The sequence below is a fragment of the Alkalidesulfovibrio alkalitolerans DSM 16529 genome (genome assembly GCF_000422245.1).
Lineage (GTDB): Bacteria > Desulfobacterota > Desulfovibrionia > Desulfovibrionales > Desulfovibrionaceae > Alkalidesulfovibrio > Alkalidesulfovibrio alkalitolerans.
Genome location: NZ_ATHI01000026.1, coordinates 394,643 through 478,149, shown reverse-complemented (window position 1 = coordinate 478,149; position 83,507 = coordinate 394,643). Strand labels below are relative to the sequence as shown.

General features: G+C 63.7%; 69 protein-coding genes, 1 tRNA gene and 1 pseudogene (1 of these 71 cut by a window edge). 25 read left to right on the top strand and 46 right to left on the bottom strand.

The window, feature by feature from the left end; genetic code table 11:
- Positions 1-244: 244 nt before the first annotated feature.
- From DSAT_RS09650 to DSAT_RS09625, 6 genes are all read right to left on the bottom strand, one after another.
- Positions 245-1,297: a phenylalanine--tRNA ligase subunit alpha gene (locus tag DSAT_RS09650; protein WP_020887317.1), complete on the bottom strand. Its 1,053-nt coding sequence runs from the start codon at positions 1,295-1,297 to the stop codon at positions 245-247.
- 12 nt (positions 1,298-1,309) lie between these two features.
- Positions 1,310-1,672 carry a 50S ribosomal protein L20 gene (gene rplT / locus DSAT_RS09645; protein ID WP_020887316.1) on the bottom strand — a complete coding sequence of 121 codons (363 nt, stop codon included), beginning with the start codon at positions 1,670-1,672 and terminating at the stop codon, positions 1,310-1,312.
- 84 nt (positions 1,673-1,756) lie between these two features.
- Positions 1,757-1,954, bottom strand: coding sequence for a 50S ribosomal protein L35 (gene rpmI, locus DSAT_RS09640; RefSeq protein ID WP_020887315.1), 198 nt, complete (start codon positions 1,952-1,954; stop codon positions 1,757-1,759).
- Between the two features lie 12 nt (positions 1,955-1,966).
- Positions 1,967-2,527 (bottom strand): translation initiation factor IF-3, encoded by a 561-nt coding sequence (gene infC / locus DSAT_RS09635; RefSeq protein ID WP_020887314.1) that lies wholly within the window; start codon positions 2,525-2,527, stop codon positions 1,967-1,969.
- Entirely contained in the window at positions 2,511-4,457 is a 1,947-nt protein-coding gene (thrS, locus tag DSAT_RS09630) for a threonine--tRNA ligase (RefSeq protein ID WP_020887313.1), read from the bottom strand. The genes infC and thrS overlap by 17 nt, the downstream gene beginning before the upstream one ends.
- A gap of 62 nt (positions 4,458-4,519) precedes the next feature.
- Positions 4,520-4,594: transfer RNA gene (locus DSAT_RS09625), tRNA-Val, on the bottom strand.
- A gap of 259 nt (positions 4,595-4,853) precedes the next feature.
- Here DSAT_RS09625 and DSAT_RS09620 point away from each other — a divergent pair.
- The 3 genes from DSAT_RS09620 to DSAT_RS09610 all read left to right on the top strand — a co-directional run bounded on the left by DSAT_RS09620 (position 4,854) and on the right by DSAT_RS09610 (position 7,318).
- A complete protein-coding gene (locus DSAT_RS09620) occupies positions 4,854-5,696 on the top strand; it encodes an MBL fold metallo-hydrolase (protein WP_020887312.1) in 843 nt (280 codons plus the stop codon).
- A gap of 246 nt (positions 5,697-5,942) precedes the next feature.
- Complete coding sequence (locus tag DSAT_RS09615; RefSeq protein ID WP_020887311.1) at positions 5,943-6,746, top strand: hypothetical protein; 804 nt, start codon at positions 5,943-5,945, stop codon at positions 6,744-6,746.
- A 161-nt stretch (positions 6,747-6,907) separates the two neighbouring features.
- Positions 6,908-7,318 carry a response regulator gene (locus DSAT_RS09610; protein ID WP_020887310.1) on the top strand — a complete coding sequence of 137 codons (411 nt, stop codon included), beginning with the start codon at positions 6,908-6,910 and terminating at the stop codon, positions 7,316-7,318.
- 95 nt (positions 7,319-7,413) lie between these two features.
- Here the strand turns inward: DSAT_RS09610 and DSAT_RS09605 are convergent, their stop codons facing one another.
- On the bottom strand, positions 7,414-9,108 hold the full coding sequence (locus tag DSAT_RS09605) for a methyl-accepting chemotaxis protein (RefSeq protein WP_020887309.1): 1,695 nt from the start codon (positions 9,106-9,108) through the stop codon (positions 7,414-7,416).
- Positions 9,109-9,360: 252 nt separating this feature from the next.
- On the opposite strand from DSAT_RS09605, the gene DSAT_RS09600 reads away from it, so the two are divergent.
- Genes DSAT_RS09600 through DSAT_RS09590 form a run of 3 tightly spaced genes read left to right on the top strand, consistent with a single transcriptional unit; the run spans position 9,361 to position 15,813 of the window.
- Complete coding sequence (locus tag DSAT_RS09600; protein ID WP_020887308.1) at positions 9,361-10,488, top strand: NAD(P)/FAD-dependent oxidoreductase; 1,128 nt, start codon at positions 9,361-9,363, stop codon at positions 10,486-10,488.
- Between the two features lie 34 nt (positions 10,489-10,522).
- Entirely contained in the window at positions 10,523-14,344 is a 3,822-nt protein-coding gene (locus DSAT_RS09595; RefSeq protein ID WP_020887307.1) for an AsmA family protein, read from the top strand.
- Positions 14,345-14,358: 14 nt separating this feature from the next.
- Positions 14,359-15,813 carry a YihY/virulence factor BrkB family protein gene (locus tag DSAT_RS09590; protein ID WP_020887306.1) on the top strand — a complete coding sequence of 485 codons (1,455 nt, stop codon included), beginning with the start codon at positions 14,359-14,361 and terminating at the stop codon, positions 15,811-15,813.
- A 50-nt stretch (positions 15,814-15,863) separates the two neighbouring features.
- Here DSAT_RS09590 and DSAT_RS09585 read toward each other — a convergent pair whose 3' ends face one another.
- Complete coding sequence (locus tag DSAT_RS09585; RefSeq protein ID WP_020887305.1) at positions 15,864-16,793, bottom strand: fatty acid desaturase family protein; 930 nt, start codon at positions 16,791-16,793, stop codon at positions 15,864-15,866.
- Positions 16,794-16,877: 84 nt separating this feature from the next.
- Here DSAT_RS09585 and DSAT_RS09580 point away from each other — a divergent pair, with 84 nt between their 5' ends.
- The 3 genes from DSAT_RS09580 (at position 16,878) to DSAT_RS09570 (ending at position 19,702) form a co-directional block, all read left to right on the top strand.
- Complete coding sequence (locus DSAT_RS09580) at positions 16,878-18,404, top strand: ATP-binding cassette domain-containing protein (RefSeq protein WP_020887304.1); 1,527 nt, start codon at positions 16,878-16,880, stop codon at positions 18,402-18,404.
- A gap of 190 nt (positions 18,405-18,594) precedes the next feature.
- Positions 18,595-18,867 (top strand): CD3324 family protein, encoded by a 273-nt coding sequence (locus DSAT_RS09575; protein ID WP_020887303.1) that lies wholly within the window; start codon positions 18,595-18,597, stop codon positions 18,865-18,867.
- 124 nt (positions 18,868-18,991) lie between these two features.
- Entirely contained in the window at positions 18,992-19,702 is a 711-nt protein-coding gene (locus DSAT_RS09570) for an SAM-dependent methyltransferase (protein WP_020887302.1), read from the top strand.
- A 302-nt stretch (positions 19,703-20,004) separates the two neighbouring features.
- Here DSAT_RS09570 and gltX read toward each other — a convergent pair whose 3' ends face one another.
- Positions 20,005-21,399 carry a glutamate--tRNA ligase gene (gltX, locus tag DSAT_RS09565; RefSeq protein WP_020887301.1) on the bottom strand — a complete coding sequence of 465 codons (1,395 nt, stop codon included), beginning with the start codon at positions 21,397-21,399 and terminating at the stop codon, positions 20,005-20,007.
- A 61-nt stretch (positions 21,400-21,460) separates the two neighbouring features.
- Entirely contained in the window at positions 21,461-21,727 is a 267-nt protein-coding gene (locus DSAT_RS09560) for a NifU family protein (RefSeq protein WP_020887300.1), read from the bottom strand.
- Between the two features lie 258 nt (positions 21,728-21,985).
- On the opposite strand from DSAT_RS09560, the gene DSAT_RS09555 reads away from it, so the two are divergent.
- The 6 genes from DSAT_RS09555 (at position 21,986) to DSAT_RS09530 (ending at position 27,760) form a co-directional block, all read left to right on the top strand.
- Positions 21,986-22,453 carry a Spy/CpxP family protein refolding chaperone gene (locus DSAT_RS09555; RefSeq protein ID WP_084712802.1) on the top strand — a complete coding sequence of 156 codons (468 nt, stop codon included), beginning with the start codon at positions 21,986-21,988 and terminating at the stop codon, positions 22,451-22,453.
- A 196-nt stretch (positions 22,454-22,649) separates the two neighbouring features.
- Positions 22,650-24,368 carry a two-component system sensor histidine kinase NtrB gene (locus tag DSAT_RS09550; protein WP_152490281.1) on the top strand — a complete coding sequence of 573 codons (1,719 nt, stop codon included), beginning with the start codon at positions 22,650-22,652 and terminating at the stop codon, positions 24,366-24,368.
- Entirely contained in the window at positions 24,361-25,791 is a 1,431-nt protein-coding gene (locus tag DSAT_RS09545) for a sigma-54-dependent transcriptional regulator (protein ID WP_020887297.1), read from the top strand. Before DSAT_RS09550 ends, DSAT_RS09545 begins: the two co-directional genes overlap by 8 nt.
- Positions 25,792-25,828: 37 nt before the next feature.
- A complete protein-coding gene (locus DSAT_RS09540) occupies positions 25,829-26,062 on the top strand; it encodes a type II toxin-antitoxin system HicA family toxin (protein WP_020887296.1) in 234 nt (77 codons plus the stop codon).
- A 26-nt stretch (positions 26,063-26,088) separates the two neighbouring features.
- A complete protein-coding gene (locus tag DSAT_RS09535) occupies positions 26,089-26,496 on the top strand; it encodes a type II toxin-antitoxin system HicB family antitoxin (RefSeq protein WP_020887295.1) in 408 nt (135 codons plus the stop codon).
- A 94-nt stretch (positions 26,497-26,590) separates the two neighbouring features.
- On the top strand, positions 26,591-27,760 hold the full coding sequence (locus DSAT_RS09530) for an aminotransferase-like domain-containing protein (RefSeq protein ID WP_020887294.1): 1,170 nt from the start codon (positions 26,591-26,593) through the stop codon (positions 27,758-27,760).
- 303 nt (positions 27,761-28,063) lie between these two features.
- On the opposite strand, the gene metW is transcribed toward DSAT_RS09530, so the two are convergent.
- The 11 genes from metW to DSAT_RS09475 all read right to left on the bottom strand — a co-directional run bounded on the left by metW (position 28,064) and on the right by DSAT_RS09475 (position 37,892).
- Positions 28,064-28,672, bottom strand: coding sequence for a methionine biosynthesis protein MetW (gene metW / locus DSAT_RS09525; RefSeq protein ID WP_020887293.1), 609 nt, complete (start codon positions 28,670-28,672; stop codon positions 28,064-28,066).
- Entirely contained in the window at positions 28,662-29,849 is a 1,188-nt protein-coding gene (gene metX / locus DSAT_RS09520) for a homoserine O-acetyltransferase MetX (RefSeq protein WP_020887292.1), read from the bottom strand. The genes metW and metX overlap by 11 nt, the downstream gene beginning before the upstream one ends.
- 84 nt (positions 29,850-29,933) lie before the next feature.
- Complete coding sequence (locus DSAT_RS09515; protein WP_020887291.1) at positions 29,934-30,446, bottom strand: hypothetical protein; 513 nt, start codon at positions 30,444-30,446, stop codon at positions 29,934-29,936.
- A 32-nt stretch (positions 30,447-30,478) separates the two neighbouring features.
- The gene (locus DSAT_RS09510) at positions 30,479-30,835 is read right to left on the bottom strand and encodes a ferredoxin-thioredoxin reductase catalytic domain-containing protein (protein ID WP_020887290.1); all 357 of its coding nucleotides are present in this window, start codon (positions 30,833-30,835) and stop codon (positions 30,479-30,481) included.
- A 138-nt stretch (positions 30,836-30,973) separates the two neighbouring features.
- On the bottom strand, positions 30,974-31,228 hold the full coding sequence (locus DSAT_RS09505) for a glutaredoxin family protein (RefSeq protein ID WP_020887289.1): 255 nt from the start codon (positions 31,226-31,228) through the stop codon (positions 30,974-30,976).
- Positions 31,229-31,326: 98 nt separating this feature from the next.
- Positions 31,327-32,235, bottom strand: coding sequence for an amino acid ABC transporter permease (locus DSAT_RS09500; RefSeq protein WP_020887288.1), 909 nt, complete (start codon positions 32,233-32,235; stop codon positions 31,327-31,329).
- A 48-nt stretch (positions 32,236-32,283) separates the two neighbouring features.
- Entirely contained in the window at positions 32,284-33,102 is an 819-nt protein-coding gene (locus DSAT_RS09495) for a transporter substrate-binding domain-containing protein (protein ID WP_020887287.1), read from the bottom strand.
- A 69-nt stretch (positions 33,103-33,171) separates the two neighbouring features.
- A complete protein-coding gene (locus tag DSAT_RS09490) occupies positions 33,172-33,960 on the bottom strand; it encodes an amino acid ABC transporter ATP-binding protein (RefSeq protein WP_020887286.1) in 789 nt (262 codons plus the stop codon).
- Between the two features lie 2 nt (positions 33,961-33,962).
- Positions 33,963-34,817 carry an amino acid ABC transporter permease gene (locus DSAT_RS09485; protein ID WP_020887285.1) on the bottom strand — a complete coding sequence of 285 codons (855 nt, stop codon included), beginning with the start codon at positions 34,815-34,817 and terminating at the stop codon, positions 33,963-33,965.
- 317 nt (positions 34,818-35,134) lie between these two features.
- On the bottom strand, positions 35,135-37,072 hold the full coding sequence (locus tag DSAT_RS09480; RefSeq protein ID WP_020887283.1) for a sensor histidine kinase: 1,938 nt from the start codon (positions 37,070-37,072) through the stop codon (positions 35,135-35,137).
- A 55-nt stretch (positions 37,073-37,127) separates the two neighbouring features.
- Positions 37,128-37,892: a DUF547 domain-containing protein gene (locus DSAT_RS09475; protein WP_020887282.1), complete on the bottom strand. Its 765-nt coding sequence runs from the start codon at positions 37,890-37,892 to the stop codon at positions 37,128-37,130.
- Between the two features lie 268 nt (positions 37,893-38,160).
- Here DSAT_RS09475 and DSAT_RS09470 point away from each other — a divergent pair, with 268 nt between their 5' ends.
- Positions 38,161-39,627, top strand: coding sequence for a dihydrolipoyl dehydrogenase family protein (locus tag DSAT_RS09470; protein WP_020887281.1), 1,467 nt, complete (start codon positions 38,161-38,163; stop codon positions 39,625-39,627).
- Positions 39,628-39,630: 3 nt separating this feature from the next.
- On the opposite strand, the gene DSAT_RS09465 is transcribed toward DSAT_RS09470, so the two are convergent.
- Both DSAT_RS09465 and DSAT_RS09460 read right to left on the bottom strand, forming a co-directional pair.
- On the bottom strand, positions 39,631-40,392 hold the full coding sequence (locus DSAT_RS09465) for a gamma-glutamyl-gamma-aminobutyrate hydrolase family protein (protein ID WP_040371038.1): 762 nt from the start codon (positions 40,390-40,392) through the stop codon (positions 39,631-39,633).
- A gap of 14 nt (positions 40,393-40,406) precedes the next feature.
- A complete protein-coding gene (locus DSAT_RS09460; protein WP_020887279.1) occupies positions 40,407-41,411 on the bottom strand; it encodes an amidoligase family protein in 1,005 nt (334 codons plus the stop codon).
- Between the two features lie 130 nt (positions 41,412-41,541).
- Here DSAT_RS09460 and DSAT_RS09455 point away from each other — a divergent pair, with 130 nt between their 5' ends.
- Positions 41,542-42,495 carry an L-lactate dehydrogenase gene (locus DSAT_RS09455; RefSeq protein WP_020887278.1) on the top strand — a complete coding sequence of 318 codons (954 nt, stop codon included), beginning with the start codon at positions 41,542-41,544 and terminating at the stop codon, positions 42,493-42,495.
- A 95-nt stretch (positions 42,496-42,590) separates the two neighbouring features.
- Complete coding sequence (locus DSAT_RS09450; protein WP_020887277.1) at positions 42,591-43,013, top strand: DUF1622 domain-containing protein; 423 nt, start codon at positions 42,591-42,593, stop codon at positions 43,011-43,013.
- A gap of 10 nt (positions 43,014-43,023) precedes the next feature.
- Here DSAT_RS09450 and DSAT_RS09445 read toward each other — a convergent pair whose 3' ends face one another.
- The 3 genes from DSAT_RS09445 to DSAT_RS09440 are packed head-to-tail and all read right to left on the bottom strand — an operon-like array spanning position 43,024 to position 50,308.
- Positions 43,024-45,363 carry an SLC13 family permease gene (locus tag DSAT_RS09445; protein WP_020887276.1) on the bottom strand — a complete coding sequence of 780 codons (2,340 nt, stop codon included), beginning with the start codon at positions 45,361-45,363 and terminating at the stop codon, positions 43,024-43,026.
- Positions 45,356-45,721, bottom strand: coding sequence for a hypothetical protein (locus tag DSAT_RS15420; protein ID WP_152490277.1), 366 nt, complete (start codon positions 45,719-45,721; stop codon positions 45,356-45,358). The genes DSAT_RS09445 and DSAT_RS15420 overlap by 8 nt, the downstream gene beginning before the upstream one ends.
- A gap of 51 nt (positions 45,722-45,772) precedes the next feature.
- On the bottom strand, positions 45,773-50,308 hold the full coding sequence (locus DSAT_RS09440) for a chemotaxis protein CheB (protein ID WP_161656102.1): 4,536 nt from the start codon (positions 50,306-50,308) through the stop codon (positions 45,773-45,775).
- A 554-nt stretch (positions 50,309-50,862) separates the two neighbouring features.
- On the opposite strand from DSAT_RS09440, the gene DSAT_RS09435 reads away from it, so the two are divergent.
- Positions 50,863-51,711, top strand: coding sequence for a sulfide/dihydroorotate dehydrogenase-like FAD/NAD-binding protein (locus tag DSAT_RS09435; protein WP_020887274.1), 849 nt, complete (start codon positions 50,863-50,865; stop codon positions 51,709-51,711).
- 1 nt (position 51,712) lies between these two features.
- Positions 51,713-53,134, top strand: coding sequence for an NADPH-dependent glutamate synthase (gltA, locus tag DSAT_RS09430; protein ID WP_020887273.1), 1,422 nt, complete (start codon positions 51,713-51,715; stop codon positions 53,132-53,134).
- Positions 53,135-53,270: 136 nt separating this feature from the next.
- Here gltA and DSAT_RS09425 read toward each other — a convergent pair whose 3' ends face one another.
- The 9 genes from DSAT_RS09425 to DSAT_RS09385 form a co-directional block, all read right to left on the bottom strand.
- Positions 53,271-55,511, bottom strand: a complete 2,241-nt coding sequence (locus DSAT_RS09425) for a PAS domain S-box protein (protein WP_020887272.1) — start codon at positions 55,509-55,511, stop codon at positions 53,271-53,273.
- Positions 55,512-55,777: 266 nt separating this feature from the next.
- On the bottom strand, positions 55,778-56,257 hold the full coding sequence (locus DSAT_RS09420) for a ferritin-like domain-containing protein (protein ID WP_020887271.1): 480 nt from the start codon (positions 56,255-56,257) through the stop codon (positions 55,778-55,780).
- Between the two features lie 17 nt (positions 56,258-56,274).
- Entirely contained in the window at positions 56,275-57,108 is an 834-nt protein-coding gene (locus DSAT_RS09415; RefSeq protein ID WP_020887270.1) for an FAD/NAD(P)-binding protein, read from the bottom strand.
- Entirely contained in the window at positions 57,101-58,174 is a 1,074-nt protein-coding gene (locus tag DSAT_RS09410; RefSeq protein WP_020887269.1) for a 4Fe-4S dicluster domain-containing protein, read from the bottom strand. Before DSAT_RS09410 ends, DSAT_RS09415 begins: the two co-directional genes overlap by 8 nt.
- Positions 58,174-59,145, bottom strand: coding sequence for a 4Fe-4S dicluster domain-containing protein (locus DSAT_RS09405; protein WP_020887268.1), 972 nt, complete (start codon positions 59,143-59,145; stop codon positions 58,174-58,176). Before DSAT_RS09405 ends, DSAT_RS09410 begins: the two co-directional genes overlap by 1 nt.
- Positions 59,132-59,608 carry a hydrogenase iron-sulfur subunit gene (locus DSAT_RS09400; RefSeq protein ID WP_020887267.1) on the bottom strand — a complete coding sequence of 159 codons (477 nt, stop codon included), beginning with the start codon at positions 59,606-59,608 and terminating at the stop codon, positions 59,132-59,134. The genes DSAT_RS09405 and DSAT_RS09400 overlap by 14 nt, the downstream gene beginning before the upstream one ends.
- Positions 59,596-61,554 carry a CoB--CoM heterodisulfide reductase iron-sulfur subunit A family protein gene (locus DSAT_RS09395; RefSeq protein ID WP_020887266.1) on the bottom strand — a complete coding sequence of 653 codons (1,959 nt, stop codon included), beginning with the start codon at positions 61,552-61,554 and terminating at the stop codon, positions 59,596-59,598. Before DSAT_RS09395 ends, DSAT_RS09400 begins: the two co-directional genes overlap by 13 nt.
- The gene (locus DSAT_RS09390) at positions 61,551-62,465 is read right to left on the bottom strand and encodes a CoB--CoM heterodisulfide reductase iron-sulfur subunit B family protein (RefSeq protein WP_020887265.1); all 915 of its coding nucleotides are present in this window, start codon (positions 62,463-62,465) and stop codon (positions 61,551-61,553) included. The genes DSAT_RS09395 and DSAT_RS09390 overlap by 4 nt, the downstream gene beginning before the upstream one ends.
- Positions 62,462-63,022, bottom strand: a complete 561-nt coding sequence (locus DSAT_RS09385; RefSeq protein WP_040371037.1) for a 4Fe-4S dicluster domain-containing protein — start codon at positions 63,020-63,022, stop codon at positions 62,462-62,464. Before DSAT_RS09385 ends, DSAT_RS09390 begins: the two co-directional genes overlap by 4 nt.
- A 534-nt stretch (positions 63,023-63,556) precedes the next feature.
- On the opposite strand from DSAT_RS09385, the gene DSAT_RS09380 reads away from it, so the two are divergent.
- From DSAT_RS09380 to DSAT_RS09360, 5 genes are all read left to right on the top strand, one after another.
- Complete coding sequence (locus tag DSAT_RS09380) at positions 63,557-64,711, top strand: sulfotransferase family protein (RefSeq protein ID WP_020887263.1); 1,155 nt, start codon at positions 63,557-63,559, stop codon at positions 64,709-64,711.
- 71 nt (positions 64,712-64,782) lie between these two features.
- Positions 64,783-66,288: an SLC13 family permease gene (locus DSAT_RS09375; RefSeq protein WP_020887262.1), complete on the top strand. Its 1,506-nt coding sequence runs from the start codon at positions 64,783-64,785 to the stop codon at positions 66,286-66,288.
- A gap of 75 nt (positions 66,289-66,363) precedes the next feature.
- Positions 66,364-67,125 carry a sulfite exporter TauE/SafE family protein gene (locus tag DSAT_RS09370; protein WP_020887261.1) on the top strand — a complete coding sequence of 254 codons (762 nt, stop codon included), beginning with the start codon at positions 66,364-66,366 and terminating at the stop codon, positions 67,123-67,125.
- Between the two features lie 153 nt (positions 67,126-67,278).
- The gene (locus DSAT_RS09365) at positions 67,279-69,219 is read left to right on the top strand and encodes a sigma-54-dependent Fis family transcriptional regulator (protein WP_020887260.1); all 1,941 of its coding nucleotides are present in this window, start codon (positions 67,279-67,281) and stop codon (positions 69,217-69,219) included.
- A gap of 641 nt (positions 69,220-69,860) precedes the next feature.
- On the top strand, positions 69,861-71,012 hold the full coding sequence (locus DSAT_RS09360) for an ATP-binding protein (protein WP_235695936.1): 1,152 nt from the start codon (positions 69,861-69,863) through the stop codon (positions 71,010-71,012).
- A 272-nt stretch (positions 71,013-71,284) separates the two neighbouring features.
- Here the strand turns inward: DSAT_RS09360 and DSAT_RS09355 are convergent, their stop codons facing one another.
- The 11 genes and pseudogenes from DSAT_RS09355 to DSAT_RS09315 form a co-directional block, all read right to left on the bottom strand.
- Positions 71,285-71,734 carry a response regulator gene (locus tag DSAT_RS09355; RefSeq protein WP_020887257.1) on the bottom strand — a complete coding sequence of 150 codons (450 nt, stop codon included), beginning with the start codon at positions 71,732-71,734 and terminating at the stop codon, positions 71,285-71,287.
- Between the two features lie 99 nt (positions 71,735-71,833).
- The gene (locus DSAT_RS09350) at positions 71,834-72,295 is read right to left on the bottom strand and encodes a response regulator (RefSeq protein WP_020887256.1); all 462 of its coding nucleotides are present in this window, start codon (positions 72,293-72,295) and stop codon (positions 71,834-71,836) included.
- 90 nt (positions 72,296-72,385) lie between these two features.
- Positions 72,386-73,840, bottom strand: a complete 1,455-nt coding sequence (locus tag DSAT_RS09345; RefSeq protein ID WP_020887255.1) for an SLC13 family permease — start codon at positions 73,838-73,840, stop codon at positions 72,386-72,388.
- Between the two features lie 66 nt (positions 73,841-73,906).
- On the bottom strand, positions 73,907-74,461 hold the full coding sequence (locus tag DSAT_RS09340) for a CBS domain-containing protein (protein WP_020887254.1): 555 nt from the start codon (positions 74,459-74,461) through the stop codon (positions 73,907-73,909).
- 203 nt (positions 74,462-74,664) lie between these two features.
- Positions 74,665-74,748, bottom strand: a pseudogene (locus DSAT_RS15970) (hypothetical protein); the annotation flags it as partial.
- A gap of 409 nt (positions 74,749-75,157) precedes the next feature.
- Positions 75,158-77,725, bottom strand: coding sequence for a PEP/pyruvate-binding domain-containing protein (locus DSAT_RS09335; RefSeq protein WP_020887253.1), 2,568 nt, complete (start codon positions 77,723-77,725; stop codon positions 75,158-75,160).
- 72 nt (positions 77,726-77,797) lie between these two features.
- Positions 77,798-78,199, bottom strand: a complete 402-nt coding sequence (locus tag DSAT_RS15935) for a transposase (RefSeq protein ID WP_084712796.1) — start codon at positions 78,197-78,199, stop codon at positions 77,798-77,800.
- A 102-nt stretch (positions 78,200-78,301) separates the two neighbouring features.
- Positions 78,302-78,730, bottom strand: a complete 429-nt coding sequence (locus tag DSAT_RS09330) for a response regulator (protein ID WP_020887252.1) — start codon at positions 78,728-78,730, stop codon at positions 78,302-78,304.
- A gap of 87 nt (positions 78,731-78,817) precedes the next feature.
- Positions 78,818-80,494 carry a sensor histidine kinase gene (locus DSAT_RS09325; protein ID WP_161656101.1) on the bottom strand — a complete coding sequence of 559 codons (1,677 nt, stop codon included), beginning with the start codon at positions 80,492-80,494 and terminating at the stop codon, positions 78,818-78,820.
- Positions 80,495-80,600: 106 nt separating this feature from the next.
- On the bottom strand, positions 80,601-82,289 hold the full coding sequence (locus tag DSAT_RS09320; RefSeq protein ID WP_020887250.1) for a sensor histidine kinase: 1,689 nt from the start codon (positions 82,287-82,289) through the stop codon (positions 80,601-80,603).
- 500 nt (positions 82,290-82,789) lie between these two features.
- On the bottom strand, positions 82,790-83,507 hold the final stretch of the coding sequence (locus tag DSAT_RS09315; RefSeq protein WP_020887249.1) for an SLC13 family permease. The gene runs 746 nt beyond the window's last position; only the last 718 of its 1,464 coding nucleotides appear in the window; its start codon lies beyond the right edge, outside the window; its stop codon occupies positions 82,790-82,792.

The window sequence follows — 83,507 nt, the reverse complement described above, 5'->3', positions numbered from 1 at the left end:
GGGGGTTTCCCCCTCTCCCCGGACCCCTCTCCCCCTCCCCCCAAAACTTTTCGGTTCGAGGCGAAGGGAAATCATAACATGTCATGGCTTGCGCGTGGTTCGAACCGCGCGCGGGCACTCACTCAAAAAATGTCACACCGCCTCGCGGCGAGAGACATGGAAAGTATCTCTTTGGCGCAACCCCCGTACCCCTCGCCACGCGCGGCCCAGGAGGATGCGCCTCTGTGCCCCGCGGTCAGCGATCCTAGTAAAACTGGCCGAGGAAGCGCAGATCGTTCTCGAAGAACATGCGCAGGTCGCCGATGCCGTACTTGAGCATGGCGATGCGCTCCACGCCCATGCCGAAGGCCCAGCCCACGTACCGGTCCGGGTCGTAGCCCACGGCCGAAAAGACGTTGGGATCGACCATGCCGCAGCCCAGAATCTCCAGCCAGCCCGTAGTCTTGCACACGCGGCAGGGATTGCCCTTGCACGAGCCCTGGCCCTTGCAGATGGAGCAGGAGATGTCCACCTCGGCCGACGGCTCGGTGAAGGGGAAGAAGCTCGGCCGAAAACGGATGCGCGTGTCCGCGCCGAACAGTTCGCGGCACAGGTGAGCCAGGATGCCGCGCAGATCGCTCATGGAGGTGCGCGTGTCCACGAGCAGCCCCTCGATCTGGTGGAACATGGGCGTGTGCGTCAGGTCCGAGTCGCGGCGATACACCTTGCCCGGCGCGATGATGGCCACGGGCGGCTTTTGGGCCAGCATGGTGCGCACCTGCAAGGGCGAGGTGTGGGTGCGCAGCAAGATGGAGTCCGTGACGTAAAGCGTGTCCTGCATGTCACGGGCCGGATGGTCCGGCGGCATGTTCAGGGCCTCGAAGTTGTTCCAGTCGTTCTCGACCTCGGGACCGGCCACGACCTCGAACCCCAGGCGCTGCAAAATGGAGCAGACCTCCTCCATGACCAGGGTCACGGGGTGCAGCGATCCGGCCTGCGGCGCACGTCCGGGAACGGTGGGGTCGAAATCGGCGAAGGCGAGCGACGCGGCGGCGCGCTCGCGCTCGGCCAGCGCGGCGTCGAGGAGTTCGGTCAGGCGGGCCTTGGCCTCGTTGGCCGCCTTGCCCACGGCGGGCTTGGCCTCGGGCGGAAGCTGCGCCATCGCGGCCATGGCTTGGGCCAAGCGGCCTTTGCGGCCGAGAAACTCGACACGCGCGGCCTCCACGGCCTCACGCGAAGACGCCTGGCCGAGGGCGCTTTCGCACTCCCCGGCCAGACGTTCGAGATCGTTCAGAATGTCGCGCGTGTCCATGGACATGGCGCAGACAACCTAGGCGGCTGCGGTCAGCTTGGACGCGGCGAGCTTGGCCAGTTCGGCGAAACTCTCCTTCTCGCGCACGGCCAGATCGGCCAGCATCTTGCGGTTGACCTCGATCCCGGCCAGGGAGAGGCCATTGATGAAGCGGCTGTAGGACAGGCCGTGCTCGCGGGCCGCAGCGTTGATGCGCTGGATCCACAGCTTGCGCATTTCGCGCTTCTTGGCCTTGCGATCGCGGTAGGCATAGGCCAAGGCGCGCTCGACCGTCTCGCGGGCGGAGCGATACAGATTCTTGCGGCCGCCGGTGTAGCCCTTGGCCAGCTTCAGATACTTCTTGTGCCGCTTGTGCGCGGCGACACCACGTTTGACACGCATCGTTCTTCTCCTTCAATAGAGCCCTGTGAGGGCGATTTCACCCGCCGGCGGCCATGCGCTTGCCTTGGGCGAGGCGTGCGCTCCCTAGAGGTAGGGGCACATTTCCTTGACGGCGCGCTCGTTGGTCTTGTCAACGAGGGCCATCTTGCCAAGCTGGTTCTTCCGCTTGGCGGTCTTCTTCGTCAGGATGTGGCGCAGGTTCTTGCGCCTCCTGGAAATCTTGCCGCTGCCCGTCTTCTTGAAGCGCTTGGCCGCGGCGCGGTTGGTCTTGATCTTGGGCATTTCCTCGTCTCCTTATTCGCTCGCCTCGGAGGCGCTGTCCTGCGCGGCGGCGTCAACCTTTTCGTCCTTCTTGGGGATCGGCGCCAGCATGATGAACAGGGTGCGGCCCTCGGCCCGCGCGTCCTGCTCCACCTTGGCGATGTCCGCCGTGTCACGGACCACTCGGTCCAGCACAGCCTGGCCGCGATCCTTGTGCACGATCTCGCGGCCCCTGAAAAAGATCGTCGCCTTGCAACGGTCGCCTTCTCCCAGAAAACGCCGAATATGGCGCAATTTCGTCTGGTAGTCGTGGTCGTCCGTCTTGGGCCGGAACTTGATTTCCTTGATTTGGACCTGGGTCTGCTTCTTGCGGGCGGACTGCAGCTTCTTCTGCTGCTCGTACTTGTACTTCCCGAAGTCCATGATCTTGCACACCGGAGGATCGGCGTTGGGCGCCACCTCCACAAGATCAAGCCCTTTTTCCTGGGCAAGGGCCAAGGCCTCTTCAATGCTCTTGATGCCCAACTGGTCGCCGTCGTCGGCGATGAGTCGGACGGAGCGGACCCGGATCTGCCGGTTAACCCGAGCTTGCAACGAAGCTATAGCTCATCCCTCCGCGTTTGAACGGTTCGGCCGTATCGGCCAGTATCATGTCCACGGCCTCGGCAATGCTCTTGAGGCCGAGGTTCTCTCCACCGCGCGTGCGCACGTTGACGCCGCCCGCCTCGACTTCCTTGTCGCCGATGACGAGCATGTACGGTATCTTTTCGAGTTGGGCCTCGCGCACCTTGTAGCCGAGCTTCTCGTTGCGCAGGTCGGCCTCGACCCGGATTCCCTTTTCGCGAAGCGCGCAAAGCGCCGATTGGGCGTGCTCCGCCTGGGCGTCGGTCACGGTGAGTATCCTCGCCTGAACCGGCGCAAGCCAAGTGGGGAACGCCCCGGCAACGTGCTCCGTCAGCACCCCGACGAACCGTTCGAGCGACCCGAGGATCACCCGGTGCAGCATCACAGGGCGATGCCTCTCCCCATCCTCGCCCACATACGACAGATCGAAGCGTTCGGGAAGGGTGAAATCGCACTGGATCGTGGCGCACTGCCACCGGCGGTCTAAGGCATCTTTGATGACAATGTCAATCTTCGGGCCGTAGAATGCTCCGTCGCCCTCGTTGATCTCGTAGGCGAAGCCGCCAGCGTCGAGAGCGTTGATCAGGGCCGAGGTGGCGCGCTCCCAATCCTCGTCCGAGCCGATGGATTTCTCGGGCCGGGTGCTGATACGGGCCTCGAAATCGAAGCCGAAAAGATTCATCACATCCTGCACGAAGCGCACCACGCCCAGTATCTCGTCCTGCAACTGGTCGGGGCGGCACAGGATGTGGGCGTCGTCCTGGGTGAACTGGCGCACGCGCAACAGACCGTGCAACACGCCGGTCTTCTCGTGGCGGTGCACCACGCCGAGTTCGAAGTAGCGCTGCGGCATGTCGCGGTAGCTGCGCACCCGGCTCTTGAATATCAGCATGTGGGACAGGCAGTTCATGGGCTTGATGCCGTAGGCCTGCTCCTCGATCTGGGTGAAATACATGTTCTCGCGGTAGTTGTCGTAGTGGCCGGAACGCTCCCACAACTCCCGCTTGAGGATCTGCGGTCCCTGGACGATGGCGTAGCCGCGCTTCAGGTGCTCTTTGCGCTCGAAGTCTTCGAGGATGGCGCGCAAAAGGCCGCCTTTGGGATGCCAGATGACCATGCCCGCGCCCGCGTCCTCCGAGAAGGAGAAGAGGTCGAGCTGCGTGCCCAGCTTCCTGTGGTCGCGGCGCTTGGCTTCTTCCAGGCGCTCCAGGTGCTGCTTCAGCTCCTTGGGCGTGGCGAAGGCCGTGCCGTAGATGCGCTGCAGCATCTTTTTGTCGGAGTCGCCGCGCCAGTAGGCCCCGGCCACGGAGAGAAGCTTGAAGGCCTTGATGCGGCCGGTGCTCGGCACATGCGGGCCGCGGCACAGGTCCACGAAGCCGCCGTTGCTGTAGATGGAAAACTCCGAGCCGCCCAGGTCGTCCATGATCTCAAGCTTGTAGTCCTCGCCCATCTCCGAAAAGATGCGGCGAGCCTCGTCCTTGCTCACCACGCGGCAGGCGAAGGGCAGATCGCTGCCCGCGAGACGGACCATCTCTTTCTCGATGGCCTCCAGATCCTCGGGCGTGAAGGGACGCTCGTAGTCGAAATCGTAGTAGAAGCCCGTCTCGATGGCCGGACCGATGGTCACCTTGGCGGAGGGAAAGAGCCGCTTTACGGCCTCAGCCATGAGGTGCGCGGCGGAATGGCGAACGATGTCCAGCCCCTCGGGATCGGTGTCGAAGACCGGCTCCACGTGCGCGCAGCCCTCGGGCAGGGGCGCGGAAACGTCGAACAGGCGGCCGCATGCGCGCACCGCCACCACGTCCTTCATCTTCTTCTTGGACAGGGCCTTGCCCAGAACATCGGCCAGGGGTTCGCCGGGAACGGCATCGACCTGCTGGCCCGCGATCTCGAGATGCACCGTCGGCTCCTTGCCTCACGAGTGAAAAAGGGAGGCATAAAGCCTCCCTGAGCGAACTAAGATGGTAGGCACGAGGAGATTTGAACTCCTGACCCCTTGCGTGTCAAGCAAGTGCTCTCCCCCTGAGCTACGCGCCTCCATACCCGAACAAGGGAGCAGTCAGATAGCAGCAGGTACTGGGAGTGTCAAGCATGAAACGACATGAAGCGTGATTTCATCCACCGCTCCTCCCTGTCCGCCGTACCGGGAAGGAGCGCCGTTATCAGGAAAGAGTTGTTTCGGGACATGAGATGATGTAACGTGCGCCATCACGCATGGATACGGACGCGCGCGGCGCTGCCCGGTCGCGGGCGCAGAGCGCGTTGTGAAGCGGACGGCTGCGGACAGGGGGTTGATGTGCTGATCAGGTGCTTTGGAGCGCGCGGTTCGATTCCCGTGTCCGGCCCGCAGTACGTGACCTACGGAGGCGACACCACCTGCCTCGAGATCTGCGGACAACGCCGCGTTCCCGTGATAGTGGACGCGGGCTCGGGCATCCGCCGCCTGGGCAACCGCCTCCTGGCCGAAGGCGAGAGCCGCTTCTCCATGATCTTCACCCACTCCCACTGGGACCACATCCTGGGCTTCCCCTTCTTCAAGCCCATCTACGCCGAATCCACGCACATCGACCTCTACGGCTGCCCCATGTCCCAGGGCGACATGCGCCACCTGCTCACCCGCACCATGAGCGCACCCTACTTTCCCGTGCCCTTCTCCGCGCTCAAGGCGGAGATCGACTACCGGGGCGTGTGCCGTCAGCCCACCCTGGTCGAGGGCATCGAGGTCTCCTCCATCCCCCTGTCCCACCCCAACCTGGGCCTGGGCTACCGTTTCGAGGAGAGCGGCGTCTCGCTGGTCTTCCTCACGGACAACGAACTGTTCCATCCCCATCCCGGCGGCAGGACTTTCGACGACTACGCGGCCTTCGCGGCCGACGCGGACCTGCTCATCCACGACGCCGAGTACACGGACGCCGACTACGAGCGCACACGCGGCTGGGGGCACTCGGTGTACACCCAGGCCCTGGACCTGGCCCTGACCGCGAATGTGAAGCGTTTCGGCCTGTTCCATCACAACCAGGACCGAACCGACGAGGGCGTGGACGCCATGGTCGCCGACTGCCGCCGCATCGCGGCCGAGCGCGGCCGAGCGGACATGGAGATATTCGCCCTGAGTCAGGAGAGCGAGATCACGCTCTAGGGGTGGACCGCTGAAAACGCGCCGTCTGCTGCGTTGCCGCGAAAGCGCCGATCCCTCGCGTATTTGAAATACGCGTCGGGCCCGGCGCTTTCTTGCGCCTTGCATCCGGCACGTTTTCAGCGGTCCGGGGAACGAAGCTTTTCGCGGCAACGCGGCAAGTGGGATTTTTTGGGGCGGTCTGGCGGGTGGCCTCGCATCTGGGCGCGTTTCTTGCTATCTTGCCTCCATGCGACCTTGGAGGACGTCATGCGTCTGACATCCCTTTTCCCCTCCCTCGGCAGCCCGCCCGCTTCACGGATTCTTCTCGCCGCCGTGCTGGCCGCCTTGACCCTTCCGGCCGGATGGACGGCCACGGCGCACGCCGAATCCCCATCTGTTTCAGTCCCCTCGCCAGACTTTGACATCCGCCAGAAGGCCGCGCCGAAAGAGGGCGAGGAGCAAGGCGTGTACACAGCCAGCTACCGCACGCTTGTCGGCGAGGGCGAATCGCTGGAGGAAGCGCGCCAGGTTTGCCGCGAAAACGCCATCCGGGCGGCCGTGGATCGCGCGGGCGTCCTGGTCACGCCTGCGAACGGCGGGCCGCGTCTGATCGCGGCCACGCTGGTGCGCGTGGAGGAAGCGCGCGATACCCTGGTGAACCTGCCCGGCGGCCGCGCCGTGGATTGCGTGGTGCGCGTGCGCGTGGAGCACCGCGATGAGGAATCGCTGCCAGGAAAAGGAGCTGCCGATGCCGCGCGCTTGCCTGGCAAGGCCGACGATTCGGCCGAGGACACGGCCGCGCGGCTGGCCCGTGAGCGGGCCGAAAAATCCCGCCAGGCCATGGCCCTCGTCTCGCCGGGCATGGCCATGGCCGATGTCGCCGCGCTGCTCGGCGAGCCCCTGACCCGGCTGCCCGAGAACGAACACGGCTACTCCTGCGAGCGCCATGGCGACGTCTGGATCGTCTCGCGCCACGAGACCGTGGAGTGCTTGCGCTCGCGTCTTCGCGACGAACCGGGCCTGGGCTTGTGCCACTGCCAGGGACTCTCGTCGAACATCTTAAAGCGCTGATTTTCCTTTGCTCCGCTGACACCACGTGCTATACTGATTAGTTTTGCTGACCGGACAGATAGGTTTTGACAAACCCCGCAAGGGGGGGGTATCTTTTTCATGGTTGTGGAAAACGGCCTCCATCCGTGGAAAACCAATCAGGACGCTCCGGAGCCAGCCACATGCGCGTGCTTATCGTTGACGACGACTTCTATTGCCGCAGCTATCTCCAGGAAATCCTCCACCCCCACGCCTTTTGCGACGTGGCGGTGAACGGGGACGAAGCCATATACGCCTTTCGCCGCGCTCTGACCGAGGCGAAGCCCTACGACCTGATCTGCATGGATCTGGTCATGCCCGAGATCGACGGCCACCACGCCCTGCGCGAGATTCGCGAGATCGAGCGCGAGCACGGCATCTCCGAGGAAACGCAGGCCAAGGTCATCATCACCACCGTGCTCGACGACTCCGAGGACACGCACAACGCCTTCTTTCTGGGCGGGGCCACGTCCTTCCTCGTCAAGCCCATCGACGAAACCATGATCCTTACCGAGCTCAAGCGGCTGGGCCTGATTCCCGACAAGGCTGGCTGAACCCGAAGAACGCGCGGAGCGTTCTTCGGCGGCAATGCGACAAAAAAGCCCCGGTGCGTGAGCACCGGGGCTTTTTTGCATCCAATCCGGCCGGATCACTCCTGGCGCGTCATGGAGCCGATGATGCCGTCGAGTTCCTCGACCAGCCTGCCGAGCTCCGCCACCACCACGTCCGTCTCGCGCATGCCCTCGGCCGTCTCCGCCGCGACGCGCGTGACCTCGGTCACGGCGCGGTTGATCTCCTCGGCCGCGGCCGACTGCTGCTCCGAGGCCGTGGCAATGGACTCCACCTGGCCCGAGGTCTGGGCCACGATGTCCACGATCTCGGCCATACGCCGCCCGGACTCCTCGGCCACGCCGGTACTCTCGACAATGCCCTCGGCCGCCTCGCGCGCCTTGACCACGTTCTCCGTGGCCAGTCCTTGGATGGCCGTCACGGCCTGACCAACCTCCTTGGTGGCGGTCATGGTCTTCTCGGCCAGCTTTCGCACCTCGTCCGCGACCACGGCGAAGCCCCGACCCGCGTCGCCCGCGCGCGCGGCCTCGATGGCGGCGTTGAGCGCGAGCAGGTTCGTCTGGTCCGCGATGTCGCTGATCACGTTCATGACCTGCCCAATGCCTTGGGCCTGCTCGCCCAGTCGCTCCATGCTCGCGGAAAGCTCTTCCATGCGCGCTCTGGCCCGATCAATGGCGACGATGGCTGCACGCACGCCCTCGGCCCCTGCCTGGGCCCGCTCGTGAGCTGCCCCGGCATTGGTGGCCGCATCGCCCGCGTTGCGCGCCACCTCGCCCACCGTGGCGTTCATTTCCTCCATGGCGGCGGCGGTTTCGGCCATGCGGTCGCGCTGCAATTGCGCCCCTTGCGAAACTCCCGAGGCCTGTTCGCCAAGCCGCCTCGATCCGGCGGCCAATTGCCGGGAGACACCGCGCGCGGCGTCCGCCGCCTTGGTCAGCGCGGCAAAAAGGGCCTGCACCTTTTCCTCCTGGGCCTTGGCCACAGCCAGGGCCTCGCGCGCCTCGGCCGCGCCCTTTTCGGCCTCGCGGCCCTTCGCCTCGGCGTGCCCCATGCTCTCGCGCAACGAGAGCACCATGCTCTGCACGGCTTCCTTGACGGCTAAAAGCTCGGCGCTAAAGCGACCGCTGACCGAGGCGGAGAGGTCGCCGGACGCGACCTTCCCGGCATAACCCCGCAGGGCGTCGAGCGGCTCGGTCACGTGTCTGCGCATGTTGACGACCACCACGATCAGGAGCGCGAACCCCACGGCCACGGCCGCGGCCTGCATGGTCAGGAGGCGTGCCACCTTGGCCTCGGATTCCTTTTGCATCACGGTCACGGCGCGGCTCAAAGACTCAAGGACGGTCGCGCTGGCCGCTGAAACTTCCGATGGATTCGCCGCGCCATCCCGCACCAGCCGGATGAATCCGGTCCAGCGAGCGCCCGCGGCCTCAAGCTCCGCCCGCACGGCGGGCGATGCGGCCGGCAGCGCCACTGTCGCGCCATTGGGGTCCAGCCCCACAGGCGCGAAACCGCCGTCGAGCAAAGCTTTGTGCGTGGCCTCGAAGACGGCTGCGGCACGGCTCAAGCCCTGCGCGGCGTCCTGCCCTCCCAGACGACCGAGCAGGGCCTGTTGGCCCGCCATCTGCGTCAGCATGCGCTGTCTGCCCGCGAGGTTGATGCCCAGTCCGTCGGATTCGAGATCGTCCAGCATGCTCCAGATGGCCAGGAACATGACCGCGCTGACGGCAAAAACTGCTGCCACGGAAAGAATGAGTCTGGCCCGGATGGTCATGACGCTACCCCCTCGTCTCCTGTTGGACGCGACGCAATAGCCTCGCATCTTTCAATATCCATATACGCCTCCATCCGATTGCATTCCTTGACGCAAGTCAATAGGGATTCGGGTTCGGTCCGCCCGAAAACAGCCCCGCGCGCGGCATTGCGGTCCCGGTGTTGTCTTTGGCATTCGATGTGCTACACTTTCTTGGACGCACGATCCGTTTGCATTGGGTTATGATGACGATGGACGAACCAAGGATGACGCATGGCCCATCTCATACTCGCCGGGGCGGGACACGCCCACCTCATGGCCATCAGGGCCATCCCCGAAATAGTGTCCAGGGGACACACGGTGACCTGCGTGGGCCCGGCCGACCGCCACTATTACTCCGGCATGGGACCGGGCATGCTGGGCGGGGCCTATACGCCCGAGGAGATCAGCTTTCCCGTACGCGCCATGGTCGAATCGCGCGGCGGAACCTTCGTTCGCGCGGCGATCACGGCCATCGACCCCGACAAACGGATCCTCTCCCTCACGAACGGCCAATCCGTGACCTACGACGTTTTATCCCTGAACACCGGCAGCGGCGTGCCTGGACCTGACGGCTCGCTCGGCACGGAGAACGGCCTACCGCCAGACGTGTGGCGCGTGAAGCCCATCGAAAAGCTCATCGAGGCCCGCGACCGTTTGGCAACCCTGGCCCGCGAACGCGGCGAGGTGGCCGTGATCGTGGCCGGGGGCGGCCCCGCCGGAGTGGAGATGGCGGGCAACGCCCACGACGCCGTGCGCAAGGCCGGCGGACGGCCAAAGGTCACGCTGCTGGCTGGCAACCGCCTTTTGCGCCGCCACGGCGAGCGCCTGCGCGCCCTGTGCATGGCGGACTTTTCGCGCCGGGGCATCGCGGTCGTCGAAGGCCCTCGCCTGGAACGCTTCGAGGAAGGCCGGGCGATCCTCGCCGATGGTGCGGTCCTGCCCTTCGACGCCGCCTTCCTGGCGCTTGGCGTCGTGCCTTCGCCCCTTGCGCGTGCGGCGGGCCTGCCCACCGGACCGAGCGGCGGCCTGCTGGTGGGCGAATACCTGAACAGCCCGGCCAAGCCTGAAATTTTCGGCGGCGGCGACTGCATCGACTTCGCGCCGCGCCCCCTGGATAAAGTCGGGGTCTACGCCGTGCGCCAAAACCCCGTCCTGGCCGCCAACCTCGCCGCGGCCCTGGACGGCAGGCCTCTGACGCCCTTCGTTCCAGGCTCGCCGGATTATCTGCTGCTCTTCAACCTTGGCGGCGGCAAGGCCCTGTTCCGCAAGTGGGGCGTGGCCATGGCTGGCGAATGGGCCTTCGCCCTCAAGGACCACATCGACCGGCGCTTCATGCGCCGCTTCGCGGACGGCGCATGATCGAACGCGCCGCTTCCCGCCACAGCGAGGCCGGATGAAACGTCTGGCGATCATCCTCGGGCTCGCGGCCCTCGCCGTGGTCCTGTTCCTGGCCGCCGCGCCGCGCCTTCTGAACTCGGACATGTTCATGCGACGCCTGGACAGCGCCCTGGAGTCGGTGCTCGGGGCGGGCGTGCGCATCGACGGCGGACTTCGCCTCTCGCTTCTGCCCTATCCCGGCATCGAGATCAGCAACGTGGTTGTGGAGAGCGCCCCGGGTTTCGATGAGGAACCGGCGGCCAGACTCGCCCGGATGGTCGTGCGCGTGGACCTCCTGCCGCTTCTTTCGCGCGAGGTGCAGGTGCGCGAGGTGCGCGCCGAAGGTGTCTCCGTTTCGCTGGTGCGCAACGAAGCAGGGGAGTGGAATGTCTCGCGGCCCTCTGCCCCCTCCGAGGAGACGACGGACGACGGCGAAGCCGCGCGTTGGAGTTTCGTGGTCGAGCGGCTGAACCTGAGCGGGCTTCGCGCCCAGGTGGACGACCGCCTCACGGGCCGCTTCGCACGGTTGCACAATGGTTCGCTCGTGATTGGTGAAGGTCACGACAAGCATTTCACGGCCACGGCCTCGGCGGACATGGAGATGGGGCCAAGCGGCCGCATGAAGGCCCTTGACGGCCGCCTGGAGTGGAACGGCACGGGCAGACGCGGCCCGGCACGCGAGATCGTCATCGAGGAGTCCGCGCTCAGCGTTGCCTTCGAGGCGCTCTTGCCGCACGGTCAACGCGCCGACTTCACCCTCGCCGCCTCCTTCAGCCTGGACATGGCCACGGGCCGCCTGGACCTGAAAAGTCTCACCGCCGAAGGCGCGGGCGCATCGCTTTCCGCCTCGGCCGTGGTCACGGATATCCTCGCCTCACCCGCATCCACCGGGACGGTCGCCCTCGACCTCTTCGAGCCTGCCGCGCTCTACGCCCTGATCGGGGCCGAGCCTCCCCGCTCGAAAGACGCAGCACACCTTGGATTCGACTTCACAACCAGCGCGGACGGTCTCTCGCTCGCCAATCTCGCCCTTCGTTCCGGCGCGACCGAGGGCGGCGGCGAGATCACGGTCAGCCGCTTCGCGCCGCTCGGTGTCACGGCCCGCCTCTCCTTCACCCGCTTGAACGTCGACGACCTGCCCCTGCCCGGCCCCGCAGACGAATTCGCAGCGCCCTCCTCATCCGCCCCGGCCGAATCGGTTCTGCGCGGCCTCGTCCGCACCGCCGAAGGACTGGACTTGGACATCACTCTCGACGTGACCCATCTGGAAGCGGCGCCCGTGATCCTGCGCGACCTTGCCGTGGACATCTCGGCCCACGACGGCGTGCTGAGTGCCAAGCGTTTCGACGCCCTGCTGGCCAACGGCCGTTTCAGGGGCGACATTCGCGCCAAGCTCAATGAAGAGGAAATTTTCGCGGATCTAAGGCTCGGCGCGGCCAGCATCCCCCCGCAGTCGGCCACGAACGGCAATAGTAGCGTCAACGCCGCGACCCGGGCCAACGAGACTTCGGCCCTGCCCGGAGAGCAGCCCGTGGCCACTCTCGCCGTGGAGGCCAGGGGCAGCCTTGCCGCCTGGACGCTTACGGCCGCCATTCCCGAATTCAGTCCCCGCCGCCTCGCGGCCGTGGCGGGCGTGACCCTGCCCCAGGGGTTGCCTGCGTCGAGCTTGGCCTCGGCCTCGCTGCACTTGGACTGCGCGGGTGACGAGCACGGTTTCAGGGTGCGCGAGGGTAGGGTCGTCCTGGATGGGAGCACAGCCCGCCTTTCTGCCAGGATCGACGATCTGCGCAAGATTCCCGCCGAAATCAGCCTGGCCGTGGACCGCCTTGACCTGGACCGCTACGGGCCGTTTCTGCGTGCTGCACCTGACGCGCAAGCGGCGGACTTGGACGAACCGCTCGCGCTGGCGCGCTTTCACGACCTCGCCACGCAAGCCGAAATCAAGGCGGAATGGCTGCGCTACGAGGGGGTGGTGGTCCGCAATCTGGACCTGCGCCTGCGCGCGGCCAACGGCGCGAAACGTTCGGAGCTGAACGCCCTGGCCCTGGGCGGCCGCATCCAGGCGACCTCCCTGCTCGCCACGGGCGGCCAGCGGCCCAGGATCGAAGCCACGGCCACACTCACCGGTCTCGACGCGGCCCTCGTGCTTGGCGCCCTTGGCCGTCGCCCCCCGGCCAAGGGACGCCTGGACGGAAACCTGACCCTCTCCGGCGAGGGCGACACCAGGGCCGAACTGTTGCACACCTTACGCGCCGCGTCCGAAGTGCGCCTCTCCCAGGGAGCCCTTCTACCTCACGACGGCGAAGAGCGCCCCATCGCCCTGCTCGCGGCCACACTCGACATTTCCCCGGAAGCCGGGCTGCACGGCGAGGGTGCACCAGGCTTCGCCTACGGCCTGAAGGCCAAACTCACCGCCCGCGAACCCGGAGAGGGGCCGCGCGGCCAGACGGAACTTTCCGGTTCTCTGGTCATCCCGCAAAGCCTGGACGACTTCAGGTTGCTTGGCGGACGCTTCGGACTCGACGGTTCGTGGCCCGCGTTCAAGGGACCGGACAAGGCTTTCACGGCGGCCGGGCGGCTGGACTACGACTCCCGCAAGGACTCTCTCTCCCTCTCGGATATTTCCGGACGGGCCCTGGGCATCCCCATCTCGGGCTTCGCCAACATGACCGGCCAGGGCACGGCCGTTTCCTGGCGAGGCCGCCTGGACGTGGCTCCGTTCACGCCCAGAACCGTCATCGAGGGACTGCAGGGCAAACCGCGCCCCACCCGCGACCCTTCGGTACTGGCCGCCGCCCGGCTCGGCTTCGACTTCGCCCACGGCCAGAACACCCTGGTGTTCACGAACCTCGACCTGCGCCTGGACCAGACCACCCTTGCGGGCAGTGTGACCATCAAGAGCCTCGATCCCCTGAACATCGCCTTCGACCTCACGGGGAGCGAACTGCACGTGGACCGCTACCGCGCCCCGCGCGCGCCCGACGAGCAGGGCGACGACAGCGGCCCCGTGGAACTGCCCATCGAATTCCTCAGCGGCATTTCGGCCCAGGGCAGGCTCGCGCTCGACGCCTTCTCCATCTACGGAATACCGGGCCGCAACATCCGCCTACAACTCTCGGGCGAAGACGGCGACATCCTGGTCAAGCCCTTCTCCGCCGTGGTCTGCGAGGGGCCTCTCGAAGCCGTGGTCAGAAACCGCGTCTCGGGCGGCATGATGGCTTTGGACATCGACTTCACGGGCCGCAACTTCAACCTCGGAGAACTGCTGGTGAGCATGGCCGACGCTCCCTATGCGGGCGGCGTGACCACGCTCGCAGGGCACGTCTCATTCCTTGGCGCGACCAATGACGAACTTTTGGAGAACATGAACGGCAAGGTCCGCATGGACTCGCGCAACGGCTGGCTGCTTTTCACCAAGCCACGCGGCGACAAGGTCGAAACCTCGATCACCGAACTGATCCCCGATCCAGCCACGGCCAAGGCCCTGGCCCAGGCGCGCGGCACGGTGCGGCCCGAGGCAGCCACGGCCTTCGCCACGGCCGGGGCGGACATCGTGGTGGAGGACGGCGTGGTGGGCACGGTGGAGGTGCTCCTGGACCAGCCCTGGACTTACAAGGCCGTGGGCAAGGGCGGCACGGACCTGGTGCGGGAGGAAGTGGACTACCGCGTAACCGTCACGGCGCTGGGCGTGGCCACGATCCCCGTGGCCATTCGCGGGCCGTGGGAAGACGTGAAAGTGGAGGTCAACACCGGCGCGGCCATCCTCGATACGGCCACGGGCCTCATCAAGGACGCGGTGACGCTGCCCTTCCGCATTCTCGACGCCATCATCCCTTGAACCGGAGCAAAAAAATGGCGGACGACAACGGCAAAAGCCACGGCGCAAATGACAAGCCCAGCGGCAACGGACGCGGCGAATCCCTGGGGGAACGAGCCAAACGCCTTCTGACGCTGCTCACGCGCGACATCTGGGTCATGGATTTCTCCGATGAAACGCGCCAGCGCCGGGGCGCGGTGGCGGTCTTGCGCTGGCTCTACCTCGTGGTCCACGGCTTTTTGCGCGACAACTGCCTTTTGCGCGCCGCCGCCCTGTCCTACACCACCACACTCTCCATCGCGCCGTTCCTGGCCGTGGCCTTCACCATATCCAAGGCGCTCGGCCTGCAGCACACCGATACCGTGCGCAACCTGCTCATGCAGCTCACGGCCGAGCGCGAGGACATGGTGGACCTGATCCTGAACTACGTGCAGGCCACCGACGTCAAGACGCTCGGCTACATGGGCCTTTTGCTGCTCTTCGTCACCGCGCTTTCGCTGTTGTCCACCATCGAGAGCGCCATGAACCAGATCTGGGGCGTCTCCAAGGGTCGCAGCCCCTGGCGCAAATTCACGGATTTCTTCTCCGTGACCCTCATCTGCCCGCTCTTCTTCTTCATCGGCCTGTCCGTGACCGTGAGCCTGGAAAGCGACGCCTTCGTGCAGCGCATCCTGTCCGTCTCGGCCTTCAACTACCTCTATCTGAACATTCTCAAGGCCATGCCCTACGTCATGATCTGGCTGGCCCTGGCATTCCTCTACGCCTTCATGCCCAACACCCGGGTCAGGTTCTCCTGCGCCCTGGCCGGCGGCGTGATCGCGGGCACCATGTGGCAGATCGCCCAGTACACCTACGTCACCTACCAGGTGGGCATCGCCAAGTACAACGCCATCTACGGCGGCTTCGCGCAGTTCCCCATCTTCCTTTTGTGGCTGTACATCAGTTGGGTCATCGTGCTGCTCGGCGCGGAGATCAGCTTCTCGCTGCAAAACATGAAATCCTTCCAGAGCGAGGTGCGCGCGGGCCATGTGAGCTTCGAAGGCCGCATGAAGGCGGCCATCCTGATGCTCCTCTTACTCACCGACGCCTTCAAAAACGCCCGCAGGCCCCTGACCATCGAAAGCGCGGCCAACGACCTGGGCGTGCCCGTGCGCACCATCAACGAGGTCATGGAGACGCTGTGCGCGGGTGGATTCGCGGTGCGCCTGCACGACGAGGACGAGGGCCGGACCTTCGCCCTGGGCAGCGACCCGGCCGAGACGCGCGTGAGCACGGTCATCCGGGCGCTCTCGCGCGGTGAAGGAGTGTCGGGGCGCGGCCTGGACTTCATCGACCCGCGCTACGACTTCGTACATTCGCTGTTCGCCGATGTCTTCAAAGGCGCGGAAGAGACCCCGGCCAACGCGAGCCTGGAGGAGTTGTGGACCGAGCATTGCCGCGCGCCCGGCGGCCACGGCTGCGACTGGCTCAAGCCCTCGGAAAGGACCTGATTGGCGCATCCTGGCCGCACGGCGGACACCATTTTCCGAAAAAACGTTCTCTAACGCCCGTTCAGGGCGTTCAGGGCGATGGGCCCCTTGAACTGCGCCCTGGCCGCCTGCATGTAGCCGACGTCGAACTCCATGCCCTGCTCGCGCATGACGCGCGGCAACCGCGTCCAGGGGATGCGGGGGTCGTGGTGATGCACCCGGTGGCAGTAGAAGTTGAGGAGCAAAAAATTGACCGCGCGCGGCAGGCGCAGGTTGAGGGCGTATTTGACGTCCGCCGTGCCCGTGCCGTAGTGCGGCAGGTTGTTGGCGAACGAGACCATGAAGGCGCGAAGCGCCACCGCCAGCGCGAACGCCCACCACCACGGCCCGTACAGCCACAGCGCCAGGCCGTGCAGGGCCAGGGCCAGGACGAGATCCACGCGCGCGGCGCGCACTATCTCGGGCTTGGCGAAGGTCGTGGCGGCCAGATCGCGGATCCGGGCCGAGCCCTCGTCATAGGCCGAAAGCCCGGCGCGCACGGCCTTGGGAATAAGCCGCCGCGGCAGCAGGAAGACGAAAAAGCTCAGGGCCTCTTGCAGATAAAAGCCGCCTATGAGTTGGAAATAGTAGCCGATCCAGGCCAGCGGCGGCCAGGTACGGTTGGCGTCGTACAGATCCGGCCTGTCCACGAGTGCGCCGTTGAAGCGGTGGTGCTGCAGGTGGCCGAAACGCACGACCACGAAAGGCACGAAAAGGCAGACGCACAGGGCCCGCCCGAGAACTTCATTGAGCCGCTTGCCCGGCATGAGATTGGCGTGAAAGGCCTCGTGCGCCAGAAACCACATGCTGTTCGTGGCCAGGGCGCAGGGCAGGAGCACAAGCAGCCACCAGGCGCTCGACGGCACGAGAACGAGAGGAACGATCACGAACATGAGCGCGTTCAGTCCGAGCAGGATCGTGGCCACGGCCGCGTTGGCAAGGGTGGGTATGCGGTATTCCATACAATCATTCTTTCGCGCAAAGCCGCGTGAGCGTCAAGCTGCACGGCGTACGGCCGGTGCCGTCTTTCGCGCCGGGGAGGCCGCATGACCGACGGACTCCGGACACCCGCGCCGCTCGTCTCCCTGGCCGGGGTTTACGTCCTGCGCGCGGGACGGCCCGCGCTCTCGGGCATCGATTGGGAGCTTTGGCCCGGCCAGTCCTGGGGAATCTTCGGCAGCAACGGCGCAGGCAAATCCACCTTCCTTTCCCTCGTGCGCGGCGACATCTGGCCCAGCAAGGGCGCGCGGCTGTACCGCGACGCCTGGGACGGGCCGCACGCCTCCGGCGAGCCGCGCGTCTCGCCCATCGGCTTTCGCGAGCGCACGGCCATGGTCTCGGCCGAGCAGCAGCTCTGGTACGCGCGGGCCGAGGCCGATCCGGACGTCGCGCAGGTCGTGGTCTCGGGCTTTTTCAACGCGCCGCTGGCCTACGGCCCTGTCACGGCCGGACAGGACAAGGTCGCGCGGGCCGCGCTCGGTCTCGTGGGCCTTGGCGACAAGGCCGAAGCGCCTCTCTCGCGGCTCTCGCAGGGGCAGCAGCGGCGGGTGCTATTGGCCCGGGCTCTGGCCATGGAGCCGCGCCTGTTGCTGCTCGACGAATGCCTGGAGGGCCTGGACAAGCAGGCGCGTCAGGCCATGCTCGACATCCTGGCGCGGCTGCCCGGGGCGGGCACGGCCCTGCTCGCGGCCACGCACCGGGCCGAGGAGGCCCAAGCCCTGCCGCTCGATGGCGGGCTGATCCTTGAAGCTGGCCGCATCGTCTTTTCCGGCGGCCCGGACGAGGCCATCGCCCTGGCCTTCCCCGCGCCGCGCAAAGGCCGTTCGCGCCAGCCGCAGCCGGGGCGGCAGGCCGAAGAAAGGCTGGAAAAGACCATGGCCGCCGCGGAGCATGAACCAGCCCCGCGCGGCGGCGGGGACTTCCTGTTGGCTTTTGAGCGCGTCACGGTGCTACGCGGCGGCGCGGCCGCGCTTGCGGACTTCTCCTGGCGCGTGCGCACGGGCGAACACTGGGCCGTGGTGGGAGAGAACGGCGCTGGCAAATCCACGCTCCTGGCGCTCGCGGCGGGCGATCTACACCCGGCCGCGGGCCGCGTGGGGCGCTTTGGCAGCTTCGCGCCGCTGTCGTTGTGGGCCATCCGGCGGCGCGCGGCCCTGGTCTCCTTCGACCTGCACGTGGCGCACGACCGGCCCGTGACCGCGCTTGAGGCGGTGATCTCCGGGCTTCGCGGCCACATCGGGCTGCACGCGCCGCAAACTCCCGAGGAGACGGCCAGGGCCGTGGCCGTGCTCGGCGAGTTGGGCCTTGCCGAACTGGCCGAGCGGCCGATCACCGAGCTTTCCAGCGGGCAGGCGCGGCGGGTGCTGCTGGCCAGGGCGCTGGCGGGCAGGCCCAGGCTCATGCTGCTCGACGAGCCCTTCGCGGGCCTGGACGCGGCGAGCCGCGCGGCGATGCTCGCCACCCTCGACCGCCTGTCCGCGCACACCACCCTGGTCCTTGCCACGCACCACGACGACGACCTGCCAAAGGCCGTCGGCAACGTCCTGCGCCTGAGACCACTGGCGGCAAGATAGCTTCGCCGTTCGCACCGTTGACCACGATGGCGAACAGGCATACCATCCGGAAAACTTTAACACCAACAGGGAAGCTTATGCGTAATCAATTTGATTCGGTTCGTCATGCATAGCAAGGGCTATTGCATAACGACCTGAGGCATTAGGCAATAGCTCTTGCTCGATCCTGATACCAATTAGGAGGAGCATGATGAGCTATAAGAAGGCGAACGATGTTTTGCCGCACTCCTTATTGAGGGCGGTCCAACAGTATATAGACGGTGAATACATTTACATCCCACGGAAAGCGGACAACAAGCTGCCATGGGGTGCACGGACGGAGACCAGGAAGACTCGTCAGGCAAGGAACAGAGAAATTCTGGACAAACACCTGGCGGGATGCTCTGCTGCCGAACTGGCCGATCAATACTTCCTGTCGACAAAGTCTATATACAAGATCCTCAACGTTGGCAAAAACAGCTGACATCCGAAAGCGCCCTGATCCGATTCAGGGCGCTTTCTCTTTTCTGAAACAAAAGGTGGGGTGCATTCCGTCGTCATGCAGCATAGCGTGCCCTCAAGCAAACATCAGCCATGAGGAGAATACCATGAGCACACCTTTTACTGACAACTACGACATGACCTTTCTTCTGGACACCATGATGGGACCGAATGCCATGCGCATTATGGAAGAAATGGCAAACTCTCTCCCTATTTCCCGAGGCATGCGTATTCTTGACCTGGGTTGCGGAATGGGAATCTCTTCCATCCTGCTTGCGGAAAAATATGATGTGACAGTGTTCGCGGCTGATTTGTGGATTCACCCCAGCGAAAACGCGAAACGCTTCGCAAGCTTGGGACTCGATTCGAAGATATTTCCCCTTCTGGTTGATGCGACGAAGGAGATTCCGTTTGCACATGAGTACTTTGATATGATCATAAGCGTGGATTCATATCAGTACTTTGGCAATAACGAAACCATGTTGCCGAAGCTCCTGCCTTTTGTGAAGAAAGGCGGCCTCGTGGCGATTGCCGTGCCTGGGTTCACACACGATTTCCCCGAAGGACAGTTGCCGGAAGAAATCCGGCCCTTCTGGACGCCGGAGTGGTATTTCTATTCCTGCGGCTGGTGGCGGGCGCTATGGGAAAAAGAACCCGGCATTACGATCACCGAACTCCGCGAGATGGACTCATGCGAACAGGCTTGGGACGAATGGCTGCAATCCCCAAACCCCCATGCCCAGAGCGACATCCCCATGATGGAAGCTGGCGCGGGGAAGTATTTCAACATTGTTCAAATGATAGGCAGAAAAAACTGACCTTCGCCCCGCACTGAGGACTGCGTGCATCATCCGCCCACGCTGCTGCGCGCAGCAACGGACTAGTCGCGCTGCACACGAAGCACACGCCACCGTCGAAGAAAAAAGGAGCCTGACCGATCAGGTCAGGCTCCCGAGATTGTTGACAAACCCCTTTTTCCAGGCTGTTCAAAAAGGCCCAGATACAAGGCGCAAGAAAAGCTCAAGGTCGACGCGTATTTGCAATACACGAGGATTTGAGCTTTTCGCAGCAACGCAGCAGATGGGACTTTTTCAACAGCCTGGGCCCGGCGAAACCGGGCTTACAGTTTCAGGGCGCGGTCGAGGCGGGCCAGGGTCTTTTCGCGGCCCAGCGCCGCCAGCGTCTGGTGCAGGCCCGGGCTCTGCGTGGAGCCCGTGACCGCCACGCGCAGCGGCTGGGCGATGACCTTGAAACTCGCGCCCGAGGAGGCCACGTACTCGCCAAGGGCTCGCTCCACCGTCTCCTCCCCGAAGTCTGGCAGCGCGGCCAGCATCCCGCGCATCTGCGCCAGCCGCTCCCTGGCCTCCGGGGTCAGGAACTTGGCCACGGCGGCCTGATCGTAGATAAGCGCGTCGTCCGCCACGAAGAAGAAGGCCGAATTCCTGACGAACTCGACGAGCGTCTTGGCGCGCGGCTGGTAGTGCGGGATGACGCGCAAAAGCGCCTCCCGCTCGGGCACGGGCAGCGACAGGGCCTCAAAATGACGCGGCAAGAGGTCGGCCAGCCGCTCGGGGCTCGACTCTTTGATGTAGTGGCTGTTCAGCCACAAGAGCTTGTCCATGTCAAAGACCGCGGCCGAGGTGCCCAGATTCTCGATGCTGAAGCAGCGGATAAGTTCCTCGCGCGAGAATATCTCCTGATCGCCGTGCGACCAGCCCAGGCGGGCCAGATAATTGAGCATGGCCTCGGGCAGGATGCCCTGTGCGTCGTACTCCACCACCGAGGTCGCGCCGTGGCGCTTGGAAAGCTTCTTCTTGTCCGGACCGAGGATCATGGGCACGTGGCCGAAGCGCGGCGCGGATATCCCGAGCGCGCGGTAGATCTGGATCTGGCGCGGGGTGTTGGAGATGTGGTCCTCGCCGCGCAGCACATGTGTCACGCCCATGTCCGAGTCGTCCACGACCACGGCCAGGTTGTAGGTCGGCGAGCCGTCGGAGCGGCGCAGGATCAGGTCGTCCATCTCCTCGTTGGCCACACTGATCGGTCCCTTGACCATGTCGTCGTAGGACGTGACGCCATCGAGCGGGGCCTTGAGACGCACCACGCGGCCCGGTCCGGGGCCGAGCCCGCGCTCGCGGCAGCGGCCGTCGTACTTGGGCTTCCTGCCCTCGGCGCGGGCCTTCTCGCGCATGGCCTCGACCTCTTCGGGCGTACACTCGCACCAGTAGGCCGTGCCCGCTTCGAGCATGGCATCCACGGCCGCGTTGTGGATGTGGCCGCGCTCGGACTGGTAGACGAGCTCGCCGTCGTGCTCAAGGCCAAGCCAGGCCATGCCGTCCAGAATGGCCCGCGTGGCCTCGGGCGTGGAGCGCTCGCGGTCGGTGTCCTCGATGCGCAGAAGAAATTTGCCGCCCTGGCTGCGGGCCAGAAGCCAGGAGAAAATGGCCGTGCGCGCGCCGCCTACGTGCAGGTAGCCCGTGGGGCTCGGGGCGAAACGGGTGACGATCTCGCTCATGGGTATCCTCAAAAATTCGATGATGATGGGTGACGGTTCGGCGCGGGCGTCCGCTCGACCGCTACGCGGACGGGCAGCAACTCGTAGACGCGGTCGGCGCGTCGTCTTGCACGGCTTCAACGGCCACGACTTCGGGTACTTCCTTGAGCACGACCTTCTCGACGCCGTTGCGAAGCGTGAGCCGCGACATGGGGCAACCCTTGCACGCGCCGGTCAGGCGCACGCGCACCACTCCCTCGGCCGTGATCTCGACAAGCTCCACGTCGCCGCCGTCGCGCCGCAGATGCGGCCTGATCTTCTCCAGGGCGGCTTCAACCTTCTCGCGCATGGCGCACCTCCGTTCCGGTCGGCAGTGGGTAGCCCCTCGACCGGGCGTTGTCAACGCGACGGGGCTGTGCATGCACCTTGTGCAAATACATACACATACCTAGTGCAACATGTTGCACAACTACGCCCGGACGTCGTACCGCCATCTCCACTCAACACTTTGATTTAAATACTTTTTCACGTTTGGCACGGGTCTCGCTAAAGGGCAGGCATGAACGACGCCACACACATCACCACCAGCGTCATGAGGAGGATCGACATGAAACGCACTCTTACCATCCTGGCCGTAACCGCCATGCTGGCGGGCCTTCTGGCCACCAACGCCTTCGCGCGCGGCCCCGGCTACGGCGGATGCCCCGGCTTCGGCGGCGGTCCGGTAGTCATGACGCCCGAGCAGCAGCAGGCCTTCGAAACCATCATGGACGAGCATCAGAAGAAGATGTTCGAACTGCGCCAGGAAATGTGGGCCAGGCAGACCGAACTCGACGCCCTGCAGGGCAACGACCCCAAGCGCATCCAGACCCTGGTCGCCGAAATGAAGGACCTGCGCGCCAAGGCTTTTGCCGAACGTGAAGTTCTGACCAAGAAGCTCGAAGACGCCGGCATCGACGCCCCGGCCTTCGGCGGACGCGGCGGCAAGCGCGGCGGACGCGGCGGCGGATGCGACTGCGACGGCCCGACCTTCGGCAAGCGCGGCGGCCCCGGCGGCCCTGGCGGACGCGGCTAACCAACCAAATCTCACCTTGCCTTCCTGATCCCCTGATGCCTCACACACACGCCCCTGCCGGGTCCGGCGACGCCTCCGCCGGACCCGGCCCCCTCGGGGGGCGCAAGCGCTCTAGCCAAAAGCCCCCGAAGCGGGCTACAAACTTGCCCCCATGGATATCCAGGCCGAAAATAAAGGAAGCGGAGCCGCGGGCGTCATGGCCGTCGCGGCCATGCTCGTCGTTGCGGCCAGTCTCATCTTCATGGCCTGGGACGGCGTCCGCCGCCAGCAGGAGCTTCTCGACCGCCACCTGACCCTGACCGCCGGGGTCGTCTCGCGCGGGGTGCAGGTGCACCTGATGCGACGCCTGCGCCCGGCCATGCCGCACCCCGGCCCGGAACGCCATGACGAGCGCGGCCCAAGGCTCGGCCAGCGCGAACCCCCGCCCGACAAAAGCTTTTTGGGACTTGGCCCCCTGGCCGACGAATTCTTCCGCGAGACCGTGCAAGGCAGCGACGTGCGCTGGCTTGGCCTGGTCACGGCGGACGGTCGGCCGCTCGTCGCCTTCGGCGAGCAGGACATGGGCGGACCGCCCAAAATCCCCCGCGAAGCCCTTGCGGCCATGGCCGCTGGCCAGCCCTGGCACGGTTTCGTCCCCATGGGCGAGCGTCGCGTCTTTCTTTCGCTCGAACGCGCCGCGCGACCGCTTTCGCAACTGTGCTCCATCGATCCGGCGCTGGGCTGCACACCCGCCGAAGCGGAAACCGTCCATTTCGCCCTCGGCCTTGGGGCCGAGGAATACCTGCGCATCTCCGCCGAGGAGACGCGCGCGGCCATGTACCAGACCGGCTTCATCCTTCTGGCGTCGAGCCTGTTCCTATTCCTGGCCAGCGCCTACGCGCGGCGGCGCGAGACGGGCCAACGCCTGGCGCGGCTGGAACGCTTCAACTCCCGCCTCTTGGACACCATGCCCGACGGCCTCCTGACCCTGGACGGCGAGGGCCGCGTGGACGCCGCCAACCAAAGCGCGCTCGCCCTTTTGGGCCGTCCGGCCGAGGAACTCATCGGCCGCGACGTGCGCGACGTCCTGCCCGAGGCGGCCGCGTCCGACGAGGCGGCGCGCACGGCCATGGCAGGCGGCCACCGTCTGGAGATCATCGCACGCGCCTTGGGCGAACCGGGTGAGGGCCGGGGGCGCATCATGCTCTTGCGCGACCGCACCGCCGAATCGGCCCTGGAGGAGCGGCTGAAGTCCGCCGAGAAGCTGGCCGCCGTGGGCCGCATGGCGGCGGCCGTGGCGCACGAGGTCAGAAATCCGCTCTCCTCGCTGCGCGGCTTCGCCCAGTTCTTCGCCAAAAAACTCTCCGGACAAAAGCCCGACGAGGACTACGCCGCGACCATGGTGCGCGAGGCCGACCGCCTGAACAAGGTCATCACCGACCTGCTCTTTTTGGCCCGGCCCAGGGCGAAGAGCCTTTCGGCCGTGCCGGTGCGCGCGGCTGCCGAGAACGTGGCCAGGCTCCTGGCACTGGACGCCGAGGAGCACGGGGCGGAAATCAACGTCGAAGTCGAGGACGCGGCCGTGCTGGCCGATGCCGACGGCCTTTCCCAGGTGCTCCTGAATCTGGTGCTGAACGCCCTGGCCGCGCTGCCCGAACACGGCGGCACGGTGCGCATCCTGGCCACGCGGGAAGGCCCGCTTACGCGCCTGACCGTGGCCGACAACGGCCGGGGCATGGACGAGACCGAGCGTGAACGGGCGCTGGAACCGTTCTTCACCACCCGGCAGGGCGGCACGGGCCTTGGGCTGTCCATCGTCCAGGGAATCGTGGAATCCTGGGGCGGGCGGCTGGAGATCGAAAGCGCGCCGGACGAAGGCACGCGCGCGCACATCATCTTGAACGCAGCGGCCGAGGGGAGCGAGAACCATGGCTGAACGCACGGTGCTGGTCATCGATGACGAGCCGGGACATCGCCTGATGCTCGGCGCGGTGCTCACGGACAAGGGCTGGCGCGTGGAAGAAGCTGGCGGCGGCCGCGAGGGGCTGGCCCGACTTTTGAGCGTCAACCCGGACGTGGTGCTTTTGGACATGCGCATGCCGGACATGGACGGCTCGGCCGTGCTGGCCGAGATCATGGCCCAGCGGCCGGGGCTGCCGGTGATCATGCTCACGGCCTTCGGCTCGGTGGGCGCGGCAGTGGAGGCCATGAAGCACGGCGCGCACGACTACCTGACCAAACCCGTGGACAACGACGAGTTGGCTGCCGTGCTGGAGCGGGCCTACGATTTCGCCCGGCTGGTGCGCGAGAACGCCCTGTTGCGCGAGGGCCGAAGCGAAGGCCCGGTGCTGGTGGGGCAAAGCCCGTCCATGGACCGCCTGCGCGAGGTCATCGCCCAGGTGGGCCCGGCCGAGGCCACGGTGCTGATCCAGGGCGAGTCCGGCACGGGCAAGGAGCTCGTGGCCGAGATGCTGCACCAGGCCAGCCACCGCTCGCGCGGGCCGCTCGTGCGCGTGAACTGCGCGGCCCTGCCCGGCGACCTCCTGGAATCCGAACTCTTCGGCTACGTCAAGGGGGCCTTCACCGGCGCGGTGAGCAACAAACCCGGCCGCTTCCAGCTTGCCGACGGCGGCACGATCTTTCTGGACGAGGTGGGCGAGTTGCCGCAGGCCTTGCAGGCCAAGCTCCTGCGCGCCTTGCAGGAGCGCGTGATCGAGCCCTTGGGCGGGGTCAAGCCCGTGCCCGTGGACGTTCGCATTCTGGCCGCCACCAACCGAGACCTCAAGGCCGAGGCCCAGGCCGGACGCTTCCGCGAGGATCTTTACTACCGGCTGGCCGTGCTGGAACTGACCATCCCGCCGCTGCGCGAGCGGCCCGACGACATTCCGCTTCTGGCCGCACATCTTCTACGCAAGCTGGGCGAAAAGAACCGCAAGCAGGTGCGCGAGCCCTCGCCCGCGTTCCTGGATGCACTGCTCTCCTGGAACTGGCCGGGCAACGTGCGCGAATTGGAGAACGTGCTCGAACGCGCATTGATCCTGGCCCGGGCCGACACCCTGACCCCGGACCTTTTGCCGCCGCAGATCGTGCGCGCCTGGGGTGGGCTGGGCGAGGCTGCGCCGGATCAGGGCCGCACGCGAAAAGACGTGGGTGCGGATCGTCCGTCCGGGGGGGGTCTCGCTTCGCTGCGCGAACTGGGAGCGCGGGGCTCGGGCTCGCTGGACGACGTGGAGCGCGAGGCCATCGAGCGCGCGCTGGCGGTCCACGGCGGCCACCGCGAAAAGACCGCCGAGGCTCTGGGCATCAGCCGCCGCACGCTGCAATACAAGCTCAAGAAGTACGGTTTGCTGCGAAGATAGGCCTTCAGGCCGCCGCCCTGTGTCACAATGCATAGGCATGCGCGTCCTTGACCGCAATGCGCATAATGCGTATCTTTCCCGCATGACGAGCCGCGAGGTGATCAGGAAGCTGGAGCAGGCCGGGTTTCAGCAAGTCGCCAAGAAAGGCAGCCACCTCAAGATGCGCCATCCCGACGGACGAACAACCATCGTTCCCGATCCCCGAAAGGACATCAAGAAGGGGACCTTGCGCAACATCGAACGCCAGTCGGGCGTCACACTCCAGCAATGACCGGCCAACGGCAGCGAGGAAAAGCCATGAAGTATCCCATCATCGTGCATACCGACCCGGACACGCCCGGATTCAGCGCGACCATCCCCGATTTTCCCGGATCCTTCACTGCTGGCGACACCATGGAAGAACTTGAGACCGGCGCGCAGGAAGCGGTCGAGCTCTTCTTCGAGGACACCGAGAACGCGCCCCCCCCGCCCTCTCCCCTTGACGTCGTCCTCGCCAGCGAGGAGGCCAGGGACGGGGCCGTGGTCATGGTGGAGATCGACCTCTCCTTCCTGGAAAAAAAGGCCCGCCCCGTGAACGTCACCATGCCGGTCTACGTGCGCAACATCATCGACCGGGCGGCCAAGTCACGCGGCATGACCCGCTCCGCCTTCATCGTGGACAGCGCCCTCAAGGCCGCCGCGCGCGGCAAAAATCCCGACGCCTGAGGACTTCAGGCCCGGCCGGGGCAAACATCCCGCTTGCCTTTCGCGCGGGGCCGGTGCAGATTCCGCGTCATTCGCCTTCATCCGGAGACGCCCTATGCAATTTTCCCGGCGCATGGCCAATGTCCGACGGTCCTACATCCGCGAAATCCTCAAGGTCACGCAACGGCCCGAGGTCATCTCCTTCGCGGGCGGCCTGCCAAGCCCCGACCACTTCCCGGTGCGCGGCTTCGCCGAAGCGACCCAGGCCGTGCTCGACGAGGCCGGGCCGCAGGCGCTGCAATACTCCACCACCGAGGGCTTTCCTCCGCTTCGCGAGTTCATCTCGCGCCGCTATCGCGAAAAATGGGGCCTGGACATCCCGCCCGAGGAAATCCTCATCACCTCGGGATCGCAGCAGGGATTGGACCTGATCGCCAAGACCCTGCTCGACGAGGGCGACACCGTGCTCATCGAGCGGCCGGGCTATCTGGGAGCCATCCAGTGCTTCTCCATGTTCGGCGTGGAATTCTCGACCGTGGACCTGACCCCCTCGGGGCCGGACCTCGAACAACTCGCCCTGCGCCTGGAGGAAGGCGCGCGTCTCTTCTACGTCGTGCCGACCTTCCAGAACCCCTCCTCCACGGCCTGGGATCTAACCACGCGCCAGGAGGCCGCCCGCCTGCTGGCCGCCTCGAACGCGGTGCTGCTGGAGGACAACCCCTACGGCGAACTGCGCTTCCTGGGCCACGACATGCCGCCCGTGCGGGCCTTTTTCGACGACGAGCGGGCCGTGCTCATGGGCTCGTTCTCCAAGATCGTGGCTCCGGGGCTGCGGCTGGGCTGGATCGCTGCCAAGCCCGCGCTCATGCATCATTTGGTCACGGCCAAGCAGGCCTCGGATCTGCACACCTCCACCTTCACGCAGCGCGTGCTGGCGCGCTTCCTGGCGGACACCGACCTCGACGAGCACATCGCGCTGATCCGCAAGGAATACGGCGAGCGCCGCGACTGCATGGTCGAGGCCATCGAGAAGCACTTTCCCGTGGAGGTCACGGCCTCGCGGCCCGAGGGCGGCATGTTCCTGTGGTGCGAACTGCCCGAGGGCGTCTCCGCGTCGGCGCTCTTCGAGAAGACCATCGCCTGCAACGTGGCCTTCGTGCCGGGCAGGCCCTTCTACGTGGACGGCACGGACAACGCCTTCAGGCTGAACTTCTCCAACTCCACGCCCGAGCGCATCAACGAGGGCATCAAGCGCCTGGGCGCGTGCCTGCGCGAGGCGCTGTAGCCGCACGCCTTTTCGACCACACATCAAAAACGAGCCCGGCGGGAGAACCATCCTCCCGCCGGGCTCGATATTTTTGCAACGCCACTCCTCAGAGCGCTCCGAAAGCGCCGAAGCCGACGCGTATTGCCAATACGCGAGGGTTTGACCGGTTCGAAGCAACGCCGCAGACGACGCTTTTTCAGCATCGGCCAGAGCGCTCAAAAGGCGTCGGATGCAAGGCGCAAGAAAGCGCCGGGCCCGACGTGTATAAAGATATACACGAGGGATCGGCGCTTTCGCAGCAACGCCGCAGACGGCGCCTTTTCAGCGCTCTGCAAAGCGTTCGAGCATGTAAATGCCGTAGGATGCGCGAAGATTGGGCAGGAAAGTCACCACTCGCCCTTCTTCTTCGTGGTGGTGCGTGGTGATGGTCACCTCGCGGCGCACGGCAAAGCCCTTCTTGCGACAGAAACGGCGGAAATCCTTGATCGGGATGACCCGGATGTTGGGCGTGTCGTACCACTCGTAGGGCAGTTCGCGCGAGACGGGCGCGCGGCCCAGAAGCAGGAACATCAGGCGGTTGTACCAGACCGCGAAGTTGGGGAAGCTGACGATGCCCCGCCGCCCCACGCGCAGCATCTCGCCGATGAGCCGGGCTGGCTCGTAGACCTGCTGCAGGGTCTGGGAGAGGATCACGTAGTCGAAGGACTGGTCCGGGTAGTCCGCGATCTCGGCGAAGATGTCGCCGTGCAGCACGGTGAGACCCTTGGCGATGGCGGCCGAGGCCTTCTCCTCGTCGATCTCGACGCCCGTGCCGCGCACGCCCTTCTCGCGCGTCAGATGATCGAGCAGCACGCCCGCGCCGCAGCCAAGGTCCAAAACCCGCGCGCCGGGCTCCACCCACTGGGCGATGACCGAAAGATCAAAGCGCATCGCCGCCCTCCCGCACCCTGGCCAGAGTGTCCGTCAAAAAGCCCGTGATCAGGGAGTTGAGCCGGGCGCTGGGCAGCAGGAAGGCGTCGTGCCCAAGGTCGGCCGTGATCTCGCAGAAGCTGACCTGCAGGCCGTTCTTCTTCATGGCCTGGACCATGGCCCGCGACTGGTAGGTCGGATAAAGCCAGTCCGAGGTGAACGAGGCCACCAGATAGCGGCAGGCGGCACGCGAGAAGGCGCGGGTCAGCGAGCCGCCGCCCCAGGCCTGGGCCAGGCTGAAGTAGTCGGCCGCCTTGGTCAGGTAGAGGAAGGTGTTGGCGTCGAAGCGCTCGGTGAACTTGCGGCCCTGGTGGCGCAGGTAGCTCTCCACCTGGAATTCGGGCTCGAAGCGGTAGGTCAGGCTGCAGCGATCCTGAAGGTTGCGGCCGAACTTGCGGCGCATGGCCTCGTCGGAAAGATAGGTCACGTGGCCGACCATGCGCGCCACGGCCAGGCCGTAATCCGGGAAGGGCCCGCCGTGATAGGCCCCTTCGTTCCAGGCGGGATCGGCCATGATGGCCTGGCGCGCGACCTCGTTGAAGGCGATGGCAAGGGCCGAGTGCTCGCAGGTGGTGGCCAAGGGGATGGCCGAGGCCACGCGCTCGGGATAACGCACCGACCATTCGAGCACCTGCATGCCGCCCACGGAGCCGCCCACGACCGAGAGCAGGCGCTTCACGCCCAGGTTATCGAGAAGCAGCCGCTGCGCCTCGACCATGTCGCCGATGGTCACGATGGGGAAATCCATGCCCCAGAATTCGTCCGTGCCGGGCTTGATGGAGGCCGGGCCGGTGGAGCCCATGCAGCTTCCCAGCACGTTGGAGCAGACCACGAAATATCTGTCGGTGTCTATGGGCTTGCCCGGCCCGATCATGATATCCCACCAGCCGGGCTTTTGGTCCTCGCTAGTGTAGTAGCCTGCGGCGTGCGAATCGCCGGTCAGGGCGTGGCAAACGAGCACGCAATTGTCGCCCTCGGGCGAAAGCTCGCCCCAGGTCTCGTAGGCAAGGGTCACGGGGCCGATCTCGCGGCCGCATTCCAGGCGCAGGGTGTGCGGCGGTTCGGCCAGGGTGGCGAAGCGCTTCTCCACGCGCCCCACGGAACCGCCGACAAGGGAAGTGACGTCGTATTCGCTCATGATTTCGTCGTCATAGCCATGCCGCGCCCAGGCTGCAAGCCCGGACGGCGAAAACGGAGCTTGAACACGCGAGTACTTCCGGCATCAGGCCTCGGCCGGGGCGACGGCCGGCGCCTGGGCCTTCGCGCGTAGCACGCGCCAGGTGAAACGCGTCATGAGCGCCAGGGTCAGGGCGATGAAAAAGGCGTTCACGCCGAAGATCAGGGCTTCGAGCCCCTGCGTGTCGAGGATGGCGTCCGGGATCTTGACCAGTTGCACGCCCATCTCCATGAACAGGCCGATGACCAGAAAGCACATGCCGTAGCCGTGGCTCAGATGGTCCAGCCGCTCCTGCACGGGCGAAAGCATGGCCGGATAGAGCCGTGCGAACTTCATCAGCGATTCGCGCTCCTCCGCCAGCACGCCGTAGGCGATGAGGATCGTGCCCAGGCCGTCGGAAACTCGTTCGAGTTCGTCGATGTCGTCGGCGGCGCTTAGGACCAGGGGCACCATGTCCCACAGGATGTCGAAGGCGATGGCCATGATCGCCAGATTGAACAGGACGATGGCCGAGCGGCCCGAAAACGGACGCGCAAGGAAGGAAACGAGCCTGGACACGGACGGCCTCCTGCGGGATGGATGCGGCCCGGTCAACAACCGAGCGCGGCTTCGAAAGCTTCCTGGACCTTGTCCGCCGGACGTCGCTCGGGCACGGTGCGCCTCTCGATCCTGCCGTCGCGGTAGGCTTCGGAGACGTAGAGCGCGCAGTAGCAGGCCCCGTACTCGGCCACGTCGTCGGCCCGGTAGGCGCAGGGACAGATGATATCGCGGTCCTTGTCGTACTGCCCAGTGGCCAAGCGGCAGGGGCAGGCCATGTAGCCGTAGCGCTCCTTGTTCACCAAAAGCCCTTCCAGCAGTGGCATGGTGTAGGACTCGTCAGGATTAAAGAGGAAACCCTGCTTTTCCTGCAAGGGCTTGAGCCTGGCGTAGAGTTCCTTGGCGTCCATGAAGATACCCCCCTGCCCCGGCAGCACCCGTGCGTCTCTTGCGAGCGGGCGCATCCGGATCGGCTGATCAGCGCGTACGTTTGCGTACCTGGGCGTATTCGGGCGCGGTCAGCCGCTCCCTTTCCTTTCTTCTCTCGACTATAGCTTCAGTGCGGCCTTCAGATCGGCCTCATTGAAGCCCACGACCACCGTGTCGCCCACCAGTATGGTGGGAAAGGACAGGGCGGAGTTGTGCTTTTTCACTTCCTCGATGGTCTGCTTGCGCTCGTCGCCTTCGAGCTTGTCCACGTATGTCAGTTCGTAAGCCACCCCGCAGTCGTCGAGGAACTGCTTGGCCTTCTTGCAGTGGATACAGGTGGTAAGTCCCCAGAACTTTATGGAATCCGTAGGCATTCGCTGTTCCTCGTTTGTGATCTGTCAATGTATGGAAGAATGGGGCATCGTATCGGCTTGCCGCGCCATGTCAACACGCTTCTGCGCGCCGGGGCGGGTCATCCCCGCCGCGCGAACCACGCTTCGAGCCGCCGCGAGGCAAGGGAGAGCGAGAGGCAAAGGGCCAGGTAGCAGGCGAAAACGGTCAGCCAGACCTCGTAGACGCGCGAGGTCGAAGCCATGACCGCCATGGCCTGGAAGGTCAGCTCCGGGATGGAGATGACCGAGACGATGGACGAGGCCTTGATGGTGGCGATGAACTGCCCGGCCAGGGAGGGCACGGAGCGCCGAAATGCTTGCGGCAGCACCACGCGCACCAACCTCTGGCGCGGCGAGAGGCCGAGCGCGTAGGCCGCTTCCCACTGGCCGCGTTCCACGGAGAGAATGCCTGCGCGCACGATCTCGGCAATGTAGGCGCCCTCGTAGAGCGCCAGGGTGAGTACGGCCGAGCAGAAGGCCGTGAAGCGCGCGGGCGGCGCGGCCCAAAAGGCCAGCGTCTCCTGCCAGGGGGCGGAGAGCCCGCGCGCCATATCCTCCACGCCGAGCCAGGCCATGATCTGGTCGCCGATGAAGAAGTAGAAGAGGAAGATGAGCACGAGCGGCGGCGTGTTGCGCACGAAGGTCACGTAGCTGCCCGCGACGAGCCGCCAAAAGAGCCGCCCCCGGCGGCGGCCCGGACCGGCTACGGCCGATCCGGCCACGCCCATGAGCGTGCCGACGATCAGGGCCAACCCCATGGACCAGACCGAGAGCTTGAGCGTGGTCAAAAGCCCCTGAGTCAGGATATTGGCCACGAGCGCCCCGGTCTCGGGATCGCGCCGCGCGAACATGGTCAGCACCGAGGACCAGCGCCACTGGTAGTCCAGGTCCACGGCGAAGAGCCAAACCACATAGCCCGCTACTGCGGCCAATAGCGGCAGGAGTACGGCATCGAGCTTGGTGGAACGGACTTTGGTCAGTGGCTGCATATCTGTCGGCTCATTCCACAGACCGCTAACGGTCTGCCCGTTCCTTCACTAAGGCAACTGATCCGCCCAGTCGCGGGTTTCGAACCAATACCGGCGACGCTCCTTGAACCAGCCCTCGGCCTCCACAGCCCTGATCCAGGAGTCCAGCAGATTCAGGGAGTCGGGATCGCCCTTGCGCAGGGCCATGGCGTTGGGCTCGCTGGTGAAAGTGCCGGAAAAGGGCAGATAGAGCTTGCCGGGATTGGCGATGGCCTCGAAGGCGGGTTTGGGCGCCATGGAGACGAAAGCCTGGGCGCGGCCGGAGAGCACTTCCTGTACGGCCTGCGGCTCGTCGTTGAAGAGCAGCAGCTTGGCCTTGGGCAGGAATTTCTCGGCCGCCTTGGCCGCCGTGGTGCCCGCGCGGGCCGCCACGGTCACGGAGGGGTCGTCGAAATCCTCGATACGCGTCTTGCCGGGCAGGCGCTGCGTGTTGGCCACGATAGACATGCCCGAGACGTCGTATGGGATGGTGAAATTGACCTTCTTGGCGCGATCGGCCCGGATGCTCATGCCGCCGATGATGACGTCGAACTTGCCGGTCAAAAGCGCCGGGATGATGCCGTCCCACTTGGTGGGCACGAGTTCGAGCCTGACCCCGAGATCCCCGGCCAGCCGCCGGGCCACGTCGATCTCGAAGCCGATGAACTCGCCGTTCTTGTCTTTCATGGCCCAGGGCTCGAAGATGTCCATGCCCACGCGCAACACGCCGCGCCGAAAGACCTGCTCCATGGTCCCGGCCTCGGTCAGGTCGCGCCGCACGTCGGCCATGGCGGGCAGCGCCGCGAGAATGGCCAGCAGGCAGGCGATGATGATAGTCGTGCGTCTCATGTCGTTCTCCTTGTCGTACGTCTGATTCCGGGACGCACGGCGTATGCGTCGCGCGTCCGGACGATTTGCCTAGAGGATCTGGCTCAGGAAGCGTCTGGTGCGCTCCTCGCGCGGGGCGAGGAAGAATTCGGCCGCCATACCCTCCTCCACTACCGCGCCCTGGTCCATGAACACGATGCGGTCCCCGGCCTCGCGGGCGAAGCCCATCTCGTGGGTCACGACGATCATGGTCATGCCCTCTGCGGCCAAGCCGCGCATGACCTCCAGAACCTCGCCGATGACTTCCGGATCGAGGGCGCTCGTGGCCTCGTCGAAGAGCATGATCCTGGGCCGAAGCGCCAGGGCCCGAGCGATGGCCGTGCGCTGTTGCTGCCCACCGGAGAGCGCCGAGGGATAACTGTCCGCCTTGTCCAAGAGTCCCACGCGGTCGAGCAATTCGCGACTAGCAGCCGTGGCCTCGGCCCGGCTCTTGCCCTGGGCCAGCCGCTGCGCGAGGTTCACGTTCTCAAGCACGCTCAGGTGCGGAAAGAGGTTGAAATGCTGAAAGACCATGCCCACCCGCCTTCGCACCAGATCGCGGTTCGCGCGCGATGCCTCGACATCGATCCCATCCACGACGACCCGGCCCGCGTCAGGGCTCTCCAGGCCGTTTATCATGCGCAAGAGCGTGGACTTGCCCGAGCCCGAAGGGCCGATAACCACCACCACCTCGCCCTGACGCACGTCGAGGTCCACCCCGCACAAGGCGCACTGCCCACGCTCGAAAGACTTGCGCACGCCCCGCACGGAGACGACGACCGGGCCAAGCGGCTTGGCCGGGGGCCGGGCGGGTTCGGTTCGTTCGACCAGAAACGCCATGCTCAAGCCTCCACGCGCACGCGCCTCTCCAGGGCCCGCGAGAGCGCCGAGAGGGTGCAGGTCACGATCAGATAGAGCGCGGCCGCCGTGAACCATATTTCGAAGGTCATGAATGTGTCGGAGACGATTTTTTGCGCCTGAAACGTCAACTCGAAGATCGAGATGATGGACAAGAGCGCCGAATCCTTGACCAGGGCCACGGTCTGGCCGGTCAGCGGCGGCAGCGCACGGCGAAGCGCCTGGGGCAGGATGACCCTGGCGTAGGCCTGGCGGGTGGAGAGTCCCAGGCTGTAGGCGGCCTCCCATTGGCCGCGCGGCAGCGAGACGATGCCCGCGCGCATGATCTCCGAGGCGTAGGCCCCCTCGAACAGGGCCAGGGCGATCACGCCCGCCCAGAACCGGTCCATGTCCAAAAGCGGCGCGAAGACGAAATAGACGACGAATATCTGGATCAGGAGCGGAGTGTTACGCACGGTCTCCAGATAGCAGCGCGCCACCAGACGGCCGGTGAAGGAATTCGAAAGCGAGAGCAGGCAGGCCGAAAGGCCGATCACGAAGCTCAACGGCAGGGCCAGGGCGGCGATCCAAAGCGTCAGGGCGAGACCGGAAAGCAACGGTCCGGCCGTGAGACCGGCCTCGCCCGTCTCCAGGATGAAGCGCGGCACCGCGTACCATTGCCAGTGGTAGCCGAGGTTTCGCGCGCCCTCCAAAAGGCCGTGCGTCACGATCGCGACGAGCGCCACGAAGGTCGCGAGATCGGGCAGGACGCGCCATAGCGCCTCGGCCTTGCATACGGAGCGCGGCATCGGCGAATCGGGGGCGGGCGAGGAGAAGGGAGTGGGGGTGCGGGCGTTCATGCGTCACGGCCGGGGCCTTTCGGCCCGTCGCTGTCTCCCGGGCCCGAGGGTTCGGTGCAGCCGGTGATGAAAAACTGCTTGCCGCCCAGGATGGTCAGGCAGCCGATTCTGCGCATGGATCGTTCCTCCCAGAAATGGCGCGGACGCGCCTGCATGCCCGGTCCACGCAGACCGTGGGCGCCGTTGCGAGCAATACAAGCGTTTCATGCCACAGCGTCCCGTCCGTGGCAAGGCGACAAAAATGTTTCCATGGCTCCTTCCCGGCAGCGGAAGAAAGCGCACAGGCACGTTCCCAAAGGCTGGCTGGGCCGCGCGGATCAGATTCTTTGCGCCGGAGGCGCGTCCTCGGCGTCCTCGGCCAACGGCAGGGTCACGAAGATGGCCGTGCCGTGCTCCGGGGAGCTTTCGAAATCCACGTGCCCGCCCATGACCTCGGCCATGAGCCGCGCGGAATAGGCTCCAAGGCCTGTGCCGCCCTTGCGGTTCGCGGTGGCGTACTTCTGCATGAAGCGCGGCAGCACCTCGGCCGGAACTTCCCCGGCGTTGCGGATTGAGATCACGGCCCCAGCGGCCGTGGCCGCAAGCATGACCGTCACCTCGCCTCCCCTTGGGCTGGCTTCCACGGCGTTCTTGACCAGGTTGGAGAGCATGGAGGCGGCCAGAAGCGTCTCGCCGCGCACCTCGAAGCGCTCGCCGGATTCGGGCGGGCGGGCATCGCCGTCTTTTCCGGCGATACGCACGGAAAGCCCCACGTCCCGGGACATGGCCTGGGCCCGCGCCTCCCAGAGCACGCGGTCGAGCACGGCGAGCACGTCCACGCGCTCGGGCCTGAAGTCGTAGCTGCCCTGCTCCATCTTGTAGAGATCCAGGGAGAGATTGATCATCTCAAGCATCCGGAACCCCGCCTCGCGGATACGCTCCAGATCCTCGGCCTGCCCGGGCGTGAGCGGCCCCTCCTCGGCGATGATGACCGGGTAGGAAATGATCGCGCCGAGCGGCCCCTTGAGATCGTGCCGGGCCATGCGCTCCACGTCCTGTCGCAACTCCTCGTCGCGCTTTCGCTCGGTGACGTCGTCGATCACCCAGATCACGCCTCGGGAGATATCGGCCGGGTCCAGGGCCTTGCCCCATACCTGGCACCACACGGGCGTACCGTCCTTGCGACACAGTTCGTGCACGCCCTGATGCTGTCCGCCCGTGGCCACGCTCTCGGCCAGCATGGCCCTAAAACCCCTGAAACGCTCCTCGTCGAGATGCAGACGCGAGACGTCCATGCCTTCCATCTCCTCGGGCGCGTACCCGAAGATGGCCGCGAGGCGGGCGTTGGCGCGGCGGATGCGCGGTCCATCACCAACCAGCATGACGCCCACCTGGCTGTTCTCGAAAATGGTGCTCAGCTCGTCCAATGCCTCGCGAAGCTGCGTCTGGGCGCGCGTCAGGGCGGTTATGTCGTGACACACGGCCTGAATCTGACCGCTCGTCTCGTCCACGGGCGTAAGCCCGATGTCCAGCCGCACCACGTCGCCTCCGGGCCGGGCCATGTCGCAGCGAAAACGCGCCCGGCCGCCGCCGCGCATGCGATCGATGACCTCGTTAATGCGGATGCAGGCCGTGGGAGAGAAGAGGTCGGTGAACTTGCGGCCCTTGATCTCCCTGCCGTTTCGGGCCGTAAGCAGATGCGCGGTGGCATTGGCGTCGATGACCGAACCGGCGTCGTCAAGCACGAAGACCGCCTCCACCGATGCCTCGAACAGGGCACGGTAGCGGGCCTCGCTGGCGCGTAACGCGTCCTCGGCGCGCCGCCTGGCGTCGATGTCCATGATCACGCCCTCCTGATGGAGGACATGGCCTTCCTCGTCACGTACCAGGATTTTGTCCGACCGCACCCACACGGGCGTGCCGTCCTTCTTCTTCCAGAGCATCTCGCGCGAGACGGGTCCGGAAGCCGCCAGCGTCTCGCGGACGTGCCCGGCCCGTTCGGCGGGATCGAAGTACACGTCGCGGGCCATGTCCGTGACCGCAGCCAGGAGTTCGGCGGCCGATGCGTAGCCCAGAATGCCCGCCAAGCCTTCGCTTGCGCACAAAAGCTTGCCGTCCAGGGTGCTTCGGAACAGGCCGAAGAGGGAGGAACCGAGCACGGCGGGCCAGGACGCGCTGCAACACTCTACGCAGACGAGGGGCGAACGCACTTGGTTCACGCACTCGCGGCCGCAGGACGGTGTGTCCGTGTCAGGGCCTCGTTCGGCCCCGCTCATGGGATCGTCGCCTTTCATGAGTATAGTCGATACCCCAAGAATATGGGTTGTGCAGCTATTTTTCGCGCCCTTTCGAGACATCGTTCAGGGACCAGTCCCAATCGGTGTAGCGGATGCGCACGCCGCCCTGGCGCGATTCGATCCGGCCGCGCAGTTCATCGTCGGCGTATCTGAGGACGAAGGCCAGCTTCTCCGCGTCGTTTCCCCAGTCCCCGCCGAACCAGTCGAAGACTTTGACGAGACGTAGCGTTCCGTTTTCGAGCCTATTGAAGGCAGGGTCGTTTATGTTCGCCCGCGTCAGTTCGTCCAGTGTCGTCTCCAGATCCTCCGGTTCGAAGGGCCGCGCGTGCAGCCGGGGACAGCCCATGGAAGCGCAGTTCACCGCAAAGTGCACGCGCGGATCACGAAAACGCGGACGCAGGATCTCATGCTCGACGTGGTCGAGGTGCACCAATTCGCCGTCGAGTTCCACGAATCTGATCCGCCAGGGATTGGTGAAGAATCCGCCGATGTCCTTGATGGAGGAAATGCCTGGATAATGCTTGAGGATGAGCTTGAGCGTCCAGGCGTTGTAGACGTTGAGGTAATGGGCGTAGGCCTGCATCTCGGTGAGCTTGTCGGTCTTCACCGCGGCCAGGATGGCGAGATAGGCGTCCAGTTTGTCCTCGTCCGCCTTCAGACCGGCATAATCGACCAATCCATCGACCACGTGACGCGCGAGAAGCTCCGCGTAGAGACTGTTGTCCACCCGGGCGTGCGCGCCGCCCGCGAGGACGCACACGAGCGCCGCTCCGAGCAGGATCTGCATGATGCGTCGCATGGAATTCTCCTTTTCCGTCGTCGAGGAGCCCGGCGCTGTTTTTTCGACAGCAGCATCCGTACCATAGCACCAAGCAGGGCGAATTGCAGCCTCTGCCGCGCGATATGCGTCTTTTTCGGGCGAGTCGCGCCAACTCCGCGCGGGGACGACGGAGACGACGCGCAATTTTCCCCTGACGGATTGATGCCGCCGTGATAGGGTCAGCCACCAGAACTGAAAAACAAGCGTGCCCATGCCGTCAAGTGTCGGGCCGCGACCGGAGCGCAACATGGCTGGACACGACTACGACATCGGCATCATCGGCGGCGGCGCGGCCGGGTTGACCGTGGCCGCCGGAGCGGCGCAACTCGGCGCGAAGACCCTGCTCGTCGAGAAGGATCCCGCCCTGGGCGGGGACTGCCTGCATTACGGCTGCGTCCCGAGCAAGACGCTCATCCACACGGCCAGAGTCCATCACCAGACGCGCCATCTCTCCAGATACGGCCTGACCGACGTTGACGTGCCGCCCGTGGACTTCGCCAGGGTCGCGGCACGCATCCGCGAGGTCATCGCGACGATCCAGAAGCACGACTCGCCCGAGCGCTTCCGCTCCCTCGGCGCATGTGTGGAATTCGGCGCGCCGGAATTCGTGAACGAACACACGGTGCGCTTGAACGGCAAAGCTGTCTCGGCCCGCGCCTGGGTCGTGGCCACGGGCTCATCGCCCGCCATACCGCCCATCGAGGGCCTGGCCCAGACCCCGTACCTGACCAACAAAGATATCTTCTCCCTCGAACGCCTGCCCGGTTCGATGCTCATCCTTGGTGCGGGCCCCATCGCCATCGAGATGGCCCAGGCCTTCTCGCGCCTGGGCTGCAAGGTCGGCGTGGTGCAGCGCTCGAACCGAATACTGAGCCGCGAGGACGAGGACATGGCAGCGCTGGTGCAGCAGGCCCTGGAGGCCGAGGGTGTGGTCTTTCACCTCGGCTGCGAGGTCAGGCGGGTGCGCGAGGCGGGCGGACAGCGCGAGGTCGTGACGGCCTTCACGGACGGCCGCGAGACCGTGCTGCGTGCCGAGGCACTGCTCGTGGCCATGGGCCGCGAGCCCAATATCCACGGCCTGGGCCTGGACAACGCCGGGATCGCGGCCGGCCAAAAGGGCATATACGTGGACGCACACATGCGCACCAACCAGAAGCATATCTACGCGGCCGGAGACGTGACCGGCCGCTATCTGTTCACCCACGCGGCGGGCTACGAGGGCGGCATCGTGGTCGCGAACGCCATCGTGCGCTGGCCACGCAAGGCCGACTACACTTTTTTCCCTTGGTGCACCTACTGTTCGCCCGAGCTTGCCAGCATCGGCCACAACGAGACGAGCGCGCGCAAGGCGGGCATCGCATACGAAACCTGGACAGAGGAGTTCGCGGCCAACGACCGGGCCGTGTGCGAAGGCGAGACCACGGGCAGGATCAAGTTGTTGCTCGGTGCCCGGGGCAAACCCATCGGAGTGCAAATACTGGGCTCGCGGGCGGGCGATCTGCTCGGCGAATGGGCGGGGGTGCTTGCGGGCGGGGTCGGCATGTCCAGGCTTGCCGGAGCGGTGCATCCCTACCCCACGCTGGCGGAGATCAACAAGCGGGTCGCAGGCGGAGCCCTCGGCGCGAAACTTTTCTCGAACTTCACGCGCAAGACCCTGGCCCTGTTCTTCAACTACCGGGGCAAGGCCTGCGGAGCGACGCGCGAGAGGCGCTAATGTCTACGCTCGGCGAGCGGCCCGGACAAATTCTTCAAACAGCCGTGCCTGACTGCGATGGAGAGGGAGGTACTCCGGGTGCCACTGCACACCGAGCACGAGCCGCTTGCCATTTACCTCGACAGCCTGGACCACGCCGCTTGGCTCCATGGCCACTATGCGTACGTCCTCGCCGGGACGGTCGATGGCCTGATCGTGCAGCGCGTTGACGCGACACGTTTCGCACCCCAAAATACGCACGAGCCGGGAATCCTTCTCCACACGTATTTTTTTGCGCGGCAAAAGACTCCTGATATTGGGCGATTCGCCATAGAACCCAGCGAGATGCTGGTGCAGGCTGCCTCCGAGCACGACGTTGATCAACTGCGCGCCACGACATATCCCGAGTACCGGTAGGTCGCGCGCGAGCGCCTCGCGCAGCAAACCCAGTTCCAGTTCGTCGCGTTTCGCATTCAGGCCTGGATTGCGCGTGGTCAACACCCGTCGGATGAGAAAAAGTAACGGAAAGGTCACCATGGCCGCCAGACGCCGGACGACGCCAGTTTCTCCCACGGCCATTTCCTCGGGCGACGGCAGGGGATCTGCGCCGTACAGTGCCGGGGCCACATCCGCACCGCCGCCCAGAATCAAGCCATCCAACCCTTCGATGCCGCTCGGCCGTGAAGGAGTGATGCGGCGGCAGGCTCCTCCAGCCCGCCAGATCGCCAGACACGTGAACCACCAAGCCGCAAGTCCTCCTCGATCGGGGCCGGTGACGCCCAGCATTGGCCGCTTTGCGCTCATTTCCCGAACCACGCTCCAAGCGACTCAATCCACTCTTCCACCATGCCCGCCAGAATCTCGCCGGGCCGGTCCAGATAAGCCTTGGCGTATTCTGCAAGGCGTTCTTTGTCGTCGGCCAGCTTCTCAATCATGAGCCAGTCGCTCCACGGCAGACTCAGGCTCCAGCCTGGCTCGTCGATCTGGCAGTTTGGCAAGCGGTAATGGAAGGCTGGCCGCGCCTTGACGAGATGGGTTTCCACGGGAGCGGACATGACTTGATCGTAATCAAGGTGGGCAAAGAGCGGCAGCATGTCCAGCGGACGATTCCGGGTCGGGTTGTGCCTCAAGTAGTCGCCAATGAGTGTTTTCAATTCCGGGCCGTAGCCCTCGGCCAGAATGAGCCGGGCGTATGATCCGGGAAAAGGGCGGACGAATGGCGAGAGCTTGCGGGCGATGTCCACGGTGCCGCGTTCCACGAGACGGTCATGGAGCAGCACATACGCCTTGAGTATGTCGCGCAGAGCCTCCGCGTCCAGTCGTGCTGCTTCCACATTGAACTGTGCGCCGAACGCGTAGACCAGTGCGGCGCGTGTACCCTTGGCCCCGGCCCGGTACAACTCCAGACGCAACTCGTCCATCTGTTCCAGCTCAGACAACGGAATGGGCGGGGCTACAATCTCGTGCGGCACCACGCTTCCGGCAAGCCTGGCCAAAAGATCATCCAGCCGCGCCTTGTCCGCGGCATCCTCCATGGTGATGCCCAGTTTGTCGAGATAGGGACGGTACTCATGGCTCTTCAAGATATCCGCGTCGAGTTCTACCTGAAATGAACCGTGCCGCGTCTCCTCGATGCGGATCACGAACGCGCCTTTCTCCGCTATGCGACCGCCAAACACCTTGAGGACAGCCGCCGCCAAATCGGCGAGAGGCAGTCCGGCCATCTCCATCTCCACCCCCACTCGCCGCTCGCGCCCTTCGGGAGTTTTGGTCTCCTCGGGCATTGGAAATCGTATCGCTGCCATGCGTCTTGATCCTCTCCTTCCGCGCGCCTCCATGCAAGGTGGGGAACGCGGGCCAAAGTATGCTAGGCTGATATGTAGCATATCCTCGCGGCAAGGCAAAAATCCCGTCGCGCCAGAGAAGGAGGACGTCATGAACCGGGAAAACGCTTCCCACCGCAAGGTGGTCGTCGTCGGCACTGGGCTGGTGGGCATGTCCTATGCTTATGCACTGGGCATCAAGGGATTGGTGCGCGAAATCGGACTGGTCAATCGCACCTTGGACAAAGCGCAAGGGGAAGCGTTGGACCTGAACCACTGTCAGCCTTTTGTAAACCCTGTCTCCGTGAACGCCGGAGGATTCGAGATGTGCCGCGACGCGCAAATCGTGGTCATCGCCGCAGGCGTGAATCAGGAGCAGGGACAGACGCGGCTCGACCTCATCGAAAAGAACGCCGCGATAATCAAGGAGACTGTTCCCAGGATTCTGGAGTACAACCCCGAGCCTATCCTGCTCGTGGTCAGTAATCCCGTGGACATCCTGACCCACGTGGCGATCAAGGTCTCGGGCCTGCCGCCGGGACGGGTCATCGGATCTGGCACGGTTCTGGACACGATGCGCTTTCGCTCCCTTCTTTCGGAGGTCTACGAAGTGGACGCACGCAACGTGCACGGCTACGTCGTCGGCGAACACGGCGACAGTGAGGTCCTGGTCTGGAGTCGGGTAAACATCGCTGGCATTCCTCTCCTTGAATACTGCGCGGCCTGCGGCAAATCCATCGCGGCCCGAAAGAAGAGCATTGAGGATGACGTTCGCAACGCCGCCTACCATGTCATCCAGAAAAAGCAGGCCACCTATTACGCCATCGGGCTGGCCATGGTCCGCATCACCGAGGGCGTGCTCATGAACCAGCACAGCGTGCTTACCGTGGGAACGCTCATGCGGGGAGAATATGGGCTTTCCAACGTCTGCCTCTCGCTCCCGTGCGTGGTGGGATCGAACGGCATCGAGCGTGTGCTTGCAAGTCCCTTCGCCGACGATGAGGAGCACGCACTCCTCGATTCGGCCTCGGTATTGCGAGAGGGACTGTCGTCCATAGGATACTGAGGCGGCAAGCCCGCGAATAGCGCAAAACAAAACGCCCGGCTGTTTCCACCTGACGACGTTTCCTGCTATCGTGCCGGAAACCATCGGGAGCGGACATGGACGGATTTCAGGAGTGGTACACGCATACGGCCCTGATCATCGCCCGGATCATCGAATCCATCGGCATCGTCGTCCTGGTTCTGGGCGTGGGCTCCACGTTCGTCAGGTATCTGCGGGACAGGTTCCTCGCGGGCGGGCAGCGACAGGAGAGCTACCGCAGCGCCCTGGGCAAGGATATCCTGCTCGGCCTCGAATTCCTCGTGGCGGCGGATATCATCGGTACCGTAGCCGTACACCCGAGTTACCAGTCCCTGGGCGTGCTCGGCCTTCTGGTCCTCATCCGGACCTTCCTCAGCTTCGCCCTGGAGATCGAGATCGAGGGCCATTTCCCCTGGAAGAAGACCGAGCACGAGATCAGACGGCTTCAGGCCGAGAACGCGAGACTCGCACAACAGGCGGCCGCGCGCGAAACCGCATGACCGCATATTGTCATGCGGGCCAGAGCACCGGCAAAAGCCCTACGCACACCACAAACGCCACGATGGTCACGGGAATGCCGACCCGCAGATAGTCTGTGAAACGATAGCCGCCCGGCCCCATGACCAGCAGATGCGCCGGGTGCGACAAGGGACTCGCGTAGCTGGCCGAGGCCGCCATGGCCACCGTCATCATCAAGAGGTGCGGCGAGATGGACAGGTCCGCCGCCGTGGTCAAGGCCACCGGAGACATGAGAACCACAAGCGCGGCTGTGGGAACGACCTGGGTGCACAGCACCGTGATCAGGAAGAGCGCGGCCACCACCCAGCGCGGCCCCATGTCGCCCACCAGGGCGATCAGCGCCTGCGCCCCCATCTGTGCGGCCCCAGTCTGCTCGATGGCGATGCCAAGCGGCAGCATGCCCGCGATGAGAAACACGACCCGCCACTCGATGGCCCGGTAGGCCTCGTCCATGCTCAGGCATCCGGCCAGCACCATGAGCGCCGCGCCGGTGAGGGCGGCGATGGAGATGGGCACGAGCCCAAGTATGGCGCTAACGAGGACCGCAAGCATTATGGCTGCGGCCGCCGGGGCCTTTTCCATGCGCGGGGCCTGGATCGCGGACTGGTCGAGCACCAGGAAGTCCGGATCGCGCGCCAAGGCCGCAATACTCTTTCGCGGGCCGTAGACGAGCATGGCATCGCCAAATTGCAGCGCCAGGTCCTGAAGCCCGGTCCGTCGCGCACGGCCACCCCGCCACAGGGCCAGCACATTCAAGCCGTAATGCTCGCGGAAGCGAAGCTCGGCCAGATTTCGCCCCGTAAGCGTGGTTCTGGGCGAGAGCAGCACCTCCGTGACCGAGACCTGCTGCGACTCCAACTCGGCCAGAAGGGTCGGCGAGGTCTCCGTGATTTCAAGGTCCTGAAGGCTCTGCAAGACCTCCAGATCGCTTTTCGCGCCGTGCAGAACGAGCGTGTCGCCAGCCCGGACGATCTCCTCGGGCGAAGGCATACACTGTGGCTCCCCGTCGCGGACGATGCCCACTACGGTCAGGCCGAAGGCGTTGCCCAGGCGGCTCTCGGTCAGGTCGTGGTCCACCAGGACCGACCCTTGGGGAACGTGCACGGACATGAAGGCGCTGCCGGACGGATCGCCGGGCACCTGTCCCGCATCCAGCATTTCGACATCTTGCACGATACCGAGCTTGCCGACCTCCTCGAGCGCGTCACGCGTCCCGAGAAGCACGAGGGCATCCCCGGCCGCGAGCGGCCGGTGCAGCATGTCCTGTCCGCCCTCGCCTCCTTCGGCCCGCAGGGACAGCACGTGCACGCGGTGCTCACGCCGAAGCGAGCTTTGCGCAAGCGATTTCCCCACAAGCGGCGAGTCCTCACCCACGACGCCCCGGGCGATCTGAAGGCACCCCGCCACAAGCCCGCCGGTCAGATTGGAAGGATCGGCGCGCAGGTGCCTGCTGCCGTGAAAACGCCTGAGGTGCTCGATCGGTCCGTGCACGATGAGGACGTCGCCTGCCTGGATGCGCTCCGAAGGGTCCGGGGCGAGACGCATCTCTCCTCTCCTGCGCAGGGCCAGAACCGTGAGGTGCAACGCCGAACCAAGCCGCGTCTCGCGCAGGGTGCGGCCCGCCAGGGGCGAGCCGGGCCTGATGGCCAGCGAAAAGACGTGCGTGTCGAGTTGATAGGTCGTCTCGGTGGCGCTGCTCCCGCCTTCTTGCGTCTGCAGGCTTCGCCTGGGCAGGAGATGCCGCCCGACGAGCGCCATAAAGAGGATACCTGCGAGCACGATGGCCCCGGTGATGGGCGTGAAGTCGAAAATGGCGAACGGAGCCAGACCGGCGTTTCGCAGCGCGTCCGTGACCAGCATGTTCGGCGGGGTCGAGATGCCGGTGAACGGACCGCCGAGCAGGCAACCGAGCGCCATGGGCAGAAGCAGGCGTGATGGGGGCCTGCCGCTGCGCCGCGCAAGATCCATGGCCGCCGGGAGCAGGATGACCGCCACAGTGATGGTGTTGATGAGCGCGGATAAAAGACTGGCTACGAGCATGAGCATGGCTACCAGCAGCCATTCGCTGCTGTGGGCGAAGCGTTGCAGTGGCTGGCCGATTCGGTAGGCGATGCCCGTGCGCGACAACCCGGCGGAGAGGATGAACATGGCCCAGACCGTGACCACGGCCGGGCTGCTGAACCCGGCCAGCGCGTCACTCGCGCCCACGAGCCCGGTCAGCGTCAGCGCCGCCAACACAAGAAGTCCCACGAGGTCCACGGCGAGCCAACCGCCGATGAACAGGACAAGGGCGACGAGGATGATGGAAAAGAGAAGTATCAGTTCAAACACCGCGCATTGTCTCCTGCCCGACGCCGGAAAGCGACGCCGCGCTCGTTTGGCGCATGCGTTGCGACGCGGCGGCCATCCCGGTTGACGTGCTTTGGGGGATGGCCGCCAGATTGCGCGGCGCGGTGTCCGTCGTCAATACAAAAAGCGCATGGGACCGCCATGGCTTCCAGCGGATTCCGATCGACTGCGTTTGCCCGCCGCATGTGCCGCGTGCATCGGGCAGACGGCCCTTCAGCCTCGCGTATGATGTCCGCAAAATCCGCAAAACCGGCTTTTGCAAAAGCCCGCTGAGCAGAAAACCGGCTTTCGGCTTGCTTACGCCGTCAACTGCGGCGGAGCCGGGCTTCGCCCGGCTCACGTGCGCATGTTATCGTTGAGCGATGTATTGATCCTCTTCGCGGACGCGACACTAGTCCTCCCTTCGGACGTTTCTGCTCATAACGGCCTGAATCTTCTTTTCCAGATCCTCGAATCTGAAGGGTTTGGAGATGTATTCATTCACGCCCGAGGCGAGAATCCGTTCCCTGTCTCCTTCCATGGCCTTGGCCGTGAGCGCGATGATCGGGATGTCGCGGTGCGCGGAAAGGGCCGAGGACGTCCTGATTTTGCGCGTGATGTCGAGGCCGGAGGCGCTGCCGTCGAGGTTCACGTCCATGAGGATGATATCCGGGTCGAACTTCCTGAGGATGGCCAGGGCCTCGTCCTGATTCCTGGCGGTGAGGCACTCGTGCCGCTCTTTTTCCAGAAGCTTGCAGGTCAGGGTTTGGCTCACCCTGTCGTCCTCGACCAGTAGTACCTTGAGCCGCCTGAGGGAACGCTCCTTGCCGCCCTCGTTCTCGTCATCCGGCTCTTTCTCGATACCGGGAACACCGACCAAGACCGAGAAACTCACAGTGGTGCCCTTGCCTTCCTCGCTCTCGATGGAAAGATCGCCGTCCATCAGACCGACCAGCCTTTTGGCGATGGTAAGCCCAAGCCCCGTGCCCTGGTGCGCCCGCTGGTACGAAACGCTGGCCTGCACGAAAGGCTCGTAGACATCGGCGAGCTTGCCCTCCGGGATGCCGATGCCCGTGTCCGTGACCGTGAAGAATATCCGCCGCTTGCCGGGAAGGCCGGGTTCCTCGGCTACCCGCGTCTCGAGCGTCACCGTGCCCTTGTTGGTGAACTTGATCGCATTGCCCAGGATGTTGAGCAGCACCTGGCTTATTCGCGCGGAATCGCCCACGAAATGGCGCTCGCCACCTTTCTCGCCCTTGACATTGAGGGTCAGGCCCTTCTCGCGCACCGCGTATTCGAAGTTCTTCAGGGCCAGATCGACCACGCTGTCGAAGTCGAAGAGTTGCTCAGCGATGACGAACTTGCCCGCCTCGATCTTGGAGAGATCGAGTATCTCGTTGATCAGGCTCAAAAGCCGCCGCCCGGAGCCGGTGGATGCGTCCACATACTCCTTTTGCTCCTCGTTGAGGCTTGTCATGGAAAGCAGTTGGAGCATGCCGAGCATGCCGTGCAGCGGAGTCCTGATCTCGTGGCTCATGTTGGCCAGGAACTCACTCTTGATACGGTTCGCGTTGGCCATCATCTCCATGGCTTGGCGCATCTTGCCCGAAGCTTCCTTGGCCTCGGTGATGTCGAAGCAGTAGCCTATGAATCCCGCGAACTTGCCGTCGAGATCGTCGTAGGGCGTGCCCACGTCGTGAATCCAGCGGTATACCCCGTCGTGTCTGCGCAGCCGGTAATCCATGCGGAACGGCTTGCGCTGTCTGAACGCTCGCTTGTAGACATTGAGACAGCGCGCCACATCCTGCGGGTGTACTCCCTTGGTCCAACCCTCGCCCTGCTCGTCCTCCAGGCTTTTGCCGGTGTAAGCCAGCCAAGTGGCGTTGAACCAGTTGCACATGCCGTCCAAGCCCGAACGCCAGATGAGGGCCGGGGACTTGTTGAGGATGCTCAGGTGGAATTCGGACGCGCGCTTGAGCTGTTCCTCGGCCAACTTGCGGGCCGTGATGTCCAGGCTCACGCCGCTCCAGCGCGTGACGCCGCCCGAAGCCAGGCTCGGCGTGCAGCGGGTGTGCAGCCAGCGCACGCCGCCTCCGGGAACAACGATGCGATGCTCCGCGTCGAGGGTTTCGAGCTTCTCCCTGGATTCGCGGACCTTGATCCTGAGCATGTCCACGTCGTCGTGGTGGATGAGTCGCAGCAGAACCCTGGCGTCCTTGAGAATCTGCGCGGGATCGACACCGAAAATCGATCGCGCGCCCTCGTTGACGAAGGAGAAGGTCTCCTCCCCGCTCTTGTCGGAGACGAACTGAAAGACGGCTCCCGGCACGCTCGCCGCCATCTCACGCATGGCCTCGGACTGGCGGCGCTCGGCTTCCATCTCCTTGACCCTGGTGATGTCCGTGAAGGTCAGCACCACGCCGTCCTGGTGGTTGTCCGCCGTCAGGAAGGGCAGAATGCGCTTGAGCAGCCATTTGCCGTCCTTGGTGCGAACTTCTTTTTCCAGCGGCTCGCCGTCGGCGAGAACCTTCTTCAAATCCTCGATCATCTGGGCTTGGCCGTCGAGGCGGTAGGCGATGTGGTCCACGGGCCGCCCGATGTCCTGGGGCAGAAGCTTGAAGGTCAGGCTGATGGCCGGGTTGTAGCGCCTGATCTGCAAATCGCGATCGAGGAACAAGGTGCCGATGTCCGAGCTGCGCAGGAGGTTGTCGTAGTCTTCGTTGAGTTGTGAAAGCTCCTTGTTCTTCTTCTCGAATTCGGCGTTGACCGTGTAGAGTTCCTCGTTGACCGAGTGCAACTCCTCGTTTGTGCTTTGCAGTTCCTCGTTGGCGGCCAGCATCTCCTCGTTGGTGGCTTGCAGCTCCTCGTTGGTGGTCTGCAATTCTTCGATCGTGGCTTGCAGATTCTCTCGCGTGCTCTGCAACTCGACCTCGAGTTCGCCCATACGCTGGCGCGTTGCGTCGTCGATCTGAAAATCCTCGTCGGGAAGGGGTTTCTCGACTCGTTTGGCGCGCTTGGCGGCGGGCCCCTGGTCGAGAAAGGAGACGTGGAAGTGATTGCTCCGGGTGCGTTCATCGGGCAGCGCCTCGACCTCGACGTCGATCTTGCGCTTCTCCTTCCCCTGCCCCACGGTCACGCCCTTGAAGATCACCTTGTCCTTGCGTGTTCCGGCCCGTTGCACCGCCGTGCCGAGGGCGAGTCTCAGGTCGCCCTCGACCATGTCCAGCACGTCGCGGACCGCGCGGCCTTCGAGGCGGGTCAGATAGCGTCCTCCGTCGCCGAAGATGTGCAGCACTTCGCGTCGTTCGTTGAGCAAAAGCCCCGAGGGCAGGTGCTTGCGCAAGAGTTGGTCGTAATCCTGGAGGATACGGCGGTCCAGCCCAGCAGCCGTCGCCAGCGGAGGCGGCGCGGGCCGTTCGCGCTCTTGGTGCGAGAGTTTGAAATCCAAGGCCAGCTTCACGTCGCGCAGCTTGCGGAATATCTTGCATTTGCTGTCCAGGGGCTCGAACTCCTCCACAAGGCCGCCAGGGCTCTCGCTGGAACCAAGGAATACGAGTCCGCCCACGCGCAGGGCGAAATGAAACATGGCCAGGGCCTTGTCTTGGGCGGCCGGATGCAGATAAATCAGCAGGTTGCGGCAGGTCACCAGGTCCATCTTGGTGAACGGCGGATCGCTGATGATATTGTGCTGGGCGAAAACGATGTGCGAGCGCAAATCCTGGTTCACGCGCATGTGGGTGGGGCTTTCTTCCTTGAAGAAACGCGCCAGCCGGGCCGGAGAGACGGAGGACAACCTGGTTTTCTCATAGATGCCCAGCGAGGCCGTATCCAGGGACTCCTTGTGGGCGTCCGTGGCGAAGACGCTGATTTTGCCGTGAAACCCCGAGCGCTCCGCGCCCTCCACGAGCAGCATGGCCACGGAATACGCCTCCTCGCCCGTGGCGCAGCCCGCGATCCAGGCGCGAACCTCGTCTTGCCCTGCGGCCCCGACGAAGATTTCGGGAACAGCCTTGCGCTCCAGGGCCTCGAAGGCGGGCTGGTCCCGAAAGAAGCTGGTCACGCCGATGAGCAGATCCTTGTACAGCGAATTCAGCTCGTCCGCGTTCGCCGAGAGAAAGGCTAAGTAGTCGGTCAGCGAGTTGATCTGGCGAATGGACATGCGTCGCGCGAGTCTGCGGCCCACGGTCGTGGGCTTGTAGTCGGCGAAATCGATGCCATACTGCCGCTTCAGGAGCTTGAAGACGGCCGTGGTCCCGTCGTCGTCCTGGATGTGGCGCAGCGAATCGTCCTCGCCCGCGTGGCGTACCGACATGGGGTTGGAGATGTACTTGACGATCATGTCCGGCATGGCTTCCGGAGGCAGCACGAGGTCCACCGCGCCCGAAGCGATGGCGCTGCGCGGCATGCCGTCGAACTTGGCCGACTCGGGAGACTGGACGACGACCAGGCCGCCCGCCTCGTTGACATCGCGAATGCCGCGCGAGCCGTCCGATCCTGTTCCCGACAGCACCACGGCGATGGCGCGCTCGCCCGCGTCCTTGGCCAGGGAGCGGAAAAAGACGTCGATGGGCAGGTCGAGGTGGCCGTCGGCCTTGCGGTCTTCAAGGATCAGCCGGCCGTCCTGCACGGTCATGCTTTTCTTGGGCGGAATCAGGTAGACCGAATCCGGCTGCAGTTCCATGCCGCTTTCCACGCGGTGGATGGACATGGACGTGTGACGGGCAAGCAATTCGTCCATCAGGCTCTTGAAATCGGGAGAGAGGTGCTGGATCACCACGAAAGCCAAGCCGGAGTCCGGCTGCATGCGATGGAAAAAGGTCTGCAGCGCCTCCAGGCCGCCGGCCGAAGCGCCCAGGGCCACAATATGGAAGCCTGCCGACCCGGGCTCTTCGCGCCCCGGCCCGGCAGGCTCCGCCGTGACCTTTTCCGCCACCCCCGAATCGGGCAAGACCTTGTCCCCCCCCGCTCTACTGCCGGAAGCAGCCTTGCCTTCCGGTCTCATCCCACCTTTTTTGCGTTGCGCCATACCCGCCTCCGTCATTCCCCTTCGCATTGCTGCCGCGAAACGCCCTTCCGAACGCTTCACACGACAATAAGTCATTATAAACCACAATAGTAACCGATTGTAAAGAACGATCAGCGGGAAGCGCCGCCTCGCGGGCACGCCCGAACCTTTTCATTGCTCAAACTCCCCTGCGGGTCGCGCTGGCAGGACCGCGTTTTGACTGGACATGCGCCGCCAAGAACGATACCCCTTCTGCGGCCACGGTCCGCGCCTTTCGCCGCTCGCACCCGCTCCGCCCAGGGGCCATCGTCCCGGACGCTCGGGCGATCTCTTTCCGGCCCGGATTCTGGCATGCTCTGAAGTCACGCCCGTGGACCCGCTTCAGGGGCCATCGGCTCTTTTTTTCACGACCGCCGCGGCAACCCCGCGGACAAGCCCGCCGGAGCGCGGGGCGGGCCCGGCCCGGCCCGCCCCGCGTCAGCCACGAAGGTCCGTTCATGAGCGCACGCATCCTCACCAAGCGGGAACTCATCCCCGGCATGACCAGCCAGATGGTCCTGCACGCCCCGCACATCGCCCACAAGGCCAGGCCAGGCAACTTTATCATCCTGCGCGTCCACGCCCAGGGAGAGCGAATTCCCCTGACCATCGCCGACGCCGACCCCGCGTCCGGCACCATCACCATCGTCTTCCTGGTGGTGGGCAAGACCACGGCCAGGCTGAACCTTTTACACGAGGGCGACGTGATTCCCGACGTGTGCGGCCCCCTGGGCAAGCCCACGCACATCGAGCGCAAGGGCGACGTGGTCTGCGTGGGTGGCGGCACGGGCGTGGCCGCCATGTTCCACATCGCCAAGGGCCACTATCTGGCAGGCAACCGCGTGACTGCGGTCATCGGTGCGCGCACCAAGGCCCTGCTTCTCTTCCACGCCGAACTGTCGCGCTTTTGCGCCGAGGTCTCGGTGGCCACCAACGACGGCAGCATGGGCGTGAAGGGTCTGGTCACCGACGCGCTCGCTGAACGCCTTTCGCGCGGCCCCGAGGTGGCCGAGGTGGTGGCCGTGGGCCCGGTGCCCATGATGCAGGCCGTCGCCGAGGTCACGCGACCGCTTGGCATCAAGACCACCGTGAGTCTGAACACCATCATGGTGGACGGCATCGGCATGTGCGGGGCCTGCCGCTGCACCGTGGACGGCGAGATGCGTTTCGCCTGCGTGGACGGCCCGGAATTTGACGCGCACAAGGTGGATTTCGCCGAACTGCGCAACCGCCTGGAGCAGTTCCACGGCCAGGAACGGGCGGAGCTCGAACGCTTCAAGAAGCAGTTCGAAGTCGCGGGAGGCTAGTATGGCGGCGAAGAAGAAGATCGCATCGCGCATCGCCATGCCGCTGCAAAACCCGGCCGAGCGCGTGCGCAATTTCCGCGAGGTGGCCCTGGGCTATTCCCTGGAGCAGGCTCAGGCCGAGGCGGCCCGCTGCCTGCAATGCAAGAAGCCCGCGTGCCGCGCGGGCTGTCCCGTGGAGATCGACATCGCGGGCTTCATCGCCAGTCTTGCGAAGGGCGACGTGGCCGGAGCCTACGCCGTGCTGCGTGAATACAACTCGCTGCCCGCGGTCTGCGGCCGGGTCTGCCCCCAGGAGACCCAATGCGAGGGCGCGTGCATCCTGGGCAGGAAGGGCCAACCCGTGGCCATCGGCCGCCTGGAACGCTTCGTGGCCGACAATTTCCACGCCCTGTCGGCCTGCGAGCTGCTCACCGGGGCCATCGCCTGCCCGCAGCCGCTCGAAGGCGCGCGCGTGGCCTGCATCGGGGCTGGCCCCTCCTCCCTGACCGTGGCCGGATACCTGGCCGCTCGCGGGGTCAAAGTGGAGGTCTACGAGGCCCTGCACGAGCTTGGCGGGGTTTTGGTCTACGGCATCCCAGAATTCCGGCTGCCCAAGTCCGTGGTCAAGCGCGAGATCGACGCCTTGCGCACCCTGGGCGTGGAGTTCCACACCAACTGGGTGGGCGGCAACACCTTCACCATCCGCGAATTGTTCGTCTGGGGTTTCAACGCGGTCTTCGTGGGCGTGGGCGCCGGCCTGCCGCGTTTCCTGGGCATTCCGGGCGAGGGGTTGGTGGGCGTGTTCTCGGCCAACGAGTACCTGACCCGGGCCAACCTGGGCCGGGCCTACGCCTTCCCCACCTACAGCACGCCCATCTTCCCGGCCAGAGAGGCCGTGGTCGTGGGCGGCGGCAACGTGGCCATGGACGCGGCCCGCACCGCCCTGCGCCTGGGCGCGGAGCGCGTCACCGTAGTCTATCGCCGCACGCGCGGGGAGATGCCCGCACGACGCGAGGAGATCGAGCATGCCGAGGAGGAAGGCGTGCGCTTCGAGTTCCTGGCCAACCCGCTCGAACTCATGGGCGACGAGAAAGGCCGCCTGACAGGCCTGCGCCTGGAACGCCAGGCCCTGGGCGAGCCCGACGCCAGCGGACGCCGCTCTCCCGCCCCCACTGGCGAATGCTTCGACATTCCGGCCCAGATGGCCATCATGGCCGTGGGCGCGCGGGCAAACAAGGTGCTGCTCGAAGCCACCCCGGACCTGAGCCTGAACCGCTGGGGATACATCACCGTTGACGGAACCACGGGCGAAACGTCGATTCCCAATGTTTACGCGGGCGGAGACATCGTGACCGGCTCGGCCACGGTTATCTCGGCAATGGGCGCGGGCCGCCGCGCCGCCAAGGAGATCGCCCGCCGCCTGGGCATAGCCGAAGGCGGCTGACGCCCCCGCTGTCGGCCTCTCGTCGCGATCCGCACTCCGGGGGATCTCCCCACGGACCGTATGCGACGGGGCGCTCCGGCGTAGCGAAACACGATTTGGAAGCGCAGGTCGAGATCGGCACGTCAGCCTGCCGCACTCACGCTCCATTCTCTTCGCGCGGAAAGCTGACGCGAAAGCGGCTGCCCCGCTCCGAGGAAACCTCCAGGCTTCCCCTGAGCTGGTCCACGAGCGTTCGAATCAGCTTCATGCCCAGGGAATCGCGCGCCTCGTAATCCGGCGGAAGCCCCAGACCGTCGTCCTGGACGATCAGTTCAACCATATGCCCGATCATGCGCAGCCGCACGTGCAAATTGCCCGCGCCTGCGGCCTGGAAGGCGTGCTTGTAGGCGTTTGAGATCAGTTCGTTGAGCAGCAATCCGCACGGGATGGCCTGATCGATGCCGAGCAGAATGTCATCCGCCTCGATGCGCAGGTCCACGCACCGCCCTGGGGTTCTGAAGACGCTCCCGATGTTTTGCGCGAGCAGCTCCAAGTACTCCGACATGTCCACCTCGCTCAGGTTGCCGCTCGAATAGAGTTGCTCGTGGATCAAGGCCATCGTGTGCACCCGCTCGCGCAGGTTCTTGAACATTTCCACCGCGTCGCCGTCCTCAAGGTCCATCGTCTGCAGGCTGATGAGGCTGACCATGATCTGCAGGTTGTTCTTGACGCGATGGTGGATCTCCTTGAGCAGCGTCTCCTTCTCCTTCAGCGATTTGAACAGCGCCTCCTCGGCGATCTTTCGTTCCGTGTAGTCGAAGATGAACGAAAGCATGACCTCCCTTTCGTCCATGGTGATGAGTTCGGCGGACCACAGCGCGGAGCGTATCCGTCCCGACTTCGTCTTGAAATCTACGGGAAAGTCCTTGAGCGCTCCGTCCCTGAGCAGTCTTTCGATGGCCCGGTCGCGCTGCGCCGGGTCGGCCCAGATGCCGACCTCCTTGGAGGTCCGCCCGATCTGCTCTTCCCGGTCGTATCCGAGCATCCTGATCCAGCGGTCGTTCACGGCGATGAAACGTCCGGTGGCCGTCTCCGAGATGATCAGCGGCGCGGGACTGGAGTTGAAGGCCTTGGCGAAGCGTTCCTCGCTCTTGCGCAGGGCCTCCACGGCCCGCTTTCGCTCCGTGATGTCTCGGTAGATGCCGTAGGCCCCGATGACCTTGCCTTCGTAAACGATGGGGTAGCCGATCACGGTCACGTCCACGGGCGTGCCGTCGCGTTTGCACCTCACCGTCTGCCGCTCCACCGCTCGCCGACTCCCGTAAACGATTCGGGAGAACTGCGCCGCGTCCGTGGAGACCTGTCCGTGAGCGACCAGGCTGTTGATCGATTTTCCCACGACCTCTTCACGGGAGTAGTCGAAAAGCGTCAGGAAGGCCTCGTTGACCTCCACGACGCAATCCTCCTCGTCGAGCATGGCGATGGCGTCCGGCGAGCCGCGAAAAAGGTTCTGGAACATGACCGTCTGCCTGCGCAGGGCCTCTTCCGCACGTCTGCGCTCGGTGACGTCGAGCCAGGTGACGTGCAGCAGTTCCTCACCGTTCAACGTCATGGGCATGAGCGCCACTTCGAGCAGGAGGGAGCGGCCGTCCGTGCGCAGGACCGTCCATTCAAAACGGTGAAGGCCATCGCGCATCGCCCTGGCAATGTGCTTCGCGGCCGATTCGGCGGAAAGATCGCCGTCCGGCTGATGCGACGGAGATATGTCCCCAGGCGTGCGGTCCAAGAACTCGGATTTGTCCACAAGGCCCAGAAACGACAGCGTGGCCCGGTTGCAGTTGACGAAGCGATCGCCGCGCATGAGCATGATGGGATTCGAGGATTCCTCGAAAATCTTGTGGAAGGCGGCCTCGCTCTCGCGCAAGCTGCGCTCCATCAGCCGACGGCGGGTGATGTCCCGGCACACGCACAGGTCGAATCTCTGCCCGTTGACCGCAACCCTGGTTATCGCGATCTCCACTTCCAGCGTGGTCCCATCCTGGCGGCGGTGCCGGGTTTCGAAGAGGTCGCCGAATTCGCCGGGCCGGTCGAGTATTTCCTGCAACTCGCCTTTCGAGGTCTGGTCTTCCCAGTCCCAGACATGGAGTCGCCGGATCTCGTCGGGAGAATATCCGAGCATGTCCGCGAAACGCCGGTTTGCGGCCTGGACCGCGCCATGCTGGTCGAGCACCACGATCCCGTCCTGCGACTGATCGAGGAAAAGGCGCACCAGGACATCGGGAGAAATGGCGGGGGATTGCCCCGGCTCGGCGGCACGCCCGGCGTCGCCCGCAGTTCCGGCGTCGGGCGACGTTTCGGCGCGCGAGCCCGGATGGTCTTCAGGGCGTGACATGGACATGCTCGGTTCCTCGAATTGGGCGTTTGCGATCTGCAAACAAATCCGGACGCAGCGCCGGTCGATACCGGAGCTGCCAGATTCGGCGAATCCTTGAACACTCTTCGAAATTCGTCAAGCCGTTGTCGCGCCGCGACCAGGGCGGGAACGAGACGAAACTCGCGAACAAAGGCCGGAGATGTGGATGCCTCCGCGCGAGACCTTGCCATGTCAGAACGTAATGCGTGTCCGCGCCCCCATTCCGACTTCACGGATCGCGCGCCGCCTGATCAAGCGTGTTGCAGCATCTCCCCGAGTTGTCGCAGATGCAGCCGCTCCTCCTCGATGCAACGCTGCACGTGGACGCGCTGCTCCTGCGGCACCAGGGAGATCATCTCCATAAAAAAGAGTAGGGAATCCTTCTCGAAACTCATGGCCAGATGAAGCGCCCAGGCAAGGTCCCCTCCCCGGTCGTCGAGGCTTTCGGCCAGCCCCGGCGTGAACAAGGTGTGGGAGTCGAGCAGCGCACGCAGGTAGTCCGCGTACTCCTCCTGGGTGCTCCAGGCGGGAAGCTCCACCGGGCCGACCTGCCGCGCGAGCCCCTTGAAGACGCTCTCGTGCCGGGCCTCCTCGGCGGCGAAATACTCGAAAAAGCGCTTCACCTCGTCGCTTTGTGCGGCCTGGGCCAGACGTCGGTAGAAGGCCTGCCCGCGCTTCTCGATCTCCACTGCGGCGGCGACCACCTCGGCGGCCTTGAAGAACTCAGCCATGGCTTCCTCCTGGCGTTTCAAAGCTCGTTGGGCAGTTCGCGCAATTGCGCGTAGCTGAACACCGGGCCGTCCACGCAGACGTATTTCGCGCCGATGTTGCAGCGGCCGCAGAGCCCCACGCCGCACTTCATGCGCTTCTCCAGGGTGGTGTAGATCTGTTCGTCGCCGAATCCAAGCCGCTTCAAGGCTTGCAGCGTGAACTTGATCATGATCGGCGGCCCGCAGGTCACGGCCACCGCGTTGTCCGGCGAGGGAGCCATCTCCAGCAGGACGTTGGGGATGAGGCCCACCGTGTGTTCCCAGCCCTCGGCCTCGCGGTCGATGGTCAGCACCGTGGTCATGTCCGAACGCGCGGTCCAATCCGGCAGGTCGGCCTTGAAGGCCATGTCCACAGGGCTTCGCGCGCCGTAGAGCAGGCTGATCTTGCCGTAGTCGGCGCGGTTGTCGAGCATGAACAGGAGCAGCGTGCGCAACGGAGCCATGCCGATGCCGCCGCCGATGAAGACGATGTCCCTGCCCTTCATGGCCTCGTAGGGAAAGTGGTTGCCCAGGGGGGCGCGCACGCCCACCTTGTCTCCGGCCGCAAGGCCGTGCAGGCGCGACGTGACCTCGCCCGCCCGCATCACGCTGAATTGCAGATGGTCCAGGCGCGTGGGCGAGGAGTTGATGACGAAGGTGGCCTCTCCCGCGCCAAAGACTGAGAGCTGGCCGACCTGGCCGGGCTGAAAGGAGAAGGACCGCATCTTCGCGGGATCGTCCAGCCGTACCCGGAAGGTCTTGATGGTCGGCGTTTCCTGGATCGTCTCCAGGATGGTCGCCGGTTCCGGCAGATAGGGATTGATCTCAGTCATGGGCGCTCTCCTCGCGGACGCGGGCGGCCCTGGCGATGGCGGCCAGCACGATCTCCCGGATGTCCACGCTCACCGGGCACAGGCGCACGCACCGGCCGCAACCGCAGCAGGCCACGGCCCCGCCGTGCAGCGCGGGATAGTAGCTGAACTTATGGCCGACCCGGTTCCTCAGGCGATGAGCCTTGGTGGGCCGCGGGTTGTGCCCGCTGGCCTCAAGGGTGAAGCGGAAGGACATGCAGTTGTCCCAGGTGCGCAGCCGCCGCCCGCTCATGCCCTTGTCCTCGTCGCCGATGTCGAAGCAATAGCAGGTCGGGCACAGGTAGGTGCAGGCCCCGCAACTGATGCACTTGGCCGAGACCTCCTCCCAGAAGGCCAGGTCCTCGAACACGGCCATGAGGCTGTCCTTGGCCCGCGAGATGTCGGGGGCCGCGGGAAGGGCCTTGGCGGCCGCGTCCTGGATCTCCCTGGCCTTCGCCTCCCGTGTCCCGGCGGGTTCGAGCAGCGGGCTGTTCATCAACTCCTCCCCGCGCTCGTTCACGGCCTGGACAACGAAGCCGTCCGCAACCGGGGTGAGCAGGATATCCGAGCCCGAGGAATCGGACGGGCCGGAGCCCACCCAGTGGCAGAAGCAGGAGTTTCCAGGCGCGGCGCAGGCCATGGTGATGAAAAGCGTCTTGGCGCGGCGAGCGGCATAGTAGGGATCGCTGATCGCGGGCGAGCGAAAGACCCGGTCGTAGGCCAGAAAACCGCGCGCGCCGCAGGGCTTGGCCCCGAAGACCACGGTTTCAACCGCGCGCAGGGAGGCCGACACTTCAACGTCCACCTTGCCTGGATCCTCCGGATCCTTGACGCGGCGGTAGCGCAACAGTTCCTCCGTGGCCGGAAAGACCGCCTGCTTGGGAGGCATGGCGGCGTCGCGATCGAGCACGGGTTCGGCATCCCCGGTGAAAGGCGCGAAGACCACGGTGTCGCCCCGCGCTTGCGGGGCCAGCACCAGGTAGCGGCCGGAGAGTTCCTTCAGCCACTCCCCAAGCCGTGGGGCGGGCAGATATGCGGCGGCGCTCATCACCACTTCCGTTCCTCGATGTTGGCCTCCTCCACCTGGAAGGTGAAGAGCGGCGGCACGGCCTGAAGGTCCAGGCCCGCCTGGTAGTCGAACAACTCGCGGATCACCCGGTTCATCTTGCGGCGCAGCGCCAGGATGGGGATGCCCACGGGACAGGCCCGCTGGCACTCACCGCACTCGGTGCAGCGGCCCGCCAGATGCAAGGTGTGGATCAACTGGAACATGAGCTTCTCGCGCGGCGTGTCGTCCTGGCCGAGCCACTGGAGATCGCGCCGGTGCGCGATGCAGTGGTCGCGGCAAACGCACATGGGACAGGCGTTGCGACAGGCGTAACAGCGGATGCAGCGCTCCATGGCCTCGGCCCAGTACGCCATCAGGTCCGCCGGGGCCATGGCCTCCAGGGCGGCCAGCTCCTCGCCTCCCCGATCGGATCCCATATCGGGCCCCGTGGCGGGCGGCAGCGGCTCGCCCGCGAAATGATCCGCCTCAAGGGCGTTCGGGAACTGGCAGGTCAAACACTTGTCCGCCAAGGCGGCCTCGCGCGGCACGCGCACCTCGCCCGCAGGCGTAGTCAGGACGAAGGTCTCGTCGTCCCACGTCACGGCCAAGACGCGGTCGAGGTCGCCCGCGAAGCGCCCAAGCTTGGCCAGGTCAGCCACGCCGGAGCAGGGCAGGCCGAAGATGACCACATTCTCCCGCTCCACGAGCTTCTCCTGCATAAGCTCGATCGCGCCCCGGCTGTCGCATCCCTTGAGCACGATCCCGACCTTCCTGCCCCTGAACGACGGCAGATAGGTGCTCAGGTTGTGCACGCACAAGGGGCCGAAGACCAGCTTCTCGACATCCTCGGCCGTGCGCATGAAAAACGGCGTGGCGTGCAGGGCGTCGAAACCCTGCTCCCAGCCGATGACGAACTCCAGGGACGGCAGCGCCTCCCTGATTTTATCCTTCAGCATCTCAAGAGCCGACACCGCTGCCTCCCTTCTCGCCGGGGATTTCGCGGCAGCTTCCGAACACGGCGCTGGCGGGCGACGGCCCCAGGGCATGGACCTGTTCCGTAAAACGCTGCACCACCTGCTGCCAGCGCTGCCCTTCCGAGGCCGAAACCCAGGTGTACTCGAAACGGCCTGGCTCCACGCCGATGATGGGCAAGAAGCGCTTCAGGGTCTCCAACCGCCGCCGGGCGTAGAAGTTGCCCTGCCCGTAGTGGCAGTCCTTGGGGTGGCAGCCGGAAACCAGCACGCCGTCTGCTCCGTTCAACAGGGCTTTGACGATGAAGAGCGGATCGATGCGGCCCGAGCAGGGCACGCGGATGATGCGCAGGTCCGTGGGCTGGCTGAAGCGGCCCACGCCCGCCGTGTCGGCCCCTCCATAGGAGCACCAGTTGCACAGAAAGCCGACGATGCGCAGCTCCTTGTCGGCTAGGATTGGCATAACGCGTTCACCTCCGCGAGAATCTGGTTGTCGGTGAAGTGATCGAGCTGCACGGCCCCTTGCGGGCAGGTCACGACGCAGATGCCGCAGCCCTGGCAGACGGTCTCGACGACTTCGGCCTTGGGCTCGCCGCGCACGTCGACCATCTTGACGGCCCCGAAGGGACAGGTCAGGGCGCACTTGCCGCAGCCCACGCAGCGGCGCTGATCGACCTGGGATATCTGGGGATCGCTCTCCAGCTTTTGCTTGGCGAAGAGCCCTAAAACCTTACTCGCGGCCGCGCTGCCCTGCCCCACCGAGGACGGGATGTCTTTTGGCCCCTGGCAGGCCCCGGCCAGATAGACGCCTGCAGTGTTGGTCTCCACGGGCCTGAGCTTGGGGTGGCTCTCCATGAAGAAGCCGTACTTGTCGTAGGAAATACGCAGCTTCTCGGCCAGTTCGGAGGAGCCAACGGCGGCCTGTGCGCCCACGGCCAGGACCACGAGGTCCGCCTCCACCTCCACCTGCTCGCCCATCAGGGTGTCCGCGCCGCGCACCAGCAGCCTGTCGCCCTTGGGGTAGATCATGGAGACGCGGCCGCGCACGTAGCGCGCCCCGTATTCCTCCATGGCCCGGCGGGTGAACTCGTCGTAGAGCTTTCCCGGCGCGCGGATGTCCATGTAGAAGACGTAGGACTGCGAGTCCGGGATGTGGTCCCTGGTCAGGATCGCCTGCTTGGCCGTGTACATGCAGCAAAAGCCGCTGCAATAGGGACGGTCCACGGACTTGTCGCGCGATCCCACGCACTGCACGAAAACCACCGTCTTGGGCTCGCGGCCGTCCGAGGGCCGCCTGACGTGGCCGCCGGTGGGGCCGGAGGCCGAGAGCAGGCGCTCGTACTGCAGCGAGGTGATGACGTCCGGATAGCGGCCGCCGCCGTACTCGCCGTACCTGGTGTGATCGAAGAGGTCGAAGCCCGTGGCCGCCACGATCGCGCCCACCTTTTCGGTGATCACCTCGTCCGCCATCTCGTAGCGTATGGCGCCCGACGGGCAAACCTTGGCGCAGACGCCGCACTTGCCCGTGAGGAACTGGCGGCAGGACTTGGCGTCGATGACCGCCTTCTTGGGTATGGCCTGGGGGAACGGGATGTTGATGGCCGTGGTCGGCCCCACGCCCTCGTTGAAGGCGTCGTGCGACTTCTTGCTCGGGCACTTCTCCATGCACAGGCCGCAACCGGTGCACAGGCTCCAGTCCACGTAGGTCGCCTTCTTGCGGATCGCGACCTCGAAGTTGCCCACGTACCCGCTGACGCTCTCGATCTCGGCGCAGGCGTGCAGGGCGATTTTCTCGTGCTGGGCCACGTCCACCATCTTGGGCCCGAGGATGCAACTGGAGCAGTCCACGGTGGGGAACGTCTTGTCGAGCTTGGCCATCTTGCCGCCGATGGTGGAGGTCTTCTCCACCAGCACCACGTCCAGCCCGCCGTCCGCGCAGTCCAGGGCGGCCTGGATGCCCGCCACGCCGCCGCCGATGACCAGCACGCGGCGGGTGATGTCGAAGCTCTTGGGAAAGAGCGCCTTGTTGCGGCGCAGCTTTTCCACGGCCAGGAGCACGAGCTCGGCGGCCTTGTTGGTGTTGGCCTCGCGATTCTTGCCGATCCACGAGACGTGCTCGCGGATGTTGGCCATTTCAAGCATGTAGCGGTTCAGCCCGGCTCGCTCCACGGCGCGCCGAAACGTGGTCTCGTGCATGCGCGGGGAGCACGAGGCCACGACCACGCCGTCCAGACCCTTCTCGCGCACCGCCTTGACGATGGCCTCCTGTCCTGGCTCGGAGCAGGAGTACATGACGTCCGTGGCGTAGGCCACGTCCGGGTAGCCTTTGGCCATCGCGGCCACGCTCGTGGTGTCCACGGTCCCTTCGATGTTGCTGCCGCAGTGGCAGACGAAAACGCCGATCCTCATGCCCCGCTCCCTTGAGCCTTCGCGGCCTCGGCCCGCCCGGCCGCGGCGCGCAAGACCTTGCGCGGGCTCACGCAGAGCTTGTCCAGCCCAAGCCTCTCCTCAGGGATTCCCAGCGCCAGACCCATGAGCTGGGTGTAATAGAGTACCGGCATGCGGTGGCTGGTCCTGTTCGCGCTGTTGATCTGCTCCTGCCGCAGGTCCAGGTTCATCTGGCACAGGGGGCAGGCCGCGACCACCATGTCCGCGCCGACGTCCGCGGCCGCGTCCAAGAGCCTGCCCGAGAGCCGGGCCACGATGTCGCGCCGGGCCACGCCGTAGGAGGCCCCGCAGCACTCGACCTTGAGCGGGAAGGGGCGCACGTCCGCGCCCAGCGCGGAGAGGATGTCGTCCATGGCCATGGGGTTCTCGTGGTCGTCAAAGGCCATCACCTCGGGCGGCCGGTTCATGATGCAGCCGTAGTACGCGGCCACCCGCAGACCGGCGAGCGGGCGGACCACCTTTCGGGACAGCCGCTCAATGCCGTAGTCCTCGACCACAATCTGGAGCACGGACTTGGCGGTCACGGCGTTCTGGCACGGCGCATCCAGCAAGGCGTTGGTCCGCTCGCGGAAACTGTCGTCGGCCATGCGATGGCTGGCGGTGCGCAGGTTGGTCAGACAACTGGGGCAGGGAGTCACGACCGTGTCCCGCCCCATGGCCTCCACCTTGGCGAGATTGCGCGCGGCCAGCGCTGCGCTGAGCACGTGATCCACGGTATGGGCGGGAGTCGATCCGCAGCAGCTCCAGTCGGGAACGTCGGCCAGGACGATGCCCAGCGCCTCGCACACGGCGCGGGTGGACAGGTCGTACTCGCGGGAGGTGCCAAGCCCCGAGCAGCCGGGATAGTAGGCGTAGGTCAGGGCCTGGCTCATGATCCGCTCCTGGCGGCGAAGCGTTCGAAAATCCTGCGCACCTCGTCCTTGCCCTGGATGTCGTGCGGCTTAAGCGACAGCTTGCCCTTGAGCAGCATGCGCGGGCCAAGGTCCGCGTCGGTCCAGAAGCGGCCGGTGCGCGCCACGTAGTCGGCCACAAGGCCAAGCTCGTAGACCCGCCCGTGCTTGCGCATGGAGTCTAGGAAACAATCCCAGAAGCTCTTCACGGCCTTCTCGGGCGCATACCCCGCGCGCCGCGCCATGTGGCGCATCACATCCATCACCCGGGCCACGTCGATGTCGTTGGGGCAGCGCGTGGTGCAGCTCTCGCACGAAGCGCACAGCCACAGGGACCGGGCGCGCAGGGCTTTTTCCCTGCGGCCCATCTGGACCAGGCGCATCATCTGGCTGACCGGGATGTCGTAGGCGAAGGTGTAGGGGCACCCGGCGGTGCAGTTGCCGCACTGGTAGCACAGGGCCAGGTTTTGTCCGCTTTCCGCCTGGACCCGGGCCACGAACTCCGGGTCGAAAGCCGCCTGCATGTCTATCGTTTCCATTTCGGGTATCGTCACCTGTTTCGATTTGCCGCGACGCCAGGATCGGGAGGACGCGAAAGCCCCCTGCTGACAGGCGAAGCGGAGAACGGCGGCAGCGTCACTTTGTTCATGCTGCCCCCCGGAACAAAAAATATGCCGTATTTTCGTGTTCCGGGCTAGCGGTGCGGCCCGCCGCTGGGGCGCGAAATTCTTGCCGTGCGCTCCCGGCCATACAGTGTGGATTTGATGATCGCGGAGACGTCCTTACCGGGCAAACAGGGGATTGGTAAAGCCGCCAGAGGCTCTTTTGTTTATTCCAGCCCAAGATCGACGACCCCGGGCAGCCGCGCCTGCCACGCCGGGGCTGCCGCCCAAGGCCCGTTACGGCAATCAGCCAATCAAAATCGATACACTTTCATAACGAATATGGCAGTCGATGGGCGGCGAACACATCCCTCTCGTTTACAAAAACTATACATAACAATACGATACAAGTCGCCATCTTTCTGGCACATGCCTTGCTTTTTCCATGGGAAACACAGCAGGAGGTTTTTCATGGCGATCATGCTCAAGGAAAGACCGATCATCATGATCGGCCCGGAACGATCCGGCACCACGTTGGTCATGGCGATGCTGGGCTGCCATCCCAGGATAGCCGTGCCCGAGGTCGTCTGGTATTATTCTCGGTTCTACCCGTATCTGCATACCTACGGCGACCTGCGCGACAAGAACAACTTCCGCACCCTGGCCACCGAGATGGTCCACGGCCTGAAGACCCCGTACTGGGGCATGAAGGTCAACCCTCGGACCATCGTTGACGAAATCATCGAAAGCGTGCGCGAACAGAGCTTCGCCGGGCTCTACTGCGCCATGTTCGAACGCTTCGCCAAGGAAGCGGGCGGCAAGCCCCGCTGGGGCGAAAAGACCCCCTACAACCTGTTCTTCGTCGGCCCCATTCTGGAGCATTTCCCCAACGCCCAATTCATCTACATCACCCGCGACGGGCGCGACGCCTCGGCCGACTACCTGGAATCGTCCTTCGGCCCCACGAACATCTACAGCGCGGCCAAGATCTGGAAAATGTGCATGAACGCGGTCAAGCCCTGGCGCGAAAAGCTGGGCGCCGATCAATGGTTCGACATCAACTATGAGGAGTTGGTGCGTCAGCCAGAAAAAGTGCTGCGGGCGACCTGTGACTTCCTGGGCGAGGAATACAGCCCGCAGATGATGGAGTTCCACACCACCGACCTGGCCAAAGCCCGTGGTCAGACCCACGACCACAAACCCCTGGGCAGCCCCGTGAGCGACAAGTACATAGGCATCTACAAGGACCTGCTGAGCCCTCGCGACCAGCGGATCTTCGCCGCCGTGGCAGGGCAGGAGATGATCGAGGCGGGGTACACGCTCGATGTCGAGCCGCAGATGCCTGCGCCCGAGAAAGTCGAGAAATACGAAGAATGGGACGGCCGCATCCGCGCCGCCACCCTGGACGGCCCCGAAGGCCACATCGTCTACGAAAGCTACAACGACTGGCTCATGGATCAGCGCGAGGAGCGCAAGAAACAGGGTCTGTGGTCCGACGCCGACGTTCCCAACGTCTATCCCTTGGGCACGCCCGAGGAAGAACTGATCATGGGTCAACGCGCCTGGCGCAAGTGGAAGACCCATTTCAGCATCAAACGGGACTACAACGGCAAGCTCGCCTTGTAGGCCATCGCCCCGGAGGCCGGGGAGCGTCCCGGCCTCCATGCGCGTCACTGTTACATCGGGGAGAGCGAGTCATGACGGATACGCAAGACCAGGGCTCCTGTGGCATCAGCCGCCGGTGGCTCCATATCATATTGGGTCCGGCAATCTTCCTTCTTGTCCAATTCATACCCCTCTTCGGCCCTGAAAATGCCCGAGTGGGCTTCGGCATCCTTTTCTGGATGGTTTACTGGTGGGTCACGGTGGCCGTCGACATCAAGGTCACGTGCCTGGTGCCTCTATTCGTGGTGGCTTTTTACGAATACATGCCCATCGCCAAGGTCATGGAGGCCTATGCCCATCGCGACGCCTTCCTGATCATCGGCGCAAGCATCGTGACCGTGGCTTGGGCGCGTTGGGGTTTTGCCAAACGCCTAGCCCTGCATTTTCTGCTGCGCTTTGGCAACGACACGCGCAAGCAGATGATCGGCTGGTTCCTGCTAACCGGCTTTGCGAGCTTCGTCATGGGCAACACGCCCGTGGCGGCGGTCTTCGCCCCAATCGCCGTGGCGGCGTTGATCTACGCAGGATTCAACACCTTCGACGCACGCTGGAACAGCACAGCCGCCTCCAACGTGCTCATCGCCGTGGCCTGGGGCGCGTCCGTGGGCGGCATGGCTACCCCTCTGGGCGGCGGCCAAGCCGTGGTCACCCTTGGCCACCTGCAGCGCTACGTCGGCCACGAGGTCTTCTTCATCGACTGGTCCCTGCGCATGATCCCGGTATCACTGGTAGTCATGCTGGCCATGACTCTTTACATGTACTACTGCATGAAGCCCGACATTCAGACGTTCAAGGGCGGCCGGGAATTCTACCGCAAGGAACTCGAAGAAATGGGGCCGTTCAGCTACGAAGAGAAGGTCGCCTGCCTCGGATTTCTCGTCGTGGTGGCTCTCGCGCTGTTGCGGCCCGCGTACGTGGACTTCCTGAAGGGCCCGTTCTTCGCCTGGATGCACCCCTCGCGCATGTTCCTCATCCTGGCCCTGGCCCTCTTTTTCATGCCTTCCCGCAAGAATCCCGGAGAAAACATCGTCTCCATCGAATCGCTCAAGAAGCACTTTCCCATCGCCATTCTCTTCATCTGGCCCGCGTCCGTGGCCCTGGGCCGCATCATCAACCAGACCGGTGCGAGCGCGGTGTTCGGCCAGTGGCTCGGTTCGTTCGTCGCCACTGGCAACGACATGTTGTCCATCCTGGCTTTCAGCGCCGGCGGCAACGCGCTTTCCCAGGTGACTTCGGACACTGCGGCGGCGGGCGTCATGATTCCCATGGTCATCGAGACATTCAAGAACTGGCACGGCCTCGAATACGGAGCGGTTCCGTTCATCTGGGCCGTCGGCGCGGCCATCAGTTGGAGCTACGCGGTCGCGTCCTCCACCGGCGCGCAGGGAATCGTGGTCGGCTTCGGAGCCAACCTGAAGCGGATGTTCGTCTACGGCATGATCGGAGGCGTCATCTCCCTTGTCGTCTCGGCGCTGTACTTCGTCTTCTTCATCGCTGTGCTCAAGTCCGACTTCTACATCATGCCTCCGGGCATCTGATCAAAGCCCCTATCCTCCATCACCCCATAACCCCTGGCGGGCGCAAAGCGCCCGCCAGGCACGGAGAATCTTCGCATGTCAACACTGTTGCTGGCCCTTGTCGCCCTTCTCGTCGGCACCCTCATCGGCTGCGTCGGCGTCGGCGGCATCCTGCTCATACCGGCCCTTGCCGCCTTCTCGGGCCTCGATACGCACGTGTCCATGGCCACGGCCCTGTTCAGCTTCATCTTCACGGGCATCGTGGGAACTTGGCTCTACCAGCGCAAAGGCAGCATCGATTGGAGCGTGACCGTACCCGTGTGCCTGGGCGCGGTGCTCTTCGGCTATCTGGGGGCCATGGTCAATTCGTTCACCAACGCGGTCTACCTGAACACCGTTTTGGCCTGCATCATCATCTTCGCGGGCATCTACACCTACCGTCCCTACAGCGGTAAAGGCATTCTGGCCATGGAGGGGCAGTCCGCGGGCAAATACGCGGCCCTGCTCGCCATAGGCGCGACGGTCGGATTCGGCTCGGGTCTGACCGGCGTGGGCGGTCCGGTGCTTTCCGTGCCCATGATGGTCATCCTGGGCTTCTCGCCTCTCACCGCCATCGCCACGAGTCAGGTCATCCAGATCGTGGCCGCGGTTTCCGGCACCATCGGGAATCTCAAATTCGGTGCCATCGATTTCTTCGTGGGATCGTGGGTCACGGCCGTGGAACTGGTGGGCGTCGCCATAGGCGCGCACATCGCCCACTGCTCGGGCGCGAGGCGGCTGCGGGTGATCGTGGCCGTCGTCTGCGTCGTGGTTGGCGGCTTCATCCTCCTCAGGTCCCTGCACGCCTTGGCATCCTGAGGCCCCGCGACTGCCGGGCACGTATCTCGGGGGCGGAAGTCGCGGCTTCCGCCCCTTTTACCGTGCCGCACCCAAGGCTTGCCAAGCATGATTCCCGCAGGTACAGCCGATTCAAGCCGGGCGACCGTCCGCCCGCGTCAGGAGAGCTCAGCCATGCCCGACGCCCGCCCTTTCCGCTTCGCCTTCGTTTCCAACTCGGAAGAGATCGCCCGCACAGTCAAGGCGTTCGAGGACCCCGATAGGGAAAACATCGAGATCCGTCTGGCGAGCATGGAGGAGGCCCTGCCCGTGGCCAGGCAGTGCCTCGCCGAAGGAGTCGAAGTCGTCCTCGGCGGCGGCGCGACCGGCCGACTGCTGCGCGAACAGCTCAAGCTACCTGTCGTGACCATCGCCCGCAGGGACATGGATGTCATCAGAGCCGTCATGCTCGCCAGGGAACGCTCACGGAAAATCGCGGTGACGAGCTTCAGCGGCCAGATCGCCGGTCTGGAGATCATGGAGGACATCCTCGGCGTCGAAATTCGTCAGTTGCCGTTTCGCACCACTCCCGAGCTTGTGGCCGCCATCTCGAAAGCGGTGGCGGAAGGCTTCCGCTGCATTGTGGGCGGAGGCATCTGCAAAACCATCGCCCAGTCGGTGGGCGGCGAGGGCTTCGTGGTCGTTCCCGGGGAGCGCGTGATCCAGCAGGCGCTGGAAGAGGCTCGCGTCATCGCGCAGTCCCAACGCAGAAGCAAGGAGGAGGCCGAGCGGCTGCGCATCATCCTTCATTCCGTCAAGGAAGGGGTGGTGGGTATCGACTCCGAAGGCCGGATCAACCTCATCAACCCCATGGCCGGGGAAATGCTCGGCCTCGATCCGGAGAATGTCCTGGACCGTCCCATGCCCGAGGCGGTGCGTAGCGCCGGGCTTTTCCGGGTGCTCGAAAGCGGCGAGGCGGAAGTCGATCAGTTCCGGCGGGTGGGCGGCCTGGATATGGTCATCAACGCAATGCCCGTAAACGTCTCGGAAGGCACGCGGGCCGTGGTCGCAACCTTCACGCGTGTCTCTCGCATCCAGGATCTGGATCGCAAACTCAAGGAGCGGCTCGCCAAGGGTTTTGTGGCCCGCTACACCCTGGACGACCTCAAGGGCTCCTGCGCGGCCATGGCCAGGCTCCGCGCCAAGGCGGCCCAATATGCGGCCACCGATGCGGCGATCCTTGTTCAGGGCGAGACCGGCACGGGCAAGGAGATACTGGCGCAGGGCATTCACATGGCCAGCCCACGCAAAAGACGTCCTTTTGTTGCCGTGAACTGCTCGGCCCTGCCTGAAACGCTTCTCGAAAGCGAACTGTTCGGCTACGAGGAAGGGGCCTTCACCGGCGCAAAACGGGGGGGCAAACAAGGCTTGTTCGAGTTGGCCCACGGAGGCACGCTGTTTCTGGACGAGCTTGCCGACATCTCGCCAAGCCTTCAGGTACGCCTTTTGCGGGCGATCGAAGAGAAGGAGATCATGCGTGTCGGAGGCGACCGCATAGTCTCCACCGATGTGCGCATCATCGCCTCGACCTTCAAGGATCTTGCACACGAAGCACGCATGGGGCGTTTTCGGGCCGACCTCTACTTCCGCATCGCCACACTCAAGATCCACACCGTGCCGTTACGCGAACGCGCCGCGGACATCCCGGACCTGCTCGCCGCCCTGCTCGCCCGGTATGACATTCCGGCGGGACGCTCTCCCCTGCCGTTGTCGCCGCGTCTGCAAAACCGTTTCACGGCTCATTCCTGGCCGGGTAACGTGCGCGAACTGGACTCGCTTGCCCAGCGCTACGCAGCCTTGGTCGGAGCGGACAAGAGCGGCGGCCACGCCCTGCTCATGGAAATCATGGACGAACTGTGCGCCGAGGCCATGCCTTCCTGCGGTGAGAAGCCCCTCCCGGCCGGTCCGGCAGACGGCACGAGCTTCAAGGATCAGGTGCGCGAGTACGAGCGCGAAATCATCGCCGAGGCCCTGCGCCAGACAGGTGACAACAAGGCCGAGGCCGCGAGACGTCTCGGCGTGAGCGTCAACACGCTATGGCGCAAGCTTCGGGAACTGAGCGGGACAACCGGGTAATTTCATCCCTCCCGCCCGCATGGCGTGGTCTGCGACCGAACGCTTGGGGTCAAGCCGCAGATCTCCGAAGAGAAGCCCCCAGGAGAAGAGGCAGGAGGTCGTCGGAACCGACGAGGCTCGGGGGCGTATGTAGTGCAATTGTGCAATGCAAAAGCAGAAGGGCCGCCCCGGAGGACGGCCCAACTCTGCGAAATTACTGGTCGGGATGAGAGGATTTGAACCTCCGCCCCCTGAACCCCATTTATGAAAGCAGACCGGTTTTTCACCCCATAACCATTCGGAAAACATTGATAAATCCTGTCTTCCGGCACCACCCTGCGACCCTGTGCATGCTGTGCATGGGGTGCATGATTTCAGATGGTTACGTATGGGGTCGGATGCTGTTCCTACATATTTCCTACATAGAAATCGTCGCGGAGCCCAGAGATGGTCAGCCTTTGGGCGGGTAAAGTTGGGGCCTGACCGGGGAGCGTGTGATGCAGATTCTGGACGGCTGGCCAGTCTCGGCAGCCTGCCTGCAACGAGGTGCATGGCCAAAGGCTGCTCATTGTGTTTCTCGGGCCTCGGCATGTTGAAAAACTCATTTTATCCTTGAAAATTTTGAATAATAGTCCTAAAATGCGCGCATGATAAGTCGAATATTGTCAGATAAGTTGCTATATTTACTGGATTCATTCCCGGCTGTCGCCCTGCTCGGACCACGGCAAGCTGGCAAGACCACGCTCGCCCTTGAAGTCGCTGGTGACATCGACTCCATGTACCTTGATCTTGAATCTGAGGCGGACAAGGCGAAGTTGACCGATGCGGAGCTGTTCCTTGAGGGGCATGAAGACAAGCTCGTGATTCTCGGCGAGGTGCAGCGCCTCCCCAATCTCTTCCAGCCGCTACGGAGCCTGATCGACAAAGGGCGCAGGCGCGGGAAGAAGGTCGGCCGGTTTCTGCTTTTGGGATCAGCCTCCATGGACCTCTTGAGGCAGTCGGGCGAATCCTTGGCCGGGAGGATCGCCTACCTTGAGCTCCAGCCGTTCAATCTTCTGGAGGTTGGCTCAAAGAGAGGTGACGCCCTTTGGCTGCGCGGCGGATTTCCAGACAGCTTTCTCGCCCCAAGCGAGCCCAAGAGCATGCTGTGGCGGCGGAATTTCATCCGCACCTATCTGGAGCGGGACATCCCGCAATTCGGGCCAAGGATACCTGCCGAGACCTTGCAAAGATTCTGGACCATGCTGGCGCATTCGCAAGGCGGGCTCTTCAATGCCTCGCAGCTTGCCCGTGGTTTGGGCGTGACCGGGAAGACCGTCTCGACCTACCTCGATCTCTTGGTTGACTTGCTGCTGGTTCGGCGGCTCCCCCCCATGCATCGCAATGTGGGCAAGCGTCTCGTGAAGTCGCCAAAGGTCTATGTCCGGGATTCAGGGTTGGTTCACGCGTTGCTGGGAATCGGCGACATGGACTCTCTTCTCGGCCATCCCGTGGTCGGCCTGAGTTGGGAAGGGTTCGCCATCGAGAATCTCCTTTCAGTCGTGCCCGAGGAAACCCGTGCGGGGTTCTACCGAACATCCGCCGGGGCGGAGATTGACCTGGTTTTGGAATTGCCCGGAGGAAAGCTTTGGGCTGTCGAGTTCAAGCGCGGCTTGGCTCCCAGGCTGGAGAAAGGGTTCCATCACGCCAGAGAGGACATGCAGCCGGAGAGAAGCTTTGTGGTCTACGCTGGCCAGGATCGCTACAAGCTCGCGGCAGATGTGGAGGCGATCAGCCTTGAGGGCTTGATGCACGAATTGCGAGGGCTGAGCTGAATTGCCATGTGGACCAATCCACCTGAATTCGACGTGGTAGACCTCGCGCGAATCCTACCAGAGGCGGCCTGAACGATTCCACCACAAGCGCGGGTGATTCTCATACGTTGATGGACTTGCCCTGTCTCTGCGAAGAAGGACCACCCCGAAATCCGAAACCTCAACGCCGACGCACATCCGGCGCACTGCCAGTGCCGCTGCTTTCCAGATGAAAGGCTTCTCGCTCGCTTCTGGCAACACCTCCAGCGGAGGGTGGCGCAGCCCCCATGCGGCTAAAACCGGATGCTCTTTTCCAATTTGTCGAGTTGGGCCCGGGCTTCGGCTTTTCTCAGGCGTTCCTCGCGATTCAGCTTGACCTTGTAGGCGTCGTGGATTTTGGCCTGCAGCCCTTGGAATTCGTACGGCTTCATCAAGTAGTCATGCGCGCCGAGCCGCATTCCATCGACAGCCGAAGCCACCTCTGCATGGCCGGTCAGCAGGAGCACTTCGGCCCCGATATGTCTGCGCCGGATTTCCGCCAGGACTTCGATGCCGTTCAGGCCGGGCATTTTTATGTCCAGGATGACGACGTCCACCGCGTGCTGCGTGAGATGATCAAGCGCTTCTTGTCCCCCACCCACTGTTTCGACCGGAAAGCCTGCTTCCTTCAGGCGCTTGCCCAGCGTAATGCGGAAACGTTCCTCGTCGTCAACGATGAGAATATTCGGCATGGTCTGGTTCATGGCCTTTCTCCCGCGCTTTCCCCCGATCCGGATTGGATCGGGGGATGCGGGTAGACTACACAATTTTCAAGTTTAGGTCCATGCGGACCCGATTAGCGATCAATCCCCTCGCGTCCAAGCTCTTGGCGAGGCGATCTTGTCGAGGACGGCACGCTCCCGGGCCTTGCGGATGCGCTCGTCCCGGTCCACCTTGACCTTGAACGCCTCCTGTATCTTGGCCTGCAGCCCCTGGAACTCATACGGCTTCATCAGATAGTCGAAGGCCCCGAGCCGCATTCCCTCCACCGCCGACGGCACGTCGGCATGGCCTGTCAGGAGGAGCACCTCGACCCCGATGTGCTTGTTCCGTATCTCGGTCAGCGTCTCGATGCCGCTTAGGCCGGGCATCTTGATGTCCAATATGACCACGTCAACGGGCTTTTCGGCGAGAATTTGCAAGGCATCCATGCCGCTTCCCGCCGTCTCGACAGGTATCCCCGCCTCGGTCAGCCGCTTGCCAAGAGTCGTGCGAAAGCGTTCCTCGTCATCGACAAGCAATACTATCGGCATATTCTCACTCATGGTTTCCTCCGGGTGAGGCCCGCCGGCCTTGTTGGCCGGCGGGCGTTTGTTGTCTGTGCGGTGCGTGATCGGCGGTCGTGTCCTCGGCGGTTAGTAGAATCCGATCATCGGCCAGTACACGAGCACGCTGATGACCGACAGAAGGAGCAGAACCAGGCACCAGGGCACCGCCACCTTGATGAATTCCGTCTGACTGAAATAGCCGGTGCTGTAGGCGATGATGGTCGGCGGGCAGCCGATGACCAGCATGATGAACGAGGTGGTGATCGGGGCGAGCAGCGCCACGGCCTGCGGCGACATGTTGAGCATTTCGGCCATGGGCAGGGTCACCGGAAGGGTGAGGGCCACGGCTGCGGAGTTACTCATCATGCTCGAAAGGAACGAGCCGAAGAAGCCCATGCCGTAGTACACGAAGAAGGGATGCTGGCCCTGCAGAAGGGGCAGGAACTGCTCGGCGAGGAACTTGCCCGCGCCCGAATCCAGCATGGCCTGGCCCATGGACACGCCCGCGCCGAACACGATCCACGACTCCCAGGGGAACTTGTCGCAGATGGTCTTGAAGGAAACGAACTTGGGTCCGCAGAAGCCGGCCAGGGCCAAGGCCGCGACCACGCTCACGTGCCAGCCTGTGAGATCCGAGAATCCCCAAAGGAGGAAGGCGAGACCGAAAATGACGCACACGGCGAGTTCCTTGCCGCGCATGGGCGGCATTTGCTCGACGGCGACTGCGGCCGGGAGTTCCTTTTCCTTGGGCCGGAAGATCATGTACACGACCAGCCACGTCGCGACGGCGGTGAAGATGGCCAGCGGGAATTGGATGATCATGTACTCGAGAAAACCGACCTTGATCGCGCCGTTGGTGTACTTGGTGAGGATTTCGACGGCCAGCGGGTTTCTGCCGCCGCCGAGCAGCGTTCCGAAGCCGCCCGCGGAAGCTGCAAGCGGAATGAGGATGATGAAGAACTTGGAAAGGTTGTTGCTCTTGGCCGGCGTGATGCCCATGGCGCGAAGCACTGGAACGAGGGCGAAGAGCATGATGACCGTGACGGTCGCGTCATGCAGGAACGTGGCCAGCATGGTGCAACTGAAGGCCATGACAAAGCTCAGGCGCATGACCCCGCGTCCCGCCAGCTTGAAAACCCAAGACATGATTCGGTTTGCGAGGCCCACTTCGTTCAACACCACGCCGAACATGATGATCATGAGCACGAACATGACCGCCGGACTTGAGAATGGCGACCATGCCTTGTTTGCCGACTGAATACCGAAGAGTATCAGGCCGGACGCCGCGCACAGTGCGGTGATGCCGATGGGAATGGCCTCGGTCACCCAGAGAGCGATGACTGCGACGACCAATCCAAGGAACTTGTGCCCGGCCGGGGGGAGTGATTCCGGCATGGGAATCAGATAGACGAGCAATCCAAGGCCCAATGAAATCAAGACCTTTATGATGATTGATCGACCGGACTGCACGGGACCTTGCGGTTCTTCTTCCTGGAGGATGATCTCGTCAGGAGAATCGGTATTGACATTGTGAGCACTCATGTGAGCCCTCCGTTTTTGCTTTGATGATGTGTAAACCGCCAAAGAAGACACTCATTCCTTCAAAGGCTACAGACGGCAGACTTCCTTGATCCGCCGCACGATCTCCCGATAAACGTCGGAAAACCGCAGCAAGCCGACGAGTTTGCCGTCTTCCATAACGAACAAGGAGTCGTGCCTGAACATGACGAAGCGATGGAATGCGATGTTGAGCATTTCGTCGCTCTCGATGGTCTGGGACTTTGTCGGATGACGGATGAAATCCTTGACCAGGACATCCTTGGCCAGGGAGCACAGATCGTCGAGCGGCTTTGCCCACAGCAACGCCCGCTCCTTGGAGGATTGGATTACGTAGTCGAAGTTGACGACACGGGAACTCGCCTGCTCATCCACGAGCTTGTCGTAGTCGGGCTCAAGCCCTCGCACGACATCGATCGGCGACAGCTTGCCGACGATTCGCCCCTCGTCGTCCTGAATCAAAAGAATGCGTTGCTCCTTTTTGCCGGAGAGGTATTCCTCCTGCGCCCGCTCAAGCGCCATGACCGCCCCTGCGAATGTCGCCGCCTCGGAGATCATGGGGAACTTGCTGATTGGGACCATGAAATCCCTGACACGTTCGTTCATTGGTCACCTCGTTTGCCTGTCATGGTTCGTAGAGTCGTCTGGTCATCCGTAAGCCTTTTCCTGCACTCAACCCACCCAATCCAGAGTGCGGAGTTGTCGCGCACCTGGGGTTTCTTAAGCACTTGGCGTGCCATGGGTAGATTTTGAGAGCTTGCGCAGTTTTAACTATTTGTTTTTAAAAAGTAAAAAATCTTAACTTTGATTCAGGAAAAATGCATATTGCAGTTTACCGGAGCAGTCTCTGCGCATTTAATCGCGCAATCATGGCCGCAGATTGGCGAGTTTGCGCGATTGGCAGGTTGCCTGCGTCCTCAACACGGCAAGGCCGAGGCGCGTGAGTACCGACTGAGGTGAACTGGAGCCTGTAGGTCGCAGTCAGGCAGGCTTTTCAAAATCCCGCCAACTGTTACATCATGTTTGGACGAAGCATGCGGGGGCTGTGATCAGACGTCACTGGCAGAGACGACAGAAGATAGCGGGGAGTGTGAGCACGGTGGCCGTGAGCGGCAAACCTCGTATCACCCAGGAGAGAAAAAAACATGCTGGGTTTTCGTGCCCAGGTTATAATTTAAGGGGCTGAGGGCGAACCTGAGCGACGAGACCGCAGGAATGCAAAGGCAAAGACTCTGTGCTTCCGGCAAGATGCGCTGCGGTGGTTTCGATTCTTGCGGAAATGTCGGTTTCCGGCCCGCGTCATCACGGGCGGTTGCGATCGAATGTATAGTTGCCCTTCAAAAATTCAGCGACATACCAATCTATCTGGGCATCGTCGGACAGGCTCATGTCCAGGTGACGCATGGCCCCCAGAAGACGTCCGAGGTTATCCACCTTCTCCGAAATGCGTTTTTGGTCGTACTTCTTTATCTCCGCTCGAAGTGAATCGCCCTTCTGGACAACCCGGAATCCAAGCCAGCGCAGAGTTTCGGCAATGAGCCGTGCGCGTCTCGTGCGCCTTCCGACGTCGGCCGCCCCACCCTTGAAGGAGAACATCACGTAGTTGTCGTTTATGACTGGGCCGCAGTAGGTGTCCACGGTTGCGAAATGGTGGCCCATCCGACCATGAAAGTTCATATATTCATTTGATATTATTGAATAATTTGTGCCACCATGCCCTCTCATCGCCTGCGGCGTACGAAACACCGAGCCGGACACGACCATGTCGAATCCCGACAACGAAGAATCACGTTCGCCATGCCATCGAATATCGGGATGACGCATTCCGTCGAGAAGGGCCTTGAAAGGAATACATCTGATATCCTCAATCTCGGCAACTCTTCTTGCACCAAGGTCAACGAGCCCCCCACCCAGGTCGATGACGAGGATATTCAATGGAAGGCCCGTGAAAAGCGGCACTGCCGGTCCTGCTTCCATATCCATGTCGTCGGCGATGGAGAACATCCGGCGCATGGCCATCTCGTGGGCGAAGCGGATGACGTCGTGCAGGGTGCGGCATCCCCTGGCCGTGAATTCAGGCTTCTCCGGATCCACCAGGTTGAGCGGCGCGATGAGTTTCAGCGCTTCCTGCAATGACTTGTAGACAGGACTGCCCTTCATGAGGTTCACGGGCTTTTTTTCGGACAAAATTTCTCGGACGCGCCCCGGATAGACCACCTTGTTCGTGGCGTCCAGGGTGATTTCCTGCCCGTGGGGAAGGATGTGGGTGGCCCGGCCAACCCCGACCAGCGTGGGAATCCCGAATTCCCGAGCCACCGAAGCCATGTGGCCCGTCACGCTGCCCGTGTCCGTGACGATGCCCGCCACCTTGCCCATGGCGGCCACATAGGCCGGCGACGTCTGCTTGGCGACCAGGATGGATCCTTTGGGGATGGAATGAAGGGCATGGCTGGTCTGGACAACATAGGCGACGCCCGATGCGGTGCCTGGCGAAGCCGCTTGACCACCGGCCAGCAAAGGAGTGTGCCCGGGAACGAATTCGCAGCATTCCGCCTGCGGAAGTTCTTGCGCGCGCATCAACGGCCGCGTCTGAAGGATGAGGAAACGCTCACCTTCGTCAAGAGCCCATTCGACATCGAGCGGCATCCCGTAATGGTCTTCAAGCCGTTGGGCGTACTCCGCGAGCCTGGCAACCTGTTCAGGAGTCAGGCAAGGCGCCGTCCGCAGATGTTCAGGCAATTCTTCCGCAGTCGTTCCGCCATCCGGAAGAAACTTCAAACGTTCGGTTTTTCGGGCGGTCGTGCTGGCGACAATCGCGTGATCGTCACGCCGCACCCGCCAGAAATCAGCGTCGACCGATCCGTCCACGAGGCTCAAACCCAGCCCCCATACGCCGGAGACGAGCATTTCCCGCATGGTCGTCGCATTCGGATCGACGGTGTATGCCACGCCGCTGGCCCGGGCCTGCACCATGGCCAGCACCAGCACGCTCATCATGACGTCCTGATCCGAGTACCCTTTGGTCCGGCGATAAAAGACCGCCCTGGGAGTAAAGATGCTGGCAACGACCTCGCGCCATGCGGAGGCTACATTGCCCGGCACGACGCCGAGAACGGTCGTATGCTGTCCGGCAAAGGATGCGCCTGAATCCTCGCAGACCGCTGACGAGCGGACGGCCAGCCGCAGATCCGGCCCAAGCCGTGAAACCATGCTCCGCACAGCCGAGTTCAAGGCATCTTCGAGTTCGGGCGGCAGCGGGGCCGATAGAACATGGCGCCATGCATTCTCGCATGCGTCTTCGAGCGCAGCCGTATCAGAGACGTCCACCTTCGCCAGCATACGGCCGAGGGTTTCCTGCAATCCTGAATAGCGCATGAAGAGGGCGGCCGCCGAGGCGGTCACGGCGAATCCTTGCGGGGTCGGGAGACCGACCCTGTTGCCAACCTCGCCGAGATTGGCCGCCTTGCCCCCGACTTCATCCAGGTTTTCCAGCGACAGGCGTTCGAGCGGGAGCACGATCAGTGGGGAATCGAACGAACGGCGTCGCGAGAGAGCGCGAAGCGCCTTGATGCCGATAGTTTCGGCTCGATCGAACAATTCCGGAAATGCGCCCCCGGAAAGGGCATTAAGGTCTTCGACCAGGTCGTAGACTCCGCCGACCAGGGTTTCGGCCAGACCGAGTGCCTCGTCCTGGGTGAAGGAGCGCCCTTCGTAGATGAGCCTCTCCAAGTCGGTCAGCAATTCCAGCGCCTGATTGTTGCCAGCAAGGAGACTCTTGAACGCCCGGTATCGCCGTTCGAGGGTCAGATCGTCGCGCGACTCGCGACGAATGACGGAGTTGCGTCGGAAAAACTCAAGAAGCTTGGGCATCAACCTCTCGCATTACGTGAGAACTTTGGTCGCAACGGTTCCGTTTCGATTTCGCCCCTGTCACTGACAGGGCTATGCTGAAATCTCTTTGCGTTTTTCTCCGCTTTCCCCAACTCGACCTGCAAACCGTTTCTTGCTTCTTCGAGGAACCGGCTTCGGGTTGGGGCATGCCGCAAATCGATTCCAGTCAAGCCGGTGCGCCTCTTTCATCACCGCAAGAAGCACCGCTCTGATGAGATCCCAGACTCCGGTGTTTTGCCATTCCCGAAGGCGTCGCAGGCACGTCATTCCCGATCCGCATCCCATCTCCGTCGGCAGATGCTCCCAAGGAGTGCCCGTCTCCAAAACGAACAGTATGCCTCGCAAGACGGATTTATTGCTCAGGCGGCGGCGCCCTCCGCGAGGACGCGGCGGCGGCTTGGGCAGGAGCGGCCCGACAATCTGCCATATCCGTTCATAATCAGAATGATTCATGGCGACCCACGACTCTGTTTGAGGTTTTGGGTTTGGTGCGGAGGGATGCCGGAAGGGCTGGCCCAGCCACGGGAGTCGATGCCGGGCCAGCCCTGTTCGTTGCTAGTCTCCGCGTCTCAGGGCGATGCTCTGCGCCCGCGCCTCGACAATACGCTGCTCGTGTTCACGGCGTCTGCCCGCCGCGAGCTTGGCCTTGTCCATCAGTTCTTCGAGTTCGCACGGCTTGAGCATGTAGTCGTATGCCCCGAGCTTCATGCCCTCGATGGCGGTTTCCACTGTCCCGTGACCGGTCAGCATGATCACCTCGGTCAGCGGGTACTCGGCCTTGATGCGCCGCAATGTTTCGATGCCGTCCATGACGGGCATCTTCACATCCAGCACCACGACCTCCACGCCCCCCTCCGCCAATGCCTCCAGAGCCGCCTGTCCGGAGAGGGCGGTCTTGACCTCGATTCCGCGCTTGGTGAGGCGCTTCTCCATGGTCTCGACGAATCCCTGCTCATCATCAACCAGTAAAATTTTGACGCTCATGATTGAATCCTCCATTGTTTTCGGCAGGAGTGTCCACGATAGAGCCCTCGCTTGCCGTTGATCCCTGTTTTGCTAGAGGTTCGCCCTCTATCCTTCATCTTCCTCCGGGCGTTTTGCCCTTATCGGGAGACTGACCGTAAATTTGCTGCCGTGCCCGACGCGACTTGCGACTTCGAGCTTCCCACCCATCTTCTGAATTATTCCGTAACAGATGGAGAGCCCGAGCCCGGTTCCCTTGCCGACCGGCTTCGTGGTGAAGAACGGATCGAATATCCTGTTCAGATTGGTCTTCGGAATCCCGTGTCCCGTGTCTTCGACGGAGAGGACCAGGTTGTCGCCCTGTCGGATCGTGGAAAGCGTAAGAACTCCGCCCTTCTCTTCCATCGCATCCAGGGCGTTGTTGATGAGGTTCAAAGCCACCTGCTGCAGTTCGGAATAGGAAACGTACAAGGGGGGCAGATTCTCGGCCAGATCCTGCACGATTTCGACATTGGCGAAGCGGGCCCGCTGCAGGGAGAGTTCGACCATCTCGCGCACGAGGGCGCTCAAATCCACATCGGAATGCGACGGTTCCCGCTTGCGCGCGAAGGTGAGCAATTTGTGGGTAATCTCGCGGCAGCGCCGACCCTGGGTACGTATCTGGGCCAAAGCGCGCTTGATCTCGGCCTTGTCTTGCTCGGTCTGGATTCCATCGGCCAGGATGTCTTCCACCCAGCCGGCTTCTTCCATCATGATCGCCACCGGATTGTTGATCTCATGACCGATTCCCGCCGCGAGCTCGCCAAGGGAGGCCAGCTTGCCTGCCTTGATGACTTGCTCGTTCATGGTCTCCTTTTCCTTGTCGATCTTCTGCAGCATGCGCACCATGCGGCCGGAAAGCACAAAGGCCATGGCTCCGACGGCGAAAGCGGTGAGCAGGATGCCTGAAAGTGCCAGTATTCGGGCTGTCTTCAAGGCGGCGAAGGCATCATCCGCCTCTTGCTGGAAAACTAGGAGCCAGTCGCCGTCCTTGAGGGGGGCGACGACGAACAGAACATCCTTGCCGGTTCCCGGGCTCTTTCGAATCGTTGAAACGACCCCGGCGGTCCGTTCGATTCCTGCAGCGCTTCCGACGTTTTCGCTTATGATTTCCAGAAGTTCGCGGGGATCTGGCGTGAATTCCATGCGCCGAGCATGAACCTGCAGCGTGCCCGCTCGGTCCACAATATATGCCAATCCCGTATGTCCAAGGCTGATGTCATCGATGAGATCGTTGAATGTTGCAAAGTCGATGGTCGCCCGGACGACGAATTCACGTCCTCCCCAGACTCTGTGGTCGGCGACGATGAAATGCGGAGACCCGCGCAGTCCGCTGAACACATCGGAGATGTAGGACTGGCGGTTCATGGCCTGCCTGAACCACTCGGCCTCGGAGTAGTCCGCGCCGTCGAGCTGCAATGGACCGGCATAGGCGACCTGCCTTCCGTCGCTCGAGACCACGCCTATATCCACGAAAACGTCTTGGCTTCGAGTTTGCAAGATAGTCAGCAGATCTTCGAGCACCTCGCCGTCACGCAGCATTTCCTGTCCTGCCAGGTCTGCGATGATTTGCAGTTCCGACAGACACTGTCGCAAGAAGATGTCCACGTTTTGTCGGTGCTGTTCGACCAACGATTCGGCATGGGCGATCGTCTTTTCTGAATAGGAGGATTGGAAGTGGCTGCTCCAGGCAAAAGCAAGAAACATTATGGGGAGCAGCGAGGCAAGTATGATCAGCAGTATCATCCTGCGTCGAAAGGGACTGTAGTAAGGATGGTATGCCATTTCTTATTCCTTCCTTGTCTCGTGCGATGTTCGACCGGTCACGTTGCCACCTTTCATCGCCCGCTCTCTAGCGAATGTCGGCTGGAGCTTCCTGCGGAAGGTTGATGATGAATGTGGTCCCTTCTCCCGGCTGGCTGTGGACAGAAATTTCACCGCCCAGCTTCTGGATTATTCCATGGCAGATGGACAATCCCAGACCCGTTCCTCGTCCGGGCTCCTTGGTGGTGAAGAAGGGGTCGAATATCTTGTCCAGATTCTCCTTGGGGATCCCGATGCCCGTATCGCTGATGCTCACGGTGATGCCGCCCTCCGACAGCTTGCTGACGGAGATCGTGATTCGGCCGCCTCCGTGAATGGCGTCGATGGCGTTGTTCAGGAGATTGAGAAGGACTTGGCGTAACAGCGAGGGCTCGCTGTGGATGATCGGGAGATCGGAGGCGAACTCCTTGACTATGCTGATGTTGTTCAGGGTCGCTTCCCGCTCGCGCATGCCCACGACTTCGGACACGAGAGTGTGCATATCCACATCCCGAATCGTGGAGTCCATCTTGCGTGCGAAGCTGAGGAGCTTGTGCGTGATTTCCCTGCACCGCCCCGCCTGGGTCACTATCTCCCGCAGGGAGTCATGAAATTCGTCTATCTCCGCGAATCTGGCCATCGTCTCGCGCTTGAGCAGATCCTGGAGCCATCCGGCCTCTTCGCCGATGATCGCCAGGGGGTTGTTGATCTCGTGAGCGATGCCCGCCGAGAGCTGGCCGATGGCGGCGAGTTTTTGCGACTGGATGACCTGATCGTTCAGCAGCGTCTTTTCCATGTCGATCTTCTCGACCTGGGCGAGCAGGAGGCGAAGGCCCAGAACCGCCGCTCCCGCCAGAAGAAGGACGCACACGCCGAAAAGCAAGGCGTAGTTGGCGGTTCGCGTCCGAAGTGCTTGGTTCAGTTCACGTTCTTCTCGTTGCACCACAAGCCACCAGTCTGACTTGGAGGTCAGCCTGGCGATCGTGTAGTCAAAGACAACTCCCTGGAGCTCTCGCTTGAAGGACCCGTCGGCGCCAGTCGAGATGGAACGCAAAAGGGCATCGTCAACCTTCTGGAGAATCGCTCCGTGAGTGAGGGATCTGGTCTGTAGCACCCCCTCCGAGTTAACGATGAACACTTCGCCAGTACGCCCCAGGCGGATGTTGTCCAATAGTGAACTGAACAAGAAGACATTGACCGTGACGCGCATGACCCAAGTCTGCTTGCCGTTCTCTTTCTTTATGGCGATGATGAAATGTGGAGAACGGCGATACCCGAGGAAAACGTCGCTGACGGTGACGCCATTCTCCATTACGTCGAGGAACCACTCCTCCTTGCTGTAATCCATTTCAAGGAGATCATGAGGGCCGACATAGGCCAAGTGCTTTCCATCTTCGCCGAGGATGCCGATATCCTCGAATACATGGTCAAAATCTCGATCCATCTTGCTGAACACGGAAGCAAGATTCTCCGGCGACCTCAGTTCACCGAGCGAGTGCAGGTCGGATGTGAACTGCACAATGCTCAAAAGATCCTTGATGTTGACGTCTGTATTCTTTTTGTATTTTCTTGCCATGATCTCCATGTTTTCTTTGAATCGCGAGCGCGTGTCCCCGTCAATTTCGTTGATCGAATAAATGAACGCGCCTGCGGCGACAAAAATTGCAGGCATGAATATGTATACTAAAACAGTGAATACTATGCGCCGCTTCTTGTTGTCCGACAGTGCATTCAGCATATTGTCCTCGTTTCTGTCCCATTGCTTGACTGTCTATTGCAAATGCAAGCCGACCATTCTTTGTGTGGCGCAGTCGTGCGATATCCTGGTGGCAGCATCTCGTTTCCACATTTTGTTCGAGCAAATTTCATCTTCCATGAATCATGAACGAAGGTCAGCAGGCGTGTTCTGCGACCCATGGCAACGCGACGAGGGAAATCCAAGATTTCGACCATGGAGGCCGCCGGAAGCGCAGTGACGAAGAACGTGCGTCTTCGAGGAGTTGCAGCCGGGACATGCCTGAAGAAGACAGCACGGATGTCCGGGCCGAGGAAGCATTGCATATTGAATAACGCCGGGACGGATCGAACGAAAGCGGACGAGGACATAGTGCGGCGCGAGGAAATCCCCTGGGGTGAGGAACACGGGCGTGGACGCGTCGAGGAAGTGGGACGCGCGGCCGCGTTGAGGTTCAGCTCCGCATTTTGTTTGTTCATTGCATCCGTCCCGGCGTTATTTTCTCAATAGAATCCGATCATGGGCCAATACAGGAGAACTCCCACGGTGGAGACGAGCAGCAACGTAAGACACCAGGGAACGGCCACCTTCACGAATTCTATCTGGCTGAAGTAGCCCGTGCTGTAGGCGATGATCGTCGGCGGGCAGCCGATGACCAGCATGATGAAGGAGGTCGTGATCGGTGAGAGCAGCGCCACCGCCTGGGGCGACATGTTCATCATTTCGGCCATGGGCAACGTGATGGGCAGGGTGAGGGCCACCGCCGCCGAGTTGCTCATGAGGCTCGACAGGAACGATCCGAAGAAGCCGAAGCCATAGAAGACGACGAAGGAGGGCTGCCCATCGAGAAGCGGCAGGCAGACTTCGGCGAGGTACTGGCCGGCTCCGGAGCTCAACATCGCCGCGCCCATTGACACGCCTGCGCCGAAGACGATCCAGGATTCCCAAGGGAATTTGTCGCAGATCGTCTTGAAGGAAATGAACTTTGGGCCGCAGAAACCGGCCAGCGCCAAGGCGGCCACGACGCTCACATGCCAGCCGGTGAGATCGGAAAGGGTCCACATGATGAACGTGAGGGTGAAAATGATCGTCACGCCAAGTTCCTTGCCGCGCATGGGAGGCATCTTATCCATCATGACCTCGGCGGGCAGTTCCTTTTCCTTGGGCCTGAAGATCAGCCAGAGTACGCCCCAGGTGGCCACCGCGGTCAGAAAGGCCAGA

What these genes read in the sequence shown, in the direction of transcription:
- DSAT_RS09650 (WP_020887317.1), bottom strand. Translation starts at nt 1,297, where the DNA reads ATGTCCATGGACACGCGCGACATTCTGAACGATCTCGAACGTCTGGCC.
- rplT (WP_020887316.1), bottom strand. Translation starts at nt 1,672, where the DNA reads ATGCGTGTCAAACGTGGTGTCGCCGCGCACAAGCGGCACAAGAAGTAT.
- rpmI (WP_020887315.1), bottom strand. Translation starts at nt 1,954, where the DNA reads ATGCCCAAGATCAAGACCAACCGCGCCGCGGCCAAGCGCTTCAAGAAG.
- DSAT_RS09615 (WP_020887311.1), top strand. Translation starts at nt 5,943, where the DNA reads ATGCGTCTGACATCCCTTTTCCCCTCCCTCGGCAGCCCGCCCGCTTCA.
- DSAT_RS09610 (WP_020887310.1), top strand. Translation starts at nt 6,908, where the DNA reads ATGCGCGTGCTTATCGTTGACGACGACTTCTATTGCCGCAGCTATCTC.
- DSAT_RS09605 (WP_020887309.1), bottom strand. Translation starts at nt 9,108, where the DNA reads ATGACCATCCGGGCCAGACTCATTCTTTCCGTGGCAGCAGTTTTTGCC.
- DSAT_RS09600 (WP_020887308.1), top strand. Translation starts at nt 9,361, where the DNA reads ATGGCCCATCTCATACTCGCCGGGGCGGGACACGCCCACCTCATGGCC.
- DSAT_RS09595 (WP_020887307.1), top strand. Translation starts at nt 10,523, where the DNA reads ATGAAACGTCTGGCGATCATCCTCGGGCTCGCGGCCCTCGCCGTGGTC.
- DSAT_RS09590 (WP_020887306.1), top strand. Translation starts at nt 14,359, where the DNA reads ATGGCGGACGACAACGGCAAAAGCCACGGCGCAAATGACAAGCCCAGC.
- DSAT_RS09585 (WP_020887305.1), bottom strand. Translation starts at nt 16,793, where the DNA reads ATGGAATACCGCATACCCACCCTTGCCAACGCGGCCGTGGCCACGATC.
- DSAT_RS09580 (WP_020887304.1), top strand. Translation starts at nt 16,878, where the DNA reads ATGACCGACGGACTCCGGACACCCGCGCCGCTCGTCTCCCTGGCCGGG.
- DSAT_RS09575 (WP_020887303.1), top strand. Translation starts at nt 18,595, where the DNA reads ATGAGCTATAAGAAGGCGAACGATGTTTTGCCGCACTCCTTATTGAGG.
- DSAT_RS09570 (WP_020887302.1), top strand. Translation starts at nt 18,992, where the DNA reads ATGAGCACACCTTTTACTGACAACTACGACATGACCTTTCTTCTGGAC.
- gltX (WP_020887301.1), bottom strand. Translation starts at nt 21,399, where the DNA reads ATGAGCGAGATCGTCACCCGTTTCGCCCCGAGCCCCACGGGCTACCTG.
- DSAT_RS09560 (WP_020887300.1), bottom strand. Translation starts at nt 21,727, where the DNA reads ATGCGCGAGAAGGTTGAAGCCGCCCTGGAGAAGATCAGGCCGCATCTG.
- DSAT_RS09555 (WP_084712802.1), top strand. Translation starts at nt 21,986, where the DNA reads ATGAAACGCACTCTTACCATCCTGGCCGTAACCGCCATGCTGGCGGGC.
- DSAT_RS09550 (WP_152490281.1), top strand. Translation starts at nt 22,650, where the DNA reads ATGGCCGTCGCGGCCATGCTCGTCGTTGCGGCCAGTCTCATCTTCATG.
- DSAT_RS09545 (WP_020887297.1), top strand. Translation starts at nt 24,361, where the DNA reads ATGGCTGAACGCACGGTGCTGGTCATCGATGACGAGCCGGGACATCGC.
- DSAT_RS09540 (WP_020887296.1), top strand. Translation starts at nt 25,829, where the DNA reads ATGCGCGTCCTTGACCGCAATGCGCATAATGCGTATCTTTCCCGCATG.
- DSAT_RS09535 (WP_020887295.1), top strand. Translation starts at nt 26,089, where the DNA reads ATGAAGTATCCCATCATCGTGCATACCGACCCGGACACGCCCGGATTC.
- DSAT_RS09530 (WP_020887294.1), top strand. Translation starts at nt 26,591, where the DNA reads ATGCAATTTTCCCGGCGCATGGCCAATGTCCGACGGTCCTACATCCGC.
- metW (WP_020887293.1), bottom strand. Translation starts at nt 28,672, where the DNA reads ATGCGCTTTGATCTTTCGGTCATCGCCCAGTGGGTGGAGCCCGGCGCG.
- metX (WP_020887292.1), bottom strand. Translation starts at nt 29,849, where the DNA reads ATGAGCGAATACGACGTCACTTCCCTTGTCGGCGGTTCCGTGGGGCGC.
- DSAT_RS09510 (WP_020887290.1), bottom strand. Translation starts at nt 30,835, where the DNA reads ATGGACGCCAAGGAACTCTACGCCAGGCTCAAGCCCTTGCAGGAAAAG.
- DSAT_RS09505 (WP_020887289.1), bottom strand. Translation starts at nt 31,228, where the DNA reads ATGCCTACGGATTCCATAAAGTTCTGGGGACTTACCACCTGTATCCAC.
- DSAT_RS09500 (WP_020887288.1), bottom strand. Translation starts at nt 32,235, where the DNA reads ATGCAGCCACTGACCAAAGTCCGTTCCACCAAGCTCGATGCCGTACTC.
- DSAT_RS09495 (WP_020887287.1), bottom strand. Translation starts at nt 33,102, where the DNA reads ATGAGACGCACGACTATCATCATCGCCTGCCTGCTGGCCATTCTCGCG.
- DSAT_RS09490 (WP_020887286.1), bottom strand. Translation starts at nt 33,960, where the DNA reads ATGGCGTTTCTGGTCGAACGAACCGAACCCGCCCGGCCCCCGGCCAAG.
- DSAT_RS09485 (WP_020887285.1), bottom strand. Translation starts at nt 34,817, where the DNA reads ATGAACGCCCGCACCCCCACTCCCTTCTCCTCGCCCGCCCCCGATTCG.
- DSAT_RS09480 (WP_020887283.1), bottom strand. Translation starts at nt 37,072, where the DNA reads ATGAGCGGGGCCGAACGAGGCCCTGACACGGACACACCGTCCTGCGGC.
- DSAT_RS09475 (WP_020887282.1), bottom strand. Translation starts at nt 37,892, where the DNA reads ATGCGACGCATCATGCAGATCCTGCTCGGAGCGGCGCTCGTGTGCGTC.
- DSAT_RS09470 (WP_020887281.1), top strand. Translation starts at nt 38,161, where the DNA reads ATGGCTGGACACGACTACGACATCGGCATCATCGGCGGCGGCGCGGCC.
- DSAT_RS09465 (WP_040371038.1), bottom strand. Translation starts at nt 40,392, where the DNA reads ATGCTGGGCGTCACCGGCCCCGATCGAGGAGGACTTGCGGCTTGGTGG.
- DSAT_RS09460 (WP_020887279.1), bottom strand. Translation starts at nt 41,411, where the DNA reads ATGGCAGCGATACGATTTCCAATGCCCGAGGAGACCAAAACTCCCGAA.
- DSAT_RS09455 (WP_020887278.1), top strand. Translation starts at nt 41,542, where the DNA reads ATGAACCGGGAAAACGCTTCCCACCGCAAGGTGGTCGTCGTCGGCACT.
- DSAT_RS09450 (WP_020887277.1), top strand. Translation starts at nt 42,591, where the DNA reads ATGGACGGATTTCAGGAGTGGTACACGCATACGGCCCTGATCATCGCC.
- DSAT_RS09435 (WP_020887274.1), top strand. Translation starts at nt 50,863, where the DNA reads ATGAGCGCACGCATCCTCACCAAGCGGGAACTCATCCCCGGCATGACC.
- gltA (WP_020887273.1), top strand. Translation starts at nt 51,713, where the DNA reads ATGGCGGCGAAGAAGAAGATCGCATCGCGCATCGCCATGCCGCTGCAA.
- DSAT_RS09425 (WP_020887272.1), bottom strand. Translation starts at nt 55,511, where the DNA reads ATGTCCATGTCACGCCCTGAAGACCATCCGGGCTCGCGCGCCGAAACG.
- DSAT_RS09420 (WP_020887271.1), bottom strand. Translation starts at nt 56,257, where the DNA reads ATGGCTGAGTTCTTCAAGGCCGCCGAGGTGGTCGCCGCCGCAGTGGAG.
- DSAT_RS09415 (WP_020887270.1), bottom strand. Translation starts at nt 57,108, where the DNA reads ATGACTGAGATCAATCCCTATCTGCCGGAACCGGCGACCATCCTGGAG.
- DSAT_RS09410 (WP_020887269.1), bottom strand. Translation starts at nt 58,174, where the DNA reads ATGAGCGCCGCCGCATATCTGCCCGCCCCACGGCTTGGGGAGTGGCTG.
- DSAT_RS09400 (WP_020887267.1), bottom strand. Translation starts at nt 59,608, where the DNA reads ATGCCAATCCTAGCCGACAAGGAGCTGCGCATCGTCGGCTTTCTGTGC.
- DSAT_RS09395 (WP_020887266.1), bottom strand. Translation starts at nt 61,554, where the DNA reads ATGAGGATCGGCGTTTTCGTCTGCCACTGCGGCAGCAACATCGAAGGG.
- DSAT_RS09390 (WP_020887265.1), bottom strand. Translation starts at nt 62,465, where the DNA reads ATGAGCCAGGCCCTGACCTACGCCTACTATCCCGGCTGCTCGGGGCTT.
- DSAT_RS09385 (WP_040371037.1), bottom strand. Translation starts at nt 63,022, where the DNA reads ATGGAAACGATAGACATGCAGGCGGCTTTCGACCCGGAGTTCGTGGCC.
- DSAT_RS09380 (WP_020887263.1), top strand. Translation starts at nt 63,557, where the DNA reads ATGGCGATCATGCTCAAGGAAAGACCGATCATCATGATCGGCCCGGAA.
- DSAT_RS09375 (WP_020887262.1), top strand. Translation starts at nt 64,783, where the DNA reads ATGACGGATACGCAAGACCAGGGCTCCTGTGGCATCAGCCGCCGGTGG.
- DSAT_RS09370 (WP_020887261.1), top strand. Translation starts at nt 66,364, where the DNA reads ATGTCAACACTGTTGCTGGCCCTTGTCGCCCTTCTCGTCGGCACCCTC.
- DSAT_RS09365 (WP_020887260.1), top strand. Translation starts at nt 67,279, where the DNA reads ATGCCCGACGCCCGCCCTTTCCGCTTCGCCTTCGTTTCCAACTCGGAA.
- DSAT_RS09355 (WP_020887257.1), bottom strand. Translation starts at nt 71,734, where the DNA reads ATGAACCAGACCATGCCGAATATTCTCATCGTTGACGACGAGGAACGT.
- DSAT_RS09350 (WP_020887256.1), bottom strand. Translation starts at nt 72,295, where the DNA reads ATGAGTGAGAATATGCCGATAGTATTGCTTGTCGATGACGAGGAACGC.
- DSAT_RS09345 (WP_020887255.1), bottom strand. Translation starts at nt 73,840, where the DNA reads ATGAGTGCTCACAATGTCAATACCGATTCTCCTGACGAGATCATCCTC.
- DSAT_RS09340 (WP_020887254.1), bottom strand. Translation starts at nt 74,461, where the DNA reads ATGAACGAACGTGTCAGGGATTTCATGGTCCCAATCAGCAAGTTCCCC.
- DSAT_RS09335 (WP_020887253.1), bottom strand. Translation starts at nt 77,725, where the DNA reads ATGCCCAAGCTTCTTGAGTTTTTCCGACGCAACTCCGTCATTCGTCGC.
- DSAT_RS15935 (WP_084712796.1), bottom strand. Translation starts at nt 78,199, where the DNA reads ATGAATCATTCTGATTATGAACGGATATGGCAGATTGTCGGGCCGCTC.
- DSAT_RS09330 (WP_020887252.1), bottom strand. Translation starts at nt 78,730, where the DNA reads ATGAGCGTCAAAATTTTACTGGTTGATGATGAGCAGGGATTCGTCGAG.
- DSAT_RS09325 (WP_161656101.1), bottom strand. Translation starts at nt 80,494, where the DNA reads ATGATACTGCTGATCATACTTGCCTCGCTGCTCCCCATAATGTTTCTT.
- DSAT_RS09320 (WP_020887250.1), bottom strand. Translation starts at nt 82,289, where the DNA reads ATGCTGAATGCACTGTCGGACAACAAGAAGCGGCGCATAGTATTCACT.